105 protein-coding genes, 4 pseudogenes and 1 riboswitch (2 of these 110 cut by a window edge) are annotated in these 115343 nt (G+C 35.2%); of the genes and pseudogenes, 19 read left to right on the plus strand and 90 right to left on the minus strand.

Annotation, left to right across the window (positions count from 1 at the left end):
• The 5 genes from CWS01_RS05035 to CWS01_RS05055 form a co-directional block, all read right to left on the minus strand.
• Positions 1-119: the beginning of a transketolase family protein gene (locus CWS01_RS05035; protein ID WP_101175985.1), read on the minus strand. Its footprint begins 838 nt before the window's first position; 119 of the gene's 957 nt are visible here — the first part of the coding sequence; its start codon is at positions 117-119; its stop codon lies off the left edge, out of view.
• Positions 116-967: a transketolase gene (locus tag CWS01_RS05040; RefSeq protein WP_101175987.1), complete on the minus strand. Its 852-nt coding sequence runs from the start codon at positions 965-967 to the stop codon at positions 116-118. Before CWS01_RS05040 ends, CWS01_RS05035 begins: the two co-directional genes overlap by 4 nt.
• Positions 968-1049: 82 nt before the next feature.
• Complete coding sequence (locus tag CWS01_RS05045; protein ID WP_101175989.1) at positions 1050-2408, minus strand: PTS ascorbate transporter subunit IIC; 1359 nt, start codon at positions 2406-2408, stop codon at positions 1050-1052.
• Between the two features lie 47 nt (positions 2409-2455).
• On the minus strand, positions 2456-2737 hold the full coding sequence (locus CWS01_RS05050) for a PTS sugar transporter subunit IIB (RefSeq protein WP_101175992.1): 282 nt from the start codon (positions 2735-2737) through the stop codon (positions 2456-2458).
• 30 nt (positions 2738-2767) lie between these two features.
• Positions 2768-4834, minus strand: a complete 2067-nt coding sequence (locus CWS01_RS05055) for a BglG family transcription antiterminator (RefSeq protein WP_101175994.1) — start codon at positions 4832-4834, stop codon at positions 2768-2770.
• 349 nt (positions 4835-5183) lie between these two features.
• On the opposite strand from CWS01_RS05055, the gene CWS01_RS05065 reads away from it, so the two are divergent.
• Positions 5184-5708, plus strand: a complete 525-nt coding sequence (locus tag CWS01_RS05065) for a type 1 glutamine amidotransferase domain-containing protein (RefSeq protein ID WP_101175998.1) — start codon at positions 5184-5186, stop codon at positions 5706-5708.
• Positions 5709-5911: 203 nt separating this feature from the next.
• Here CWS01_RS05065 and CWS01_RS05070 read toward each other — a convergent pair whose 3' ends face one another.
• Positions 5912-6769, minus strand: coding sequence for an MBL fold metallo-hydrolase (locus CWS01_RS05070; RefSeq protein WP_101175999.1), 858 nt, complete (start codon positions 6767-6769; stop codon positions 5912-5914).
• Between the two features lie 429 nt (positions 6770-7198).
• Between CWS01_RS05070 and CWS01_RS05075 the strand changes: the two genes are divergently transcribed.
• Positions 7199-7588 (plus strand): SET domain-containing protein, encoded by a 390-nt coding sequence (locus tag CWS01_RS05075; protein WP_101176001.1) that lies wholly within the window; start codon positions 7199-7201, stop codon positions 7586-7588.
• Positions 7589-7702: 114 nt separating this feature from the next.
• Here the strand turns inward: CWS01_RS05075 and CWS01_RS23395 are convergent, their stop codons facing one another.
• The 9 genes and pseudogenes from CWS01_RS23395 to CWS01_RS05120 all read right to left on the minus strand — a co-directional run bounded on the left by CWS01_RS23395 (position 7703) and on the right by CWS01_RS05120 (position 16156).
• A complete protein-coding gene (locus CWS01_RS23395; RefSeq protein WP_157827546.1) occupies positions 7703-7819 on the minus strand; it encodes a BCCT family transporter in 117 nt (38 codons plus the stop codon).
• An 85-nt stretch (positions 7820-7904) separates the two neighbouring features.
• A pseudogene (locus CWS01_RS05085) lies at positions 7905-8216 on the minus strand (BCCT family transporter); the annotation flags it as partial.
• 74 nt (positions 8217-8290) lie between these two features.
• On the minus strand, positions 8291-9028 hold the full coding sequence (truA, locus tag CWS01_RS05090; RefSeq protein ID WP_101176004.1) for a tRNA pseudouridine(38-40) synthase TruA: 738 nt from the start codon (positions 9026-9028) through the stop codon (positions 8291-8293).
• A gap of 279 nt (positions 9029-9307) precedes the next feature.
• Complete coding sequence (locus tag CWS01_RS05095; protein ID WP_101176006.1) at positions 9308-9691, minus strand: hypothetical protein; 384 nt, start codon at positions 9689-9691, stop codon at positions 9308-9310.
• Between the two features lie 366 nt (positions 9692-10057).
• Positions 10058-11047 (minus strand): carbohydrate kinase family protein, encoded by a 990-nt coding sequence (locus CWS01_RS05100; RefSeq protein ID WP_101176007.1) that lies wholly within the window; start codon positions 11045-11047, stop codon positions 10058-10060.
• A 58-nt stretch (positions 11048-11105) separates the two neighbouring features.
• On the minus strand, positions 11106-12581 hold the full coding sequence (locus tag CWS01_RS05105; RefSeq protein WP_101176009.1) for a glycoside hydrolase family 32 protein: 1476 nt from the start codon (positions 12579-12581) through the stop codon (positions 11106-11108).
• Positions 12582-12593: 12 nt separating this feature from the next.
• Positions 12594-13835: an MFS transporter gene (locus tag CWS01_RS05110; RefSeq protein ID WP_101176011.1), complete on the minus strand. Its 1242-nt coding sequence runs from the start codon at positions 13833-13835 to the stop codon at positions 12594-12596.
• Between the two features lie 183 nt (positions 13836-14018).
• Entirely contained in the window at positions 14019-15002 is a 984-nt protein-coding gene (locus CWS01_RS05115) for a LacI family DNA-binding transcriptional regulator (RefSeq protein ID WP_101176013.1), read from the minus strand.
• A 173-nt stretch (positions 15003-15175) separates the two neighbouring features.
• Complete coding sequence (locus tag CWS01_RS05120; RefSeq protein ID WP_101176015.1) at positions 15176-16156, minus strand: aldo/keto reductase; 981 nt, start codon at positions 16154-16156, stop codon at positions 15176-15178.
• Between the two features lie 219 nt (positions 16157-16375).
• Here CWS01_RS05120 and CWS01_RS05125 point away from each other — a divergent pair, with 219 nt between their 5' ends.
• Positions 16376-16801, plus strand: coding sequence for a MarR family winged helix-turn-helix transcriptional regulator (locus CWS01_RS05125; protein ID WP_101176017.1), 426 nt, complete (start codon positions 16376-16378; stop codon positions 16799-16801).
• A gap of 143 nt (positions 16802-16944) precedes the next feature.
• On the plus strand, positions 16945-17571 hold the full coding sequence (locus CWS01_RS05130) for an FMN-dependent NADH-azoreductase (protein ID WP_101176020.1): 627 nt from the start codon (positions 16945-16947) through the stop codon (positions 17569-17571).
• A gap of 216 nt (positions 17572-17787) precedes the next feature.
• Here CWS01_RS05130 and CWS01_RS05135 read toward each other — a convergent pair whose 3' ends face one another.
• Positions 17788-18408: a superoxide dismutase gene (locus CWS01_RS05135; RefSeq protein WP_101176022.1), complete on the minus strand. Its 621-nt coding sequence runs from the start codon at positions 18406-18408 to the stop codon at positions 17788-17790.
• Positions 18409-18623: 215 nt separating this feature from the next.
• On the opposite strand from CWS01_RS05135, the gene CWS01_RS05140 reads away from it, so the two are divergent.
• Positions 18624-19259, plus strand: a complete 636-nt coding sequence (locus CWS01_RS05140; protein WP_101176024.1) for a helix-turn-helix transcriptional regulator — start codon at positions 18624-18626, stop codon at positions 19257-19259.
• Between the two features lie 56 nt (positions 19260-19315).
• On the opposite strand, the gene CWS01_RS22605 is transcribed toward CWS01_RS05140, so the two are convergent.
• The 3 genes from CWS01_RS22605 to CWS01_RS05155 form a co-directional block, all read right to left on the minus strand.
• Positions 19316-19642 carry a hypothetical protein gene (locus CWS01_RS22605; protein WP_168714358.1) on the minus strand — a complete coding sequence of 109 codons (327 nt, stop codon included), beginning with the start codon at positions 19640-19642 and terminating at the stop codon, positions 19316-19318.
• 382 nt (positions 19643-20024) lie between these two features.
• Positions 20025-20243, minus strand: coding sequence for a DUF1450 domain-containing protein (locus tag CWS01_RS05150; RefSeq protein ID WP_235851986.1), 219 nt, complete (start codon positions 20241-20243; stop codon positions 20025-20027).
• An 824-nt stretch (positions 20244-21067) separates the two neighbouring features.
• A complete protein-coding gene (locus CWS01_RS05155) occupies positions 21068-21856 on the minus strand; it encodes a hypothetical protein (RefSeq protein ID WP_101176029.1) in 789 nt (262 codons plus the stop codon).
• A 449-nt stretch (positions 21857-22305) separates the two neighbouring features.
• On the opposite strand from CWS01_RS05155, the gene CWS01_RS22245 reads away from it, so the two are divergent.
• The 4 genes from CWS01_RS22245 (at position 22306) to CWS01_RS05170 (ending at position 25800) form a co-directional block, all read left to right on the plus strand.
• Positions 22306-22464, plus strand: a complete 159-nt coding sequence (locus tag CWS01_RS22245; protein WP_157827547.1) for a hypothetical protein — start codon at positions 22306-22308, stop codon at positions 22462-22464.
• A gap of 450 nt (positions 22465-22914) precedes the next feature.
• A complete protein-coding gene (locus tag CWS01_RS05160; protein WP_101176031.1) occupies positions 22915-23430 on the plus strand; it encodes a hypothetical protein in 516 nt (171 codons plus the stop codon).
• Positions 23431-23487: 57 nt separating this feature from the next.
• Complete coding sequence (locus tag CWS01_RS05165; protein WP_101176033.1) at positions 23488-24927, plus strand: DUF2642 domain-containing protein; 1440 nt, start codon at positions 23488-23490, stop codon at positions 24925-24927.
• Positions 24928-25122: 195 nt separating this feature from the next.
• Positions 25123-25800 (plus strand): DUF2642 domain-containing protein, encoded by a 678-nt coding sequence (locus CWS01_RS05170; protein ID WP_101176035.1) that lies wholly within the window; start codon positions 25123-25125, stop codon positions 25798-25800.
• A gap of 199 nt (positions 25801-25999) precedes the next feature.
• On the opposite strand, the gene CWS01_RS05175 is transcribed toward CWS01_RS05170, so the two are convergent.
• The 3 genes from CWS01_RS05175 to CWS01_RS05190 form a co-directional block, all read right to left on the minus strand.
• Positions 26000-27355 (minus strand): arsenic transporter, encoded by a 1356-nt coding sequence (locus CWS01_RS05175; RefSeq protein ID WP_407938536.1) that lies wholly within the window; start codon positions 27353-27355, stop codon positions 26000-26002.
• Positions 27356-28192: 837 nt separating this feature from the next.
• Complete coding sequence (locus CWS01_RS05185) at positions 28193-29458, minus strand: GGDEF domain-containing protein (RefSeq protein WP_157827556.1); 1266 nt, start codon at positions 29456-29458, stop codon at positions 28193-28195.
• A gap of 188 nt (positions 29459-29646) precedes the next feature.
• Positions 29647-30099 (minus strand): DinB family protein, encoded by a 453-nt coding sequence (locus CWS01_RS05190; RefSeq protein ID WP_101176041.1) that lies wholly within the window; start codon positions 30097-30099, stop codon positions 29647-29649.
• Between the two features lie 158 nt (positions 30100-30257).
• Here CWS01_RS05190 and CWS01_RS05195 point away from each other — a divergent pair, with 158 nt between their 5' ends.
• The gene (locus tag CWS01_RS05195; RefSeq protein ID WP_101176043.1) at positions 30258-30839 is read left to right on the plus strand and encodes a YjgB family protein; all 582 of its coding nucleotides are present in this window, start codon (positions 30258-30260) and stop codon (positions 30837-30839) included.
• Positions 30840-30903: 64 nt separating this feature from the next.
• Here the strand turns inward: CWS01_RS05195 and CWS01_RS05200 are convergent, their stop codons facing one another.
• The 6 genes from CWS01_RS05200 to CWS01_RS05225 are packed head-to-tail and all read right to left on the minus strand — an operon-like array spanning position 30904 to position 36288.
• Complete coding sequence (locus CWS01_RS05200; RefSeq protein WP_101176045.1) at positions 30904-31227, minus strand: hypothetical protein; 324 nt, start codon at positions 31225-31227, stop codon at positions 30904-30906.
• A complete protein-coding gene (locus CWS01_RS05205; RefSeq protein WP_101176047.1) occupies positions 31224-32054 on the minus strand; it encodes a carbohydrate ABC transporter permease in 831 nt (276 codons plus the stop codon). Before CWS01_RS05205 ends, CWS01_RS05200 begins: the two co-directional genes overlap by 4 nt.
• Positions 32051-32953, minus strand: a complete 903-nt coding sequence (locus CWS01_RS05210) for a carbohydrate ABC transporter permease (protein ID WP_101176049.1) — start codon at positions 32951-32953, stop codon at positions 32051-32053. The genes CWS01_RS05205 and CWS01_RS05210 overlap by 4 nt, the downstream gene beginning before the upstream one ends.
• Before the next feature lie 54 nt (positions 32954-33007).
• On the minus strand, positions 33008-34315 hold the full coding sequence (locus CWS01_RS05215; protein ID WP_101176051.1) for an ABC transporter substrate-binding protein: 1308 nt from the start codon (positions 34313-34315) through the stop codon (positions 33008-33010).
• A gap of 15 nt (positions 34316-34330) precedes the next feature.
• The gene (locus CWS01_RS05220) at positions 34331-35491 is read right to left on the minus strand and encodes a diphosphate--fructose-6-phosphate 1-phosphotransferase (protein ID WP_101176052.1); all 1161 of its coding nucleotides are present in this window, start codon (positions 35489-35491) and stop codon (positions 34331-34333) included.
• Positions 35491-36288, minus strand: a complete 798-nt coding sequence (locus CWS01_RS05225; protein ID WP_101176054.1) for a DeoR/GlpR family DNA-binding transcription regulator — start codon at positions 36286-36288, stop codon at positions 35491-35493. The genes CWS01_RS05220 and CWS01_RS05225 overlap by 1 nt, the downstream gene beginning before the upstream one ends.
• 372 nt (positions 36289-36660) lie before the next feature.
• On the opposite strand from CWS01_RS05225, the gene CWS01_RS05230 reads away from it, so the two are divergent.
• The gene (locus CWS01_RS05230) at positions 36661-37512 is read left to right on the plus strand and encodes a class II fructose-bisphosphate aldolase (RefSeq protein WP_101176056.1); all 852 of its coding nucleotides are present in this window, start codon (positions 36661-36663) and stop codon (positions 37510-37512) included.
• A 158-nt stretch (positions 37513-37670) separates the two neighbouring features.
• Here the strand turns inward: CWS01_RS05230 and CWS01_RS05235 are convergent, their stop codons facing one another.
• Positions 37671-38921, minus strand: coding sequence for an erythromycin esterase family protein (locus tag CWS01_RS05235; RefSeq protein WP_407938538.1), 1251 nt, complete (start codon positions 38919-38921; stop codon positions 37671-37673).
• A 259-nt stretch (positions 38922-39180) separates the two neighbouring features.
• Positions 39181-39741, minus strand: coding sequence for a cell wall hydrolase (locus CWS01_RS05240; RefSeq protein ID WP_101176059.1), 561 nt, complete (start codon positions 39739-39741; stop codon positions 39181-39183).
• A gap of 238 nt (positions 39742-39979) precedes the next feature.
• Here CWS01_RS05240 and CWS01_RS05245 point away from each other — a divergent pair, with 238 nt between their 5' ends.
• Genes CWS01_RS05245 through CWS01_RS05255 form a run of 3 tightly spaced genes read left to right on the plus strand, consistent with a single transcriptional unit; the run spans position 39980 to position 43457 of the window.
• Positions 39980-41725 (plus strand): ABC transporter ATP-binding protein, encoded by a 1746-nt coding sequence (locus CWS01_RS05245; RefSeq protein WP_101176060.1) that lies wholly within the window; start codon positions 39980-39982, stop codon positions 41723-41725.
• Positions 41726-41748: 23 nt separating this feature from the next.
• Positions 41749-42426 (plus strand): response regulator transcription factor, encoded by a 678-nt coding sequence (locus tag CWS01_RS05250; RefSeq protein WP_101176062.1) that lies wholly within the window; start codon positions 41749-41751, stop codon positions 42424-42426.
• Positions 42423-43457 (plus strand): sensor histidine kinase, encoded by a 1035-nt coding sequence (locus tag CWS01_RS05255; RefSeq protein WP_235851978.1) that lies wholly within the window; start codon positions 42423-42425, stop codon positions 43455-43457. The genes CWS01_RS05250 and CWS01_RS05255 overlap by 4 nt, the downstream gene beginning before the upstream one ends.
• Before the next feature lie 67 nt (positions 43458-43524).
• Here the strand turns inward: CWS01_RS05255 and CWS01_RS05260 are convergent, their stop codons facing one another.
• Positions 43525-44775, minus strand: a complete 1251-nt coding sequence (locus CWS01_RS05260; RefSeq protein ID WP_157827558.1) for an APC family permease — start codon at positions 44773-44775, stop codon at positions 43525-43527.
• Between the two features lie 149 nt (positions 44776-44924).
• Between CWS01_RS05260 and CWS01_RS05265 the strand changes: the two genes are divergently transcribed.
• Positions 44925-45806, plus strand: coding sequence for a LysR family transcriptional regulator (locus CWS01_RS05265; protein ID WP_101176066.1), 882 nt, complete (start codon positions 44925-44927; stop codon positions 45804-45806).
• A gap of 330 nt (positions 45807-46136) precedes the next feature.
• Here CWS01_RS05265 and CWS01_RS05270 read toward each other — a convergent pair whose 3' ends face one another.
• From CWS01_RS05270 to CWS01_RS05295, 6 genes are all read right to left on the minus strand, one after another.
• Positions 46137-46874, minus strand: a complete 738-nt coding sequence (locus CWS01_RS05270; RefSeq protein WP_101176068.1) for a glycerophosphodiester phosphodiesterase — start codon at positions 46872-46874, stop codon at positions 46137-46139.
• Between the two features lie 42 nt (positions 46875-46916).
• Positions 46917-48257 (minus strand): ABC transporter substrate-binding protein, encoded by a 1341-nt coding sequence (locus tag CWS01_RS05275; protein ID WP_101176070.1) that lies wholly within the window; start codon positions 48255-48257, stop codon positions 46917-46919.
• An 88-nt stretch (positions 48258-48345) separates the two neighbouring features.
• Positions 48346-49158: a carbohydrate ABC transporter permease gene (locus tag CWS01_RS05280; protein WP_101176072.1), complete on the minus strand. Its 813-nt coding sequence runs from the start codon at positions 49156-49158 to the stop codon at positions 48346-48348.
• Positions 49155-50090, minus strand: a complete 936-nt coding sequence (locus CWS01_RS05285) for a carbohydrate ABC transporter permease (RefSeq protein ID WP_101176074.1) — start codon at positions 50088-50090, stop codon at positions 49155-49157. The genes CWS01_RS05280 and CWS01_RS05285 overlap by 4 nt, the downstream gene beginning before the upstream one ends.
• Positions 50087-51202 (minus strand): ABC transporter ATP-binding protein, encoded by a 1116-nt coding sequence (locus CWS01_RS05290; protein ID WP_101176076.1) that lies wholly within the window; start codon positions 51200-51202, stop codon positions 50087-50089. The genes CWS01_RS05285 and CWS01_RS05290 overlap by 4 nt, the downstream gene beginning before the upstream one ends.
• 18 nt (positions 51203-51220) lie before the next feature.
• Positions 51221-51811, minus strand: coding sequence for a glycerol-3-phosphate responsive antiterminator (locus tag CWS01_RS05295; protein ID WP_328588892.1), 591 nt, complete (start codon positions 51809-51811; stop codon positions 51221-51223).
• Between the two features lie 441 nt (positions 51812-52252).
• Between CWS01_RS05295 and rpiA the strand changes: the two genes are divergently transcribed.
• Both rpiA and CWS01_RS05305 read left to right on the plus strand, forming a co-directional pair.
• Positions 52253-52939 (plus strand): ribose 5-phosphate isomerase A, encoded by a 687-nt coding sequence (gene rpiA / locus CWS01_RS05300; RefSeq protein ID WP_101176077.1) that lies wholly within the window; start codon positions 52253-52255, stop codon positions 52937-52939.
• A gap of 237 nt (positions 52940-53176) precedes the next feature.
• Entirely contained in the window at positions 53177-54193 is a 1017-nt protein-coding gene (locus tag CWS01_RS05305) for an oxidoreductase (protein WP_101176079.1), read from the plus strand.
• Positions 54194-54322: 129 nt separating this feature from the next.
• Here CWS01_RS05305 and CWS01_RS05310 read toward each other — a convergent pair whose 3' ends face one another.
• From CWS01_RS05310 to CWS01_RS05410, 21 genes and pseudogenes are all read right to left on the minus strand, one after another.
• Positions 54323-56374, minus strand: coding sequence for a methyl-accepting chemotaxis protein (locus CWS01_RS05310; protein ID WP_101176081.1), 2052 nt, complete (start codon positions 56372-56374; stop codon positions 54323-54325).
• A 66-nt stretch (positions 56375-56440) separates the two neighbouring features.
• Entirely contained in the window at positions 56441-58291 is a 1851-nt protein-coding gene (locus tag CWS01_RS05315; RefSeq protein WP_235851979.1) for a nitrilase-related carbon-nitrogen hydrolase, read from the minus strand.
• Positions 58292-58477: 186 nt separating this feature from the next.
• A riboswitch (cyclic di-GMP riboswitch) is annotated at positions 58478-58566 on the minus strand.
• Positions 58567-58985: 419 nt separating this feature from the next.
• Positions 58986-61415 (minus strand): bifunctional diguanylate cyclase/phosphodiesterase, encoded by a 2430-nt coding sequence (locus CWS01_RS05320; RefSeq protein WP_235851980.1) that lies wholly within the window; start codon positions 61413-61415, stop codon positions 58986-58988.
• 204 nt (positions 61416-61619) lie between these two features.
• The gene (locus tag CWS01_RS05325) at positions 61620-62090 is read right to left on the minus strand and encodes a hypothetical protein (RefSeq protein WP_157827560.1); all 471 of its coding nucleotides are present in this window, start codon (positions 62088-62090) and stop codon (positions 61620-61622) included.
• A gap of 448 nt (positions 62091-62538) precedes the next feature.
• Entirely contained in the window at positions 62539-63498 is a 960-nt protein-coding gene (locus tag CWS01_RS05330; RefSeq protein ID WP_101176086.1) for an NAD(P)H-dependent flavin oxidoreductase, read from the minus strand.
• A 496-nt stretch (positions 63499-63994) separates the two neighbouring features.
• Entirely contained in the window at positions 63995-64324 is a 330-nt protein-coding gene (locus CWS01_RS05335) for an aldo/keto reductase (RefSeq protein WP_101176089.1), read from the minus strand.
• An 86-nt stretch (positions 64325-64410) separates the two neighbouring features.
• A complete protein-coding gene (gene nrdF, locus CWS01_RS05340) occupies positions 64411-65397 on the minus strand; it encodes a class 1b ribonucleoside-diphosphate reductase subunit beta (protein WP_101176091.1) in 987 nt (328 codons plus the stop codon).
• A 64-nt stretch (positions 65398-65461) separates the two neighbouring features.
• A pseudogene (locus CWS01_RS05345) lies at positions 65462-66421 on the minus strand (ribonucleotide-diphosphate reductase subunit alpha); the annotation flags it as partial.
• A 193-nt stretch (positions 66422-66614) separates the two neighbouring features.
• Positions 66615-67358: a hypothetical protein gene (locus CWS01_RS05350; protein WP_101176093.1), complete on the minus strand. Its 744-nt coding sequence runs from the start codon at positions 67356-67358 to the stop codon at positions 66615-66617.
• Between the two features lie 187 nt (positions 67359-67545).
• Positions 67546-67905: pseudogene (locus CWS01_RS05355) on the minus strand (ribonucleotide-diphosphate reductase subunit alpha); the annotation flags it as partial.
• A gap of 107 nt (positions 67906-68012) precedes the next feature.
• Positions 68013-68762: an NUMOD3 domain-containing DNA-binding protein gene (locus CWS01_RS05360; protein ID WP_101176095.1), complete on the minus strand. Its 750-nt coding sequence runs from the start codon at positions 68760-68762 to the stop codon at positions 68013-68015.
• 268 nt (positions 68763-69030) lie between these two features.
• A pseudogene (locus tag CWS01_RS05365) lies at positions 69031-69804 on the minus strand (ribonucleotide reductase N-terminal alpha domain-containing protein); the annotation flags it as partial.
• Positions 69764-70156: a class Ib ribonucleoside-diphosphate reductase assembly flavoprotein NrdI gene (nrdI, locus tag CWS01_RS05370; protein WP_328588896.1), complete on the minus strand. Its 393-nt coding sequence runs from the start codon at positions 70154-70156 to the stop codon at positions 69764-69766. The pseudogene CWS01_RS05365 and the gene nrdI, both read right to left, overlap by 41 nt.
• 504 nt (positions 70157-70660) lie before the next feature.
• Positions 70661-71494: an SPL family radical SAM protein gene (locus tag CWS01_RS05375; protein ID WP_101176100.1), complete on the minus strand. Its 834-nt coding sequence runs from the start codon at positions 71492-71494 to the stop codon at positions 70661-70663.
• Positions 71495-71578: 84 nt separating this feature from the next.
• The gene (locus tag CWS01_RS05380) at positions 71579-72187 is read right to left on the minus strand and encodes an ABC transporter permease (RefSeq protein ID WP_101176102.1); all 609 of its coding nucleotides are present in this window, start codon (positions 72185-72187) and stop codon (positions 71579-71581) included.
• Positions 72181-72954 (minus strand): ABC transporter ATP-binding protein, encoded by a 774-nt coding sequence (locus CWS01_RS05385; RefSeq protein ID WP_101176105.1) that lies wholly within the window; start codon positions 72952-72954, stop codon positions 72181-72183. Before CWS01_RS05385 ends, CWS01_RS05380 begins: the two co-directional genes overlap by 7 nt.
• Positions 72955-72974: 20 nt before the next feature.
• On the minus strand, positions 72975-73865 hold the full coding sequence (locus CWS01_RS05390) for a glycine betaine ABC transporter substrate-binding protein (protein WP_101176107.1): 891 nt from the start codon (positions 73863-73865) through the stop codon (positions 72975-72977).
• 11 nt (positions 73866-73876) lie between these two features.
• Entirely contained in the window at positions 73877-74533 is a 657-nt protein-coding gene (locus CWS01_RS05395) for an ABC transporter permease (protein ID WP_101176109.1), read from the minus strand.
• 124 nt (positions 74534-74657) lie between these two features.
• Positions 74658-75626, minus strand: coding sequence for a zinc-binding alcohol dehydrogenase family protein (locus CWS01_RS05400; protein ID WP_101176111.1), 969 nt, complete (start codon positions 75624-75626; stop codon positions 74658-74660).
• A 178-nt stretch (positions 75627-75804) separates the two neighbouring features.
• Positions 75805-76704, minus strand: a complete 900-nt coding sequence (locus tag CWS01_RS05405; protein WP_101176113.1) for a protein-ADP-ribose hydrolase — start codon at positions 76702-76704, stop codon at positions 75805-75807.
• A gap of 12 nt (positions 76705-76716) precedes the next feature.
• A complete protein-coding gene (locus CWS01_RS05410) occupies positions 76717-77562 on the minus strand; it encodes a Sir2 family NAD-dependent protein deacetylase (protein WP_101176115.1) in 846 nt (281 codons plus the stop codon).
• A gap of 173 nt (positions 77563-77735) precedes the next feature.
• Between CWS01_RS05410 and CWS01_RS05415 the strand changes: the two genes are divergently transcribed.
• Complete coding sequence (locus CWS01_RS05415) at positions 77736-78095, plus strand: winged helix-turn-helix transcriptional regulator (RefSeq protein ID WP_101176118.1); 360 nt, start codon at positions 77736-77738, stop codon at positions 78093-78095.
• A gap of 392 nt (positions 78096-78487) precedes the next feature.
• On the opposite strand, the gene CWS01_RS05420 is transcribed toward CWS01_RS05415, so the two are convergent.
• From CWS01_RS05420 to CWS01_RS05520, 21 genes are all read right to left on the minus strand, one after another.
• Positions 78488-79930, minus strand: coding sequence for a glycoside hydrolase family 1 protein (locus CWS01_RS05420; RefSeq protein WP_101176120.1), 1443 nt, complete (start codon positions 79928-79930; stop codon positions 78488-78490).
• A 101-nt stretch (positions 79931-80031) separates the two neighbouring features.
• Positions 80032-81882 (minus strand): beta-glucoside-specific PTS transporter subunit IIABC, encoded by a 1851-nt coding sequence (locus CWS01_RS05425; protein WP_101176122.1) that lies wholly within the window; start codon positions 81880-81882, stop codon positions 80032-80034.
• 150 nt (positions 81883-82032) lie between these two features.
• Entirely contained in the window at positions 82033-82875 is an 843-nt protein-coding gene (gene licT / locus CWS01_RS05430; protein WP_101176124.1) for a BglG family transcription antiterminator LicT, read from the minus strand.
• Positions 82876-83234: 359 nt separating this feature from the next.
• Entirely contained in the window at positions 83235-85607 is a 2373-nt protein-coding gene (locus tag CWS01_RS05435) for a polyprenyl synthetase family protein (protein ID WP_101176125.1), read from the minus strand.
• Positions 85608-85715: 108 nt separating this feature from the next.
• Positions 85716-85868 (minus strand): hypothetical protein, encoded by a 153-nt coding sequence (locus tag CWS01_RS05440; protein ID WP_328588893.1) that lies wholly within the window; start codon positions 85866-85868, stop codon positions 85716-85718.
• A gap of 255 nt (positions 85869-86123) precedes the next feature.
• Positions 86124-87725, minus strand: a complete 1602-nt coding sequence (locus tag CWS01_RS05445; protein ID WP_101176128.1) for a PTS sugar transporter — start codon at positions 87723-87725, stop codon at positions 86124-86126.
• A gap of 307 nt (positions 87726-88032) precedes the next feature.
• Positions 88033-88428 (minus strand): DUF2500 domain-containing protein, encoded by a 396-nt coding sequence (locus tag CWS01_RS05450; RefSeq protein WP_101176131.1) that lies wholly within the window; start codon positions 88426-88428, stop codon positions 88033-88035.
• A 212-nt stretch (positions 88429-88640) separates the two neighbouring features.
• On the minus strand, positions 88641-89189 hold the full coding sequence (locus CWS01_RS05455) for a DUF3231 family protein (RefSeq protein ID WP_101176133.1): 549 nt from the start codon (positions 89187-89189) through the stop codon (positions 88641-88643).
• 171 nt (positions 89190-89360) lie between these two features.
• The gene (locus tag CWS01_RS05460) at positions 89361-90302 is read right to left on the minus strand and encodes an ABC transporter permease (RefSeq protein ID WP_407938539.1); all 942 of its coding nucleotides are present in this window, start codon (positions 90300-90302) and stop codon (positions 89361-89363) included.
• Positions 90303-90369: 67 nt separating this feature from the next.
• Positions 90370-91878: a sugar ABC transporter ATP-binding protein gene (locus tag CWS01_RS05465; RefSeq protein WP_101176272.1), complete on the minus strand. Its 1509-nt coding sequence runs from the start codon at positions 91876-91878 to the stop codon at positions 90370-90372.
• A gap of 268 nt (positions 91879-92146) precedes the next feature.
• Positions 92147-93109, minus strand: coding sequence for a sugar ABC transporter substrate-binding protein (locus tag CWS01_RS05470; protein WP_235851981.1), 963 nt, complete (start codon positions 93107-93109; stop codon positions 92147-92149).
• Positions 93110-93179: 70 nt separating this feature from the next.
• Complete coding sequence (locus tag CWS01_RS05475; protein ID WP_101176137.1) at positions 93180-94214, minus strand: Gfo/Idh/MocA family oxidoreductase; 1035 nt, start codon at positions 94212-94214, stop codon at positions 93180-93182.
• 329 nt (positions 94215-94543) lie between these two features.
• Positions 94544-95551, minus strand: coding sequence for a LacI family DNA-binding transcriptional regulator (locus CWS01_RS05480; protein WP_101176140.1), 1008 nt, complete (start codon positions 95549-95551; stop codon positions 94544-94546).
• A 329-nt stretch (positions 95552-95880) separates the two neighbouring features.
• Positions 95881-96660, minus strand: a complete 780-nt coding sequence (locus CWS01_RS05485) for an alpha/beta hydrolase (RefSeq protein WP_101176142.1) — start codon at positions 96658-96660, stop codon at positions 95881-95883.
• Positions 96661-96804: 144 nt separating this feature from the next.
• On the minus strand, positions 96805-97491 hold the full coding sequence (locus CWS01_RS05490; RefSeq protein ID WP_328588897.1) for a CPBP family intramembrane glutamic endopeptidase: 687 nt from the start codon (positions 97489-97491) through the stop codon (positions 96805-96807).
• Positions 97492-97786: 295 nt separating this feature from the next.
• Positions 97787-98686: a ketose-bisphosphate aldolase gene (locus tag CWS01_RS05495; protein ID WP_101176146.1), complete on the minus strand. Its 900-nt coding sequence runs from the start codon at positions 98684-98686 to the stop codon at positions 97787-97789.
• 19 nt (positions 98687-98705) lie between these two features.
• Positions 98706-99560: a class II fructose-bisphosphate aldolase gene (locus tag CWS01_RS05500; RefSeq protein ID WP_101176274.1), complete on the minus strand. Its 855-nt coding sequence runs from the start codon at positions 99558-99560 to the stop codon at positions 98706-98708.
• A gap of 21 nt (positions 99561-99581) precedes the next feature.
• Entirely contained in the window at positions 99582-100667 is a 1086-nt protein-coding gene (locus CWS01_RS05505; RefSeq protein WP_101176149.1) for a PTS fructose transporter subunit IIC, read from the minus strand.
• Between the two features lie 19 nt (positions 100668-100686).
• The gene (locus tag CWS01_RS05510; RefSeq protein WP_101176151.1) at positions 100687-100998 is read right to left on the minus strand and encodes a PTS fructose transporter subunit IIB; all 312 of its coding nucleotides are present in this window, start codon (positions 100996-100998) and stop codon (positions 100687-100689) included.
• Positions 100999-101013: 15 nt separating this feature from the next.
• Positions 101014-101490: a PTS sugar transporter subunit IIA gene (locus tag CWS01_RS05515; RefSeq protein ID WP_168714359.1), complete on the minus strand. Its 477-nt coding sequence runs from the start codon at positions 101488-101490 to the stop codon at positions 101014-101016.
• Between the two features lie 25 nt (positions 101491-101515).
• A complete protein-coding gene (locus CWS01_RS05520) occupies positions 101516-103018 on the minus strand; it encodes a BglG family transcription antiterminator (protein ID WP_101176153.1) in 1503 nt (500 codons plus the stop codon).
• Between the two features lie 430 nt (positions 103019-103448).
• On the opposite strand from CWS01_RS05520, the gene CWS01_RS05525 reads away from it, so the two are divergent.
• On the plus strand, positions 103449-103769 hold the full coding sequence (locus CWS01_RS05525; protein ID WP_328588894.1) for a hypothetical protein: 321 nt from the start codon (positions 103449-103451) through the stop codon (positions 103767-103769).
• A gap of 312 nt (positions 103770-104081) precedes the next feature.
• Here CWS01_RS05525 and CWS01_RS05530 read toward each other — a convergent pair whose 3' ends face one another.
• The 11 genes from CWS01_RS05530 to CWS01_RS05580 form a co-directional block, all read right to left on the minus strand.
• The gene (locus tag CWS01_RS05530) at positions 104082-104699 is read right to left on the minus strand and encodes an AmiS/UreI family transporter (RefSeq protein ID WP_101176155.1); all 618 of its coding nucleotides are present in this window, start codon (positions 104697-104699) and stop codon (positions 104082-104084) included.
• A gap of 176 nt (positions 104700-104875) precedes the next feature.
• Positions 104876-106054 (minus strand): NupC/NupG family nucleoside CNT transporter, encoded by a 1179-nt coding sequence (locus tag CWS01_RS05535; protein WP_101176157.1) that lies wholly within the window; start codon positions 106052-106054, stop codon positions 104876-104878.
• Positions 106055-106073: 19 nt separating this feature from the next.
• Positions 106074-106472, minus strand: coding sequence for a cytidine deaminase (locus CWS01_RS05540; RefSeq protein WP_101176159.1), 399 nt, complete (start codon positions 106470-106472; stop codon positions 106074-106076).
• A gap of 266 nt (positions 106473-106738) precedes the next feature.
• Positions 106739-107413, minus strand: coding sequence for a deoxyribose-phosphate aldolase (gene deoC / locus CWS01_RS05545; protein ID WP_101176160.1), 675 nt, complete (start codon positions 107411-107413; stop codon positions 106739-106741).
• 21 nt (positions 107414-107434) lie between these two features.
• Positions 107435-108736: a pyrimidine-nucleoside phosphorylase gene (locus CWS01_RS05550; RefSeq protein WP_101176162.1), complete on the minus strand. Its 1302-nt coding sequence runs from the start codon at positions 108734-108736 to the stop codon at positions 107435-107437.
• Positions 108737-108953: 217 nt separating this feature from the next.
• The gene (locus tag CWS01_RS05555; protein ID WP_193603756.1) at positions 108954-109898 is read right to left on the minus strand and encodes a sugar-binding transcriptional regulator; all 945 of its coding nucleotides are present in this window, start codon (positions 109896-109898) and stop codon (positions 108954-108956) included.
• A 722-nt stretch (positions 109899-110620) separates the two neighbouring features.
• Entirely contained in the window at positions 110621-111703 is a 1083-nt protein-coding gene (locus CWS01_RS05560) for a Gfo/Idh/MocA family protein (RefSeq protein ID WP_101176166.1), read from the minus strand.
• Positions 111704-111736: 33 nt separating this feature from the next.
• Complete coding sequence (locus CWS01_RS05565; RefSeq protein WP_101176168.1) at positions 111737-112366, minus strand: YesL family protein; 630 nt, start codon at positions 112364-112366, stop codon at positions 111737-111739.
• Between the two features lie 246 nt (positions 112367-112612).
• Positions 112613-114151: a type 2 periplasmic-binding domain-containing protein gene (locus CWS01_RS05570; RefSeq protein WP_101176170.1), complete on the minus strand. Its 1539-nt coding sequence runs from the start codon at positions 114149-114151 to the stop codon at positions 112613-112615.
• Positions 114152-114169: 18 nt separating this feature from the next.
• On the minus strand, positions 114170-115090 hold the full coding sequence (locus CWS01_RS05575; RefSeq protein WP_101176172.1) for a carbohydrate ABC transporter permease: 921 nt from the start codon (positions 115088-115090) through the stop codon (positions 114170-114172).
• A 15-nt stretch (positions 115091-115105) separates the two neighbouring features.
• Positions 115106-115343 carry the final stretch of an ABC transporter permease gene (locus CWS01_RS05580; RefSeq protein ID WP_101176276.1) on the minus strand. The gene runs 683 nt beyond the window's last position, so the window shows 238 of its 921 coding nt (coding positions 684-921); its start codon lies off the right edge, out of view; its stop codon occupies positions 115106-115108.

Genomic DNA, 115343 nt, shown 5'->3' on the forward strand with positions numbered 1-115343 from the left:
TCTGCTTCTAAACAGATAATGTCCTTATTTTGTTGGGCTAGCTCTAGAATTGTATTTGCATACATTTGCCGCATTTCTATCTTGTCTAATTCATACGCTGGAGAAATAATGGGATTCATTCAATCACAGCCTTTCCACATGTTTTCTCCAATTCATAAATCGCTTCTAAAATAGCTTCTTCATCCTCTTTCGTCGGGCGAATATGGTGATTGTCTGCTTTTTTTTCCAAATACGTTACTCCCTGTCCTTTAACGGTATCCAAAATTATCGCAACAGGTTTTTCCCCTTGCGCTTTCCCCTTTTCTATTGCCTCATAGATTTCAGAAATAGAACTTCCATCCACGCTTAACGTATAAAAGCCAAACGCCGTAAATTTCGCTATAAAATCTAGTGGATCAATAATTTCTTTTGTTGGACCATCCAGCTGTTTTTTATTATCATCAACCAGCACAAACAGATGGTGGAGGCGGTGATGTGCAGCAAATTGAAAAGCTTCCCAAGCCTGGCCCTCATTTAATTCTCCATCTCCAACTATACAATACGTATTATTTTGCCTATCAGACAGTTTATGGGACAACGCCACCCCAACTGCTGCTGAAATTCCTTGCCCTAAGGAACCGGTTGTCATATCGACACCTGGTGTTAAGTTGCGATCAGGATGGGAAGGCAGTTTTGTCCCATTTTGATTTAATGTATATAAGACTGCTTCAGGAAAAAACCCTTTTAATGCAAGTGTTGCATAAAGACTAGGTCCCCCATGCCCTTTTGATAAAATAAAATAATCACGCTCTTCCCATTTTGGATTCTTTGAGTCTATTTTCATTACCCCTCCATATAAAACAGCTAAAGCTTCAACAATCGACAAACTCCCCCCATAATGACCGAACCCAAGATGGTGGAGTTCCTTTAAAGTCAATAAACGAATTTGATCTCGCAACGTTTCCATTTTCTTCAAAATATTCCTCATAACTCCCTCCTTATTAAAAAAAGCACCAAGTATGCTTACTCGATTACTTGGCGCCTATCTAACAATCTAATAAAAATCGATCTTATGCTTTCACAGATTTATTTTTTTTGAAAATATTATAAAGAATAGCAAGGAGCACCAAACCAATGACCGTGATAGTAACACCACTCGCTCCAAATGATTTTGCCAAATTTCCAAGAATAATGCCTGATGCAGCAAAATCTGTATCAGAGAAGGTCGTGCTTGCAAAGCCTAAATCTCCGAGAACTGGTAGTAAAAACACTGGAAGGAATGTAATAAACAGACCATTTACAAATGCGCCAATCGTTGCACCGCGAATGCCGCCAGTTGCATTGCCGAATACTCCTGCTGTTGCACCTGTAAAGAAATGTGGAACAACGCCAGGCAGGATAATAATAGACCCTGCAAAGCCTAAAAAAATCATGCCAACAATTCCGCCAAGGAAACTGCAGAAGAATCCTATTAATACAGCATTTGGTGCATATGGAAAAACAATTGGACAATCAAGAGCCGGTTTAGAGTTTGGAACAAGTTTTGTAGAGATTCCTTTAAATGCAGGCACAATTTCTGCCAATACAAGACGTACACCAGATAAAATTACAAATACACCTGCTGCAAAAGTAATGGCTTGAATAAGGGAGAATACTAAATAATGAGTGCCTCCACTTAAGTTCTTTTCAATATAAGAAGGTCCAGCAAATAGTGCGATAATAACATATAAAATCGTCATCGTTAAAGCAATCGTAATAGAGCTGTCCCGCAAAAATCCTAAACCTTTCGGAAAATTGATTTTTTCTGTAGAACGTGATCCTTTCCCTACGGCTTTACCTACAAGACCGCTAAGAACGTAACCAAGAGAAGAGAAATGGCCAAATCCAACATGATCTGTACCGGTGATTTTCCTCATAAATGGCTGACAAATTGCTGGGAAAAAGGCCATGATTAAGCCTAAAGCAAGAGATCCCACCACTACTAATGGCACACCTTTTAATCCTGAAACCACTAATATAACAGCAAGCATACATGCCATATAAAGAGTATGGTGTCCTGTTAAAAAAATATATTTTAAGCGAGTAAACCGAGCAATCAAGATATTGGCAAGCATTCCAAAAAACATAATAAATGCAGTAATCGATCCATACTTCGTTAATGCCATCGCAACAATTGCTTCATTGTTCGGAACTACTCCTGTTACATGAAACGCTTCTTGAAACATTTTTCCAAATGGATCCAACGAGCCGACAATCACATTAGCGCCTGCAGCGATAACAATAAAACCTAAAAATGTTTTGGTTGTGCCTTTAATAATATCGCTCGCAGATTTTTTTTGAATCAATAAGCCGATCAGTGCAATAATGGAAATTAATACTGCTGGCTGACTTAAAATATCCATGATTAATTTAAGCAATCTCTCTCCCATTGTCAGTACCTCCCTATTTGTATCAAACAGTTAGCTTAAAGATTGCATTACAATAGCCCCTTTTGCTCTAGCACTTCTTTTAATTTCGTGCGAATTCCATTCATATCAATAATGCTGTCAATTACAATTACTTCTCCTAAATGTCCCATTCCCTCTGCAATATCAATGGCTGCGATAAAAAGATCTGCAGCATCTGGTGTGGCTGAACTAAGATCTGAATGCTCCACTTCTATGCCTGTTACTCCTAGCTCTTTTAAGACTTCTTGCACGTTTAATTCCAACATAAAGCTCGATCCCAATCCTGATCCACATACCGCTAGAATTTTCATACTTATCTCCTTCCAACCTTCTTTCAGGCACTAGTTCTCCTTAGTAGAATATGTTTGAAACAGTTCCTCAATTTCTTCTTTTGATTGTGCTTTTTTTAAAAACTCGATATTGTCTTTTTTACTAAGAAGCTTTGTCAATTGGGATAATGCTTTCAGATGTGTCTTGTTATCAATTGCCGCTAAAAAGAAAAGCAATTGGACTGGATAGTTTTTATCATTTAAAAAATGGACAGGCCTTTCTAGCTTAAGAAAACTCATGCCAATTTTCCTTACTCCCATTTCCGGACGTGCATGAGGAATCGCAACACCTGGACCTATTACCATATATGGGCCTAATGTTTTTACATTTTCAATAATTGCATGAACATAGCTTTTTTCAATCACCCCCTTATTCAGCAAGGGATTTGCAGCCATATTTATCGCCTCTTCCCAACTTGTTAGCTCTTCCATTAATTGAATGGTCTCTTCCTTTAATAAATCTTGGAGCACTGGCTGTTCCTCCCTGTACATTTTTTCTTTTTTATAAATAGTAAATGGACTTAACGCTTGTGCTAATCCTTTTTCATCATAAATATTGGCAAACTTCTTAATGATGGAAATAAGTTCCACGTTTGGTACACTTTCATAGTTCATGCCAAATAAATGATGATATACTTCACTTGCTATTTGATTTTTTTCAGCAGGTGTCATCATTGGTCTAACATAAAAACATGGAAGCTTTGTATTTAAAGAAACCGTCGAAAAAACAAGGTCAAACTCCCATCCTTTTTCTTCATAAAACTCCTCAAGTGATACTGTTTTTTCTATTGTTATTTCAGAAAAAACAGACTCTAGCTGATGTTTGACCATTAACGAAGAACTTATCCCACTTGGGCAGACAACAACAGCTCTTTTTTTCTTCGTGCTTGTGTGGTGTGTTGGTTTCTCTAAAAGGGCACCAAAAAGAATGGTGATAAAAGCAATCTCCTCATCAGGAATAGGAACCTGTAATAATGAGGAAATTGGCAAAATCATTTCCTTTACTAGCGTAAACAGTTCTTTATGTTCTTTTTTAATTTCTTTTAGCAAAGGATTATGGATAGGAATTCGATATTTCATGCGAAAATACGCTGGCTTCATATGCTGATACAATAATTTAATGACTTCATTTTTTCGCTCAAAGACCATGCATGCTTTTGTTTCAAAATCAGCTACGAGTTGTTCACATATTGTTATCAGAAGATCTCGGTCTTCTATTTGCATAGAAGTGTTGCCTAGCGACAATCCAAGTAGCTGTAAAGTAAAATAGCAGATTTCGCTCTCATCTTCGTCAACGGACAGCTCCTGGATCACTTCCTTTCCCGCTTCCCACAAAGAATCTTGTTTTAATGCATTTATTTCCTCTCCATGAAAAAGCACTAATTTTTTTTGCTTTTGACGACAATAATAAAATGGAAGAAAATAAGCAAACTGGTTAAAACGTTCTTCTACAAATTGAAGCTTATGCCGTTTAGATAAGCTTTTAAGTATTTCATAAAAGTAATCAAATCGATAGGCCTCACCTCTCTTATTCCATAAATAACGAATCAACTTTTCATAATAAGGCAATTGCAAAAGCTTATTTAGCTGTTTCATCACAAGTGCTCTTTTATCAAACTCCGTCCCCTTTAGATGATAGCCCTGTTGTCTTGTGTAGCGAATTTCTACAAGGAACGGGCTGTTTTTCTGATTTGCTTTTTTTACATCTGTAATCACTGTATTTTTGCTAACTTGTAAAAATTGTGTGAGATGGGCAGAAGAAATTAATTCTTCCCGAATAAATAAATACAAATAAATCATCATAAAACGTTCTTCTTCTGTTAAATTCATCATCCTCTCTGGCTGTACATGTTGACTTTCTTTAAAAAAAGCCAAAACAGCATCTGGAACTAGAATGACATTCCCTTTGCAAACGATTGGAGGAAGTTCTTTTTCTTTTAACCAGTAATTCACTTTTTCTAAATCATAAACAATTTGCCGCCTCGTTAACTGCATATACTCCCTAATCTGATTCAGTGAAGCACATTGGGACTTCAGCAAATAACTCATCAAAAAAGCAGGTCGTTTTTCCATTATCATTGCTTATTTCCTCCTGTGTTTAGAATAATATAAAACGCTTACATTTTGTTGGTTTATTGAATCCAATTCTTGTAACAAATGCTTTTACAATTTTGTGCTCAAAAATCAATAAAGATTTTACATTATATGATGAGGGAGAAAATAAAATAGATAAATGCGCTAATTTGTCCATTCCATTTATATGTTTTTGCTGCACTCAATACCTTTTTCCACCTGTTTATTTGCCCTTGCCCCTTTTTTTTCCGCTGTCACTTTCTTTTTTTCACTCTCTCCTTCTATATCCCTATAAAATGCTGTCATAGCCCTATTTTTATTTGAACATGCTATACTAGCTATGGAGGTGTTTTTTATGCGTTTACAAAACAAAAAAGTTATTGCACTTATTAGTCCTGATTTTGAAGACTTGGAACTTTGGTATCCTGTTTTGCGTCTACAAGAAGAAGGAGCAACCGTCCATTTAGTTGGCGAGAAAGCGAATGAAACATATATTGGAAAATACGGGGTACCAGCCATTTCCGATTATGCTTTTTCCGACATACAAGCATCTGAATATGATGCTATTCTAGTTCCTGGGGGATGGGCACCGGATAAATTGCGCCGCTACCCTGAAGTTTTAGATATAGTGCGTTATATGCATGAACAGAAAAAGCCAATTGGACAAATTTGTCATGCTGGCTGGGTACTAATTTCAGCAAAAATCTTAAATGGTGTCAATGTAACAAGTACACCTGGCATTAGAGACGACATGGAAAATGCTGGGGCTATTTGGCATGATGAACCGGTGGTGGTTGATGGACATATTGTTTCAAGCCGCCGTCCGCCTGACCTTCCACCATATGCCAAAGCCTTTGCCGATGCTTTAGCCGAACAGTAAAATATGCAGGGAACTAAATATCTTTCTTATATTTAATTCTACAATGTATAAAAATAGCATTAATAAGAGATTTCATTCTTATTAATGCTACTAACTAATGAACCGCATAGATAAAGTCACTATGCGGTTCATTTCCATCCATATAGATTTTATTCAATAAAGACGCTGAAGGTCTTTTCTCTTAAAATTCAAGCTTATCTACTTTAACAATCATGATAACCATTGATAAAATATTCTATCACCTCTAACTCATCTTCCACTAATTCTCTTTTCACTTGTTTTTTATAGGCATTTCTTATTTTTATCCCGTCTCCAAAAAAAGACTCTGTATAATTAGCGATTGAGCGAAGAAGAGTAGCTTCCGCTTGAAACTCTTCCTTCGAAATAGGACGCCAATGTGAAAGAATATATGTATTTGCTTCAAATGTTTCTAGCAAATCTAACAATCGCAGGACTTCCTTGCTTGTATGGCTTCTTTTAGCAGAATATATATCTGCATAAATACTATCTCCTAGAAATAAGATTTTTTCTTCTTTTATAAATATCACGACAGAGTCAAAAGCATGATCTCCACCTACATGCTGTAAAACACAGATTTCTCCACCAAGATCTATCTCTATTTTATTTTCAAAAGTTAATTGAGGTAAGACAATTTTAATATTACGGTGTAAATGGTACTCCTTTTTTATGGCGTTAGCACAAAAATCTATTTCTGTACCCTCCTTCACTCTTTTATCTAATTCCTCATCAGACCATTTAAGCGGAAGTAACTTTTGCATTTCTTCTTTCGTTTGTTTAGAAGAAATAGAAACTAATTCCTTTAGCGCAGAAAGACCAAAGATATGATCCCAATGCCAATGGGTTACAACGACTATATCTGGTTTTGCCACATGTCTTGTTGAAAGTTCTTCTAAAAAAGAATGTGCATGTTCTTCTGAATTGCCTGCATCAATCATTAATGTCTTATGTTCTCCTACAACCATTCCTAAAATAGGTCGGTCTGTTTCTGATTCTGGAGTCATATACCAGAATCTCTCCCCAATTTTTTCTATTGTTTGCATTTTCCATCCCCTTTTCCTATGTAAAAAATATGATTTCCTATTAGATGAAGTACTTCTTTTTGAAATAAAAGGATAACGTTTATGAATTTGAATTAATTATTACTTTAACATCTTTGAAACATTTCGTATAAACAAAATGCAATATAGGATTAAATAATCCCGCCCTCCCTTATAGCATCCAAAATGAAAATCTTTGTTTTTTTCTGTTTACTATAGGGGATACTATCATATAGAACATTCTTCTGTAGTTTATATAACAAGGAATCAATATATTCTTATGATTTATTACTATTTTTGCTAGTAAACTCCTTTGAAAATATTTCCTATAAGAAATCACTAATAAAATTTTATCACAACAAATATTTCCTAAATTCCCTTAAGCATGTTAAAGTTAGTTAGTAAAACTTTAAAAAATAAGTAGGTGACAAAATGATTGAGGTAAGAAACTCTTCCATTAGTGATGGAGAATTTAATAGAGGAGTATTTGCTACACAAGATATTAAAAAAGGTACACTTTTTCATGAAGCACCTGTTGTTCCGTATCCAAACGAACAGCATCAATATATTGAAAAAACGGTACTTGATGACTACGTTTATGAGTATGGAATTAATCATTCGGCCATTGTTCTAGGATATGGCATGCTTTTTAACCATTCTTATGAACCGAATGCCACATATGATATTAGTTTTGAAAAGCACACCTTTGATTATTATGCTTATAAAGATATAAAGGCAGGGGAAGAAATTTTTATCAACTATAACGGCGATGTAGAGGATACAGATCCATTATGGTTTCAAAAAGATTACAAAGAAACATAAAAAGATAGGTGCATTCCAACCAGGAGTGTGCCTATTCCTCTTATACATTTTATAGCTTTTTCTTCTTCAACTTACCAATCCCTAATTCTTTCGCTTCTTTACTCAACGCTTTCATCAAAATATCTTCAGCTTGTTGCTAGAATTTTGTGAGCCGTTTGTCGTCATCATTCCAACCACAAAAGTTCCTGAATCTGCTGATGTGACAAAAAATATGCCAATCAAAATAAGCACTAAAATAGATAATAGTTGACTTAACGGATAATTTTCTAAAGGTAAAATAAGCTAAACATAATGCGACAACTCCATAAATGGCCTATGCATGAATACCCAATGAAAGAAAGTAAATCTCATCGCATCTTTCATTCCTTGATCAGTTAGTTCCCTCCATGCCGGTTGGCGAACTGATCATATAATGGCTAATCGGTTCCTCTGTTCCGTAAAAGACAAGACCAATCCCCATTCCTGCACTAAAAAACATAGCAAGCCATGTTAATCGCGAAAACTCTGGTTTATCTTCTGGCTTTCCTAATTTAATTTGTCCAAGTGGGCTGAATAATAAAAATAAACAGACAAGCACAAAAAAAGTGACAATGATTAAATAATACCAGCCAAACACATCGGTTATATACCTCTTCCCCTTCATTTATTATGAATAGGCATAAAAAAGCTGCATTGTTTTGAAAACAACACAGCTTCTCTCTATTAGAATTTCACTTTTTCCAAATACAGTCCACCCGCTTCTGCCATTGGACCTGTTTGATCTCGTTTTTTGGATTCAATAATTCCTGAAATATGGTCTGGTTTTATTCTGCCTGAACCAACTTCTATTAATGTCCCAACTATTTTTCTTACCATATTATAAAGGAACCCGTCGCCAATTACTCTTATTTGCAGAAAACCAGCTTCTTCTTCCAAATGAATAGCATAAATTTCACGCACCATGGATTTCTTTTTTGATTTCGCATTAGAATAAGCAGTAAAATCATGTTTGCCGATAAAGTGGCTGCTTGCTTGTTTCATGGCAGCAACGTTTAGCTTTTGCTCTACATGCATGCTATACTTGCGCATAAATGGATGTGTATACTCTTTATTCCAGATTTTATACAAATAGGTTTTATCCTTTGCATTGTATCTCGCATGAAAGCGATCCACTTCAATGGAACAAGCAATCACACTGATATCATGTGGAAGATATTTATTTAAATAATTTTTCACTTCTTTCGCGGAATATTGCTCGCTTATTCGGAAGTTTGCAATTTGACTCATCGCATGAACTCCTGCATCTGTTCTGCTGCAGCCAATGATTTCTACTGTACTTCCTGTCATTTCAGAAAGTACATTTTCTATTTTCCCTTGTATGGAGCTGTCGCCATTTCCTTGACGCTGCCAGCCTTTATAGCGGCCACCATCATACTGTATAACAATTTTGTAATTATTCATTTTTTCTCCTTTATGTGAAACTTTCACTTTTTGTTCTACTATATAAAAAAATGTTCCAAGTGATTATAAAACTTGGAACAATTCATTATACCATTTTTATTGCAAAAAGGATAAGAATACAAAAATTACTTCTTCCTGTTAGAAATTCCTCTAAAGACTGCAGAGCAACTTTAATCAGAGATTTTTATACCCCTTTAAGAAAACAACCAATTTATACCATTTGATGTTTCCGATTCTACGTTTCATTCACACTATAATAGAACGCTTACAAATCTATTATTAACTTTTCTCTGGCTGAATTTCTGTATGCAATGCAGAAAAAAACTTCATAATATTTTTATAGCTTAAACCAAAATCACCCAAACTTCCTTCTTTTGAGCAATAGACATCAATAGCGGACTTTATAGCATTTATTTTATAAACAGTCACAATCATAACACTCGATGCAACACCTTGCTTTTCTAAAACTATTTCCCCACGTTCCGCGTCTACTTTTTTAATCTTCCAGTTTGGCAGCTTTTGATTCACCGCTTGTTTTATATATTCAATCATTTTTTCACGGTTTTTTCGATAGTAGCGTGTTTTTAGTTCAGGATACTTCGCTTCCTCACTCGTTTCTTCATAACTTCTCCACAGCCCCACCAATATTCGAGTAACGGACATTCTTTTTCCCCCTTAATGCTAACCCTTCCCACTTTTTCTATACAGCTAAAAATGTAAGGGCTTTACTAAAATAGATACATTCATTATACCCTATAATTTGCTGTGCTGGAAACATGGATAGGGAAGAAATTAATCCTTTTCCTTGTGCTTATTTTAATAAAAATAGCTATTATAACCGAATGGTTTATTGAATAACTCCTGATATTCTGAATTAATAGCATCCACTTCTGCTGTATAAATTAATTATTAGAATATTGTTCTGTTGTATATTTTCAATAAATTTATCTTTCTATTAAAAAGACTCCATAAGCTAATATTTCCAGCTATTGGAGTCTTTTTAAGTTGTTCTTATTCCAAAACTAGCTTTTACAATAGTATGCCTCTTTGCACCGCAATAAAATTCAACACATGCCTTTTGGCAGGCGCTGCATGAATCGCTCCTTTTACAGATGCAGTAAGTGCTCCGCTTGCATTGGCAAAAGTTAAAATTCGTTCATGGTTTTTTCTGATCTTTTCACATAAATCATCCACAGATGGCTCAAACGCAATCAATTCAGACAAAAAGCCCCCGATAAATGCATCTCCTGCACCTGTTGTATCAGCAACAGTTACTTTAAAGCCGTTATTTCGGTAAGTATCCCCGCTCTTCAAATAGAGTTCCGCACCCTCGCTACCCTTTGTATAGACAACCACTTGAACATTTCCAACAAATAATGCCTCAATTGCTTCTTTTTCATTGTCTATTCCTGTAATAAATGCTAGTTCTTCATCAGAAATTTTCACAATATCAGCACTTGGCAAAAATTCATTAATCGTTGAACGGCAACTTTTCTCGTCTTTCCATAAAGGCAGGCGCACATTCGGGTCAAAACTTACAATGCCTCCGATATTCCGAAAATCTTTAATCGCTTTTTGATGGGCACGCTTCATTGGACTTTCAATCAAATCAACAGAGCAAAAGTGGAGAATATCCCCCCCATCAAACCACTCTACTTCTATCTCATCTGGTGAAAGCAATAAATCAGCTGCATTTTTTCGATAGAAATTAAAGCTTCGTTCTCCATTTGCATCATTCGATACAAATGCAAGCCCAGTTTCCCCTTCATCGCTTCTTAAACAATAAGAAGTATCTACCCCATTTTCTTGCAATACTTCAAAAATATGATCACCAAAATGATCGTTTGCAATCTTGGTGATCATCGCAGAGTCTCCTCCATATTTTGCTACAGCAATAGCAACATTCATCGGAGCTCCACCTGCTACACGCTCAAAATTAGTCACTTCTTTTAATGATAAATTCTTTTCAGCGGGGATAAAGTCAATAAGTGTTTCTCCAATACAGAATACTTTTTTCATCAGCAATCACCTCTAAAACAAAGAACAAGCAATATCAACTTGTTCTTTGCTGTCATTTTTATTTCCAAATATCTTTTAAATTCCAATACGTGCAATCAGCAACTAATGCTTCTCCACCTTCAGCAAAAATTTCAATCCCTGCTCTTTCTTCTGTTGGATAGATGCGGCTAGTCATCGTTTTTTGGCCTTCGTTTGCAAATACTTCAATAGAAGAGCGGTCAATAAATACTTGTAAAGAAAGTTTGCTATCAGATTGCAGAGATACTCGTCTCACACTATCTTCTTTTTTACCAGACTTCGAACAATCTAGTATTAGTTTTTGCTCTTTTATATCATAAGTTAATATAGTTTCTTCCTCCTTTGCCCCTCTTAGTTTCACTCCTACAGACGATGCAGAGGTTAGATTCAAATCAAATTCTACGTTTATTTCAAGCAGATCTCCTTTTTCTTCTACTAAATGAGTACCTGAAATAGATTTATCTGCACATACATCATGCTCTAATTCTCGTAATAATGTTAATTCTTCAACCGGATTCATTAATACTTTATTATCGCTAGTAAGCTTTAATTCTCGCGGAAGTGTCAACGCGCCGCACCATCCATCTTTTTTCGTCGGCATATCTGCTTCCCACATATCCATCCAGCCAATTGCAATTCGGCGACCTTTATCATCTAAAAATGTTTGCACCGCATAAAAATCGTGGCCATGATCTAGTTCGATAAAAGAACCATGCTGGAATAGATTTGTTTCATACTGATAGTCCCCTACAAAATAACCTGTTTGGAATAAATTATTATAATTATCTCCATCTGCTTCCATTCCTTGAGGAGACAGCATCAATACATATTTTCCATCCATTTCAAAGAAATCGGGGCATTCCCACATAAATCCATGTGAGCCGTCACTTTGGGCAAGAACTCCAATATATTCCCATTTGCGAAGATCGCTAGACTTATAAAGTATGACTCTTCCACTCTGTTCCTCTATTGATTGATTTCCTAGAATCATATACCAAGTATCTTCATGTTTCCAAACTTTGGGATCGCGGAAATGATGGGTGCTGTCCTCTGGAGGTGCAACAATAACTGGGTTTTCTCCAACTTTTTCAAACGTTACACCATCTGTACTAACTGCAATATTTTGATTTTGATAAAACACATCATTTTTTTTATCTGTGTAATGATGTCCTGTATAAATCAACGTCAATTCTCCATCATTATCTACCGCACTTCCAGAAAAACACCCATCAGAATCACACACATCTCCAGGAGCTAAGGCAATCGGCAAATGCTCCCAATGCACAAGATCTTTACTTTTCACATGACCCCAATGCATCGGCCCCCAGTTTTCATCATACGGATGATGTTGATAAAACACATGATACTCACCCTTATACTGCACTAAACCATTTGGATCATTTATCCAGTTTGCAGGCGCCATAATATGATAGCCTAGTCGAAAACGTTCATTCATTGACTCCTTTGTTTGCTGCAATGCTTCTTCTGCCTGTTGAATTCTATTTTTTGTGATCATATATATTTCCTCCTAAACAATTTTTGCTATATTTTTTATTTTTGGTTTACCTTGTTTATTTTTTTTAGGACTTAATAAAGTAAAGATAGAAAGAATAGTAAAGCAAAGAACTGTTATTCCCAAAATAATATATGTTTGTCTAAACCCAATACTATCATATAAATTTCCTGCAATTGGCGATAGAATGGATGCCCCAACTTGTGATGCGAATTGAAAACCAACTAAATATAATACAGATGATAAACGTGTATCAAAATTAGCTGCCAAATATTTAAAAATCGCAATAAGCATAATCGGCAATTCTAATGCATGGATTAATTTCATTGTCGAGATTCCAATTGGGCCCACAACAAGACCGGAACCAATAATACGGAACGCCATTAAAAATCCTGCCAAAATCAAACTATTTTTTGCTCCGACTTTATTTACAACAAATGGAGCCAAAAACATCATACCTGCCTCTAAAAATACTTGAAAAGAATTTAAGTATCCAAACACTTGATTCCCTGTTGCTTCTGTTGGGAATAAAGAAGAGTAGTAAACAGGAAACTGCTGATCATACACACTATAAATGCAAGTTACCCCAATAACATACACCATTAAGAACCAAAAATCCTTTAGTAAAAATAACTGGCCAACATCTTTTAATGTAACGGAATCCGCCTTCTCCATTTCCTGATTGGTCATTTCAATTTTTATAGAAAGAATAATTGCAACCAATATAACAGCTGATACAGATGCTACCCAAAAGTTAATATTTGGATTGATATTAAATAATTGACCTGCAAAAAAAGTTGCTGCAGCCCAACCTAATGAACCCCACATTCTGGATTTACCATATTCAAAATCATATTTGCGGCTAATTTTTTCAATATAGGATTCTATCGCACCAATCCCTGCTAAAAAAGCCACTCCTAAATATAATCCACCAACAATAGCTCCTAATAGCACATTGTATTGCAATAGTGGACCATATACATAAATATAAAACGGTCCTACAAATACAAGCAAAATACTGATAAAAAATAAGATGTTTTTCTTTAAGCCAATTTTATCCGATATATATCCATATAATGGCTGCATACATAAAGCAAAGATAGCGTTTACAGAAAAGATTATGCCAGTTTCTCCTCCACTTAAATTAATCTCTTGCCCCAACCAAATTGAAAATAAAGAATAACTAGCAGACCAAGTAAAAAAGAAAAAGAAAAAATAAGCACTAAGTTTCCAATACAGACTTTTTGATTTTGTCATATAAACCGCTCCTCTAAATAAGGTTACTAAATAATTGACATGAATAAATCTGAAAGCACTTTCAAGTTTTATTTTATGTCAACCGGTTTCATATGTCAACCGCTTTCATACAAAAAGTAAAAAAACATTGCAACTTGGCAATGCTTTCATTTTAACTCATACCGATTAAAGTTTTAGTATCTCTTAGGCCGTTGTTCCTTTTAATAACTTTACAGGCAATCTTGTTTCAAGTGGGATATCTTGGAATTCTCCTTCTATTTCTTTTAATAGAAGTTCAATGGCTATTTCCGCAATTGTGCTAATAGGCTGCTGAATCGTCGTTAATTCAGGCAAAAATGATTGTACGGACTCTGTCCCATCATACCCAATTACTTTTATTTGCCCTGGCACATCCCTCCCCATCTTTTTAGCCATCGTTATAAAAGAAGCGGCAAAAATATCATTTGTAGCGAATACTCCGTCCACATCAGGATATTCTTTAAATAATTTTGCAATTACTTTTGCCTGACTTTCCCTGTCAAATACTTCTGGTATTTCATATACGATTGGTCTTAGCCCAAGTTCTTCCATTATTTCTTCATATGCTTTTCTTCTTAATCTTGCCGGTGTTTCTAAATCACCAATCCCATCAATAAGAACAATATTTTTGCATCCTTGTGAAACTAGTAAATCTGTTGCTATTTTTCCCCCTTCATAATTATCAGAACTGACAACAGGAATCGTCTCAGAAAGATATCTGTCTATCGCCACAACCGCTAAATTTTGTTTATGGTAATCTAAAATTCCGCGATTATGTGTTCCAACAATGATTCCATCTACCTGATTGCGTAATAGCATCTCCAAATATTTTTCTTCTTTATCGATTCGATTTAAACTATTGCATACTAGCATCTTATATCCCTTTGCGGCACTTATATTTTCCAAATGAAAAGTAAGCTCACCAAAAAATGGATTGGCTGTAGTTGGCAATATAACACCAAGCAAATTCGAACGTTTGTTAAATAAAGAACGAGCCACATCATTAGGAAAATAATTAAGTTCACTCATCGCTTTTTGTACTTTTTCTTTTGTGCGATCACTTATGTATCCACGGTTATTCAACACACGAGAAACCGTTGTTGGAGATACTCCTGCAAGTTTTGCTACATCATCAATTTTTGGCTTCATAGTAGATCCTCCTGCCATTCTCTACGCTGTTTCTTCCTTCTATTATAGCAGAAAAAATTATTAGTCCTTTCATCTAAGTGTTTATTTCAGCAGAATTATAATTAGGTAGAAGAGTTGAATACAAAAAACAAGCATCCTCCTAATCATTAAAAGAATGCTTGTTCTACTATTATTTACCGAAACCCTAATACAGGATGAGGTACATACGCTTCTTCGAGTAATTGAATTTCTTCTGATGTTAATCTAATAAATAATGAAGCAACTGCATCTTCTAAATGAGACATTTTTGTTGATCCGATAATGGGGGCTGTTACTGGCTCTTTTTGCAGCACCCAGCTAAGCGCAATTTGCGCACGGGGTACTCCTCTTTTTTCTGCAATTTCAGCCACTCTTCTCACAATGATTTTATCTGCTGTCTTTGTATCAGCATATAATGTTTTCCCAAATTCATCTGTTTCAGAACGATTAGTAGACTCTTCCCAATCACGTGTCAGCCTTCCTCTTGCCAATGGACTCCATGGAATAACACCAATTCCCTCTTCTTTGCAAAGAGGCATCATCTCCCGCTCTTCTTCCCGATACAAAAGGTTTAAATGATTTTGCATAGAGATGAATCTTGTCCATCCATTTCTTTCCGTCACATGCAGTGCTTTTAGAAACTGCCAAGCATACATGGAAGATGCTCCAATATATCTCGCTTTTCCAGCTTTTACAACATCATGAAGAGCTTCCATCGTTTCTTCTATCGGTGTCTCATAATCCCAGCGATGAATTTGATAAAGGTCAACATAATCTGTTCCAAGCCTTTTTAGACTATTGTCAATCTCACTCATAATCGCCTTGCGAGAAAGTCCTCCTCCATTAGGCCCTTTATGCATTCGGCCATGGACTTTTGTTGCAAGAACAATTTCATCCCTGTTTGCATAATCCTTTAAAGCACGGCCAACAATCTCCTCGCTAGTTCCATCTGAATACACATTTGCTGTATCAAAAAAGTTAATCCCACATTCCAATGCTTTTTTAATAATTGGACGGCTTTTTTCTTCATTCAACACCCATTGATGACTTCCACGTTCTGGCACACCAAAGCTCATGCAGCCAAGACATAGTCTAGAAACATCTAAACCTGTATTGCCTAGTTTTATATAGTCCACCTAATATAACACCTCGTTTTTTGGGGAATCTTATATGTAAGTATATATAAATTGTCTGAAGTTTTCAAAAAATAAGTTTTGATTATAACAGTTATTCCTTCTTTTATTTTTCACATACACCAAGATGCCTTTCAAAGCTTTAAAATGATCAGATAAAGAGCGATTGACAAACTTTATTAATTTACATATAATGCGAACAATAATAGGATGGGGGTTTACATGAAGCTATCTTTAAATGATTATATTAGCATTTTTATTCATCAAACAGACTTATCCCTTACAAGTTATGTAAAAAGTCAATTAGCTCCTTTTAATCTTGCGCCTGAGCAAAACCTTATTATGATGCTTCTTTGGGAAAAAGATGGAAGAAATCAAAATGAAATTTCGGAAATCCTCCTTAAAGATAAAACGAATATTGCACGTATGGTTGTTAATCTTGAAAAAAAAGGATTCATCAAAAGAGTAAGCAGTGAAAAAGACCGCCGTTCCTTGCAATTATTTCTAACACCTAAAGGGAAAGAGCTTGGCAGCAGTATCATTCCTATTACGAATGACTTTAATAAACTGGTATGTAAGGGCCTTACTGAAAAGGAATTAAATGAAGTTCGAAGAATTCTTTCTAAAATGTGTGAAAATGTACAGTAGTGATCTTACTGTACATTCTTCAAAAAAATAGTTGCTATAACAACTTTAATTATGCTATTATTAGCTTATGTTTCATTTATTAGAGCATAAAAGTTGCTATAACAACTTTTTTTATAACATAAATAAAGCGAGGGTATATTATCATGACAAATGTATTATTCATTAAAGCTAATTCACGACCAATTGAACAAGCTGTAAGTGTTCAGCTATATCAAGCTTTTCTTGACAGCTATAAGAAATCTCATCCAACCGATCAAATAACAGAACTAGACTTATATAATGAAAACTTGCCATATCTTAATAATGATATGATGAACGGCATGTTTAAATTGGGAAGAGATCTAGAGTTGACAGAAAATGAGAAGAAAGCAACAGATTTAGTAAATAAATATCTAAATCAATTCCTTGCTGCAGATAAAGTTGTGCTTGCATTCCCACTTTGGAATTTTACAGTCCCTGCTGTATTGCACACATACTTAGATTATCTAAGCCAAGCTGGCAAAACATTTCGTTATACAGCTGAAGGCCCTGTTGGATTACTGCCAGATAAAAAAGTTGCTCTATTAAATGCAAGAGGCGGAGTTTATTCCGAAGGACCTGCACAAGGTGCAGAAATGTCTGTCAATTATGTAAAAGCAATTTTAAATTTCTGGGGAATAATGAATCCAACAGCTATTATCATTGAAGGCCATAATCAATCCCCTGATAAAGCTGCTCAAATTATTGAAGAAGGCATCAAACAAGCGGTGACAGCAGCAAATGAGTTTTAATACTTTTATAGTCTAGTACTTTAAGAGAGAGCTTACATACAGCTCTCTTTTAATTTGTAGAAACATAAAATTATTTTTGCAGATTTCCTTGCTCTTATTTCATCTATCTGCAAATTGTCGACAAACATACGTTTTCAATCAGCCCAAAATAAACTATAGCTATACAAATAAGATACCTCGCAAAAGGTGCCTTATTTGTATAGAGAAAAAACTCTATTATTTTGCCAGATTTGCAAACTTTTCTGCAACAACATCCCAATTAATAATATTAAAGAAGCTTGCAATATAATCTGGTCTTCTATTTTGATAATTTAAATAATAAGCGTGCTCCCAAACGTCTAAGCCAAGAATTGCTTGACTGCCTTCCATAATTGGATTGTCTTGGTTTGCTGTGCTAGTTACTTGCAGTTTACCTGTTCCATCAACAATCAGCCATGCCCAACCTGAACCAAAACGTGTTGTTGCAGCCGCCGCAAATGCTTGCTTAAAGTCATCAAAGCTTCCAAATGCTTCATTAATTGCCTCTGCTAATTTTCCAGATGGTGCTTTATCGCTAGCCCCTGGTGCAATTACTTCCCAAAACAAGGAATGATTTAAATGTCCGCCGCCATTATTTCTTACTGCATTTCTAATTGAACCTGGCACTTCATCCAAATTGTTTAATAATTCTTCCAATGATTTTTCCTGTAAGACAGTTTGACCTTCAAGTGCTGCATTTAGGTTATTTACATATGTTTGATGATGTTTACCATAGTGAATTTCCATTGTACGTTCGTCAATATAAGGCTCTAGTGCATTAAATTTATAATTTAAAGTTGGCAATACATAATTTGTCATGTGAAAAATCCCCCTGTTACAAATGTTTTTATACTTATTTATATAAAAAGTATATTTAAATATTACAGTAAAAATATTCAGAAATCAATGCATTTTTTCCAATCTCTGCATTTTTTTGTATCTTTAAAACCCATTTTCCCTAATCTTTTAACATTTTATACTTCATGGTATAATTAATCATGATGTTTACTCCAGCTATAAGAATGGAGGATATAATGGACACAAAACAAAAGAATACAAAGGATAAACTACTTCATCTGCTGAAAAAAGAAGCATTCTTAACGGTGAATGATTTAACAGACCGATTAAAAATTACTCATATGGCTATACGAAAACACCTTGCCAGCTTAGAAAAAGATGGATTGATTCTATCAAAAGAAGAAAAACAAGCAATGGGCAGACCTATTCAAGTTTACTTTTTATCCAATAAAGCAGAACACTTTTTCCCGAAAAATTATGAAGGCTTAAGCATCGAATTTCTGCATGATATAAAAGAGTTATATGGAGAAGAGTCAATCACGCAGTTATTTAATAAACGAGAAAAACGATTAATAGAACAATACAGTATGAGAATGCAAGGCAAAAAATCGTCAGAAAAAGTAAATGAAATGGTCATCATTCAAAATGAAAAAGGCTATATGGCAGACCTTTCTCAAATAGATGAAACTACTTATGAATTAATGGAATATAACTGCCCTTTATTAGAAATAGCAAAAGAATTTAAAATTGCCTGCAGATGTGAAACGGATATGCTAAAAAAAGTGCTTGAAACAAATGATATCCAACGAACTCTCTGCCGGACAGACGGAGATAATCTTTGTAAATTCACAGTAGAATTCAAATCCACATAAATCAAATGCAATGAAAAGAGTAGCATAAAAACCCATTTTTTTGCTACTCTTTATCTTTAATCACTTTTCTTATTTGACTGGCGGGCCACACATTCTCCATGATGAAAATCTCTAAATGCTTGTTTTATTTTCTCCAAATTCCATATCTCCAGATAAAACATATACAAAAACATTATGTATTTCAGGAAGATGATGAACATATATTGCCCCTTCTGCCAAAGAAATTTCTGATAAAGTAATGAATTCATAGGACCTTGCAGGCCTGCTATATTCCCTAAAAACACCTTTACAGAACCTCCCTCAAAATTTACTATCGATGCATCTTCACTATACATATTTTGATAAGTTGTAGTGCTATGCTTTAAATATTTTGGAAAATCCACCCACAGCTGCAAGGTATGAGCAATATTAGCCTCTATTCTCTATGTGAATGATCTGAAAAAGTTCCCCTTTTAAACCAATCTTCGGCCATTAGAATAAATGGATCAAAATCTTTCCATTGCTCTACGGGCAGAACCCCTCCCTTGTATAGAAGGAAAAACAGCCTCATCCTATTTAACATACCAATGGTCTTTAATATTTCTTTGTAAAATCCCTGCAGATTTTATTATATTATTTTTAGTCATTTCTAAATCCTATTTTCCTTTTTGTAAAAGTGAATGTTTATGCTTCATTTATCATGTTCTATGGAAGTCATATTCTTTTAAAAGTAAGCTCCCATCGCAGGAACTTCTCTCATTTCCTGAATGCAATTAGAGTTATACATCATGCATAAACAGCTAATTCCACTTCAATTTGATGTCTTATTAACGAAAGACACTCTTTAGTTGTTTTAGCAAAAATTCGTTTACCCTTCATAGTTGCATAAGGTCTTCTTGCCCATATTTCACAAAAGCAGCTATTTTCAATAACAACAACTTCAGGATAATATGATTCCAAAATCTTTACTACTTCGATTTCAGTAATTAAACTTCCATCACAAATTTAGACCCCAACAATTCTCATCCATGTTTCTCCTCCCTGTTTCAGGCTATTTATTATTCATTCCAATCACTCTTTTTCCTTTCAATTTATGTAGTTTCATCTGCTCGTTTAAAGGGCCCATTCTGGTAAATTTAATTACTTTGCACAAATTGCCAGATTCGCCTCCCCCTTCTTATTCCGTTATTTCACAACTTATTATCAATTAGTTGATACAGCAACTATATATTCTGAAACTTCTATATGAGAGAATAAAAGATATACTGCATTAATAGTTTTTATACCAGAGGATATAAAGTGCAACAATTAAATTTGAACATATTAAAAAGGGAAAGACAATCCTTTCGACTTCAGTGAAATTGGTGTGCAAAACTGCTATACAATCAATTGATTTAACAGCTGCCTTTTTATTTTAAATCTGAATACTTCTAGTTATTATTTTTAAACCCAGCACTATAAAAAGAACCAAAATAGAAAAAATAATATAAAAACAGAAATAAATCTGCACTCCTATAGGAAAAGCCTGAGACTTGCATTAATATTTATTCGCCTTAGAAGTTTAAAAGTAATCTCACAATAGAACTAGTGTCGATAATATTCTAATAGTAAGTTCCAGCGTTTGCAGGTTTGAACTGCGAAGTACCATAAAATCAGAATTTTACGCCATAAAAATTTAAAAAACAGGAAGAATTACGTCCTGTTTCCCCTTTATCTAACATTAAAACACTCTTATGCCATTTATCGATTCACTTGTGTATAAGTTTTATTTTTGAAGAATGTCAATTTAACTTCTCTTATTTAAGTGGTTTTTCCTTTCTTTTAACCGGTTACTTAGGTCCCTTTTTGCCATGTGGTCCTGGTCCTTTTTTTCCGCCTGGCCCCTTCTTTAATCCTGGTCCTTTTTTATCGCCGGATTTTTCTTTTCCTTCAGATTTTTCTTTTCCTTCTGGCTTGTCTTTTTCTCCAGATTTTTCTTTTCCTTCTGACTTGCCTTTTCCGTCAGATTTTTCTTTTCCTTCTGACTTGCCTTTTCCTTCAGATTTTTCTTTTCCTTCTGGCTTGTCTTTTTCTCCAGATTTTTCTTTTCCTTCTGACTTGCCTTTTCTGTCAGATTTTTCTTTTCCTTCTGGCTTGCTTTTTTCGTCGGATTTTTCTTTTCCTTCTGACTTACCTTTTCCGTCGGATTTTTCTTTTCCTTCTGGCTTGCCTTTTTCGCCAGATTTTTCTTTTCCTTCTGACTTGCCTTTTCTGTCAGATTTTTCTTTTCCTTCTGACTTACCTTTTCCGTCAGATTTTTCTTTTCCTTCTGACTTGCCTTTTCCTTCAGATTTTTCTTTTCCTTCTGGCTTGTCTTTTTCTCCAGATTTTTCTTTTCCTTCTGACTTGCCTTTTTCGCTAGATTTTTCTTTTCCTTTTGGCTTGCCTTTTTCGTCAGATTTTTCTTTTCCTTTTGGCTTGCCTTTTTCGCTAGATTTTTCTTTTCCTTTTGACTTGCCTTTTTCATCTACTTCCTTTTTTCCTACCAGTTTGCTTGAGCTTTCTTCAACTGAATTATCAGCCACTTCATCATTACTTTCCGATACAACTGCACTTTCAATATTCTGATTTTCCTCCAAGTGCGCTCACCACTTTCTATAGATATTAGATTATTTCATTATAGATTATGTGAAATAATCTTGTGCCGATTAGGCTCTTATAAGTTCTTTACGAAAATATACTCTTGCCCTACCTGTAACAGCATGAAATGCAAACACCTATTGTCAAAAAATTAATTAGAGAGATATATAATTATGATATCTTATAAAATTTTTATTCAATCGAACGTATACACAAATTAAATTAAAATACTTGAAATGATGGATGTACATGAAGATATTTGAAGATCAAATTCATTTAAATGTGGAACCTAAAGATCCCCTCTCTTATTTGCAGTAAGATTTCATTAAATTGGCTTAATAGCATTGACATTGTATCTTCTAAGTCATAAACGGGTCATTCGAAGGGATATATCTTCAAACCAAATCTTTTAATCAATCCTTATGTGGAAAAGAAGTTTACAGAACGGATGTATAATGATGAAGCCAATTTTTCGTTATTAACAATAGATGAAGCAGCTAAAGCCGATACTCTTCAAAGTTATACTATTAAATATAAAATGGGGGAAGGAAAATTAGATTTGACTAATTTATTTGAGATATTAACATGGGATTGTGATGGAACATGAGAGAAAAACAAGCATGGAAATCTACTCTATTATAACCGGAACCCTATTAAAGGCTACGATATCTTATATGCTAGACTTCTTAATACTTCCGTGTTTCAAAGATTCTATAAGGACAGATTGGAAGAAGTGATTTTTCTGAAGAAAAACAAGCTCTAAGCATTGAATGATTTATTATTTAATCAGTTAAAATCTTGGATTGAGAAAGTCTCTGTATAAAAAGTAAAGCAAACTTTTCAAATTACAAAGAAAATTCATTTGAACATTTATATAAAACTGAAGAAATTAATTGCTAAAAAAATTAACTAGTTCAGCATAACATCGTCCCTAGTTTAGAAGTACACTCAAAAGGCTTATTAAATAATAAACCTAAAATAGGCAATTCCCATAGTACTTTATCTTGCCATGGCACATATAAATACAGGGAAAAACATAATAGGAGGTTATTGTAATATGAATAAAGAAGTGCTTCAATCTTTTGTTGGTAAAGTAGTAAAAGTCAATAGAGGTGGGCCGGAATCTCGTGTCGGCAAATTGCTGGGTGTAGGAGAAGACCATTTTACTATTCTTACAGAACAAGATGGGGTTGTTTATTATCAAACTCATCATATTAAAAGTTTAACAGAAAATGCAAAAAAAGGGATAGAATTTAACGTAGAAATACTAGAAGAACTTGAGTACATGTCAGCACCGACTTTATCAGCAGTTCTTGAAAGTATAAAATACAGTTGGGTAAAAATTAACCGTGGCGGTAAAGATTCCATTGAAGGTGTTTTAGAATCTAGTAATGATGATTTTATTACTGTTGTTTTTAATGAAGAAGTTATTAGACTGTCAATGTTCCATATCCAAAGTATTAGTTATGGCAAGAAGATTGAAAAAGCCAAACAAGAAAACGAAGAAGCAAACAAAGAAAAATCAAAAAACAAAAATAAAAACGAAAAAGAAGATAAATCTAAAGAAGGATAAGCTAACTTATTGTCGCTTCTCTTTTAGAAGCGACAATAAGTTTGAGGAGGTCTTAAGGTGAAAGGGCTTAATTTACCGCGAGCTTTAGATAAACTAAAAGGGTTTAAAATTGGAATTTTCCTTAATACTGATCGTTTTGTTGAGGGTCTCTTATTAGATGTTAAAGATGATCATATTATTCTTGAAATGGACAATAAAATATTTTATTTTCCATTAAATCAAATTCATGCGATTACAAAAAAATCAAAAGATAATAATCGACAGGCTTTAGATACTCCTTACCCAAACAAAAATCATTTAATAGAAGTTTTAAATGATTTTAGGTATAACTGGGTAACCATCAACGGCTTAGGTAACCCAACTTTTACTGGTTTACTAAGCAAAATAACAGAAGAATATATTATGCTATTAAATAATGATGAACAAATCTATATTCAAAAATCATTTATTTCTAATATTTTGAATGGTGTTTATGAAGTAAAGGAGGAGAAAAATACAGTTGAAGAGAATCCCTCTGAAAACAATACTTTAAGGGATAATTCAAAAGAAACGAATGCGGAAAATAAATTAGCTGATCCTCAGGATGAAATAAAAATAACGGACATCAACAATGACGAAGAAATTGCAGATAAAAACACTATTGGTGAGAAAACTTTACAAGCAGCAGAAAACGATCATTTATCTAACGAACATTCAATCCCTTTAGATAATACAAAACTCGCTGAAACATCACATGATTTAGCAGCAGAAATGCTACAAAATCCTAACATTAACAACTTGCTAAACGAGGAAGATTCTATCTTTTCTCAAGATATAAGCAGCACTGATGCGCCCAAAAATGCCATAAAAATAACGGATATCAACAATGATGAAGAAATTGCAAATGAAAAAACTATTGGTGAGAAAAGTTTACAAGCAGCAGAAAACGATCATTTATCTAATGAACATTCAATTGCTTTAAATAATATAGATGAAAATCAAAAATCAGATGAAACATCCAGTGGTTTAGCAGAAGAAATGCCACAAGATAAAAATTCTCAAAATCCAGATCGTAGCATTAACAACTTGCTAAATGAAGAGGAGCCTATTCTTTCTCAAGATCTGAGTAGTTCTTTACCAAATAAATCTTTTATTGATCCTAGTCCTCTTGTTCAATCCTTCATGCCAAAAAACCACAAAAAAAAGAAAGAAGTCGCAGCACACAACTCCCATCCACCAAATATAGCTTTATTCGAAAAGGATTATATTAAGCATCCCCTTAACCCACTAGGCGAATTATGCAGTCGCAGCATGAAAAAGATCAACAAATCATGTAAAAAAGAACCTATGGAATATAAAGCCATTTCTATTAACAAAAAGAAAGATTCTCAACCAATAATCGAAAATAAAATAGATTCAAAAGAACAAAAATACTTGTTGGAGAAACAATATTATTCCCTTATGAAACATGCAGAACAAATGTATTTAAAATTAAGAAAAGAACGTTTAAAAGACTAAATATTAAATGCCACTGGATTGAAAATAAAAGTTATATCATACATTAAAGAAAGTCATCTTTTTCATCATCTAATGCTGAAAAGCTGAATATGTATAGTTGTTCCTTAGAAGCACTGGCAGCTTAAATATTCATCTAAACTTCTAGGATGAAAAATGACTTACCATGCACCACTATTACTAAAGGAGGGAATTTGAATGGATAACTTTAAGAGTTTAATTGGAGAAGAAGTGAATATTGAAATATCTGGAAGAATATTTTTTTCTGGTATACTAATAGACAATGGATTAGATATTTTAGTGCTTTTTAAGGATAAAAAATATCTATATATCCCTCTTATCCATGTCCATAATATTAAAAAAAGAATAAAAAACTATGCAGAACAATCCTTAGAAGCCCCAAAGGATACTATGCTGCCTTTTCAAAATGAAGCGGAGTCTATCTCTTATAGAAAAATTTTAAACAATGCCAAAGGACAATTTGTAGAAATATTTGTAACAGGAAACAAGTCAATACATGGCTACATTACAAGTGTATTAAATGATTATATCGTTTTTTATTCCCCTGTTTTCAAAACAATTTTCATTTCTATGCAACATTTAAAGTGGTTAGTCCCTTATACCACAAATTCCACTCCTTATACTCTAAACAATACAAACTTACCTGTTGTTCCTGCAAGCATCCCTCTAGCTCGGACCTTTGAAGAACAATTGAAGAAATCTATAGGACAATTATTGGTTTTTGATTTAGGCGACAATCCGGATAAAGTAGGGTTAGTAAAAAACATCTCGAATAACATTATAGAAATTGCCAATGCAGAAGGTCTTCCGATTTTTTGGAAGTTATCACATTTAAAATCTGTTCATTTACCATAATTTTCGGAATTATGTTTTTTTATATATAATATTTTCATTAAATAAAATATAACTATAGGTTCCTCTAAGATGGGAATTAATCCTCAGATTTTAAAGAGAAATACTCACATCCAGAGGAAAGAATTACTCAGTAATTTAATGGCTAGAATATTCCGAGGATTATTATTGATACAACTAATTATTGATGACATCAGATTGATTAATAAAAAAATAATTCTATCCATAAATACAAAATTGTTAGTGTGAATAATACAGTTGCAGGAATGGCTATAATAGTAACTTTAAGGTATTTTCCCCAAGTAATTTTAATTTTATTTTGCTGCAGAATATGGAACCAAATTAATGTGGCTAACGTTCCGGTAGGAAATAATAATGATCCAATATCGCTCCCTACAATATTGGCCAAATAAATCGTTTTTAACGTGATTGGATCTAGTCCCATTTCTGTCAATGTTAAAGTCCCAATCATTAAAGCAGGATGATTATTAAATATATTTGATATTATTGATAGAATGGTACCCATAATTATACTTGCATTAAATAAACTATCTTTAACTACCGGTTCCACCACTGTTACTAATAAGTTTGTTAAGCCTATATTGTGTAAACCATACACAATAATATACATATTAAAAGCGAAAATAAAAATGTACCACGGTGTCTTTTTTAACATGTCAATCGGATTTAATTTCAAATAAAGCCAACGCCATATCAACAAAACAATCGAACTTGTAACGGCAACTAAAGATACTGAGATGCCAAGATATGAAGCTAAAAAAAGGAGGATTCTTACGAGTAAAACAAACATCAATACAGAAACCATTAACCTTGTTTGTCGTTTGTATACCTCTTTATTGGGCTCAGACTTTAAGGGGTGTAAAGTGGAAAATTGCGTAAAGTCAATATCTCTTGGAAAATGATAAACTTTTTTAGGCAGTTGTTTGTAGAAAATTAAAAATAATAATGTTGCGAGGAATAATAACCCTAAGGTTCCTGGAATAAACATCATAATGGTGTGCATATAAAGGTCCATCCCAATAATTTTCAACGCGATTAAATTTACAATATTGCTTACTCCTATTGGTGTACTAGAAGCTGTAGCAATGAGTGCACCACTAATTAAATAAGGGAATTTTTGTCTATTACTCATTCCCAAATGCTTTAATATCAGCAATAATACTGGTGTAGTTATTAATATGCTCCCATCATTATTTAAGAAAAGAGTCATTAAAAAACATAACAGATTGCAAAACCAAAAAAGTCTGATTCCAGAACCCTTGGCAGCCTTTAATAACTTGGCAGCTGCCCAGTGGAAAAATCCAATACTCTCCATCGTTAATGCCATTACCATTGTTGCTATTATTGTTAAAGCTGCTCCAGTGACTTTCATGCTTATATCCCCAAGATCTGCTAAAGATACGCTCCCGCTAAATAATATAAGTATTGCTCCTATAGTTGCACTTGTTGCCTCGTTTATACCTTTTGGTCTCCAAAAAATAAGAATCATAGTTATTATGAAAGAGATGACTGTAAGAAGCGGTGTTATGCTTGCCAACTAATACACCCCCTTTTTAGATTACGATTCACAGCTATCACGCTCCTTTAACTGTCTCTAGTAAGTACTTGTACTATATGTATACGCTAATAAAGTAATTGTGATATAAACTATTAACCTAAAATGTTAAAATCAACTATTATCTTTACCTGATACTTGTCATATTAAGTTAGATGCATCATTTAAATTATAAAAAGTCGTTTAAAATGCATGGCAGCATCAATTGTAGATGATTAGAGAAATCAATTGATGAACGTACTTCTTTCCCATTACGTGTGATGTTTGGTGAATATCGTCACCATTCATTAGAAATATGCAATAAAATAGTTTATCTTTCATACAACAAAAAAAGTGCCAAGCAGCCCTACAAAACAGGATGATGTCTGACACAAATTTAAAGATTGTCCTTCTTGCTTTACTACTAAATCTTGAGGTTTATTTATCAAAAGTTCATAGCCATTTATTGTTACTCTAATTGATTCACTAACAATACTTCCTGAAAAAGGGCTGGAAATATTGGTACAAATCAATATATCTATTCCTTTTTGCTACATCACTGATTTTGTTTTTGGCAGCCTTTGCAGGAATTCTTCTCTTTCGAATATCGTGATAGACCATCTCTACAATAATTTGCTGCCTAATCAGCTTGCTATTCTATCAATTAGAATTTTATCCACTATAATACCCTACAATATCCGCCGTTCCTTAATAATTTCCACAAAAAAGATGGTTGAAATACTTTTCAACCATCCCTTTTTGCCATGTAATTTCATTTTAATACTAGCCTCATTTTCTCCATTTAAACGAGTATTGTTTTACGATAGCAGGCTTCACTAATCAGTCTACTTTTGATTTTACGCCAACAGAAGTAGTTCCGCTAAAATACTCTACACGATTCCGGCCCTTGGACTTGGATTCATAAAGAGCACTATCTGCATCTTTCATCAGCTTCTCCATATTTTCAGCCTTGCTAACATTTCCTGTTGTAATGCCGATGCTAATTGTCACCCGATCGGAAAAAGGAGAATACTCATGAGGTATTTCCATTTTAAATACTGCTTTGCGAATAGATTCCGCTAGTTGCTCTACCGCTTTTACATCCAAATCAAATACAGCTGCAACAAATTCCTCCCCACCAAATCGTGCAGAGATACCATCGAAAAAATGAATAGAAGCTTGTATCTTTTGCGCAACAGACTTAAGTATTTTATCACCTTCAAGATGTCCATAATGATCATTAAATAACTTAAAAGCATCAATATCAATCATCATCAAGGTAAGTTTACGCTTTTTATTCGCTCCGATTAAAGTATCTCGGATATATTTCTGAAATCCTCTGCGGTTTGGAATTTGAGTTAACTCATCAATAATCGTCATTTTCTTCAACTGCTTATTAGCCTTAGCTAATTCCTTATTAATCTTTTCATTCTCTTCCATTTTCAAGGCAAGTCTTTCATTGGACTCCGTTAAAAGCAGTTTATTAAAAAAATTAGAAGCATAACTTGTATATAACATTCGCGAAGCCAACCAGCAAAAGAATAAGAATACTGTTAGATTAATATAATGTCCCATTAATATAGCTGAAGAAGGCTGAAAAATTGGCAAACCAAAAAGAAGCACAGTAATTGGCGCTATATACAACAACAAAATCGTCCGGTTGGAAGCATGAAAAAGGACCGATACGCACATAAAATTAACTGCAAAAGCCATAACGTGGCCATATTCTTTTTGGTCCACAAGAGTAACAGCCGCTCCCCATACTAAAAAAAAGCACACAAAAGATAATAAACCTAGTTGAATTCTGTTATAAAATCTTTCGGTATAAGTTTCCTTCTTTTCCATTCTATTAATATATACAAGCATAAAGAAACTCATTAACATCAGAATAAAATATAATACAAAATAAATAGTAATTACAAAATGACCATGATTTTCTTCATAGGATGAAGATATATTCATACATATTAGAATCGCTTCAAATAAAATAACAATCTGTGCAAAAAGCTTGCAGCGCTGCATGTTTTCTTTTAATAAATGCATTTTCAACAATTGTTGTTTTTCACGAGAAACTTGTGGCACGACAAATACATTTTTAAATTTCATAATTAGCCTCATCATAGTAAGATAGTTTCTTTCTTATTATATAAAAAACAAGAACAAGGACATATAATTTTTTTCTAAAATATAGGATAGTATGCTGATTTTTAGATCTAAGTACTTGCTTCATAGCAAAACCCACTAATTTCAAGTAAAATAAACACAAATAATAAAAAAATGCAGACCATTATTTCTTAGCCTCTTCTAAAAGTAATATAGTCTATATTCACCGGTTCCAATCCGTTCTCTCTTAGTCGTTGATTAATCTGCCCTCGATGATACTGACCGTGCAAGGCAATATGTGTCAGTATATCTCCTATAGTATTTTGAAATTCCTTGCCCATGCTGTTTTTATAGAACACCAGAGTATTAGGATCATTATCTGATATACAAGAAAACAACACATAAAAATTTTGATGATTTTGCTTAACCATTTCAGCGCATATCTCTAAACTAGCCTTATCCCAAATAGCTAATGAGGAACTATCTAACCCCTTTAATCTAGTAAACCAGATATGTTCAGATAATAGAATATGTGAAAATAGATGGATCGTTTTTTGACTCTCCCCCTCTATATTTTGCAAAGTTTTAAGTATATTTTGATTTGCCCAATTTAGATGATCAAACATGTTTTGAATTGTTTGCATGCCAGTTGCCCCCTTTTTCTTAAATTATATGTATTCTAATGGAAATATTAAAATAAATTGCCGTGGATCGCCAAATCACCCAAGAAAAACATTCCAACTCTCCTCTTCCTGTTTACGATTCTTTTAAAAGGGAACATCATAATTAGGAGGGATAAAAAATGTTAAACAAAAAACCAACAATCACCACAGTTGCAGTGCTGACAGGTGCGATTCTGGGATTAGGTGCGACATCTTCTTCTCCTATTCAGCCTGCACAAGCAGAAGAAAAGCCTTCGATGGAATCTGCTATCACAAATGAAAAAGCAGCTGAAAAATTAAATCAGCTTTATAATCGAGCATTTATCGGAAAATCGATTTCTTACGCCAGTGATTTTCAAATCAACAAAACAACACAAAAAGAAGTTCACAAAGCGTTAGGCCAACCAATGCCAGCCAATGAAAATAGTGAATTTGACATCTATACCGCTACAATGGGCAGTCCAGGGTTCGGGTTCTCCTACAATGAAAATGGAACGATTCAACAAATCAGATACTTTGGCAGAAATGTGGAAAGACAGCAAGATATCGGCGGTGTAACACCAGCTGTTTTAAGCTCCAAATTAGGCAGTGCAGATAATATTCGCTTTATCAGCAGCACTGGTGAAATGAATTATATTTATAAAACTGGAAAGTATGAGATTCAGTTTGTTATCGGGAGAGACAATACAGTTAGCCATGTGAATTTAATGGTAAAAGAATAGATATAGCATAAAAAGGGTCGCAGTTTTTGCGAGACCCTTTTTTACTTATAAGAACAAAAGCAGATCATTTATCCTCTTCACCCATCCATTGCTTCTTTTTCAAGTCAAAAGATTTCATGCTATCATGCAAAAGAAAATACGAAGGCAACTTCCATTCTTGCCCACCTGCTTTAACCCGACATTGATAAAACCATTCCCCAACTACTTTTTCTTCTGCAGGCATTATGTCCTCTTCTTTTTGTTCATAACAATCATTAAAATCCAACTGATTATCTGGCAGATGAGAGCACTCGAGGTCAGGAAGAATTTCTTCACTCCCTGCAAAAACCATTTTATCTGTCCACTCATAAAAAACTTCATTTGCATCATTTAAAAGATGTCCATTCATTTCACACTTCCTGCTGTTAACCCTTGTAAAAAGTATTTTTGAACAAATAAAAATACTATAATTAAAGGAGCACTAGCCATAAAGGATAAAGCCATTAGTGCATTCCACTCTGTTGTAAATTCTCCAATAAGCATTCCAATCCCAATTGTCAACGGTCTTACTTCTATTGAATTTGTCAAAACAACCGCGAATAAAAATTCATTCCAAGCTAGAATAAAAGTATAGACACCTGTTGCAATTAAACCAGGTAAACTTGGCGGCAAAATGATGTAAAAAAAGGTTTTATACGGTCCACATCCATCCATTTTTGCTGCTTCATCCAATTCAGTGGGGATCGTATTAATAAAATCCCTCATCATCATAATTGAAAAAGGCAAGGCAAAAGATGTATACGCCAGAATTAAGGCAAGATAACTATTATATAAGCCCATTCTTGTTATAAATAAAAAATAGGGAATAACTAAAAGTACCATTGGAAACATTTGTGTAATTAATATATATGCAATTGCGGCTCTTTTTGCTTTAAATTGAAAACGAGAAAAACCGTATCCTGCTAAAGCTGCAAAAAGGACACAAATAAAGGTGACAGAAAGTGCAATAATATAACTATTAATAAATAGTTTTAACAAGTCTTTATTTTCGAAAACAGTTTTAAAGGCATCCAGTGTCCAAGTTTTTGGCAGCAAAGATAAGGGAGCAGCGAAGACCTCTGGATTAGATCGAAAGGAGACGCTAAGCATCCAAAAGATCGGTAAAAGAGCCATGCTTCCTAATACGATAAGAGATATATACGTGGTCATTTTATATCTATTCTTTTTGCCTATCATTCATTTGTCTCCTTTCTAATAGATGCTTTAATATAAAACGATGCAAATAGAATCATAATCAAAAGCATAAATATCGCTGCTGAAGAAGCATATCCAAAATCTAATGTGCGGAAAGCATAATGATATACATATGTTGACAGTATTTCAGTAGCATTCATTGGACCTCCACCTGTCATTAAAAAGACAAGATCAAAAGAACGGAAGTTCCAAATAAATTCAAGAACAATAAGTGTAAAGAGGATTTTTTTTATTTGCGGAATTGTAATAAAAAAGAACTTTTTAAAGAAGCCCGCTCCATCTATTTCTGCTGCCTCATACATATCTTTAGAAACAGTTTGTAGACTTGCCAAAATCATCAGCATCATAAATGGAAAGCCTCTCCATACATTCGTCAGTATAACAGCCAACAGTGCAGTATGCTCATTGCTTAGCCAGGCAATTTGCGACAGTTCGTTGAGCCCTATGCTTTTTAATATAAAATTAAATAATCCAAATGGACTAAACATAAGGATAAATATTGCTGCTACTACAGTTGACGATGTTAGCCATGGAAACATGAGCAATGCTCTAAATACTCCCCGAAACTTTGTATTAATTTGTTGATTTAACAATAATGCAAAAGTCATTCCTGCTATTAGTCCAGGCGCTACACTGCTAAACGTAAAAATGACTGTATTTTTTAATGCATTCCAAAATGCTGGATCGGCCAAAAAAGCTTGGTAGTTCGAAAATCCAGTAAATATAGGATTCGCCTTGTCTGAATAGTCAAAGAAACTCATTTGAATAACTTGAAATAATGGATATCCTGTTAATAGAATAAGCAAAATCATGGCAGGCAATATAAAAGATACTTTTGTAAAAAAAACTATTAGTTTATTATTTTTTGTTGCTTGATTCATAATTTAGCACCTCCTAAAAAGGAAAGGCTCATTTAAGAGCCCATCCTTCTCTCCTTAATTTTCAGCCTTTTCAAAGGCAGCATTCCAATATGATGCTGCATCATTTAATGCTTCCTCCGCAGTCTTTTTATCGTTTAAAAAGTTTTGTACTTCAATAGTAAATTCTTTGCGAAGATCGTTTGCATTAGGCAAGAAGTTGTCAATAACTTCAATGCGATCAACATTATCCGCCTGCTCAATAAACACTTTCAAATAAGGATCTTTTTGGAAGTAGTCATCTTTCATTGTATCTTTATTATATGGAAAGAAATTGGTTGCCTTATCCCATAATAATTGTCCTTCTGCGCTGCCCATAAATTCAATAAACTTCCAAGCAGCTTCTTTATTTTTGCCTTTAGATGCTAAAGTAAGAACAGAACCTTGTGCAATTGTTCCGCTTTGCTCATCCTTTGGCAATGGAACTACTCCAAAATCTAAATCAGGATTTAATCCTTTTTGGATAGCCACTCCCCACGGCCCCTCAAACATGAAAGCTACGTTTCCAGCTGAGAAGTTTGCCCTTTTTTCCTTTTCTCCTGCACTCAATTCTCCAGGAGTGGTTACTTTATGTTCTTTAATCAACGATTTATAAAAGTTTAATGCTTTTATTCCTTCTGGTGTATTAAATGCAGCTCGGTTATTGTCAATAATTTTCCCGCCGGCTTGAAGAATAAAAGGGAATACTTCGTAAGAAATAACTGTTGCTGGTTCTGCCACGATATTACCTGTAAATGCATAGCGATTTTTACTTTTGTCCGTTAATTTAAGAGATGCTTCTACCAGTTCATCCCAGGTTGTAGGAGGTTCTACCCCAGCTTCTTTTAATAGTTTTTTATTATAAAACAGGGCAATGTTTCCATTGGTAATTGGGACTCCATATCTTTTCCCTTTCCACGGCAATGTCATTGGTCCTTCAATTGCTTTTTGATAATCTTCTGAAAGATTATCCATATAGCTATCTATTGGGTCAATAATGCCCGCATCTGCAAATTCAGTGACCCATGCACCTGAGGCTGTAATAATATCCGGTGGCATTCCAGCTAAATCTAGAGATAATAGTTTGTCATGCTCTTGTGCAAACGGTATATCATCTATAATTAATTCAATATCAGGATGTTTTTTTTCAAAGGCAGCCTTCACTTCATTAATTTTATCTGGACCTTGCTCATTGACCCAGTGCTGCAGCCAGTGAATTTGCGTTTTTCCTTCTTTATTCAATTCATTGTCTGTACTTGAATTTGTATTGTTTGATGTAGAAGGTGGAGAACAGGCAGATAATATTAACATTAGGATAATAGGCAAAAATATTTTTTTTATTTTCATATATACATCCCCTTTTTATTTTTCTAACAGAGTAAGCGGTTTCAAAAAAGAATATTCTAAAAGTGGCAATAAATAAGTTTTATATTTATTAGTTGGCATATGTTTTTCTTTATCCCAAAATTCCTTTGGAAATGCTTTCTCTTTTCCTGCAATATTCTCTAAATCTTTTGTAATAATTTCAACATCATATGGTTTATTACTTAATCTTTTTATGCACATCATAACACCAGAAATCCCCTTCATTGCCTGTTCAACTGCTGTTTCACCAAGTATTCTAGCTTCTTTCAAATCCTGCTTGGAGGTAAAAGAATAGGCACTTCTATAAAGAGTCCCAGGTATGGTGATTTTTGTTTTATATCCAAGATTATTGATGATCTGTGCTGCCAGCTGATAGGCAACTCCACCATTATAGCCTGCTCTAGTCGTATTAGCTGAAGCTTCTGATAGGATTCCTTGAATAAAAAAGTGGTCTGGGATAATCATCATTAATTTCCCATATTTTTGATAACTACTTTCTACTTCCTTTAAAATTTGACTTAAAGATTTTTTTTCTTCTGGCAAATAAACGAGCTGGGGATATTGTTCTTCTGAAGATTTTGCTATGGCACTTGCTGAAGCCAGCCAGCCAGTATTTCCTCCCATTGCTTCTATAATTTCAATTTGACCATATGTTTTCATGGATTCCATATCTGTGCCGATCCATTGAACGGCATGGCTTAGGAAATTGGCTGCACTTGGATATCCTGGTGTATGGTCTGTTCCATATAGATCATTATCAATCGTTTTAGGAATATGAATAAACCGCAGTTCTTTTCCCTGATGCTTAGCACAATGATGAAGAGCCTTTACTGTTCTAGCAGAACCATTTCCACCGATATAATAAAACACCTTTATATTAAACGTTTCCATTTTATTGATGATCTTTTCAAGATCTCCCTCTTGTAAAGAGTATCTTGATCCGCCAAGAATTGAACCAGGCTGATTCGAGGCTTTCTCTATTTCCACCAATTTTTTCTCTAACAAAATAAGACGATCATTTAATACTCCTTCTATTCCATTCACGGACCCATAAATATGCTTTATTTGCTTTTCTGCAAATGCTTTTCTCACTGCCCCATATAATGACATGTTGATTACAGAAGTAGGACCACCAGATTGAGCTATTAAAATGTTCATTACATAGATTCATCCTTCCCAACAATAATAAGTTTTGCCTTTTTGCCAAATTCTTTTATTAATTTAGGATCTAATCCATCATCTGTAATGATTGTATGATTTGCCTGAATTTCAGATATTTGAAATGAAGCAATATTATCGAACTTTGCAGAATCTACTAGCCAAAAGATTTCATTCGCTGATTTAAGCAAAATTTTCTTCACATCTGCCTCTAATATGTCATTGCAAGAAAATCCATGCTGTATTGATAACGCTGATGCACCAACAAATACTTTGTCTGCGTAAATATTGCTCAAACTTTGCTCAATCATGGAGCTTATCATTGTGGTTGTACGGGAACGAAATACTCCTCCCATTAATATTTTCGTTACTAAACTCTTATGTTCCAATTCTTCTGCAATATTTACAGCCGTTAAAAAAGCAGTGATTTTTTTGGAGTTATCAATAAATCTAGCCAGATGCAGCATAGTCGAACCTGCATCAATAATAATATTATCTTTCTCTTGTATGAATACTGCTGCCTTTTGTGCTATTCTCTCTTTTTTATCTTTGTTTTTTTCATATTGTTCGTAAAAGCGTGTGTTCAAATAATCAGTTGAACTTGTTGAACTAGTTTCCTTCCATTCTGCTCCCCCTCTTATTTTAGCAATTTTATTCGTGTTTTTTTCCAAATGTTCGATGTCGCGTCTAGCAGTTACCTGTGAAATGCCTAATTCATTTGCCAAATCCATTATACTTACGGTTTTTGATTTTTTAATCATCTCTAACATTAAATCGTGTCTTTTTTTGGTAATCATAAGTAACTCCTACTCTTCATTTTCTACTGACCAATGATGTATTTTCACAATCAATTTTTTCTAGATGATAATTTTATTTGCTCTCTATAAAAAATGATGCATTTGTTAAAAATATGATTAATTTTCGAAAATAAATGATCAGAAAATTCCCCCAAAAGAAATTTACAAATCAAAAATTATCATTTATGCTAAAAAAGCAATCAGAAATAACTGCTCCTATCAAATTTTTCTATTCTGCTTTTCTCTTTTCCACTAAAAATGTATTCGTTTTCATTGTTAAAAATTTCCAATAATCCACGTATACCCTTGCCTTATGATTACCTTAATAGACAAATAAAATATGATTAATAATCAAATATTGGAGGATTCTATATGAGATTAGTTAAAATGACACATATGCTAAATGAAGCAAAAAGGAATAAATGGGCAGTAGGCCACTTTAATATGATCAATATGGAATTTGCCCAAGCAATTAGTGAAGCTGCAAATGAAGCAAATACTCCTGTAATTCTTGGTGTCGGAGAAGCTACCATTCAATATATGGGCATGGACTATGTAGTGGCTATTGCAAATAGTGCTGCAAAAAATAGCCATGTTCCTATTGCACTGCATTTAGATCATGGAAGCAGCTTTGCGATTATTATGAAATGTATTCGTGCAGGATTTTCTTCCGTTATGTTTGATGGCTCCCGCTATTCCATGGAGGAAAATATTCGTTTGACACAAAAAGTTGTAGAAGCAGCACATGCAGCAGGTGTATCGGTAGAGGGAGAATTAGGAAGCATTGGAGGCACAGAAGACGATATTACAATAGATGAAAAAAATATACAATTGCCCACTGCCAAAGAAGCTATTGACTTTTGGCGGCAAACTAGGGTGGATGCTCTTGCAGTAGCAGTGGGAACGGCACATGGCATGTATAAATCGGAACCAAACATAAGATGTGATATCATAGCTGAAATCTCAGCAAATATTGATGCTCCTCTTGTACTTCATGGTGGATCAGGAGTGAAAGATTCTGTAATTGAAGACGCCATTTATTCAGGTATTGCCAAGATAAACGTGAATACTGAAAATCAAGTTGCTTTTACAGAGAACATTCGCAGAACCTTGTTAAACAAATCTGAAATATATGATAGTAGAGATTTTCTGCGAGAAGGACGTGATGCAGTGAAAGAAATGGTTAAGTCAAAGATTAAACTTTTTACTATGTGCAAGAAATAAAATCAGATGCTAAAAAACATTAAAGTGAATATAATTTCTCTTAAAATAATTTGTAGTGATGGTATAGAGAAAACAAATTAAAAAATATCAGGAAAGTATCTGGAGTTCCACATACTTCCCTGTTTAGATTATTTCATTTAGCTTTATCTATTTTTCTACTATAATATAGGCGTTACTCCATGTGTCTCATCAACATGAATAAACGCATCGTAACGCTCTGAAACTTTAGAGGGAACATAATTTCCATAATGTTCGACTTCAGGATCATAAACTACTCCAATTGCTCGATGGCCAATGGTTTTATTAAAAAAATGACGATTCTCCTCAGTAAATTGAATATATTGATTAAATGCTCCGGCGCGGTGCAGCTTTTCTTCCCAAGTATTTCTTTGGGCATTTGGAACCGCCATTTTTTTATGGGGAGCTCCCCAACGATCTGCGGCAATAACGGTTCCGCTATACGTTCCAAATCCGATTGCATAGATATTTTCTTTTCCGTATTTCTCCCTCGTTATCTGTCCTACATTTTCTAATCCTTCCTTTTCCATGCTTGTGGCACGGGCATCGCCAATATGAGTGTTATGTTCCCATATAATTCCTTTCGCATCCTTATTATAAAAGTTTCCAATCAAATCTAATGTCTCCACCATATGGCGATCTCTTATATTCCATGAATGAACATCATCTGTAATCATCGCTTTATAATAAGCTTCCGCATTTTTTGAAACTAATCCGTTTATTTGCAGATTCAAAAAGTTCTCCGCATCATCTTGTTTATAGCGATTGCTGTTGGAAATAATGGCTTGCAGCAAATGAAGTACTTCTTCCCGGCAACTTTCTCCTAAAAATGCAGCAGACATTCCATATTGCTCTGCCCTTTTATTATAAGGTTCAAAACACTCGATCGCCTTTAATGCTTTTTCTAAATCAGGAGAATCAGTTTCTTTCAGGTAGGATACAATAGCTTCAATCGATTCCCATAAACTATAGACATCTAGCCCATAAAATCCTGCTTTATTTGAAGACTTGTTTTGATTATATTCTGTTAGCCACTCAAGAAGAGGAATCATTTCTTCATTTGCCCACATCCATGTTGGCCATCTGTGAAAGTCCTTAAGCACCTCACGTACGGTAGAGTATTCAGATCCACCTTTAATATATTTATTTACTTCATAACAAGAAGGCCAGTCTCCCTCCACTGCAACAAAAGAAAACCCATAATCCTCTATTAATTTTTTGGTGATTTCCGCACGGATGCTATAAAATTCAGACGTTCCATGTGTGGCTTCACCAAGCAATACATATTTCGCTTTACCTGCATCTCTAATAAGATTATCTAAATCACCGGCATTCTCAAAAGTTTTACTGTATTTTTGTATATTTTTTATTTCATCACTAGCCTTAATCAGCATTATATTCCTCCAGAATTTATATTGTTGTATGAATAATTGAATTAAAATTTTTAGGTAAGTCTCTTCTAAAATTAGCTTGTTCTTAAAGAAAGATTGTATACAATATTTGAGTTTGCTTAAGAAGCAATTCAATAAAGTTCTATTCATTTGGGAAAGATGTATAACCATAAATAAATATGATTTTTAAACATTTTATGCAAACTTATGAATATTCCGGGCACAAAAAAAAGCCCACAGCTTCATGCTGTACGCTTTGTTAAATAGCAAATGCGTGATTTCCAATCGTTTTGATTACTTCTCGTGTTTCAATCCAATCACTTGTTGCCGTTTCAGGATTGTAAAAGTATAGCAGTTCATCATCCTTTTGTTGATTAGCCAAAGCTACTTGAACTGCTTTATATGCTTCCTTATCATAAGCTTCATTGATAGATCCATTTTGAACAGGAGAAAATGCATTCTTTTCGTAAATAACTCCCTTTACAGTATCAGGAAATTCTTCGTGTTCTACACGATTTAATACAACTTTGGCAACTGCTACTTTTCCGGCAAATGGTTCACCCTTTGCCTCTGCATGAACAAGATGGGCAAGCAATTTTTTATCATTATGGGAAATCTTTAAAGAATTATCTTTCTTTTCATCAGCAGCCTTTGCCGATTTTACTTTTTTATCTGCTGCCTTCTTTTTGCTATGCTCTTTTTTCTTCAATAGATGTAATTTTTTATCTTCAGCTTTAGCAGTCTTTTGCGATTTAGAATAACTAGTATATGAACTAATGGCTAGTATAATTAACATAGCAATAATAAATAATTTTTTCATTATAAAACCTCCTGTTTGTTTTTTAGTATCATAACAGGCGCGTTTTATAAGACTAACATGCTTAACAAAGAAACACATTAGTAGATTATTGGCAGTTTTTCCAGCAGGCAAAGTTCTTTATTCTCTACTCCTAAAAAAACACTTAAAAATTAATATCTAAAATCCCATTAGTTCATATTCAATTCATAACTTCTTTATATACTCCTTTTGTAAAAGAATTTTGAGAGGAAGTATTATAATGAAAAAAATAAAAAAACAAACTGGCTGGCGCCCATTTTTCCAACTAGTAAAGCAAACAAATCCTTCTAAAGTCATGATTGGAATTGCTTTATTATTAAGTTTAGCAACTACTGGTGTGGGTTTATTAGTCCCTTTATTCACCAAAAATCTTATTAATGATTTTTCCCTTAGTTCCCTTAGTCCTAGCCGTATTGCCATGCTTGTGCTGGCAATAATTGTTCAAGCATTAGCTAGCGGATTTTCCATTTATTTATTAAATCGTATTGGCCAATCGGTAGTTGCAGGCATTCGTGATCAGCTTTGGAAGAAATTGCTTGTCCTTCCTGTCAGCTATTTTGATGAGCATCCATCTGGAGAGACAGTAAGCCGCATGACAAATGATACATCTGTTGTAAAAGGCTTGATTTCGGAACATCTTGCTAATTTTATTACTGGAATTATTTCCATTATCGGCTCTATTATTGTGTTAATTGTATTGGATTGGAAAATGACATTGCTAATATTTATTGCCATTCCTCTTTCAGCATTAATCCTAGTTCCTCTAGGCAAAAAAATGCATCAGATCTCAAAAGACATGCAGGATGAAACAGCATCCTTCACCTCTATTCTGCAGCAGGTTTTGTCAGAAATTCGTCTTGTGAAAGCTTCTAATGCAGAAAAATTAGAATATGAAAATGGAAAAAAAGGCATTATGAACCTTTTTGCATTTGGTTTAAAAGAAGCAAAAATTCAAGCTTTGATTGGGCCATTAATGAGCCTTGTTATGATGGCATTGCTGGTGCTGATTTTAGGCTATGGAGGAATGCGCGTTTCTACTGGTGCAATAACAGCTGGAGCACTAGTTGCATTTATCATGTATCTTTTCCAAATCATTATGCCAATGGCTCAATTAGCGCAATTTTTCACACAATTTCAAAAAGCAACAGGTGCAACAGAACGCATTCGTACTATTTTAGATGCAGAGGTGGAAAAAGACGGAAATCAGCTTGCGGAAAATATGAATGAAACCATCTCCATTAACAGTATCCATTATCATTATCATAATGGCGAAGAAGTGCTAAAAGATATCCATTTTAATATAGAAGCAGGTAAAACCACGGCAATTGTCGGACCTAGCGGCAGCGGAAAAACAACCCTTTTCTCCTTATTTGAACGTTTTTATTCACCGCAGCAAGGTACTATTTCTATAGGAGGAAAATCAATTCATGACTTCTCCTTGTTTTCTTGGCGAAGTCAAATTGGCTATGTTTCCCAAGAAAGCCCTATTGTAGCAGGGACAATTCGTGATAATATTTGCTATGGGCTAGATCGCGTAGTTCCAGAGGAAGAATTGCAGGAAGTAGCTAAAATGGCTTATGCTGACCAATTTATTTCTGAACTGCCAAATGGATTTGATACAGAAGTTGGGGAAAGAGGCATGAAATTATCAGGGGGACAAAGACAAAGAATCGCGATTGCACGGGCGTTTTTAAGAAATCCAAAAATATTAATGCTCGATGAAGCCACATCAAGCCTTGACAGCAAATCAGAAAAAGTCGTACAGCTTGCATTAAGCAATCTCATGAAAGGCAGAACGACCATTGTTATTGCCCATCGCTTATCAACTATTATTGACTCTGATCAAATCATTTTCCTCGAAAAAGGAAAAATCACTGGTAAAGGCACACATGAAGAGCTCTTTAATACACACTCCTTATATCGCGAATTTGCCCAGCAGCAATTACACATGCTTAAATTAGCTTAACTTTCGGAAAGGAAAGAGCCTATATGACCAAAATTTTAATAGTGGATGATGATTCCCATATCCGGGAACTCATCCAGCTTTTTTTGAAAAAAGAGGGATTTGACCTATATGAAGCAGATGATGGGATTCAAGCTTTAACACTTACAGAAAAGGTGAAAGTCGATTTAGCCATTATTGATATTATGATGCCAAATATGGATGGGTGGGAACTATGTCAAAATTTAAGAAGTTTCAGCGATATTCCTATTTTAATGCTGACGGCAAAAAGTGAAACATCACAAAAAGTAAAAGGTTTCGGTTTAGGTGCAGATGACTATCTTGTGAAACCATTTGAACCAATCGAATTGGTTATGCGTGTCAAAGCATTATTAAAACGCTATAATATTACCATTTCACAAACATTAACAATTGGAGACCTAAAAATGAATCGGAGCACATATGAAATTTCTTACAAAGACCAGGAATATACCCTCCCTTTAAAAGAATTTGAACTGCTGTTTAAACTAGGCAGCTATCCGGGAAAAACTTTCTCCCGGGAAGAACTGATTGAAAACATTTGGGGTTATGACTATGAAGGCGATGAACGGACTGTTGATGTTCATATTAAACGAGTAAGAGAGAGATTTCCAGAGACATCCTCCCCTTTTCGAATTAAAACGATTTGGGGACTTGGGTACCGTTTAGAGCTGAAATCGATATGAATATGAAAAAACGTTTTAAACATATAGTTGGCATACTGTTTTTTTTATCCTTTACAACATTTAGCTTTTCGGCAGGATACTATCTTATTCAACTCCTGCCTATAAATTTGCCAAACTATATACACTATCTGGCAACGATTTTATTAAGCCTTCTCATCATGTTTCTTCTTGGCTATTTGATTCATTTTTTCCATCATTCTAAACGCCAGCATTTTGTTCAAGAAATTATTGCCGCTTTAAGAAAAATCGCAAATGGCGACTTTAATGTGCAGCTAGACTTTGAACTAGATGAACAAAATGAAATAAGTGAACTTATTGGCCATTTTAATCATATGACAAAACAATTAAAACAAATGGAAGAAATGCGGCAAGAGTTTATCTCCAATGTATCACATGAAATACAGTCGCCCCTTACATCGATTGTTGGCTTTGCTCAAGCAATTCAATATAATGAACTAACATTAGAAGAAAGAAATCATTATCTCACTATAATAGAAACAGAAAGCAGGAGATTATCCAAACTAAGTGATAATCTCCTCAAACTAACGTCTCTTGAATCAGAACAACATCCATTTGAGAAAAACAGTTACCGGCTGGATCAGCAAATTCGGCATATTATTTTAGCATGTGAACCAAATTGGACAGAAAAAGAATTAGAAATGGATGTATCATTAGACAAACTATTCATCACTGCAGATGAAGAATTAATGAGCCAAGTATGGACAAATCTCATCCATAACAGCATTAAATTTACTCCAAGCGGCGGGCAACTTTCCATTCGTTTACAACTAATAGAACATCAGGCAGTCATCTCGATAACAGATACAGGAATCGGCATTTCAGAACAAGACCAGCTTCATGTATTCGAGCGATTTTTTAAAGCAGACTTGGCAAGAGACCGAACCAAAAGCGGCAGTGGTTTAGGGTTATCCATTGTGAAAAAAATTGTAGAAATGCACGAAGGACAAATATCGGTTGAAAGCAAGTTGGGGGTAGGGACAACGTTTAAGGTTGTACTTCCTATTCTGTAAATCTAAATAAGCAAAAAAGCAGATTTTGTCGTCTGCTTTTTTATTTCCTTATGAATTTTCCCAATACCTATCCTGCTTTTCGAAATCTTGCCCATCTGTAACCCTGTTTATAACAGGTAAATAAGAGCGTAAGAAACATAATAATAATTAAAGCTACACTAGAAGATCGAAGCAGCAAAAGTCCAAATAAAATGCTTAAAAAAATAGCTATTCCTTTCATGAGTCGATTTGTGAATAGTTTAACTGCTGAAAGTATGCCAATCAAAGCGTTGGAGATGAAAAATGCATTCGCAAGAGCAACAAGATTTTCCACTGTAATAATCTGAAGCATGACAAATGATGCAACAATTAAATGAATCGCCATAAGTAATAGAATGGATGCAATCGGTGCGCCATTTTTCAATTTTTTTGTTAGAAAATAAAGTGCCGGCACTGATTGCGACAACGATGCCATTAATCGTGATACTCCCCCCGCCACCATCAAATATGTTGTTAAGCAAAGACCTGCCGCTACAATCGTCAATAACCCAATTGATAGTCCCCCGAATAGAGGATATAAAATGCCTGTCAATTGAATAGACAATTGGCCACTTGAGAAGTCCGTCCATTGCACAGCCGCAGCAATAAGCAGATTAACTGATGTAATGACAAAAGCACTTAAAAAAACAGCTTTGCGAATCGTTCTTTTTGGATTTTCTACTTCTTCAGAATAGTTTCCAATGATTTCCCACCCAACAATAATCCAAAACAGCAACAACAAACTGTGTCCAAATGAAGGAACATGAAATTCTTGAAGCATAAATTCATTTCGATGGTGAAACAGCAGAGAAAACACACTCCCACTTGTTAAAATCAAAACAGCAATCGATGAAATGACAAGGGATAGATTTCCAAGAAAAGTCAATCGAAATAGTAAAATTAGTCCACTTAAGACTAAAAGGATAATAGCAATCCACTCTACTTTAATGGATGATGTAAATAGCCAGGCATGCAAATATTCTGCTGCTGTCATCATGACAGCAATTGGTCCCATAAATGCGGCAAACATTAAAAAAATCGAAGAAAGGTTTTTCATTCGTAGACCAAAGGCTTTTTCAATCGCGTTTCCAATACCCCCTTCCCCTGGAAACATGAGCGTCAACTCTCCACAAAGCAAAGCAAAAAATATTCCAATAATAGACATCAACAGCCATGCAAAAATCGCATAATTTCCTGAAATATCATATATAATAGGCGGCAATAATATGATTCCTGACCCTAAAAGAGGTCCAATAATTAAACCGCTTAACGTAATTGAGCCAATCTTTTTTTGTTTCATTTGCTTTCCTCTTTTCAAAATAATGTTCATATCAAAAACAAATACGCATATTCATTTCTTACTCCCTATTGTATTCACTATTTACAATTCAGTAAAATAGATATATACGATAGATAATATCGGTTTTTCCGATAATAGGAGGGTTTAGATTGGAAATTCGTCATTTACAAACATTCAAATCAATCGTGGAGGCTGGAGGTTTTGCCAAGGCGGCTCATTATCTTGGATATGCTCAATCCACAATTACTGCCCATATACAAGCATTAGAAAATGAGTTGGAAGGGCCATTATTTGATCGGCTCGGAAAAAGTATTTCCTTAACAGAGCTGGGTAAGTCTTTTCTTCCGTATGCTAATGAGATGCTGCGTTTGCACAAAGCAGCGAAGGAGCTTCATCAGTCCTCTATTACAAAAAAAGGAAAAATAACAATTGGGGCATCGGAGTCTTTAACGGTTTATCGCCTGCCTTCTATCATTCAAGCATATAAAGAAAAATTTCCGGATGTACATTTATCTGTGAGAGTAGGAACATGTGAGGAAATTCAACATTTAGTAGAAATTGGTGATTTAGATATTGCATTGCTGCTTAATTTAGATTTGAAAAGCCAGCCAGCATTGGAAATGGAAAAAATGACAGATGAGCATATGAGCATTATTTTTTCTCCTCATCAACTTCAGCCTAACTCTATCCTTTATTCAGAAAGCAATTGTCCCTATCGTTCCTTAATGGATAAATTTATTGCAGAGGAAAAAATGTCTCCAACATCCTTTCATGAATTTTGGAGCATTGAAGCTATTAAAAAGTGTGTCCAATGTGGATTAGGCATGGCTCTTGTTCCTGAGATCACCATTCAAAATGAACTAAAAGAAGGAAAGTTAATAGCTAAACGTCTAGATGAAAAACATGGAAAGGTTGCAACATTTCTTTTTTACCATAAAAGCAGATGGGTCTCTCCAATCGTTCATTATTTTATCGAGGAAGCGAGGCAGTACTTTGAAGTGGAGAAACAGAAAAAACGCACAAAAAAATAATTTATCATGCATTAACGGGCTTTTCCGCCACCTAAGGGATGATGAAAGAAAACCAGAAATCTAGGTGGGGAGAAAATTGCCCGTAAAAGCCTGATGGGTTCCACTAATAATCAGTGAAGAACGTGGACCCCCCCACTGATTGAAGTTCCACTTTATCCAAATATCCTCACTTTTTTATATGCATTCTATCCATAAATTCAAACAGAAGACGCAAAAATAATGAGGCAAGCCAGATAACTGTTATTATAAAAAAAGATAGCATTTGCTCCTCTTCCAATAATTTTGCTAGCGGCAGAGTAAACAATGCTATCTTTCCTAGAATAAGCGTAATTATATGGACTGTTTGAATGTAAACCTTTCTGGAAAATCTGTCATGATACAATCAACTTCAACAGGCAATGACTGAATGTCTCTTCCATCATTAATAGTATAAATTCTTAATAACAGCCCTTCCTCACAGGCTATCTTTCCATATTCACTTCTTGCAAAACTAATCTCTGTATGAAGAGCTTTTGCATATAATGCCTTTGCCTCTGCTATTGCCTCTTCATTTATCCCTTTCACTAAAAGGGCAATTTCAATTACAGGTTTTAAATCTCTTACCTTTCTTAAGCTTTCCCAATTAAAAGAAGATAAGATGATTCGGTCTTCTAAATCATATTGCTCTATTAACGCAATTACTTTTTCCTCCAATCCCTTATAATTAACCACATCATTTTTTAATTCAATATTGATTATAAGTTGATTATTTTCTTGTACTGCCCATGAGAAGAACTCTTCTAATGTTGGGATTTTTGCTCCTGAAAAATTCAAATGAAACCAGCTTCCTGCATCCAATTTAAAAATCTCTTGGTCGGTAAGGTCTTTGACATATCCATGTCCATTTGTCGTGCAATTAACCGTTTCATCATGGATAATGACTACTGTCCCATCTTTTGTCAGTTGGACATCTAGTTCAATTCCACTTACCCCAGCCCTTCTAGAAGCCTCAAAAGCTTCCATAGTATTTTCAGGAAAACGACCGCTAACGCCTCGATGTGCAAATAAAGGTATCCTCACTTTTCCCATCATTTCCTCCTTTGTTTTCCTATTATTCATTTTTATCTTGCTTCATTTTCCGCTCTTTTTATTGGCAATTTCTATTGCACGAGTTGTTTCCTCTACAGCACGATCCAACGCTTCTTTTGGATTAGCCCCTTGATATAGACTTTCCATTGCATTAACAACTTTTTGTCTTGCTTCTGGAAACACTGATATTAAAGCCCCTTGTGTAGCTGAAGATGGAATTGTCTCACTAAGCTGGTCAACCGTCACTTTTAATTGAGGATATTTTTTCCATTCTTCTTTTACAATTTCCTCCTCATATGCTTTAGGATTGGTCGCAAAATATCCTGTTTCTACATGCCATTTTGCTTGTATTTTCGGCGTTGATAAATATTTCATAAAGTCCCATGCAGCTTCTTGTTTTTTCTCATCAATTCCAGAAGACATCCATAATGATGCACCACCGATAATTACACCTTGACGTTTTGCTTCATCTGGAACTGGAAGATAGGATACTCCCACTTCGAAAGGAGAGTTGTCTACCATTGCTTTCACACCAGCAGAAGAATCTAAAATCATCGCAATTTTTCCAGATTGGAACGCTGCACGCATATCATCCCAATTTTGTCCTACATTAGAGAAGGATCCTTCTTTATACATCTCATTTATTAAATTAAATACATTTAGCCCTTCTTTACTATTAAACACCGCTTTTGTTACATCACCGCTTCTGCCATTTTCTCCATCAACAAACAATCCGCCTTGCGCTGCTAAAAGCTCTTCAAAAAACCAGCCATAATTTAAAATAGAAAATCCTGTTTGATCTTCTTTTGTTAATTGTTTTGCTTGTTTTTGTAATTCATCAAATGTACGAGGCGCTTTTTCTGGATCTAGATCAGCTTTGCCAAATGCATCTTTATTGTAAATAAGCACAGGCGTAGATGAGTTAAATGGCATAGAATACTGTTTTCCATCTACTGAATAGTAATTAGAAATATTTTTTTCCCATTGGGTTGTATCATAGCCCTCTTTATCAATAAACTTCTGGATTGGCTGAATTTTACCTGAATCAATCATATACTTTGTGCCAACTTCAAATGTTTGCATGATTGCAGGAGCATCCGCTGTACCTGCAACTGTATTAAACTTTGTTAATGCTTCTTCATATGTACCTTGAAATATTGGCTTAATCTCAATATTTTCCTGTGATTGATTATACTCCGCTGCTATTTCCTTTAAAACCGTCTCTAGTTCTCCACTCATCGAATGCCAAAATACTACTTCTGTCTTTCCATTTCCATCTTCACTTGCTTTACTTGAATCCTTTGTGTTCGAATTGGTGTTTTGGGAACAAGCTGATACTAGCAATAGCAATAAAATCATTAGAAATAAACCTACTTTTTTCATAAGACTGACACTCCTTTAATGATAAAATTGGGATAAAACGATTAATAGCAGCAAAACGAGTGCTCCTGCCTTAAGATACAGGAAAGATTTACTTTAAGGCACCTTGTGTTAACCCTTCTTGCAGATTTTTTTGTCCAACTATTAAGAGAAGAAGCGTTGGAAGAATAACAACTATTACTCCAGCCATTACAACACCCCATTCTGTCGCAATTTCTTGAGATTGCAGTTGTTTAAGGCCAATTTGCACGGTTCTAACAGACTCATTATTCGTTACAAGCAATGGCCATAAATACATATTCCATGTTGTTAAAAAGCTATAAATTCCTAGAGTAGTTAAACTTGTTCGCGAATAAGGCAAAACGATTTTCCAAAAGAAACGAAAATTGCCGATTCCTGCAACTTGAGAAGCCTCATGTATCTCCTTAGGAATGGTTTTAAATTGTTGCCTAAGAAGAAATGTTCCAAAAGCAACCGCAAAAAAAGGAATGGATAAGCCTAAATAATGATTCAACCAACCTAATGCCTGCACTGTTTGAAAATTTGGAACCATTGTTGCTTCCCAAGGAATCATCATTGTTGATAAAAATACGAAGAAAATAAAATTTCTTCCTTTAAAAGTAATAAAAACAAATGCATATGCAGCTAAGCTAGACACAATTAGTTGACCAAACATAACGACAGTAGAGACTAGCAAGCTATTCCATATGTAATGTAATAAAGGGACCTTTCCAAATACTTTTTCATAGTTTTCTAGATGAATGCTTTTTGGCAATACGTTTCCTTGCAGCACCTCTCCTCCTTGCATAAAACTAATAGACAAAGCGTATAGAATAGGAAAGAACATAACGATTGCAAGTAGGCTCAGCAGTATATAGAGCAGTATTTTTTTAACAAGACTCATTGATAATGAACCTTCCTTTCCCCAAACTTAAATTGAATAAATGTCATCATAATCATGGAAAAAAATAGAATAACAGCTTGGGCGCTGGCAGATCCTATGTCATAGTTGATGAAAGCATCTTTATAGATGCTGTAAACAATGACATTGGTAGATTCTATTGGACCGCCTTTTGTTAAAATATCAATTTGTCCAAATGTTTGAAACGCGTTTATAAACGAGATAGTAATAACAAAAAATAAAGTTGGCGATAACATAGGAATAGTTATTTTTCTTAATTGATAAAAAGTGCTTACTCCAGCGATATTCGCACTTTCGTACAAGTTTTTATCAATATTTTGCAACCCTCCAAGCAAAATCAAAAAAGAAAAACCTGTATTCATCCAAATTGTAGCAATAGATACTGCAACCAGCGCTGTAGACGGATCCAATAGCCACGGTACTTCTTCTAATCCTATAAGGGATAAAAACTGATTGATAATACCTACTGTTGGATTATACATAAACATCCAAATAACAGATGAAGCAGCGACACTCATGCCCATCGTGGATGAAAAGATGGTTCTAAAAAAATGGATGCCTCTCAGTTTTGCATTAGCAAGCAGCGCTAATATCAATGCCAATGCTACGCCAACTGGGACAGTATATATGACAAAAAGCAATGTTGATTTGACGCTATTTAAGAAACTAGGCGATGAGAGAAGATAAGTAAAGTTTTCTAAACCAACGTATTCAATGGTCTTACCTTGAACATCTGTTAAGAACAGGCTTAGATAGATGGTTCTTATCATTGGATAAAAAAGAAAAATAGTAAATAATAGAATAGATGGCGACAAGTATCCTATTCCAGAAAGAGTGGCCATGACATTATTTTTATTAACCTTCCATTTACTCTTCTTCTTGACTGTGGACCTGCCTAATTCAAGTGTGCTCATTTTACAGCCTCCAAGGAAGCAATTGGGACACTTACTTTTTTTCTAGAAAGAATTTCTTCACTTTTTTTATCAAAAAGAAAAACATCCTCGCTCTTTATGTAAATATAGATAGTATCACCTATTGATAGTGGAAGCTGACCTGCACACCTTGCAATCCACTGAATGCCTTCTGCAATGACAAAGTTAATTAGTGTTTCCGTCCCTAATATTTCGACATTTGCTACCTCTACAGGATATCCTTCTTCTTTTTTCGTTACATGAATATGTTCTGGGCGGACCCCAAAAATGACATCTGTTCTGTCACCAATCCTATCCATCATTTCGTGGCTAATTGGAAAAAACCAGTTTCCATTACGAAAGGTGGAATGAAGAATATCCACTGTCATTAAGTTCATGGCGGGAGAGCCAATAAAAGAAGCCACAAACACATTGGCAGGATTATTATATAGATCCAGCGGTTTACCGAGCTGCTGTACTTCCCCCTCATTTAAAATCATCATTCGATCTGCCATCGTCATGGCTTCTGTTTGGTCATGGGTAACATAAATCATCGTAATGCCAAGCTTTTTTTGCAGCTGTCTTATTTCTGACCTCATTTTTGTACGCAATTTTGCGTCTAAATTTGATAATGGCTCGTCCATTAAACAAATAGGTGCATGTGTCACAATTGCTCTTGCTAAAGCAACCCTTTGACGCTGGCCCCCTGACAGCTCTTTTGGTTTTCTTTTTAAATAATGGACAATTCCCAACATTTCAGCTACTTGATAACATCTTTCCTTTTGTTCTTCCTTGGATATTTTTTTCACATGTAATCCAAACATAATATTCTCTTCTACACTTAAATGTGGGTATAATGCATAATTTTGGAATACCATTGAAAGATTTCTTTTGCTTGGCTCCAAGTCATTTCCATACTGTTCTCCTATTAATAAATCTCCGCTTGTAATTTTTTCAAGCCCAGCTATTAAGCGTAATAAGGTGCTTTTTCCACAACCAGACGGACCAACTAATACAAAAAATTCCCCTGGTTCAATCTTTACATCAATCCCTTTAATAACTTCTGTTTTCTGATTATAGGATTTTTTAATTTGTTTCAATTCTACTTGCATCAAGCACAACTCCCTTCTCCACTATTGAATGGCAACCAACGATTTCCACAATTTAGGATTACCTGCAGATACAGCAAAAGCCCCTGCTTCCAACGCGTCCCTCATCTGACTCCTTCTGTCGAATAAACCTCCCGTAATAATAGGGATATTGCTATGACTGTTTATTTTTTTAATCATGTCTGGCATTAATCCTGGCATCACTTCCAAAGCATCTGGCTGGATTTCCTGCGCTCCTTCTAGTCCATGATTCACTGCATCACTATCAACTAAAAAAAGACGTTGAATGGTCAGCAAGTTTTCCTGCTTGGCCATTTTAACAACCGAACTTTTTGTGGTAATAATGCCAGTAGGATTTAAATAATGAGAAATGAATCGAACTCCCTCTTTGTCATTGCTAATTCCAGAGATTTTTTCAATATGTATAAAAACAAATCTTCCTTCCTGCTTTAACAAATCCACATACTTTTTAATCACAGTAATATTCCCAAACATCAAAAAGGCCGATTGAATATTAGTATGCAAAAACTGATCAAATGTTTTTGGGCTTTTAATTGCTGCAATTACCCGATCTTCCTCTAACCTTCTAAAAAAAAACTCCTGTTCACTTATCAACTCTTCTTCCCTCCTAAAAACAAAGACCCCAAATTAGAAAAGAACGGAAGATGCTTTTCTATTTTGTGGTCTCTCATGTCGTAACCGCTTTTAATATTCACTTGTAACTACAATTTTACTTTACGAGATAAATGTAAAGCAGATATTAAGGGGAGGTATAGAATTGTAAAAAACTGCTAGGAATATATATGACAGAAAAAATTAAAAGTGGTCTATCCATCCGTTTATAAAACGGTCTTTTTGCTACAGCGGCATCTAGACAAATCTTATTTACGTTCGTATAATTACAAATAAAACGCTATCATTTTTTCGAAAATTCTTGATAATATTTATACATATACAAGGTAGGTGAGATTGGAATTTTAAAATCATTAATAAAATTATTATCATGAACGTAAGAGTTTATTATTAAAACATACTGACTATAGGAAGGTAAATAATATGCAAGCTAATGAATTAAGAAAGCTATGTGCAAAGGAAGCAATGAATTATATTCAAAATAATTATATTATAGGATTAGGTGCAGGAAGAAATATTGAGTGCTTAATAGAATATGTAAGTGAAGAAATAAAAAATGGATTAAAGCTGAAAGTTGTAACTCCTTCTTATAACACAAAAAGGCTGTGTGTTGAGAAGGAGATTGAAGTGCTTGAAACATATTTTGTAGATGAGATTGATGTTGCATTTGATGGATGCGGAGAGGTAGACCAAAACTTTTATGCTTCAAAAAGTGGGGGTGGAGTCCATACAAAGGAAAAATTAATTGCTGCAATGGCTAAAGATTATATTTTGCTCATTGATGAAGAGAAGTTTACAGATACTTTAAGCTGCAAATATCCGGTTTCACTGGAAGTTATAAAAGATTCCTTAAGTTATGTAATCAAGAGTGTAGAAAAAATCGGAGGAGTGCCAACTGTTAGAAGAAGCAATATAAAGGATGGCTATACCATAACTGATGACGGTAATTTTTTGATAGATGTCCAATTTCATTCAGTAAAAGATTTTAAAGCGCTTAATGATTATTTAAATAGTATTGATGGTGTTATCGGAACAGGTTTATTTACAAAAGAGGTTACCAAAATAATTATTGCCACTGAAAATGGAGTCAGAATAGTTTCAAAAGTATAGTTATCTATTAAAATGATGGAACTATTCCTTAATTAATGAAAATAAGAATAATCACCATATAGTTAATGAATTTATTGAATTTGAAGATAGGATTAAAAATAATAAACTTGAAGAAAGATGCCACATCTTGAAGTATAGCCTGCTAGTTTGCGAAGTCCAGTGAATTGTAAGAAATAAAGGTGGAATAATATTTCCAGCAGATATTGAAATGATATAAATATATTTTAGGAGAATACTATGCTTACTATTGGTTATATTGGAAATGGGAAAAGCACTAACAGATACCACCTGCCATTCGTACTGCAAAGAGAAAATATAAAGGTCAAAACCATTTATCAAAGAAATCCTGAGCATGAAAGCTGGGATAGAATTGCAGGAGTAAATTATACTTCTGATTTAGATGAATTATTAAATGATAAGGACATTCAACTCATTGTAGTTTGCACAAGACATGACAGTCATTATGAATATGCAAAATTAGTATTGGAACATAATAAACACTGTTTGGTTGAAAAGCCTTTTATGGAGACCTCAGAACAGGCAAAAGAAATATTCGCATTGGCAAAAGAGAAAGAATTAATTGTTCAGGCCTATCAAAACAGACGTTTTGATAGTGACTTTTTAACGGTTCAAAAAATCATTGAAGAAGGCAAAATAGGGGACTTGCTGGAAGTGGAAATGCATTATGACTATTATCGTCCCGAAGTACCAGAGTCTGTTCATTCTTTTAATCCTCTATTGTCCTATTTGTATGGCCATGGCTGTCATACACTGGATCAGGTCATCAGCTATTTCGGCAAACCCGATCATATACATTATGATGTAAGACAATTATTGGGACAAGGAAGAATGAATGATTATTTTGATTTGGATCTATATTATGGTAAGTTAAAAGTATCTGTAAAATCCAGTTATTTTAGACTGAAAGAAAGACCAAGCTTCGTCGTCTATGGAAAAAAGGGATGTTTTGTGAAAGAAACCAAGGATCGTCAGGAAGAACATTTAAAGTTATTTTACATGCCTGATAACAAAGATTTTGGTATAGATAAAATAGAACATTATGGTGTGTTTACATATATTGATGAAGAAGGTACCATCCATGAAGAGAAGGTAAAATCCGTAAATGGTGATTATGGAAGAGTATATGATGATTTATATGAAGCCATCACAAATGGTAAAGATAAAACCATTACGGATGAACAGACATTGCTGCAAATGGAAATATTAGAAACTGGAGTTAAAAACCTAAAATAAAACTATAATCGTTCATTATCAGAATGCCTACAATAACGTAACGGCAAGGGAGTGTCTCCCCTGCCGTTACGTTATTGTATATACAATTTTTATCCCCCTCCCCCTTTCATATTAGTGTTTAATGGCAGATTACATTTTAAATTGTGCTATTGCCTCTTCAAGCTCAATAGCCATTTTTGCAAGTTCTTGCGCAGCATAAGAAACATCCTCCATGGAAGCAGTCAATTCTTCAGAAGAAGCGGCAACAATTTGGGAATGATCATTTACTTTAACGGTTGTTTTCGAAACACTTTCAATATGCTGAACTACTTCCTCAATTCTCCGTTTCACCTTGTTCATGGCAATTCCAACCTCGGAAACATTGATGGATACAGTGTTCACAGAATCTGTTATCTGATCAAATGCCAAGCCGCTTTTATTAACAAGGATAAGCCCTTCTTTTGCAGAACTTGAACCTTTATCAACTAAATTCATAGATTCATGAATGCCTTCTTTAATATCATTAACAATATGATTAATTTGTAGGGCAGATTGGCTCGATTGCTCCGCAAGCTTACGGACTTCATCCGCTACAACGGCAAATCCTTTCCCATGTTCACCAGCTCTTGCAGCTTCAATCGCCGCATTTAAAGCTAAGAGATTCGTTTGTTCAGATATGGATTGAATGATCATGCTAATCTGGCTAATTTCATTTGATTTCTCATTCAGCTCGCTAATTTTTTCAGCAGATGATGTCACATGCTCATCTATTTCAGTCATTTGCTGTACTGTCATGTTTACTACATCGCTGCCTTGGTAAGCTGTTTCAGAAGAAAGTTGAATGGAGTTACTAACATTATTCATACTGGTAGCTACATTGGCAACATGTTGAGAAACTTCGTTAATCAATTCAACCGTATCTTCCATTGCATTTGTTTGTTCATCACTTCCTGCAGCAACCCCTTGAATAGATTCAGCAATTTGATTAGATGCTTTTTGATTATCTATTGAACTAGCTGCAAGTTCCTCTGATGTGGCAGATAGTTGTTGTGAGCCATCTGAAATTTTCATAATCATTCCTTTTAGGTTACTTGCCATAACATTATAATTGTGACCCATTTCTCCAATTTCATCATTTGCCTTGATTTCCACTCGCTGAGTTAAATCTCCATTGGACATTGCCAGTGATAAGTCGCTTATCTTCTTTATATTGTTAGTAATCCTTAAACTCATAAAAATGGATATGAGAATAGAAATGACTGCAACTATTACTCCCAATATAATGATTACATTGCGAATTTGATCTGCAGTTGCTGATAGCTCCTTTTTTTCAATTACAGAAACATAATGCCAACCAGCATTTTTAGAACTAACAACGTTTAGCACGTATTCTTTTCCATCAAGTTTTGTTTCAAACGATCCATCCTTATTCGTTTTTGTTAATCCTGGAATGTTAAGCTTTGAAATAGGCTGAAAATTCATTTTAGCATTTTTAGGATGCGCTAATATTGTGCCATCACTTTGAGTTAGAATAACATACCCATTTTTCCCGATGCTGATTTCTTTAATTAAAGCCGTTAATCCTTCCAGACTAACATCCAGACCTAGTACTCCTTTTTGATTGCCATTTTGCTCAATAGTCACAACATTGCTAACAATAATCGAATCAGAACCAGTTGCTGCATACGCACTGGTCATTTTCACGTTTCCTGGATTTTCTAAGGCTGCAGTGTACCAAGGTCTTTTTGTAGGATCAAAGCCTGGTGTAGTAGGGCCTTCTGGATATTGAATATATCCTCCATCTGAAGTTCCCATATAAACATAAGCTGCATTGGAATGGGATTTGCCAAACTGTGAAAATAAATTAAATATCTCCTTCTCTTTATCCCCGTTTTTAGAAGGGGTCATTTCAATAGAGTCTCCCTCTGTTTCCTCTTTATAGGAGGTGATACTTTTATCAACGGATTGAACTGCTGGATTCGTAGATAAAAGCATGGCATTTTCTTTAATAGACTCAAAATAAATGGAAATAGCATTGTCTACTTGTTTAATTTCTCTTTCACTAAACTTGATATAGTCCTGTTCAGTCTTCTCAGAAACCTTACTATTAATAAAAAAGCCAATTAAAATAATGGGCAGCAGGGATAAGGCGAGAGAAAAAAACAAGAGCTTTACCTTAAAAGTAACTTTCATATTCTTCATATACTTCTACCTCTCACTAAAAGAAGAAAAAGACAAAGAAATTGTCTTTTTCTCTCATTTTATTGTTTAATTCTCTTGTATTAGTGGCTTAAAATAAGCTGGTTGTCTTGAAAGAATTAATAATTCTTGATTAAACCAAGCATCCGGTTGAATGGTCTTAAACTTTACGATTAAAGCTTCTTCTTTATTAGCAGACGCTACGACTGGTTGATCAAGTGCATACAACGGATCAAGTGTATAAAGGCTGCTTCTTCCTGCATATTCCTCTTTTGTACCCACATAATTAGCTACAACTGTATAGGCTTGTGCACCAATTGCAACTGCATCCCAAGTAACCATAGACCCTTCTGGATATGTATTCGCTGAGACGGTTTTATTTATCTGCATTTCTCCGCCATATTGACCATTCCAAGCAGAAGGGATTGCAATGATGTCAGCTCGTTTTACCGCTAACACACTTGATGCTTCTGGGTATTGAGCATCTTCCCCTAGTAAAACCCCTATTTTCCCTAAGCTTTTTGTTTCAAATACCGATAGTGTTGAACCTTCTTTTGCCCACTTTTTATCACTTTTGTTAAGATGTGTTTTTTGATATTTCCCTACTGTTTGACCATCTTCAGAAATAAGGATTGCTGTATTAAATAAATGATTATTTTCTTGTTCAACCATACCAAAAACAATAGATACTTGATATTCTTTCGCGAGTTTAGCTATGAATTGAGTAGTCTCACCATTTGCTTCTTCAGCAAGTTTTTTAATTTCATTTTTATGTAAGTTATTAACTGGACCTGTTGATGATAGTTCTGGCAAAACAACTAAATTCAACTTAGAGTCTTTTAATTTTGCTTCCTTAATTAAACGTTCTATTTTTTCTTTATTTTTTTCTTTGTTGCCAATCACTGGCTCATACTGAAGTGCCGCTGCTACCACATCATGAGGGGTTGTATTTTTTGTATAATCCCATGGTGCCACTGTAAGCATTAAATCCTTATATAGTTCTGGTCTTCTACCTTCCAAATATTCCTTATTTTTGTTATCAAAATTTTTCGGATCGATAGTTGCATAAGTGATGGTTGGCTCGTCAATATCTTCGCTTTCCGTCATAACTACCTTTGCTTCAGCTAATTTATCGCCTTCTGGTGACCAGATAGCACTTCCACCAATCATATGGAAACCAACTTCGGTGTTAGAACGGTTTGCACTAACAACGTACATTCCATTTTGCTGGGCTCTAGCCGGTAATGCTGATATAGCTTGAGCAGATGAATTGGTTGGAAATGCAAGGATATCAGCTCCCTGTATTCCAGCAAGTCTAGCAGTTTCTGAATAAGCTGAATCCATACAGATATTGATTGCTATTTTTCCAATCTTAGTATCAAACACTGGTACACCTAAATCTCCCCAGGCTCCCCAATGCATTTCCGTTTCCCACATTTGTGTTTTTCGGTATTTTCCAACATAGCCTTCTGGACCTACTAATGCTGCAGAATTATAATATAAATCCGTTTTTCCATCTACTTCAGGCATTCCGAAAACAACATAAGAATTATACTTTTTCGCTAATTTGGCAAAAGCAGCAGTCGTCTTACCAGGAATCGTATCAACGAATGGCTTGATTGCTTCACGATTAGCATAATAATAGCCAGTAGTAGCCATTTCCGGTGCTACAACAAGTCTAGCTCCCTCTTTAAATGCTTGTTCCGTTACTTTTAATAACTCTTCAATATTTTTATCTCTTTCATTTAAAATCGGATTGAATTGAACGGAAGCGACTTTAAATGGGCTAGAAACCATATCTTTTTGAGTGATTTTCCCCTTTGCTTCAGCAGTTGAATATGGTTTGCTCCATTGATACCCTACGAGACCTACTACTAATACTAGCAGTGTAAGTATACTAACTAATTTTTTTGATTGCATAGTTTCCCCTCATCTTTAACTTTTTTTAAACTAAATAGCAGCTTGGTCTCCCAAACTATATGGAATAGGATTATGTAGAATAATTTTTATCTCCCCATTCTAGAAATGTCTCTTTCACTCCTTAAAAGCAAACAAAAAGATGGCTACATCCAATGTAATGGAACAGCCATCTTTATAATTGGGCTATTCGGCAACCTGGCAATCGTATTCCCCTACGGAACTTTAGACCCACGGCTTTGCGTCCTTACCTTTCAATAAGTTTGCCTTTTCGTATTTTTCTAGTAAATTCATCATAGATAATTTTACTCACTTTTAATTTATCGGCTATATAATGATTATTTTTAATAATAATTATTATATTTTTTAAAAATATTATTATAGAATTTTTTATCATTATGATGATTTATACATTGTTTATTATTAAAACTGAATAACTGACTATATATAATGGACTTTTTTGTATTCGATCTTACGTTTTTCATATTCCTGAATATATTATTGATTATAAATTTACAAGCTACTCTATCAATACCTTTATAATTCCTAAAAATCATTTACATTTAGAATGATAGTAAATAGCAATCCATTAGAGAAAGGCATAAGTATCATCTAAAAAAGGGGACTAACCAAATTGGTTAATCCCCTTCTAATGTTTGATTTGCTCTATCAAGTTTAAAGATTTCCTTCGTATTAACTATTTCTTATTAGCAAACTGTTGTTGAAATATATAATTCATTTCTTGAGCTGGAATTGGCCGGCTAAAGAAGTACCCTTGCGCTTCATTACATCTTTCTTGTTGGAGAAATTGTAATTGTTCCGCAGTCTCCACACCTTCTGCAATTACTTTTAAATCTAGATTCTGAGCCATATTGATAATGGTGCTAACGAGTGAAGCATCTTTCTGATCAATATAAATATTCCTTGTAAAAGTCTGATCAATCTTTAATGTATCAATAGGAAAGGTTTTCAAATAGCTTAAGGAAGAATAGCCAGTTCCAAAGTCATCAATAGATAAATAAATCCCCATGTTCTTTAAATTATGCATAGTCGAGACTGCATGCTTTGAATCTTGAATGATACTTTCAGTAAGCTCCAGTTCAAGGTATATGGGGTCAAGTTCCGTCTCCTTTAATATCTTTCTTACCGTTTCAACAAAGTTAGATTGTTGAAATTGAAGCGAAGAAATATTAACAGCCATTCTTATAGGCGAATAACCTTCGTTCTGCCATTCCTTATTCTGCATACAAGCTTTGTAAAGGACCCATTCCCCTATTGGCACAATCAATCCGGTTTCTTCAGCCAAAGGAATAAATTCCGCAGGTGAGATGGTTCCCCACTCGGGATGATGCCAACGAAGAAGCGCTTCAACACCAAGTAATTTTCCTGTTCCTATATCAATCTGCGGCTGATAAACTAATTTAAATTCATTGTTAACTAAAGCTTTACGCAAGCCTAATTCCAGTTTCATTTTCTTAGAAATGGTCTCGTTCATCTCAGGCGTATAAAACTCAAAGTTATTTTTTCCTTGTTCTTTTACTCGATACATAGCTGTATCAGCATTTTTTATTAATGTTTCCGTGTCTCTCCCATCTTCTGGATAGACAGAAATTCCAATGGATGGGGTAACAAATAGTTCTTGTTCTTTTATCACTATAGATCTACTAAATAAATCTAATATCTTTTGAGCAATTTTTGTTACCTTATCTGAATTTGACTGTGGTATGAATACAATAAACTCATCTCCACCCTGACGAGATACAGTATCTGCCTTTCCCAAACAAGCTTGAATTCGATTAGCTACCTCAATTAAAAGCAAATCACCCATTGCGTGACCTAGTGTATCATTTATATACTTAAAACGATCTAAGTCTATAAACATAACACCTAGGGATTGTTTATTATCTTTTGCTTGTTCTAACGCTTGGTTAAGACGGTCATTTAATAAGAGACGGTTGGGCAAACCAGTTAAAGAGTCACGATAAACCATTTGGTTGATTTTTTTCTCCGATTGTTTTCTTTCTGTGATATCCCTAATGATACTGCTAAAATACATATTCTCCTCTTCGTTCCAAGTGGCAATCGAAAGTTCAATGGGAAAGACGTCCCCTCCCTTTTTTAAACCTTGTAATTCTACTGTTTTTCCAATTACGTGAGGTTCTTGAGTAGAAATATATCGTTTCATCCCTTTTTGATGAGCCTCCCTATACTTTTCAGGAATGATTATCTGTAAGTTTCTTCCTAAAACTTCTTTATCTTTATATCCAAAAATAAGTTCCGCACCCTTATTCCATGAAATAATGTTTCCCAAGCTATCGGCTAAAACAATGGCATCCGTGGCCGACTCTATAACAGACTGGAACTTGCTCTCAAACTTAATAGATTGAGATTGAAATCTCTTCTCTACAAAAATACTGATAAAAACTAACCCGAAGATAATCAGCATAGCAATTCCAATTGAATACGCTAGAATCGTGCTGTTAAATAACGACACAGTCGGTTCAGCATGATGATGAGCCTTAAACTTTGCTGCCGCCATCCCGGTATAATGCATCCCTGATATTGCTATCCCCATAATAAGAGCGCTACCCGCTTTTCTCCACCACATATCTGGTGTGCTGTAATTCTGGCTTATAAAAAATAAGAGATACAAACCTACTAAAGAAGATATAAACGCAATAATAGCTGAAAGAATCCACAATAAAAGGCTATATTCTATAATGGCACCCATCTCCATAGCTTCCATACCCGTATAATGCATGGAAACAATTCCTATAGCCATAAAAATGGCTCCTAGAATAACTTGTGTTTTTCCCATCGTAGTTCTGCTGATAATAAAAAATGCTATTACAGAAGATATAATGGCTGGAAAAATAGAAAAAATCACACCTGTTATACTATAAGAGACAGGTATACTTAAATGAAACGCAAGCATCGCAATAAAATGCATAGCCCATATCCCCAAGCCCATAGCAAACGCTCCTGTCCATAGCCAAATATGCCGCACAAACCCCTTTGCTTTATTCATTTGAATACTTAAAGATAAGGCAGCGTAGGAGGCAACTATTGCAATAATAATAGAAAGTACAACTAGAGAGATCTGATATGTACCGTAATATGCGTGCATTATATTTACCACCCCCTTAATATCAACTTTTATATCGGAAAAATTTATAATTTCTGAATCCCTATCTATAAAGAAATATTTCAAAATCTTTTTCCTAAAAAAAGAACAGCTACTATCTATGGTTATATTTTAATGCAATTATAACTGGTTTAACCAATTATCAATCGTATAGTAATAGAGCAACAAAAGCGCTCGTGCTAGGTATTAATTAGAACTAGACTTCACCAGTTCCATCAATTTTTCGGTTGTCTTTTCGGAAACAGTATAAATAGTGTTGGTATCCTCTGCTTTCATCAAGGTGCTCTTTTGCTCTTTTTCCCCAATCCATAAATACAAATTCTCCTTACTTTCCTTATCATAAAATATATCCAAATGAAATTCAGGGGGAGCCATATCGACTATGCCCTCTTCTTTTTTTGCACTTAAAAAGATTGTTTGAAAGGATTTTAAGGATTCTTCATCATCATAACTAATAATATTACTACTATCTGTAGATTTTGATACATTAACCTTTATAAAATTCCTCTCTATGGAAAGTTCTTTAGAATTTTGTGATTCAGCAGATCTATCTTCTTTAGATTGACAACCCCAAAGAATCATAGCCATTAAAATGACTGATAGTATTTTAAACAGTACTGTTCTCAATAGATCAACTCCCAAAGTTTTATTCTCCAATTAGACGATCCAAATCCATTGAATGTTTCTACAACATAGGGATATTGTGGAAAATAACGAATTTTACAGAATATAAAAATTTCTAGCTCCTTTAAAAAGAAATTAGAGCTTCTGTTTTATACTTTATTGTTATTTTTTTATATTAAATTAGTCTCCTACTTGATTAATATGAATGGCAAGCTCATCGTGTTCCTTCCCCTCTAAGACATAGGAGAAAAAGTTATGTAGTTTATCCCATGCTTCATGTACCTGCGCCGCCAAAGCAACTCCCTCATCTGTAAGATAAGTCAAGTGTTTCTATCAGATTGTTTATTATTTAAATAAGAAAAAAGCCGACTACAAAAAGTCGTTTTAGCGACCTTTTGAGTTAGCTTTCATTTAATTACATTTAACTATTATTAAAAAGATTATGCTTTTATCATTCTGTAACGAAATAAATAGTTTTCATTTAAAGAAGCTTATTAAGACGTGTAATCCCCTTCATTGCATCTTTCATAATATTATCAATTAGCGCTTCCACCTTTGGAACATCATTTATCAAACCGATAACTTGTCCAGCCCAAGCAAATCCATTTATTTGATCTCCATCATAAATATATTTAAGATTAGATGTACCACTTACCATATCTTTTAATTCTTCGTAAGTGTCTCCTTGCTTTTCTCTTTTGATAATATTCATGGAATAATCAGATTTCAACACTCTACCTGGAGTGCCAAATGTACGTTTAATAACAACAGTGTCCATTTCTGTTCCTTCTACAAGTGCATTTTTATAAGACTGAATAGCATCTACACATTCTACTGTCGCTATAAAACGAGTTCCCATTTCAATCCCTTCTGCACCAAGTGCTAACGCTGCAAGAAAGCCTCTGCCATCTCCAACCCCACCGCTAGCAATAACAGGAATAGAAATTGATTCAACAACACGAGGGATCAGAACCATAGTGCCGATATCGTCCTTCCCAATATGCCCTCCACCTTCTTGTCCAACAGCTATTACAGCAGATGCACCTAGCTTTTCTGCTTTTTTTGCTTGTCGAACAGTGGATACAAGAACTAGGGATACAATGTTTTCACCCTTAATGCGTTCTAGAATGGGCTCAGGATTGCCTCCTGTAATAGAAATTACCTTCACTCTTTCTTTTATCGCAGTTTCTAAAAGTTCCATATAGGCACCATTATAGGAACCAATAGCAAAATTCACTCCAAAAGGTTTGTCAGTTAAAGCTCTGACTTTTTGAATTTCTTCCCTCAATCTCTGAGGTGTAAATAATGTCATAGCTGTAATTTGGCCAAGTCCCCCAGAATTAGAAACAGCTGCAGCAAGCTCAGCATTACCTAAGTAAGCTAATCCTCCTTGAATAATTGGGTACTTTATATTTAATAAGCTGGTAATACTAGTCTTCATTATAAAACCTTCCTATCATATTATAATTAAGTAAAAAATATAAATTAAAGTTTTATTGAAATCATAACATGTGACTTACCCTTCTTCCAATAAACTGTCACCTTCTCAAAAATCAAGTTTACTAAACTATTATCATGAAACATGGCTATTACTCTATTCAAATCTTACAAAACTATCCTTTAACACCAAATCCACGTAATGCTTGCTGCTACATTCTAAATATTTCTATTAAGAATAAATCCATTCCGAGAAGAACAACACTTTTAGCAACCTCAGGCCTTACTCCCCTTACGATAAAGCGAACGCCAAGCAAACCAAGTACGGCACTAGTTTTAAATAGACAGTCGATTACGGTTTCGTCAAGTTGATTGATGCCTAAAAAATCGCTAATTAAAACACGGCTGTACTTTTTGTTTTATTTTCCTCAAGGACTGATTGTATGTGCCGTACTATCCATGCTCTATACTCCTCAGGTATTCTGCTCCACCTAAGTTTCTTATAATCTGTCTAATTTGGTTGTTTCTGGTATTGGAATAATAAATGATTTTTGAGCTGGTTTCCATGCTAATACAGCTTGTGCAGATATTGCATTCTTACTTTCAGCAACGTTAGCCATTAATTCTAATAACACTTGGTTATGACCAATCACTTCAGGTTTAAATCTCCCCATAAAACTTCTAAAGTCACCTTCTTCATATGTTGAATCTTTTGTATATTTTCCGCTTAAGAAGCCATTTTCTAATGGACTGTAAGCAACAAAAGAAATTGACAAATTGGACATGGCGAGGGCCATGTCCAATTTGATAATCCCAAGCTTCTTCAGCATATAAATGACAAACCCCACTTTAACCAGAGAGTTAACGTGGGGTTTGTTTACAACCTAAAAATATCAAAAGGCAGCTGGTTTACTGTCTATATATTAGACTTCCAATCAAAGATAAAATCATCATCAGTCAATGGCTCTACTTTTGTAGCTTTTACGTAACCATTTCCTTTTACAGAGAAGAAGTCGTGATTCTTGGTGTCTGTTTTCATGCCATTTTCAACAATCGGGTTGATTGGCTCTGACGGATATACAGCCTCATATCCAAGATTCATGCATGCTTTGTTTGCATTGTAGCGGATAAATTTATTCACTTCGTCCACCAGACCAATTTGCTGGTATAAATCCTGTGTATATTCCAGCTCATTTTCATAAAGAGTGTTTAATAAGTCCAGTCTTTCGCGAGCAGCTTTTTCTTGCTCCTCTGTTGTTAGCTTTGCATATAGCTCCTGAGAGATAAGGCCTATATACACGCCATGAATGCTTTCGTCGCGGATGATTAAGTTAATGATCTCTCCTGAAGCGGTTAACTTGCCTTGACCTGCTAAAAACAGCGGATAGAAAAAGCCAGAATAAAATAAGAATGACTCAAGATACACTGAAGCAACTGTTGCCATATAAAGATCATATTTACTTACTTCAGGCTTAAACAGCTTTTGATAGTATTCGGAGATTAGTTTTCCCTTTGATTGCAATTGAGGATGATTGTGCACCCAATCAAATACTTCGTCAATTTCTTCTTCTGTAGCTAATGTCGTAAAAATCGTAGAATATGATTTAGCATGGATTTGCTCCATCATTCCCATAAAGGATAGGACGCCCTTGCGCTGCAGTCCCTCTACATGCATACCGATCAAAGGCATTCCTTCTCCACCTTGCTCTGTATCCAACAACGTCAGGCCGCCCAACACTTTTTTGTAAGTATCTTGCTCTTCCTGTGACAGCTCTCCCCATGTATTTTTATCAGCAGAAAGACTGATCTCTTCTGGCAGCCAGAACTGTCTAGTATTCTGCGTATAAAACATCTGTGTGAAATCATCTTCATGCTGATTCCAGTTAACAGCATACTTTGTCATTTCATTTCCCCCAGTAATTCAAAAAAATAAGGGGGAGTCATTGCTCCCCATGTTCCTTCTCTCATTAAACGGCACATGCAATACATTCGTCAATCGCTAAATTGCGGGTCCGTGTATAGTAAAGTGATTTTAATCCTATTTCATTCGCATAAATATAATAGCGAGCCAATTCTTTTGTGGAAACATCAGAGTTTACATAAAGAATAGTAGATATGCCTTGGTCCACATGCTCTTGTGCGGCTGCAATTAAGTCCATCACCTTAAATTGGTTCATATCAAACGCGGATTTATAGAACCAGAAGTTCGTTTCATCCATATAAGGCATTGGATAATACGTAGTAGAGTTCGCATATGTACGAGACTCAATTTGGTTAACGACTGGCATTACAGATGCTGTCGCATTTTGGATATAGCCAATCGATTGTGTCGGAGCTACAGCCAATCGATACGCATTATACATTCCATATTCTTGCACTAATTCAGCTAATTCTGCCCAGTCCTCGCAATTCGGAATATAAATGCCTTCAAACAATTGCTTTACCTTGTCTGTTTTAGGAGCAAAGCTTACTTGCTTGTATTTCTCAAAGTATGTCCCTTTCGCATACTCCGATTTTTTGAACTCTTTGAACGTTTCTTTTTTTTCTTTTGCGATCATCATGCTCTTTTCAATAGAATAGAAATTCATCATCATGAAGAAAGTCGCCGCAAAGTCTTTTGCTTCATCCGATTCGTAGCTGATTCTATTTTTCGATAAGTATCCATGAAGGTTCATTGCCCCTAGTCCTACTGCATGAAGCTCTTCATTGGCTTTTTTGACAGATGGAGCATTTTGTATGTCCGATATATCAGAAACAGTCGTTAATGCCTCAATACCAACATGTACAGAATCTCTGAATACATCGCCAGGCTGCATGACATTCGGGATGTTCAGTGAGCCTAAGTTGCAGTTAATGTCACGGCGTATAATATCCTCTTGTCCGTAATCCGCAATTTCAGATGTTTCCTGAAGCTGAAAGATTTCTGTCCTAATCTTTAGCTAAGCTCGCTAGGCTTAACCCATGGGGCTGCATCTCTACAATGCAGAGGAGACTATATCACAACCCTCAGCTCAACCTGGTGGGGTTCTCCGCTTTTCGGATACACTGTATCCTACTCTACTCGCTTCTTCACTGAAGTTTTTCATCCAGCTATGCTTTCGATAGTCGTTAGGCTTTTAGTTATCGTATTCGTTCAGAAAGTCTCTTATAGGTAGGAAATTTGTCGTTATCGAGACGGCGGATAGTGGTTGCCGTGGAAGTTCCAATCGCCTTAGCTGCTTCCTTGATGCTAGCATACACCACACCATCTATCTCAACCTTGCATGTTGGATTATTCATTTTCTTCACTATCTGATTTTTGGGAACGGCTCGTTTCCAATCAGGGAAGTTATCTGAATCCAACCGATACGACATTTTGGTGACGCTCATTCCGAGTGCTTTAGCTGCCTCTGTCTGGCTTTTGTACTCTATCCCTTCTATTAGGACAGCGCGATTGTTCGCGGCCTTCACCGAATTAATCATACGTTCTGTTTTGGGCTTTCCGTATTGATGATTCGATGTTCCTGACATTTGACTCTTCCTCATTAAGCGAATCTCTTCTTTTCGAGGATTTGTAGTAAAGATATCTCCACCGATAGAAGTCATCTTAATGTTGTAGTAGTCAGGAGACAGAACGGCGTTTCGCTCGAGAATGTAACGCTCTTCCATCGCATTCAGCTCTTCGTCCGTGTAGGCTTCTTCTAAAATGACTTTTTCGAAATTCTCCTTGCCATATTTTTTCATGGCTCGTGTCAGGTATAATCCTGAACCCAAGTATTTCTTCCAGTCATTCTGGCGAGCGTAAATGCATTTTCCTATATATTTCTTTCCATTCACCTTGTTTATGGTTTCGTAGATGAACCCATAAGGCACTTTCTCTGCCATTTGCACGACCTCCGATCATCCAATATAAGGTAATATAACCATTAAGATGTAGGATTCGCAACTGGAATATTTCGATACGATAACATTTAGCACGGTGATGACCGCTACCCTTTTCTAAGTCGGTAGGGCTTCTCCCGTTTAACGGAGTTATTCGACTGCCATTACTGACAGAAGGTGCTAGTAGTTAACACAGATTCGACATTTTGATTTGTCCAATATCCTTAAGAGCATGTCCTCTGTTTGCATTAGATTTGTTCATGAAGTATGGATAGCCTGATTCCAGCTGGATTTGGGCAATTTTTGTGATCATTTCACGTGCTGACATGGCGACACGCTTTTTCACATTTGGGTTAGCCACAAGCTCTTCATACATGTCATCCATTCTCATGTCATCCAAATGAACACCATATTCCTTAAAGACGCTGAAAGGAGCGAATACATATAGCTCTCTATTTTCTTTCGCCAATTGAAAAAATTTATTTTCCACAATTAATCCAATAGAAAGTGTTTGGATGCGTGACTTCTCGTCCGCATTTATTTTTTTTGTCACTTTACCCAAGGCTTTCGCCAAGGAGTGGACTATATCATCTACTATAATAGTAGCCTTGCACTTGGACGGGCGCTAATCTCCCGCCTACTCTACTTGCTTCCGTCTTATGACGTGCGTTCGATAGTCTCTACACCTTCTTGCCAGAATTGATAATTTGGAAATCTGTCGGATAATACTCGATACTTTATTGTATTACCTGGTACACCGAATGCTTTACCAGCAGCTGCAAAAGAATCATACTGAATGCCCTCAACAACAATCGGTTTCTTTTGCTTTTCTCTGCCTTGATTGACTTGACCCTTTTGAGCTTCACTAATCTTCTTCTTAGTTTCTTCTTTGTGGGTCTTTCCCTTACGAGCTTTAGACATCTTCTCTTTCGTTTCTTCACTGTGCTTTCTACCATCGAATCTCTTAGTAATTGTCGCCCTCATCTTTTCCATATGTTCTGGATTATCATACCAAGGGTTATTCTCTCCCTTGTTTATTTGCGATAAGAACTGTTTTACTTCATCCGTATGGGTTTTACCATACATGTGATTTAGTTCGCCTGGTAGGGCACCTCCACGGGCAACAGGATGACCATTGTAGCAATACTGTTTTCCGTAGTGTTGGTCAAGAAACGTTTGCTCCTTCTCGTGAAGGATGTCTTTATCATTAGGTAATTCGATAATACCCGCAAACTCAAATGATTCTTCCCCATATTTGTTCCACGCTCGTTGTAAGTGAATACTATGGTGTGTACCAGCATTCAATTTATTTCGATGCGTTTTCCATCTCACCTTAAAATCATTTGAACTTCCGACATAAAAATTTCCATTTATTTTATTGGTTATCATATAGATTCCGCAATTCATAATCTTCACCTCTGAGACTAACATAACCATTAGTTTCATCTGCGTCAATTATTTTTCGTCTGCAATAATCTATTCTGACAAGCTTGGCACGGTATTGCCTGCTATCCATTTCTGGACCGTAGGTTCTCTTACGAAGCGTATTCGTGAACTCGTCTGGGATTCCATCTCCAGAGTCATCATTCCTTAGTTAACTTCTACCGTTAGCCGCTTATTAAGCGACACCACTTTTGCATGTGTTCACAAGGTTAGTAACTGGACGCAAAAATTCATCCAAGAATTCTACAACATCCCAATGGAAGATGTTCAAATAAGCAGCTCCTGCGCCTTTTCGCTGGCCCAGTTGGTTTGCATAGGAGAATGTATCCTCCAAAAGCTTCATGACTGGCACAACACCTGATGCGGCGTTATCAATCCCTTTAATCTGCTCATTGCGGGAACGAAGCTTCGAAAGGTTCAGAGCCACACCGCCTCCTATTTTCGATAGCTGGCCAGATGTATTGATATTGTGGAAAATCGAATTCAAGGAATCGTCCATTTCCAATAAGAAACAAGAGACCATCTCACCGCGTCGGCTTCTGCCGGCATTCAAGAAAGTAGGCGTTGCAGGCTGGTAGCGCTGCTCTATCATAGCGATTGCTGTTTTCTTCGCCTTGTTGAAATCTCCTTGTCCCAAGAATAAAGCAACGATGATAATGCGGTCCTCATATGTTTCGAGGTAGTTTTTCTTATCATTCGTTTTTAATGCATAATCCTTATAGAATTTTGAAATGGCCATATAAGATTGGAATTCAAAATGGTAGTCATACACTAGCTTTGTGATTTCCTCTATCTCGGAAATCTTGTATTGGTCCAAAACCTGTGGGTAATAGAAATCTTCTTCTACCATATAAGTAAATTTTTGTGCCACAGAGTCAAAACGAATCAATTTTGGCTTAATTTCCGATTCTAGGAAGTCAGCCACCGCTTCTTTGTCTTTTTCAAGGCGAAAGAAGCCTTTTTCGTTAAGCTGTGTCACTTCGTTGTTTAATTCTATGTGTCTCATAGCTAATATTTCGCACCCTTTCTCTAACTATTTCCACATCTTCGGGCATACCGCTCATCTCAAACTTATGTAAAATCGGTACCCCGTACATATTTGATATTTTATTAGCGCTTAAAGCAAAATTTTGTCCCCAATTTTTATTTCCACTAGCAACTACAGCATAAAGATTGATGTGGTTTGACTTAAGGAAGTCTAAAGTTGTTTGAGGAACTTGTCCCATGCCAGTTGTGTAAGTTAATAATATATAAGGTTCATAGACTTTTAGTCCAGTCTTTAATTCTATCCCTTTATTTTCTGTCAATCCTAATTTATGAAAAAATCGGCGCACATTGCCCGTCTTACTGTCAAACACGATAAGCAAAATTATTCCCTCCTTGAGGATTTAAATGAAAAAAAGGGAGCAAGCAATATTTTATCCTATATCCCCTGTTTTTCACAAGGGCTACTAAATACAGATGTTTTTAGAAAATATATCTCAATATATTGTGTCTAAGAACTATCTAATCGTTTTTTGGCACTAGAGTCAATAGAGTCTCTTTGAATTTTTTTGTCAACAATTATAGCTTAAAAATAATAGATACTTAACAAAGTTTTCTATATATATTTGCCGATGTAAACAAGAAAAGTCTGATGAGGACTGCCCTCATTAGACTTTTCTTTGAGAAAATTTATTCTATTATTTTTATAAAAATAGTTGTTTTGGTTCATATTAGCGTTATAAGTTGTAATATTCTCTTTATTCAATAAACTTGTTAGATAAGTTAAAAATATTAAAACAGAAGCTCAACTGATGGATAAGAAATAAAAAGGCATTTAACAAAATTCCCAAGATAAAAAGCTTGAAAAATCCAGCTTTTTATCTTGGGAAGGCTTCTTTTTTAGACACTCTTATCCTTTCACTAGGAAAATATTTAGTAAAATATTTTTCCACCCTTACATGTATATCTTTGCTGTACCACTTTAATAATTCATGCTCTTGAAATAAATTTGGCATGCCTAATCTTTCTGATCGTTTCCCCATAGAACCATCTCCAATACTTAATGTATCAATCCAAATATGGTCCACGATTCCAGCCAATACTTTTGGAAAATCAGGGGTAAATGGCAACACAGGAGAAATCGAAGCTTGGGTCGATATTCCTGCATCATAAACTTCTTTTAAGGCTTTTAAACGCAATTTAATTCCAGGAGCAAATGGAGAAAACAGTTGTTTTATATCTTCTCTATCTGTTTCAATTGTCATGGATACAAGGACATCACATTTTTCTTTTAATTTTACTAACAAATCAATATCCCTTGTAATAAGTGGACCTCTTGTTTGAATTTGAAGAAAATCAGGGGGATATTCGATCATTTCTTCTAAAATTCCTCGTGTAATGTTGGTTTTACGTTCAATGGGTTGATAGGGGTCTGTTGCGGAGGACATAAAAATATTCACAGGTTTGTTTTTTTTACGAAGCCTCATCATTTCATTTCGGTAATTTTCTGCTGCGTTTGTTTTGATATCCAACCATTCTCCCCATGGAATTTCTTTGAATCGTTGAATCGGCATTTCTCTTACATAACAATACTTGCAAGAAAATGCACAACCGCTATATGGATTCAATGAATGGGTAAATCCGACATCCAAGTACCCTTTTGCTTCCGTAAGAATCTTCTTTGCAAGAATTTCTTTTATCTCAATCCCCATATATGCCTTTCCTTCCTTTAAAGTGAATAGAACGAATTTAAAACCTTCCTTTTCTATTTTTCGAAAAGAATGGTCTCATGCACCTTACATTTTTGTTTCTAGCTTACTTAATAAGGCATTGGTGCCTACTGCTAACCCTGCTGCTAACAAACTTCCCCATAAAATCTTATAAACATTCATTGTTCTAAGTCCATCAAATAAAAGACTACCTAGCCCACCTGCATTAATGGAAGCAGCAATCGTTGCAATTCCTATAGTAGAAACCAAGGAAAGTCGAATGCCTGTAAATATTGATTTCTTAGATAAAGGAAGTTTAATCTTAAAAAGCAATTGCATGCTGCTCATCCCCATTCCCTTTGCCGCTTCCATAATGGCTGGATCGACTTCATTTAGACCAGCCATAAAATTGCGCAACAATAAATATTGATTATAAATGACCAATACAATAATTGCAGTCGATTGACCCAATCCTGTTACTGGAATCAACAAAGCAAAAAGAGCTAAACTCGGTATTGAATAGATAACAGAAAAGATATAAATGAGAGCTTTCGAGACTATTCTTGAATACACAGAAAGTATGGTTAAAATAGAAGCAAGCAGAAGGGAGCTTGCTAGAGTAATCACTACCATTTCAATATGTTCTAATAAGGCATTACCCAATTTATCAGGATAATTCATAGCATAATCTAGCAACCTAATCCCTCCCAAAACCTCTCTTGCTGCCTTGACGATACAATTAATGAAGACACAAATTCATCTGCAGGCTGATTTACAATATTTGCTAGAGTGTCAAATTGACGTACTTTCCCCTCATTCATGATAATTACCTTCGTTCCAAGTTTAAACGCTTCGTTAATATCATGAGTAACAAGCAAAAATGTCTTTTTTAACCCTCCATGAATGCGCAAAAGTTCATTCTGAAGGTTCATTCGATTAATTGCATCAATAGCCCCAAAAGGTTCATCCAATAACATAATCTTTGGATTAATTGCCAATGCTCTTGCAAGTCCGATTCTTTGTTGCTGGCCACCAGATAATTGTGATGGATAACGATTCTTAAAATCATTAGGTTCCAGCCCTACAAGGTGCAGCAATTCTGTTACTCTTTCATCTATTTCCTTTTTACTCCATCTTAGTAATTTTGGTACTGTCGCAATATTCTCTGCAATTGTCATATGGGGAAATAAACCGACTTGTTGAATAACATAACCTATGCGTCTTCTTACCGTAACTGGATCGACCGTGGAAATGTCTTCATCAAATAGCTTAATGGCTCCTTCGTCCGGCTCATATAAACGATTAATCATTTTTAACAAAGTTGTTTTTCCAGAACCTGATGAACCTAAAATGGTAATAAATTCCCCTTCTTTTATGGTAAGGTTAACATCATCCACTACATTAGATTTTCCATTTTTAAATTTTTTGCTTACATGACTAATTTCTATTGCTATTTGAGACATACGCCCTCCTTGCTAATCAACTATTTAATTGATTTATAATACTCTTTTGCTACCTCTTCATATTCTTCTTTATCTACATCTACTTTTGCATTTAGTGCCGTAATCGTTTTAGTATCAAGTGTTGCACTAACCTTATTAATAGCTTCAGCTATCTCTGGATTTTCTTCCAAAACCTCATTGCGGATTACTGGTGCTAAATTATAAGGGGGCCATACTTGCTTATCATCTTCTAATAATGTAAATTCATCTGTATTTACTAATTGTCCTTCTGTTGTATACGCTGGCGCTACATCCGCTTCATTGTTTTTTAAGATTTCGTACTTCAAGCCATTATCATAAACCTTCGAGGATTTCCAATCTAATTTTCCATATACTTTTTCTAATACTGGAATTCCATCTTCCCTTTGATCCACTTCACCTTGTGATGCAAATCTTAGTTCACTAGCATGTTTTTGCAAGTCTGTAATGGTAGTAATCCCCAACTCTTTTGATACATCTGTTCGAATAACCAAACCTGCACCATCATTTGCTTGAGAATAATCAAGCCAAGTCACATTAAACTGCTTATCATATTCTTCTTTGACCGTATCATACACTTTTTGAGGATCAGTAATTAAATCCATTTTTAGAATCGTCAATAGTCCCGTTCCTGTATATTCTGGATATAAATCAATTTCATCGTTAATAAGAGAGGTATGAATGACAGATCCTGCAATATTAGGAACCCTTTCCACCTTATACCCTGCATCTTCAAGAGCCAATGAATATAATTCTCCTACAATCAAATTTTCCGTAAAATCTTTTGTTCCTACACGAATGTTTTTCCCACTACTATTTTCATCCTTATTTCCACAGGCAGCTAAACTTAGTGTCAATGCTAATCCTATAACTCCGACTAAAAATTTTTTCATCCTTATTCCTCCTATGCCCTAACGTATTTATGCTTCAATAGGAATCTATCCATTAAATCAAGACATAATCCAGCTAAAATGGATAAGATGCCAACTGAAATGCCACCGATCAATAGTAAATCCATTCTATTCAAACCTAATCCTGTAAAAATGATGCTTCCTAAACCACCTGCACCTATTTTGGCTGCAAGTGTTGCACTTGCAATAATCTCAATCATTGCTGTCTTAATTCCTGTTAAAATGAGAGGCATAGCCAAAGGCAATTTAACCTTCCAGAACACTTGTTTTTCGGTCATGCCGACTGCATATGCTGTTTCTAGCATAAAATCTGGCACTTCTATTAAACCTGCCATTGTATTCATAAGAATAGACGGAATGGCAAGCAATACAAGGGCAACGATGGCCGAGTTAGCTCCTGCTCCCATGATGGGAATTAATAAAATCAATATAGCTAAACTTGGAATGATCCTTAATACATTAAAAACAGCCATGATTTTCCTGTCGATTTTTTTATACTTTACACAGATATATCCAAATGGAATTCCTATAACAATAGCAATTATCAAAGCAATGAAACTAATCTCTATATGCTCTTTTACAGCAATAAAAAAAGTATCCAGATTGTTCGTAAAGTAATCTGCAATCTGAAGCCAAATATTGTTATTCAAACTAATCTCCTTCCACCTCATTATCTACTAATTGATATAATTTACTGAAAAACATACAAGTAAAAAATATGGACTTTCTATCAGATTGCTAGCCTGCCGCTTTGTTTATAATGTGTTTCGTGAATTATCGATTCACTACAACAATTTTACCGTTCGCACTGTTGCTTTCCATGAAAATGTGCGCCTGACTAATTTCCTCTAAAGGAAACACCTTTGCAATAGGTACTTCCATTTGATAATGGCTGATATGATGAAATAAATCGCTCAGCAATTTTTCTTTAAAATTTTCTCCGCTGTCAAACTGGGTAAAATACGCACCAGAAGGAATATCTCTCATCGGCTCAAAATTGTCCAACACCCATTCTCCCCCTAAAATTCCTGTCATGCACAAAATTCCTTTTTCTGCGAGCATGCTTAGGGAATCTTTTAACGTGACTGTTCCTACCAGTTCCAATATTTTATTGACTCCTTTTGGAAAAATGGTTGGAAGCTGTGCTTTCATATCTCCATCATCCAATAACACAAAATCAGCACCATGTTGTTTTAAAAGTTCCACCTTGTTTTTATTCCGAGTGGTTGAAACAACCGTTGCTCCAACACTTTTAGCAAGCTGCAATGCTGCCAATCCTACAGAACTGGTTCCCCCGCGTATAAGAAGAATATCCTCTTTTTTCAGCATCAGTGTATCAAAAAGTGAACCATAAGCGGTATAATACATCTCCGGAATGGCCGCTAATTCCACCCAATCCATCTCCTGGTTAATCGGATAAACTTGAGTGGAAGGAATAAGAGCATATTCCGCATAGCTGCCATCAAATTCGCGGCCAAGCCCTCCCATCAAAGACACCACTCTTTGTCCTTTTTGAAAAGAACTATCAGAAGGATCGGCAATTTCTCCGACGCATTCTATGCCAATAATTCGGGGGAGCTTCACAGATGGAGAATCACCTTGTCTAGTAAATATCTCCGACCGATTGATGCCAAATGCCTTAATTTTGACTAATACCCAGCCTGGTTTGACTTTAGGGATTGGCACATCCTGTACGATTAATTCCTGTGCCTTACAGGCTTTTTCCAGCACAACTGCCTTCATTTATATTCACTCCTTTTAAAAAATAGTCCTTATTTACTTTTTCTGATTAAGAGAATGATTCTTTTGATGAGCCTGTCTCTTTACCATTTCTCCCTGCTAAACCAATATAAGCTGGATGTAAGTTTCCTATTCAGTTATTTACGGCTCCTATTTAAAAGTTATAGATATTACTAGTCTTCTAGATTTGAAAGACTTTGAAATACTCCTTATAGTCTTCATCACTAAATACATTAAAAATAATTTTTTCAAAATGATGGGAATGGGTATTTAACCAGTCATTCACTGTCCGGACTGCAATATTGGCTGCCTCTGGTTTTGGAAATCCAAACACACCTGTGGAAATGGCACAAAAAGCGATTGTTTTTATTTCAGCTATTTCATTTGCAAGCTCTAAGCAAGAAACATAACAGGAAGCTAATTCCTCCCTTTGTTTTTCCGTTAGTTCCGTTCCTTTTGGAACAATGGGCCCAACTGTATGGAGAACAAATTTTGCTGGCAGATTATAGCCTCTTGTTATTTTTGCTCCACCCGTTTTCTCTAACTCTTCTTGGGTGGACATAATGGTGTTACAGTCTTCCCTTAGCTGTGGACCAGCAGCAGAATGGATAACATTATCAATACAAGCATGTAATGGCTGAAAACACCCAAGCATATATTTATTTGCGGCATTTACAATGGCATCTGCATGCAATTGAGTAATGTCTCCTTGCCACAATATAAATTTATCTGATTGGTTAAAAGGGTTTTCGAGAACTAAATCTGAAACCATTTCAAGTTCTTCCACTTCTACCACACTTTTTTCTTTTAACTCCGTCTGCAAAAGAGAATCTAATTTTTGAAGAAATGTAGAATCAAACGGATTTGGTTCTCTAGTATTTAGAATTGCTTTTAATAGACTTCGTTTGCCCTTATACTCTTGAGGAATTTCCACATCTTTTAGATCTTCATTTTCTTTCAAAAGGCTCTCTATTAATTCTTTTAAATTTTTCTCACTTTGGTTTACATAAAAAAATGATGGCTGGTATGGGTTATTTAAATCAATGAGCGAAGCATATTCCTTTAATGATAATTGCGGCATTTCAACTCTCCTTTACCTCATTAATGCTGTTATAACTCCTTGTATGTCTTCGGTGAATGCAATCGTTTTATCTTGCGTTTCCTTAAATCCTTCTGGATGATCTTTATTGAATCGGATTAAGGTTGCCCTCTCATTGTGGTAAGTCATTCGTTCAAATGGATAACGAATAATGCCAGGTGTATTAAATCCAACGCCTAACTCCATATATACAACCTGCTTTCCTTCTGAATCCTGAAGAAAATTTTTGTATAACTCATCCGATTCATACCACTTTTCATCCTGCACAAAGTATTGGTTTTTTCTAAGGTTAACGTCCATCTCGCCACCACAAATAGGGCATTTTGGAACAAGATTTGAGGGGATTTTGCATTCAACCGTCTTATCGATCATTTCTTTCACAAGGGATTCGTTATAATACAGCTTGTTATGGCAGCCTTTTTCACATTGTAGATAACTGTAATTACCTTGGATTTCAAATACTTTATCTGACGGGAATCCCCCTTTTTCAAACTGACTTTCCACATTTGTTGAGATGACGAAATAATTTTTCTCCTTTACCAGTTGAAATAAATCCATGTAAAGCTTTGTGGCATCTATTTCATATCGATTCAAACTAATGTGTTTGGCCCAATATGCCCATTTTTCCTCTTCTGTTTCAAAGGGATAAAAACTCGATGTATAAAGATCTTTAAACCGATACTTAGCAATAAATTCGCTGAAATGATCGGTAAATCTTTTCCCGCTATACGTTATACCTGCAGCAGCCGATAATCCTGCTCCACCGCCTAATAAAATATATTCAGCTTCTTCCATTGCCTTTTTTGACTTTTCTAAACGTGTTTGATAACTGTCCTTCATACCTGCTCCTCCTTAATTGAACTGGTTTTAACTTGGATGATGCTATTTCCCTGTTGAAAATTGACATTATATAATTGAAATCATAAAATCATGATAAATGCCTTAGTAACTTTTAGGAAGTAGGCACCTTAATGTTGTATAGAAACCTTTTAGTAACTATTGGAGGTCGTTTTATGGATAATAAAAAAGAGTTGCCCCTTTGCCCTGTAGCAACTACCTTAGGATTAATAGGTAATAAGTGGAAAATTTTAATTCTTCGTGAATTATTGAGTGGAACAAAAAGATTTGGTGAATTAAGAAGTGGAATACCAGGCATCAGCCAGAAGGTATTGACACAGAATTTACGGTCAATGGAGGAAGATGGAATCATACAGCGCCTAGTTTACGCCGAGGTTCCACCAAGAGTAGAATATTTTCTTAGCGATTTGGGTAATACACTTAGACCGATTATAGATGTAATGGCAGAATGGGGACTAGGTTATCAAGCAATGGTCAAAAAAAATTTATATGAAACAGAAAAAATGGATGTATAAAAATCAATGTCATGCAGGCAGTAAGTACTTTAAATAGCCTTAGCCCTTTATTCTAAAGGGCTAAGGCTATTTAATTTCTTTTGGAATCGCTTATTATTACACTATCAAATAGAGCGTTTCACTCCTCTCCAAAGTCTGAAACGCTCTATTTTGATAATATTGATTACATGAACTATTTATAAAAATATTCACATACAAACGAAATTAAACAGCCAATCGCCGGCGCAATCCCGACAATCAGCTGTTTAATACAGTGTTTTTCTACTACATCAATAAGAACCGCCACTACCTAATGAAAAGAGTTTTTCTGTACTAGTCCTTTAAACCAAGTTTGGTCGTTGCTAAAGCAATAGCTGATATAGTTTAACAAAAATGTGAACAACAAAAGAATTTTATAAATTTTCTCCATTTGTTGCGATTACGTCTTTAAACCAGAAGAAAGATTTTTTCTTTTTACGTTCTAATGTTCCACTGCCATCATCCTGTTTATCAACATAAATGAAACCATAACGTTTGGACATTTCTCCTGTTGAAGCACTTACTAAATCAATACATCCCCAAGGAGTATAACCCATTAATTCTACTCCATCTTCAATCGCTTCGCCCATTGCTTTAATATGTTCGCGAAGATAATCAATGCGGTAATCGTCGTTAATCGAACCGTCTTCTTCTACTTTATCATAAGCTCCAAGACCGTTTTCCACCACGAATAAAGGTTTTTGGTAGCGATCATATAATTGATTTAAAGAGATTTGAAGACCAGTCGGATCAATTTCCCAGCCCCAATCACTTGCATTTAAAAATACATTTTTAATTCCGCCTAAGATATTTCCTTGACCTACTTCTTCAGGTGTTTTATCCTTCTTCTCTGTACGGGACATATAGTAACTAAAGGCGATATAATCCACTGTATTTTCTTTCAGTAGTTCAAGGTCTCCTTCTTCGATTTCAAGCTTTATTCCATGCTCTCTAAAATATCGATTAATGAAAGCTGGGTACTCGCCGCGTACTTGTACATCACCGCAGAAATAGTTAAATAACTGTTCTTCCTTTAACGCATAAAGAACGTTTTCAGGATTAGAGTCAACAGAATAAGTTGGAAGATAAACAATCATACATCCGATTTGAGCTCCAGGAATAATTTCATGGCAAAGCTGAACCGCTCTTGCACTTGCTACGAATTGATGATGATACGCTTGGAAAGTTGGCTGATACTGATCTTCCTCTTTCTGAATCGCAAACCCAAGTCCTAAAATCGGCATGTGGAGACTGCTGTTGATTTCATTGAATGTCATCCAGTATTTTACTTTATTTTTATACCGATTGAAGAGTGCTGTTGCATATCTTTCAAAGAATGTAACCAATTCACGACTTCTCCAGCCCCCATATTCTTTTGCAAGATGAACCGGCAATTCATAGTGAGAAATGGTGACAACCGGTTCAATTTTGTACTTAAGCAGTTCATCAAATACACGGTCATAGAACGCTAATCCTTCTTCATTTGGAACGAGCTCATCGCCTTTAGGGAAAATTCGTGACCATGAAATTGACATACGAAACGTTTTGAAGCCCATTTCAGCAAAAAGAGCAATATCTTCCTTATAACGGTGATAAAAATCGATTGCTTCATGATTCGGATACGTATATTTTTCTGGATCTAATTCAAAATCAAAACCAGGATCTTTTAATACTTGTAGTCTTACTTTTCCACCTGGTAGAACATCAGGTGTATTTAATCCTTTTCCACCTTCTTGGTATGCACCTTCCAATTGATTAGCTGCAGTAGCTCCGCCCCATAAAAAGCCTTCTGGAAATTTCTTTTCTTCATGTTTCATTATTTTAATCCTCCTCGATGATCTTCTTTTATACTAATTAAAATAACTGATATAGGAGGGAAGAGCACTCAAATCTCTTCCCCGTCTATCTAAAAATATAATTAAATGACTAATGTTAATAAATTTTCTTTCTCATGAACCGTTTCTTTATTAGTTTCAATAATGTCCACATAACGATTTGTATTGGTAATAATAACAGGTGTAGTAACCAGATAACCAGCTTCTTTAATTTTTTCAATATCAAAATTAACTAATAAATCCCCTTGCTTTACTTGATCCCCTTGTTTAACCACTGGTGAATAGTATTTTCCATCTAATTGGACAGTATTAATTCCGATATGGATTAATACTTCTGCACCTTCGTCTGATGTGATACCAATTGCATGTCCTGTAGGAAAAACGGTTGAAACAATACCGTTAACTGGTGATATAGCCTTACCAACAGTTGGCTCAATCGCAATTCCTTTCCCCATGGCTTCTGATGCAAAAACTGGATCATCCACTTTCGATAACGGCTTAATTACTCCTGTTAATGGACTGACAATTGCTTCTTGTTTTACAAGAGGCTGACCTGCTTCTACCTTTTTTTCTTCTACTTCTTTGTTTTCTTTTACTTCACCTTTCTTTTTATCTTCATATCCAAATAATAATGTCATTAATGCCGCACCAGCAAAAGCAATTCCAATCGCGATGATGTGAATTCCCATTGGTGCGAAGGCAGGGATTGACAATAAACTTGGAAATGCATACACCATTGCTTTTGTTCCAAGCATACCGTTAATTGCACCACCAACAGCAGCAGCAATAACAACATACGCAATAGTTTTTTTATAGCGCAGCATTAAACCGTAAAGAATTGGTTCTGTTACACCAGATAGTAAACCTGGTACTAATGTGGAACCGCTAAGTGTTTTTAAGGATTTGTCCTTTGTACGTAAAAATACACCCAATGCTAAACCCGCTTGTGCGAGTGGAGCAGCTGCAAGCATTGCAAATAGTGGGCTGCCTCCATGAGCAAGTTGCTCTAAAAGAATAGGTACGAGTCCCCAATGAATACCAAAAAGTGTTAAGAATGTCCATCCTGCACCTACAATAGCACCTGTCAAAATACCGCTCTTTGTGCTCAAGAAATCAATCCCTGCACCGATAGCATTTCCGACATTCACTCCAAATGGTCCAAAAGCTATAACAGTAAGTGGTACGATTATCGCTAATGATAACATCGGAACTAAAAACATTTGTAAATCTTTATGAATAATTTTCTTTAAGAATTTGTCTAAAAGAGCATAGATACTTACAGCTATAAAGACTGGAAACACAGAAGATGAATAATCCATCAATATAACAGGAATGCCGATAAAATCAGTACTTTTACCTGCGGCTAGTAAACCTGTGAAATTCGGTTCTAAGAGTGCTGCCCCAATTGTACCGCCAACATAAGGGTTTGCACCAAGTTTTGTTGCAAGTGTTATACCTAAAAAGATTGGGAGGAAGAAAAAGACAGCGTTCCCAGCCGCAGATAAAATAAAGTAAGTTCCGCTTTCTGCTGATAATAGTCCAGTCATTGTTAAAATAGTTAACAACGCCTTTAACATACCTGCCCCAGCCATTGCTCCCAATAGCGGAGCAAAACTCCGTGAAATCACTTCAAAAATCTGTGCTCCAATGCTTCCCTTTGGTTCATCGGATGAATTGGCTGCGGCACCCACATTCGCAATCTTTGTAATTTCTTTATAAACTTCGGGAACATGGCTTCCTACCACAACCTGAAATTGTCCACCACTCTCCACAACACTTATAACTCCATTTAAGTTTTGAAGGGCTTGTTTATTTGCTTTTTTACTATCTTTTAACTTAAAACGCAAACGAGTTGCACAATGTACAAGGCTAGATATATTTTGTTCTCCGCCGACTAATTCGACTATTTCTTTTGCAAGGCTATTGTAGCTCATGTCTTCCGCTCCTTTTTATCGTAAAACTTATGATCATTTCTTAACTTCAATAATAGTTTGTCCATTTAAAAATTTTAATAAAAAAAACCTAAATCAAATCATTCATTTCGAATGTTTGATTTAGGTTTTGCCCGTTAGGTTACAACCCTATTATCGTCCGTTATTATTTTTTACCACTCTTTCAATATGAATAGTCAAATAAATCATTTCTTCATCTGTTAATTCATAGGTATAACTGCTCTCAATAAATTTCTTTATTTTTTGTGAACACTTATGTGCCTCTGGATATTTTAGCTTGATGACATGATATAAGTCATCATCAGATGTACTATTGTAATGATTTCCTCTGACTAAACGTTGTGCAAAAAACTTTAGATGGGTAATAAAGCGATAGAATGTTAAAGAGTTTTCATTAAACTCCATTTTAAAATGATATCTAACTACTGTTAAGATTTCTTGCATGATTTTAGTCATACTTTGTACAACTGGCATCTCTTCATTCAATTCAGCATTCACAATATGAAGGGCTAAAAATCCTGCTTCATCCTCTGGCAAAATGACTCCAAATTGTTCACAAATCATATTCAATGCTTCTAATCCAACCTCATATTCATCTTTGTATAATTGTCTCGTTTCCCAAAGCAATCCGTTTTTTATAGGCAGATTCTTTTTATAACGTTCAATGGCAAAGTGAATATGATCCGTTAAATGAATATAAATACTATCGCTTAACTTCTTACCCAATTTCATTTTTGCATAGGCGATGATTTTTTCAGATAACTCCATATACTCAATTGGCATATCAGAAATTAAGGTCTTGAATTTTTTCATTATATCTTCATCTTCTAAAGTGAAAATTTTATCTATTTGTTGTTCGTTAATCTCATCACCAATCCGTTTATTAAAAGCTACTCCACGTCCAATGACGATAATCTCTTGTTTATCTTTTATTGAAATAACAGCATTATTGTTTAATATCTTCTCGATTTTCACTTTGTCACCTCTGATATATAGAAAAAGGCAAAACCCCACCTTCTTTCTAAGGTAATCGGTTTTGCCTGATTTAACAGTTACAATCCGTTCTGTATACGCTTACCTTATATTATCATAAGACTTTTGGATTAGCAATATATTTTTTCTTATAATTAAAGTATTTCTTTTTCTTAAATTTTTACTCCATATCCTATCACCTTTTTATTTTCAATAGTCTATTTTTTCATAAAAAGCTGATACTTTCCTTCCTAAACTGTTAGAGAAGGTAAGTTCAAAGAAGTATGTTAAAATTCCGACTTTTTTCAGTTTAAGTGTAATTCTACCTATCAAAACTGCTAAAAAGCAAAGAAAACAATCTCTCATTTCTTTCGATGCACCAGATAATCCAGCAAATGCTTTAAAAACTTTGTTTTCCAGGACATTTCCTGCAGCGCTTCTAATGCTAGGCAGTAATGTTCCCACATTTCTATCCTTGCCCCTTCCATTCCTAGTATAGAAGCAAAAGTGGAATGATTGTTTTCAACATCTTTGCCAGTGGCTTTTCCAAGCAACCCCTTATCCCCTTCCACATCAAGCAAGTCATCCTTAATCTGGAATGCAATTCCTGCGTGATAGGCAAACTTTTTTAATGCGGCGATTTCTGTTTCCTTGGCATCTGCGAGAATAGCGGGCATAATAAGAGAAGCTTCAAAACCTATTCCTGTTTTATAAAAGCAAATGGTGTTCAATTGATTAAGAGTCAACTGTTTCCCTTTTGATTCTAAATCCATCGCCTGTCCTTTGCACATATCTCCTGTCACTTTCGCTGTATAGCGTATCAACGAAAGCACCGTTTGGGGATCAAAGTGACTGAGGTTTGTTTGTTCTTCAATGGCCTTTTGTGTAAGAAAAAGCCCCGTTAATTCAGCGATGGCAGTATTATATACTTCATGCAAAGTTAAACGCCCTCGCCTTATAGATGCATTATCCTGTGAGGGCAAATCATCAAAGATTAAGGATGCTGTATGCATATATTCTAATGAGCGCACAAGAGGCAAGATTTCTGTCTCATCCAAACCATATTCGTTCACTCCCATACACCAGGCAATAATTGGCCGAATTCTCTTTCCATTTCCATTTAAACTATAATTGGCTCCATCAACGATTGCATCATCTGAAGAAAAAGCTCGTTCACTTTTTGCAATCAATAGACTGATGTTGATTTGAGATTGTACAGACTTAATCGTATGAAAAAATTCTTTTTGATCCTTCTGTTCATTTTTTAAGGTGACTACCATCTGGTCACGAAGCAATTTATCAAAAAAATCCACATTATCTGCTTTCTGGACCATTGTTTGAATAAGGCGATTAAATGCAGGAATCTCAGATGCAAATAAATCCATCACTTCTTTGTATCTTTTATTCCCCTTTTTTTCTTTAAATCGTTTTAGACCATTGATTGCACGATCCAAAATTACATTACATGTCTTTTTGTCAGATTGATAGACATGATGAATTAAATAGAAGATGACTGTCCAATATAATTCAAATGGATTAATAAGATCATTTCTTCGATGATGGTGCTTCATATAATATGTATAAGGAGTTACTGCTCCTTCCTCCCAATCATCAAACAGATCCGCAAAATCATCTGCCAGCTGATTATATATCCCATAACAAAAAGTTTGCTTGTCAAAGTCGCCATCTTTTGGCGCACTAATCAAGGATCGGACAATCTGCCTTGATGCAGAGGATTTCAAAATAACTGGGATGTACAGCTCTTCATTTGTATAATGTTCATAAGATAAATGCTTCAGGCGATCGATTTCCTGTGCGCAAAAAAATACATAGGATTGCTGTAAAAAAGCCTCCAGGGACTCCTCTTTTTGATTTGCCTTAATATAAAGAAAAGCCTCCTTCAATTCTGAATGAATAGATTGAATAAGCTGTTTATTTTTTCCTTTCCATTCACTAAACTCCGGCACATTCCCTTCTTTAAGCGTTGTACGTATTAAATTAGAATAATCTTTTGCCTCATGATCTGATAAAATATTGGCATCCAAAAGGTCATCAATAAAAGGATATGTCAGCCCATAATAGTATCCTATCTTTATTGCCTTCGTTAATTTGTTTGTGCGTTCTTCTAACGAGATGCCCGCTTCCATTTCTTCTATTGCATTCATCACGACTCCAGCTATAATTTTAAGAATCTTTCGCTGCGCATGCACTACATCCATCCCCTTTGGAATAATGGCAGATACATTTTTTAGTTTTTCTATTGCCCAAATCATGGTAGATTCTACACCGTTCTTTTTTGCCATTTTATACAAGCTAGCCATGCTGAACGGTTCTATTTTATCCCCGTTGTCTAATAGAAGATTCTTTTTTAACTGCTCCACAACATTTCGAACCCTGCTTTCGGTATTGGGTGAAGTCAGAGCTTTTCCTAAATCGCGCATATAAATATAAGAAATGCTGCGCTCTAGATAATCATCCAATTTGCTCGTATAATTCAAATATTGAATATAAGAACGATACTCTTTCGATACTGGCTTTTTTTTTCTTCGAGGAAAAAAGGATAAAAGGGAAGGATAATGAATATGATTGAGTTTCCAAGATTGAATGTCTTTTGTTAAAGCAGGGACATAGTGTTTTTCTATCAATTGTTTATGGAGTACTTTAAAATAATGGCCAGCTTTCTCTTCAGCCAAGTAATAACAATAATCTGTATTACTTGCTAATTCTTCATTCATAATGCATCACCTCTGTTTCGTAGTGGTTTATTTTATCTAAGCGGAAATGCTTGAGCGCCTGACTGTCTATACATTAGCATATTAGCAGTCTGGCACTCTATTTAACGATTAATTCTTTTTTATTTTAAAGTTGTACTTCTTATTAATACGTTCTGCAATTTCAATTAAAAAGCTTTGCACTGTCATTTTTTCCACTTCATTTGTATACCGGGCAAGTTTGGCACCTTTATCTACTTCATTATATTCCATATTTAATGGCATATAACCTTTGGCTGCATATGTATAATCAAACTTTACATCAAGTTGATTCCCTTGTGGACATTCAAGGATTATCTTATAATTTGATTTTTTATATTCTGATTTAAATTACACTTTTTTCTTTTAGCTAGCATTTGGCTTCTCCTTTAAACACTATTATTTTAAAACAATAATAGTGCTAATTGATTCCCCTGTACTCTCCATAATCCTTTCTCACCATACAAAAAGCCAGAAACCAAACGGCTCCTGACTTCTTTTTTATTCAGCTTTCCCTGCCGCAACCTCTCTCTTACTCTCGATAGCTTGCTTACTATTTTTCACAGATACTTTATTCGCAATAAGTGTTATAAGAAACGCACAAATTAACGGCACAACCATAGCAATAATAAATCCGCTGATATTATTAGATAGAAATGGCGCTGTAAATGACGGTACATAAGCTGTACCTCTGACGTTAAATAGACCGACTAGCGCTCCCCCAATGCCTGCAGATAACAGCGCGCCTCCGAAAACAATTTTATTAGAAAACATAAATGGATAAGCTGATTCTACAAATGTGCCAAATCCCATGTTTATTAAAAATCCTGGTGTAGCAACTGCACTTTCGCCTCGATCACGGGGTGAAAGTATATTGGCTAAATTGATGCCTGCAGCAACCATTACCAACCCAACCATATCAACAGCTCCTAAGAAACTGTTTCCTGTTTTCTCCATTTCCAATAAAACAATTGGCAAAATAGCTGCATGATAGACTCCACCTAAAATGGCTGGCCAAATAAGCAAACCTGCAATAATTCCCGCAAGTATTGGGCTAAATGCAACAGTTTGCTCAATTACCTCTTTAATTAAGTTGCCTGCCTGCAATGCAATAGGCCCAATTAAATAGTAGACAATTAAACCTGCAATCAATCCTGCCAACCCGCCGCTTACTATATTTACAGTAGTAATAGGAAAACGCCATTCAATGCATTTCTTGAAAAAGAAATGCACAAGAACCCCTGCCATAATTCCTGCTATAATTCCACCAATAATTCCTCCTGAAGTAGATAAAATTCCGGCGATCACTCCAGCAATTATCGATACTTCATCTAAATCTGATACTTGCTTGGCCGCAATGACTGCCAACATGACAGGAAGAGCATTAATCATTAAATCAAAAACAGCACTTAATCCTTTTAATGCAGGTATTTGACTAATGGCAAGAATCAATGCCATTGCAATAAAGCCTGGGAGTGAAGAAACCATTATTCCTCTAATATTAATATTTTTCCAGATAGATCCTTGGGCTGTACTCTCTTTTTTATTCGGAGAACCAATAACTGGATTAAATTTAATATGCCAATATTTGCAGAGTGAAGACACAAAAGAAATGGCCCTTGTTCTATTAGTGGAACCTGTCGTGCCAGATGATGAAATAACATTTGCACCCATCGACGTAATAGTTGCCATAGAAGTGCCGCCAGTTCCTACTACCGGTATCTTTTTCTCAATGGCTGCTGCAATCGTTTGTTTATTTGCCCCTAATGCATCTACACTCATCGCAATAATGCCATCAATTGCATCATTTCTAATAGCTTCTGCCAATTGTTGGTCCAATAAAGTGGCTTGCTGATTGGCTTCCTTTAAATTTCCTTGAAAATAATTTACAATACTATCCTCTTTATAACTATAAATATTCGTATTTGTACTAGCTTTTGCTGTATCCATTGATTCATCTGCAGCGATAAATTGAATATTTTTCAAACACAGACCTGCTGCCTCACTTTGCAGCAAAATTTCATCAAGAAGCTTCTTAGGATTTGCCCCTCCTAAGTTAAATAGGTTGCCCCCACTGCTTCCGATAATGATAATATTTTTCACTTTCAAAAGTCCCCCTTACTAAAACGGCAAAAATAGTTGCAATCTGCCATCTATTCACTTGCAGCGATTTGATTTTATGTTGTACACTCCTATTTCTACTATAACTTTAGTATATTAAAGTAGTATCATACTAAATTATCATACAATTTAATATACTTTGAATCAAGTCACTTTTCTAAAATTATAAAAAAAGAAGCCATACCGCTAAAAATGGTACAACTTCTTCTCGTTAATCTCTTTTAATGAATCTTAGATACTTATATTTAATTCAATTAAACTAAAAAACCCTTCCATTCTAGATTCATTATCAAGACTGATTAGAAACAATCTCTCTATTTCTTGTAAACCCTTGATATCTTGTTCCCTGAAAATGCAATTCTCCAGCATCTCCTTCAACTAATAGACCAAATTCATTGCCTGCTACTTCAAATTCGCTTCGGTCTCCACTTGAATATTCAAACGTTACATAATAATCCGTTGACGCAGTTGTTTCTCCCCCTCCTCTTACAGCTGTCCTTTTTGTGACCACTTTTGCTTGAACAGAAAGTTTAGGCTGGCCATTATTATGATTCCACTGTTTAACTCCCTTAAATATGGCATAAATGAATCCCCCGATTACAAGTGCAAAAATAATAACCATAAAAATAGGACCAAAGTTAAATAATAAATTATCAAAAATGCTAAACCCATCATCAAATCCCATAACTGTCTCCTCCATCCTATCTTCCTACTTTACACGATAAATCTTATCCTTGTAGGCTAATTTAGCATACTTGCGATTGATTATTAAAAAAAGTTTCACTATTTTCGCTGCCATATTTTTATAATGCAGTCTTTGTTCCCTTCCATAAAAAAATCTAGTGCACTAGGCACTAGATTAATGTAACATACATATTTTCCAACGATCCTTCCACTTTATTCATTAGGTGCTCCTGGAGGATTATAGTAAGGAGGCATTTTTATCCATCCATGTTCTCTCATTTTTGTTTTTAACTCCATTCCATATATACATTTTTCCGTATGAAATCTTATCCACATTAAGCCGACATCACTGCGAACACTTTGCGTAATATTAGTGGAGCACATCACAATATTGGATGCTACTTTTGCTACAAGTAGATTTGCAATTTCTAAATCTGTTGACTTTGCTCCAAGTGGTATGGCATTTGGATCTGACTTGGGTTTCGACTCTGATGAAATAGAAAGAGAAACCCCCTCATTCAGCATAAATTTTTCCAATATATTGCGCTGTTCCACCGCAATTTCTTTCGCCTCGTTTATTAATTTAACTAGTACATTATCAGTTGTTGTATTAAGAGCCATTTCGAGTACGGGTATTTCTTCCGCAATAGCAGTATGATATGTCCAGCACCCCATCACTTCTCCAACATGCAATCTCGGTTTAGGTTCTGAATGAAACTTTGTCTTAAAATAATCCAGAATCGCTTCCATCTTATGTGCCAATTTTTCACACCTCATTATGCTTTTTACTATTAAGATGTTCCAAAAATTGGATTTTACGCAACTTAAATATATCTGTCATATCTATTAGCATTTAATGAAGAAAGCTCCTTTCCTCTTTAAAGAAAAAACCTCCATTCTTTGAAAATCTTCATAAAATGGAGGGAAAAATTATTAATCTTTTTTGGATCTTCTTTGACGAAGTACATCTACATATACTGCAGCAATAATAACAAAGCCTATTACCGTCATTTGGAAGTCTGCAGATACATTCAATAAGTTTAATCCATTTCGAAGAACCGCAATAATCATCGCACCAATCAGCGTTCCCCAAACCGTTCCAACGCCGCCGAAGAAGCTTGCTCCCCCAATGATTACTGCTGCAATCGCATCTAACTCATAGGACAGGCCTGCTAGTGGGAATGCAGAGTTTACTCTTCCTACCATCACCAAACCTGCAAGCGCTGCCATAAATCCGCTAATAGAATAAACAATAATTAATACTCTATTTACATTAATTCCTGATAAATGAGCTGCTTCTTTGTTTCCGCCAATTGCATAAATATAGCGTCCTGTTTGTGTACGTGTTAAGAAAATATGGAAGATAACATACATAACAATTACTAATACAAAACTAACAGGAATTGGTCCAACAAACTCGCGTCCCAAGTATTGAATCAAGTATGGAAATCCTGCAATCGGTGCTGCCGCTGTAATAATAAGCGCTAATCCCCTTGCGATATTCATTGTTCCTAATGTTGAAATAAATGGATGGGGCAAACGAAGTTTTGTCAACATAATGCCATTCAGCCAGCCAAAAAAAGCACCTACAGCTAAACAAATTAATATGCCAAGTAAAGGCGGCACTCCCATATTAACAACCACAACGCCCATTACCATAATGGAAATAGCTAAAATAGATCCAACTGATAAATCAATGCCCGCTGTTAAAATCGGCAGCAGCATCCCAAGCCCCAGTAACGCATTAATAGAAGACTGGCGGGCAATATTCATTACATTATTTAATGTTAAAAAGCGATCTGATAAAAATGTTAAAATAGCACTTAAAACAACTAGGCCTATGACTGCACCAAATTTATCCAGATAATAGCGCATATTTTTTTTCTTTTCTACTATTTCCGTTTTTGTTTGTGTTTCATTTACCATTGCCTTTGACATTTTCTCACCCTCCAGTAGCTGCTTTCATAATATTTTCTTGCGTTGCTTCTGTTCGACCTAAATTAGCAGTAATTTCCCCTTCGCTCATCACAATAATTCGATCGCACATTCCTAAAATTTCCGGCAAATCAGAAGATATCATCAAAACAGTTGCACCTTGCTCTACCAGCTGATTCATTAAACGATATACTTCTACTTTTGCCCCTACATCAATTCCCCTTGTCGGTTCATCAAAAATAAATACTTTTGCTTTAGTTTCCAGCCATTTTGCAATCACAACTTTTTGCTGATTTCCGCCGCTTAATTTCCGAGCGTTTAATTCAATATCGCTTGGTCTAACCTGCAATTCTCGAATATACGATTTCGCCACTTCCTTAATTCGCTGCAAATTAATAAGCTTGGAAGTTTTTGATTGAAATCCTTTCATATTTGCCAGCGCCATATTAAAATCAAGAGGCTGATCTAATAAAAGCCCCTCACTTTTGCGGTCTTCTGTAATAAAGGCAATACCCGCATTTATGGCATCTCTTGGTGAACGAATCTTCACTTCTTTCCCTTCCACAAAAATCTTCCCGCCATCATTTGGATCAGCAGCAAAAATTGCTCTGGCCAATTCTGTTCTTCCTGCGCCAACTAATCCGGAAAAACCAACAATTTCTCCATGATTAACTTGAAAACTAAGTGCATGGGGGGACCCTTTTACCTTTAAACCATCCACACGAAACCCTTCTTTTCCTAGCTGGAAGTTTTGTTTCGGATACTTTTCATCTAAAGATCGTCCTACCATCAACTCAATCCAGTGATCGGTGCTTGTTGTTTTTACAGGCAATGTTTCAATTTTAAATCCATCCCGCAAAATGGTTATCCTATCGCCTATTCTTTTAATTTCTTCTAAACGGTGAGAAATAAAAACAATTGCCATTCCTTTTTGTGTTAAATTTTCTACTGTACTATATAACTGTTCCACTTCTGATCCACTTAAGCTGGAAGTCGGCTCATCCATGATCAACAATTTTGCATCTAATGTCAGTGCTTTCGCAATCTCTACCAATTGCTGCTGCCCCATCCCCAGCTCACTTAATTCCGCATCAGCCAAACTAGGATCTTGCCCTAGCATAATCAAATACTCTTTCGCTTTTTCGCGCATGCTTTTATGATCAAGAAGAGAATTTTTCCCTCCAGTTTTTAATTCTCTGCCAAGAAAAATATTCTCATATACTTTTAGTTGCGGAATTACATTTAATTCTTGATAAATAGTAGCAATGCCGAGTTTCATAGAATCTACTGGATTATTAATGGAAACAAGCTGATTTTCCCAATAAACTTCTCCTGCATCCTTTTCATACGCACCAGTCAAAATTTTAATTAACGTTGATTTGCCTGCCCCATTTTCCCCAAGCAAAACATGAACTTCCCCTGCATTTACTTCTAAATCGATGCCTTTTAGGACATGGTTATTAGAAAAGCTTTTTTTAATTCCCTTTATCGCAAGTAATTGTCGATTATCCGCCATACTTTTTCTCCTTTCTCTAGCTTCTTTTATTGGCTCTGTCATGAAATATTCCTTTATAAAGTGAAACTTCAATCAGTGGGGGTTTTCTTCCTCCCCCACTGATTGTTAGTTGAACCAATCAGGCTTTTATGGGCAGTTATTCCCCACCTAGATTTCTCGTTTTCTCTTACAATCCCTTAGGTGGGGATTTTACTGCCCGTTAATGCGTGATAAAGGAGAAATATACGAACCCTGCTCTTGTATGATAGAATTCGTATATTCAAGCTATTTATTTTGTAATGCCTTCCAAGAACTCTAGTTTTTCTTGTGCGTTTTCTTTTGTAATAACATCAATACCGCTGTCGATGCGAGCATCAATTTTTTCTCCTTTAATCGTTTTTACTGCATTTTCTACTCCTTGATAGCCCATTTCATATGGATTTTGTGCAATTGTTCCTGCTAATTTCCCATCAATAACAGACTGGATTGCTTCCACTGTTCCGTCTGTTCCTATAATAGGGATGCTAAGTCCTTTTGATTCTGCTGCACGCAAAGCCCCAATTGCCATATCATCATTTGCGGAAAATACCCCTTTAATATCAGCATTTTTTTGAAGAATATTTTCCATTACTGTATTCGCTTTTGTTTTATCACTGTCTGCCGGCTGTTCTGCTACAATTGCCATTCCAGCTTCCTCAAGAGCTTCTTTTGCCCCTTTAACCCGCTGGTCCATTGCACTATTTCCTAAAGCGCCAGCTATTAATGCGACTTTATCCCCTTTTTTCAACATAGAAGCAAGCAGCTTGCCTCCTTCTTTCCCTGCTGTCAAATTGTCTGTTCCAATAAAAGATTCTTTATCAGAAAAATCCGCATCTGTATCAATTAAAAGAACAGGTACATCACTTTGTTTTGCTTGCTCCAAAACAGGAACCACTGTATCTGGCTGGGAAGGAGAAACAACTAAAGCTCCAATTCCTTGATTTAATGAATCTTCAATCATATTAACCTGCTCCATAATCTGCGACTCAGAAGCAGGACCTACTATTGTTACATCCGTCCCTAAATCCTTCCCTGCTGCTTTTGCACCTGCTTCAACATATTTCCAATATGGGCTGCTTAATGTTTTTAGCACCACTGCCACGCTTTCATTGTCATTGCCACCGCTACTGCTAGAAGTGTCCTTGCTGCATCCTGCCATTGCCGCTGCTAATCCTATACTCGCTAAAATCAAACCAAATTTTTTCATCTTCATTACCCATTTCCCCCTATTATCTATTATTTAAAGAATGGAAATACTGAAATAAATTATGATCTTTGTACAATTAATTGCGAGTTGATGCAGTCGTTTCTTCGACTAGTGATACTGGTTTTTGCGTTAAATAAGATGTTCTTGCAGCACAAGCCACCTTAAGCGCTTTCAATCCATCGTAAGCAGTAACTGGAGCTGGTCTCCCCTCTCTTAATCTTGCAAAAAAATCTACTAACTCCAAGTTGTAAGCATCTACAAATCGTTCCGGAAAATGTGGTAGAATATCATGCGTCTTTCCTGCTTTTGTGTAAATATGCAGATTATGCATCTGCAAGTTATCCCCGACTACAATCGTTCCCTCTGATCCGATAATTTCCGCTCTAATATCATAACCATAATAAGCATTTCTGCTTGCTTCCACATCCCCTGCTGCACCTGATTCAAATTCAATGTAGGAAAGCGCTTGATCAACATCTTGATACTTCTCAACAAAAGGATGCTTCAGCACTTTTCCATTCGCTGAAACCTTTGTTATTTCTGAATCAAACAGATATCTTGCAATGTCAAAATCATGAATGGAAACATCTACAAAAATGCCGCCGCTGTTTTTTATAAATGCTTCATGTGGACAATCCGGATCTCTTGAAATGCCTTTGAAGTAAAGCGGTTTCCCAATATCCCCAGCAAGAATTCTTCTTTTTGCTTCTGCATAGGCAGGATCATATCTTCGCATAAATCCTAATTGACAGTATGTATTATTTTTATCTAGTAAACTTGTAATCTCTTCTGCTTCTTGCAAATCAATCGTTAATGGCTTTTCCACAAAAATCTTTTTGTTAGCCAAAGATGCTTTTTTTAATAATTCATAATGAGTGCTTGTTGGTGTAGCAATAATAACTGCCTCAATGCTGTCATCTTGAAAAATATCTTCTTCATTTGATGTGAATTTAGGTATTTCTAATTCTCTTGCGACTTGCTCGGCTCTAGTTAAATCAATATCAAATATTGCAGCAACTTCTACATTCTGAATTCTCGTAGCCGCATTAATTGCATGCCAGTACCCTAATCTTCCAATACCTAAAATGGCACATTTCGTTTTATTCTTCATCTAACCACTCCTAATATGTTGTTTAATCTTCTGAATCATGTTTTTATGCTATTAATCCAACGGATAAAACAAAAAAATATAGTTAAATCATTAGAATAAAATAAATTCCTCCTTTTACATCAAATAAAAAAGAGTTTTCCCCAAAAAATAATCATTATCTAACCAACACTTTTAGAAAACTTTTAGTAAAGCGCTTTCTTTTGTTGATAAATTTATTCTATCTCATAAATTCATTTGTTGCAATACGAAATAAGTTAAATTTTTCATAATAATTGGTTTTTTTCTCTTTTTTTTGATAAACTCTTGAATATATATTGGAATCCCCTGTCTTATTTCCTATCCCATGATGCTGTTGATTCACGAACTATTAATTCTGGAGTAAACAATAATCGCTGTTTATATTTGCTCGGCTGCTCCATTTCTTCAATCAGCAAATCAACCACTTTAGAGCCCATTTCTCGGATCGGTTGTGCAACCGTAGTTAACGCAGGGGTTAGCACCGTGGATAAAATGGTATTGTCAAACCCAACTACAGAAAGCTGTTTTGGAACGTCTAAATTCAAACCTTTTGCCGCTTTAATGATACCTGTAGCAAGTAAATCATTTCCTGCAAAAATAGCAGTTGGCCGATTCTCTAAAGAAAGTAGCTGTTTGGCTGCTTCGTATCCCTTTTCATTAGTAGCTTCTGTCTGCACCATGTATTCTTCTAGCAAAGGCAAATCATATTCTCCCAATACATCTTTATATCCAGTAACCCGTTGATGATTGCTTCTAATGTTCTCTGCTATTATTGCAATTCTCTTATGCCCTAGTTGCACCAAATGGGAAGCTGCCAAATAGCTTCCTTGATAATCATCTACTCTAACAGAATGAATGGGAAGCTTCGGAATATCAGAAGCAATCATGACTACTGGATACTTTTGATTTTGGATGACTTTAGCTAATACATCCGTATTATGAAATGCTGAAGCCACAATAAGCCCATCGATACGCTGCCTTGTCAGCAAGGACAAATAATTTTTTTCCTTTTCTTCTTCATTATCCGTACTGCACATCATCACATGAAATCCACGCTCCCGACTTCTGTTTTCAATTTGACGAGCCACCTCTGCATAAAACGGATTGGAAATATCTGCAATCAGCAACCCAATCACTTTCGTCTGTTTTCCCGTTAAAGCAGATGCCACAACACTCGGCTGATAATTAAGCTCCTTCATGACTTTTTTTACCTTTTTCCTTGTCTCCTCACTAATACGTCCAGTATCATTTATCACTTTAGAAACGGTCGAAATGGACACCCCCGCTTCCTGTGCCACTTGATAGATTGTTGTTTTCATGTATTTAGCCTACTTTCGTTCTCTCTTCTTAGAAAATAATTCAAGTTGTTAGTCTATTCATTTCGTTATTCTAAATATAGTATAAGATACAGTGGTTTGCCAGTTTTATAATATTACATTAGCAACATGCTTATTTTTTTGTTATTTCACTTAAAGATTGTTTATGTTTGATAATAAATAAATGGTTCTACTTTATATCTGCCTGCATGTTTTTAGTTCCATTCATAACATCTAATCTAATAATTAACAGCATTTAAAAACGGTAATGTACCATTTTTTAAAAAAATCCCCTCTGCACCATAAAGTTAATAGTACAAAGGAGATTTTAGTCAGACCTGCTTATTTTTCAAAGGCAGCCAAGCTAGAACATCTTTTATCTTTTCATCCCAATAACCCCATTCATGAGAGCCAGGACCTTGCTCAAACGTAAAATCAAACGCAGTTGCTTCACATGCTTCTTTAAATCGCAAATTATCCTCATATAAAAAGTCCTCTGTGCCGCAGCATTGATAAAGTTTTGGCAATACATCAACGTTCTTCATTTTTTCGATTAAATAGATTAAATCATTGTATGTACCTGCAATCTTTTCCTCTCCAAAGATTGGTTCAAAAAAACGATCTTCTTTTCTTAATTCTTGAAGGTTTACAATATCCAATGCTCCTGATAAACTTGCAGCTGCACTGATTTGCCCTGGTTTATTCAACGCCCACTTAAAAGCTCCATACCCTCCCATAGAAAGTCCAGCAACAAAATTATCTTCTCTTTTTTCTGATAACGGAAAAAAGGAACGAGCAACAAAAGGCAGCTCTTCTGTTAAAAATGTCCAATACTTGTTTCCATATCTCATATCTGCATAAAAACTACGATGAACATTCGGCATAACAACTGCTAACCCGAGTGGTGCAACATATCTTTCAATAGAAGTTCTTCTTGTCCAAATAGTTTGATCATCACTTAGACCGTGCAGAAGATATAATGTTTGATGTTTTCCTTCTGCTTTATTATTTTCTAAACCAATTTGTGTTTTTGTTTGCTCTGGAAGAATAACAGTCATAGCAGTACTCAATTGCAGTACATCGGAAAAAAACTGACATTGAATAAACGCCATATACAATCACATTCCTTTCATTTCATCTATGTATTCATTCTACTATCTTTTAACAACGCTTACACAAATAAACTCTTTTAAGATAAAAAAAGACCTAAAGCTTCACGCTTTAAAGTCCGTTTATTTATTGAACAGTACACTATCTTATCCTGTAAAATGAATATCTTTTCTTATGTATTCCCCTCTATTCATGCTTTTCCATAAGAATATAGCATGAAAAAGAAGAATGGCAATAATGATATAATCATATATAATATGATTTTCGACATTGCCCATAAAATTGAAAAAGTTATTGCATCCATGGAATGCAATTGTAAGAATGATGGATTGTTTATTTATAATAAGCAAGGATAGAACGAGACCAACTATGAAAGCATAAATAATTTGCAGAACAGTTTCCTCAACAGATTGCCCGCCAATAAGCTGCAAAGAGTGGGTAATCCCAAAAAGAAAACTTGAAATTAGCACTGCGTTTTTAACCCCTTTTGAAAGCAACATTTTCAACATAAAACCACGATAAAAAGTTTCTTCAATAAATGCAACGAAGAAAAACTGCATGATGAACATAAAGAACAAGTCAGCAATTGATGCAGCATTTAATCCCTTACTGCCAATCAGTATAATTAGCAAAACAACTAATAGGGGTAAAGATAATTGAATGTCGCTTTTGGTTATTTTAGGCTTATTAAAGAAATAATAATTCCACTTCTTTTTTATTAAAAGATACACAAAAATCCCCGCAGCTAAAGGAACCAGACCGATAAACTGAAGCACCGGACTAGACGGCTCAGCAATAGTAACATATGCACCATTAACCGTATAGAAAAACATTAATAGTAATTCCAGACCGATAATCTTTAGTAAAAGCTTTAAATTGTTTGACAATTCAATCATCCCTCTTCCCTTATTTAACAACTATTACCAATTATAACCTGCTTCGCATTGTATCACAATATTCTGATTTTCCTTTTTCCCTTAATAAAAGATCCCCCAAAAAATCATTAGTCTCAGGAAATAATACCTTCGTTAACCTGCCAGTCGAGAATAACCTTATTACTAAAAAAATCCCTATTGTGATATCATTCACAATAGGGATCCTTTAGTAATAAGGTTATAGTCAATAATTTTATAGAAATTCACTTCTCCATGCTGTAATTTGCTTTTCTCTATAGATATCTGCTTTTTCAATAGAGTTAAATAAATTCATTTTGTATCTTACTACTTCTTTTGCTGCGTCTATACATTCAGGATATATCGCATTGGGGTCCCATAGCTCGGTTGCAGCTAAGATTTCCCTGCATTTCTTATAAAAGGCGAATTTATAGTCAGACGAGATATTTACCTTTTGAATTCCAATTTGCACTGCTTCAGCAATTTCTTCATCTGGATTAGCTGAGCCGCCGTGCAAGACAAGTGGAATGTCTACATTTTGTTTAATGGCTTTCAAGATATCCATTCGCAATTCAGGCTTCATATCTTTTGGATAGATGCCATGACATGTGCCGATAGCAACTGCTAATGTATCAACGCCTGTCTTTTCCACGAATTCCTGAGCATCTTCCGGTCTTGTATAGATAACCTCTGATACTCCTCCTTCTACTGACGTTCCTGTGTTTCCGATCGTTCCTAATTCCCCTTCAACTGATACTCCTAATGGATGGCTAATTTCTACTATTTGCTTCGTTAGTTTAATATTTTCTTCAAGAGAAAGCAACGATCCGTCAATCATGACAGAGCTAAAGCCTACATGTATTGCCCGCATAATATCCGCTATATTGCCACCGTGATCCAAATGCAGTACAAAGGGAACATGGCTATTTTTAATTCTAGTTAACACATATGAGAAGAAATCATCTTTTGTAAAATCTAATTCTGTTGGATGGACGGCTATAATAGCTGGCGAGTTATTTTTCTCTGCCTCTTCTACTACTACTCTAAGAAAATTGCTGTCTGCTACATTAAATGCTCCTACTGCAAATTTATACTCTTGTGCAACCGTTAATAATTGTTTCATATTTAATAACATACTATTAATCTCCTTTTTTTTACAGCGATTTTCCTTCTGATTGGGAAAGCTGAATATAATATTTGACTAATTCACTTCCTGCCGCCATTGTTTCATGTATTAATTGAGGATAACTGATTGTTGGCTGGCGGCTTAAGTTGTGTTTTATGCTTTGAATTTGAGCATTCATAAAATCAGAACCCACATTAATTTTATTGATTCCAAGTTCGATAGACTTTCTGATATTCTCTTCCCCGCATCCTGATCCCCCATGGAGAACAAGTGGAATGTTGGTTGCTTCTTTTATTTTTTCAATAATATCAAAGCGAAATTCAGGAACATAACCATCAGGATAATCTCCATGACTGGAACCGTAAGAGATGGCAAGTGCATCTACTCCTGTTTGTCTCGCAAACTCAATCGCTAAATCTGGATTTGTATACATATCATCTCCCGTCATGTGATTTCTGGCTACTGATCCAATATTTCCAACTTCTCCTTCTACACTTGCATCATAGGTTTGGGCAAACTCGACCATATTGCGCGTAATTTCTATGTTTTTCTCAATCGGATAAGAAGAAGCATCCATCATGACACTGGAAAATCCATCTCGTAAACATCTTTTGACAAAACCTATATCCTGGCCATGATCCAAATTGATTGCAATCTCGACACTTGCAGCATTGGCCATTTCTATAATCGGCTGAGTGAGAAGCTTACTGCCTAAGTGATCCATCAAATGGTCTTGTAGCAAATCAATAATGATGGGAGCTCTTAAGCCTTGAGCCCCATCAATCACTGCTTTAGCAGTCTCCAAGTTAAAACAGTTAATTGCCATTACTGCATATTTGCCTTTATTTGCACGTTCTAGCATACCCTTCATCGAAACATACATCATTAATCGCTTCCAATCTTGTTAAAATGAGATTTTTATATCCGATAAATCCATTTTTTCCTCTGGAGTATCCTCTATGATTTTTTCCATAGGCTCTTTTTTCCATAAAAACAGCATAGCTCCTGTAATCAATGATCCAATAAATAATGCCAAACAGAAAAGTAATGGATGATTCATTGCTGGTACGATAAACATTCCTCCAGAAGGAACAGGTGAGCCTACTCCCCACATCATCGAGAAACCTCCACCAATTGCTGCACCAATTGTACATGATGCTACTACTCTTACAATATCGACAGCAGCTATAGGAATAACTCCTTCTGTGATCATACAGATTCCCATCGGAAAGGCAATTTTAATATTATCTTCTTCCGATTTTGTATATCGTTTTTTGCGGAACATTTTAGCCAAAAGCCAAGAGAGTGCTACACCAAAAGGAGGAACCATGGATGCCAAAATCTTTACTGCTTCAGGCTCATAAATGCCCTCTAGCAAAAGTCCATCTGCAAACAGAGAAGCTACCTTATTTACCGGTCCGCCAAAATCAAATGCTGCCATTCCTCCCAATATTGCCCCAAAGACAAATCGCATCGAACCTTGCATACTTGTTAAAAAAGAAGTCAATCCATCTGTTGCCCATACAATTGGCACTCCCAGCACGAAGAACATCAATAATCCAATAACTACACTTGATATTAACGGAATAATCATCATTGGCATTAAGCCTTCTGCCCATCTTGGCACTTTTAGACGGTTCTTAAGGAATAAAACAAAATAACCAACAATAAATCCACCCAACATACCGCCTAAAAATCCAGCTCCAATGGCATTAGCAATAAGCCCCATCAATAAACCTGGTGCGATCCCCGGTCGATCAGCAATGGAATAGGCAATGGCGCCTGCAATAACAGGAGCTAATAAGCCCATTCCCAACACACCTAAAGAAACAAGTGCGGATGGAATCGAATAGGCTTCTTTATAATTTTCTATTACCGTTCCACCAGTTAAATTTCCAATCGCAATTAAAAGTCCTGAGGCAACAACAAGCGGCAGCATAAAGGATATAGCAGTTAAAGCATGCTTCTTAATTTGAAGTTTTTTTAACATATCATAACCCTCCTTATTGTTATTTGTTTAATTCCTCTTCAATCTTTTTATATAATTGTTTCGGTGCCTTTATAGCAATATTTGTTGGTATCTCCACTATTTTTTTGCCTTTAAAACGTTCTTTTCCGCTAATTTTTATATCCGCAGCAATAATGACTAAATCTGCTTCCATAATTTCTTCTTTTGTTAATTCATCCTCTGTGCCAATGGTTCCTTGTGTTTCAATGCGGACTTTATGTCCAAACTCTTGCCCTGCTTTAATTAGTTTTTCCTTCGCAATATACGTATGAGCGATGCCAGAAGTACAAGCAGAAATTCCTACAATATTCATTCTTCATTCCCCCTACTAATTATTTTTGGATAGAAGCTTCAAAAAATCTTTTTTTGTTTGAAGTGTTTGGAACTGTTCAATGGTTTCTTCATCTGCGAGTAAAACTGCAACTTTCTGAAGCAGTTTAATATGCGTGGTCGTTTTATCAGCATTTTTCACAGCAAACAATATGATAATATTAATCGGATTGCCATCCATTGATTCCCATTCCACCGGATTTTTTGTTCTGCCAATCGCGATAGATGTTTTAAGTACTGCATCTGATTTTCCATGAGGAATAGCGATTCCTTTCTCTAAACCGGTAACTCCCTCATTTTCTCGATACATCACATCCTTAATAAAGGCCTCTTCATCCAGGATGCAACCGTTTACAAATAATAGATTGGTTAATTCCTCAATTACTTCTATTTTTGTTGCAGCTTGCAGATCCAATTGAATAAGTTCCTCTGTTACTACTTTACTAAAATCTAATTCTTCCATTTTAGCCTCCATCTAAAGAACCTCCTATCTCCCATGGTTAATATTCTGATAAAATCACTTGTTGTTGATAGTAATTTTTTATAAATTGATTAATTTTATACTTATCTTCTTCATTTAAAATAGGACTGACAAGAATCGTCGGTTTATCAATAATGCTGTGCGTTTTGACTGTCGATATAACAAGTTCAACATCATCATAGTCACTTTTTTTGATTCGCTGTTGTGCAATAATTTTTTTTATAAGAATATTCGGGAAGTTCTTTTTGATTTTTTCGCTTAATAAGTGAGATGTCCCTATTCCACTTGTACACTCAATTAATATGGGGATTTTATTCGCAAATCTTTCATCATAAGAAATTTGAAAATACAGCGTAATATAGCCAATTTCTTCCTCTGTTACAAACTTATCGTAAATTCCTTCTTTATTTAATTCATTGGTGCAGTATTTCACTAGATTAAATATATTGGCAAAATTAGATTTGATTGATTTTATGATAGGATTAATAATATAGATTTGATGGTTTAATCGATAAACCATGGAGTGAAGGTGCAGCGTCAATTGCTCTGTTAATTCTTTATCTTCTATAAACTGGTAGCCGCTTTTTTCTGCGACTTTTTGAATTAACTGCTCTGCCAGCATCTCGACTTGCTCATTCATGATTTTTTCCGTATCTTGATTAAGCAAAAAGCGAGAATTAAGCTTATAGGCTTTTAAAATAGAATAAAGATAATAACTTTCAGATGGTTTTAATTGAATAAAATATAAAGCTTCTAGCTTATCTACCAAGTTTTTCGTCATTTTGTAAATAGCGGAACCCTTATCTATCTCTTCATACATATTTTCATCATTTACTACAAGCTGCAGATTATTCGTATGCTTTTCAATAATAGAAAGGAGTGAACAAAATAGCGTTAAGTAGTATGGCTGATCTAAAAGTAAATCATGTTTCTCTTGAAAATCATGAAGAAGTTCCTTTATTTCCATCAATCTTGCATTTATCACCTTTATATCCTTAATGGAATCAGGGATATCATATTGACTAAACAGATCTCCTGTTTGCGTTAAGTAACTTTCAATAATAACAGACATTATTCGATAAATGGAAAGCTGATCCCCTTCAATAAACGTACCATCATTTTTCCTCGACAAATGCAAATTGAACGGGCTGATTTTTTTTTCTATATGCTTAAAATCATTCATAATGGAGCTTTGGCTAACAAAGTATCTGTCTGCTATTTTCTGGATGGATGTTTTATTTGGTGCAATGGAAAGAAGAAATAATAGTAGGTTTAAGCGCCGTTCTTCTGGATGATCAAATTGGTCTTCATTCCACCTACTTTTCTCATAAAATTCGAGAAAGTATCCAAAATTTTCTTTCTTTCTGATTTTATACTCGGTAGGATCGGTTTCTACTATCTCTTGAATGTCTCGGTAAATTGTTTTTTTAGAAACAGACAGCTTTTCAGCCAATTCAGAAGCAGTTACATACCGCCTCTCCTTTTGCAAAATTTCAATAATTTTATATTGGCGCTCATTCAAAAACTGTATTCACCTCATTTCTACCCTTTCTATGACCTTATCTTATCAATTTGAAAGCGGATACACAATTACAATTTTAAGTTAAATTTTATGTCCCTATTAATGTAGGCAGATTATGAACTTCCTTATTAGAGTGATAGATAAAGTCAAAAACGAACACTCTCAGGCTGATTGAAAACGTCTGCCTTTTGAGGAGCGGAGTTACCAGGGTAGGTAATGAGCATCCGAACAAGGAGAGCAACAAAAAAAGCGTACATTTGAAAGGCAGCCTGGGGTAAATATTGTAAACAAATATTTATCTTTTATTGTCATAAAATCATTTTCTATGGAAAATATCTATGAAATACTAGGTATATATCATTCTAATTAATTGTATCTAGATTAAATATTAGTTTCTAGATACCACTTTAAAAGTGGAGAAATAGTAATTATGTTAAAAATAAGAACCGCAACAATAAAGGATTTATCTGATGTTGTAAAAATTGAACATCTTTGTTTTTCAAAAGAAGAAGCCTCAACAAAAGAATCTACTGAAAAGCGCATTTACTTGATTCCAGATAGGTATTTTGCAGTCGAGGAAAATAGTGCAATAGTGGGGCTGATTAATGGTCCCGTTATTCAAACAAGATTTATTACAGATGATTTATTTAGCGATATCAAAAAAAATCCAGCAACTGGGGGACATCAAAGCATTTTAGGATTAGCAGTAGACCCCCATTATCAAAAGAGGCATTGCAGCAAAATTGCTTAACTGCTTTGAAAAGGAAGCACCGTGAAACAATCACACTAACATGCACGGATAACTTAATTTCCTTCTATGAAAGTCACGGATACTTTAACGAGTGAATTTCAAACTCTCAACACGGAGGGATCACTTGGTATAACATGAGCAAAAAGCTATAATGCAGTCTTGATAAAAATTAATAGAACTTTTTGTTTATGCAGCTTCCAATTCAAAAAAATACTAAGATTAGCAACTGCTAACCTTAGTATTTTCACTTTGACGGCAATGGGGGCAATTCCTAAAATCCCCCTCTATTTTGTCCTTATTAGGAGACTAAACCTAAATTTGCTTTACATTAAATTGTTTTCTCCTATCAAGCAAAAAATTGCTAAACGTTGTACAGACAAAATATAAAATAGTCAAAATAAGTACAACACTCCATATATTGTATATACTTCGCCACACTCCTGTTAAAGAAAATAGCGCAGGCAGCGTCAAAGTTACCCAAGATTGTACAATAGCCACTTTTCCAACAAATTTTGAAACGTCTTTTTTGCTTGTGTTAAGTACAAAAAATAAAAACCATAAAAAGGACCAAAGAATCCATGTAATAGCATTGTTTATATCCTGATAACGGACAAAAGAAACCGTTACATATACAAGGCCGATAATGGAAACCCACAAGGAATAATATCCCAGTCCTGTTCCCTTCATGCCTTTTAACACTGTCACGCCTACATATAAATACGTAAATCCAAATAAGAATATAGCTGACTTTTCATATAAGACCCAATTGTTCTGATCAGAAGTAATAATTAAATAAAACGGGGCGATAACTTGAAATGCACCAACAAATAAATTATAGATGCCGACATTTTTTTCATCGGCTTTTCCAAGCAGCATCAGCCCATTTAAAAATAGTGCTGCTCCAGACAGCAATAGTCCAATTTGATCCATCGTTTTCCCCCTATTTATATTTTAAAAAGAAAAAGCAATTGCTATTGGCTGAAGGCAACTGCTTTTAAGTGATAGGCTTTTTTCGTACATGTTGCTATGAAAAAAGAGGCCTGCTTGGCAATTGCATGTCGCCATTGTGGCCTCATTCATACTAAAAAATAACAAGCAAACTTAGATTATAAGATAAAGCTGACAATAATTGCTGATAATACACTTACAAGCGTTGCCCCATACAACAATCGAAGTCCAAATCGTGCAACCGTGTTTCCTTGTTTTTCATGTAAACTTTTCACTGCACCTGCAATAATTCCAATCGAGGAGAAGTTTGCAAATGACACTAAAAACACAGATACAATTCCAACTGTTTTTGGGCTTAGCGTTGAAGCAATATCTGATAAACTCATCATTGCTACAAATTCATTTGTAACAAGTTTTGTTGCCATAATTCCACCTGCTGTTATAACTTCTGAAGCAGGAATTCCCATAATAAAAGCAATTGGAGAGAATACATAGCCAAGAATATGCTGGAAGGAAAGGCCGAATATCATTTCAAATAAGCCATCAATAGCTGCCATAAGAGCAACAAAACCAATCAGCATCGCCCCAACGATAACGGCAACTTTAAATCCGTCCATAATATATTCGCCCAACATTTCAAAAAAGGTTTGCTTTTCTTCTTGTACTACTAAAATATCCTCATCATCAGGCACTGTGTATGGATTAATGATAGAAGCAATAATAAATCCACCAAATAAGTTGATAACAATGGCTGTTACAACATATTTTGGATCAATCATTGTCATATATGCTCCAACAATGGACATGGATATAGTAGACATTGCCGATGCACAGAGCGTGTACAAACGATTAGGAGGCAATTTGCCCAATTGCTTTTTAACCGTAATAAACACTTCTGATTGACCTACAATAGCAGAAGCTACTGCATTGTATGATTCGAGTTTTCCCATTCCATTGATTTTGCTGAGAACAAGCCCAATCCACTTCATAATAAATGGAAGTATCTTAAAATGCTGCAAGATCCCGATTAGCACGGAAATAAATACAATTGGCAGCAAAACATTTAAGAAAAACGGCGCCTCTCCTTTATTCGCCATTCCGCCGAATACAAAACCGACTCCTTCATTCGCAAATTCCAGCAGTTTTCCAAAAACACTCGCAATTCCATTAATAATGACAAAACCAAATTTAGTATTGAGTAATAGTGCTGATAATACAAGCTGAATAACAACCATTATCGCAATCGGTTTGTATTTGATTCTTTTACGATTATTACTTGCAAGATACGCAAGCCCAAAGACAACAAGCAACCCTAAGATGCCGATTAAATATGTCATAGTCTCCTCCGCCGCTTCCTTATTTTTGTAAGTCTTTTGATGAAAAAGAGCCTGGCAACAGCTCAGAGATAGTGGTAATCACAAAATCACCTTTTATATTTGCTAAAATAATTTGCGTGTCTTTCCCGCAAAACTCTGACAATACTTGCCTGCACGCACCGCATGGAGAGATTGGACCATCTGTATCGCCAACCACAGCAATAGCCAAAAAGTGCTTGTCCCCTTCTGAAACCGCTTTAAAAATTGCTGTTCTTTCTGCACAGTTTGTTAACCCATAGGAAGCATTTTCGATATTGCATCCATGATATATTTTATGATCAGCTGTTAAAAGTGCCGCTCCGACAGTAAATTTGGAATAGGGAACATAGGCTTGTTTGCTTGCTAAAATAGCTTCCTCTATTAATTGTTTTGGATCCACTATTAATCATCCCTTTTTAACACAGGCAAGCCAGAAGGCTCACCTGCTTTTTTATTTATGGCTTTTTTCTAAAAGATGGTTGTTTTTCGGATAGTTCCCATGAGTAAATCCATGGTTAAAACAGGTGGATTGGAGGGACATGTGAGACCCCGCAAGGCACAGCCCTGAGGAGGCTCACCGCCCGCCCCACGGAAAGCGAGCATCCCTTCACTGCAATCACCCTACTCCTTTAAAAGCAACAAAGTTTACGAAAACAGCCTTATTTATTAATAATCCGAATCGCTTTTTTCGCCCTTGGCAATCGATACGCCAGAGCTTGCGCCGATACGAGTTGCACCAGCTTCTACCATTGCTTTTGCGTCTTCTAAACCTCTTACTCCTCCAGAAGCTTTCACCCCAATTTCAGGTCCAACGGTTTTTCTCATAAGCGCTATATCTTCTGCCGTTGCTCCACCTGTGGAAAAACCAGTTGATGTTTTGACAAAGTCAGCTCCTGCCTCTACTGCAAGCTCTGAAACTTTCACTTTTTCTTCTTCTGTTAATAGTGCTGTTTCAATAATCACTTTTACTAATGCTTTATCTTTTGCAGCATTCACAACTGCTTTAATGTCATTTAATACCAAATTATAATTTTTATCTTTTAAAGCTCCTATATTGATAACCATATCTACTTCATCCGCGCCGTTATTTATAGCGTTTGTTGTCTCAAATGCTTTCACCTCAGAAGTTGTCGCCCCAAGAGGAAAACCGATGACTGTACAAACTTTTACTTCAGGAGCATCTTTTAACAGCTCTGCTGCTTTTTTTACCCAAGTCGGATTGACACAGACTGAAGCAAATGAATATTGAATTGCTTCCTGTGCCAACACAGTAATCTGCTCTAGTGTTGCGTCTGCTTTTAATAATGTATGATCAATAATATTTGTAATGTTTTTGCTCATTTTATCCACCCTAACTATTTTCTAATGAATTTCTTTATAAACTAATGTCGGAGCTTTTACTTTTTCGGCCACTGTTTTATAAGAATCGTATACCATATCTATTACTTCCTGCACATCTTCTCTATTGCTGTGAATCGTTGCAAGAGCGTCGCCTTTTTTCACTTCGTCTCCCACTTTTTTATTCAGCATAATGCCAACAGCCAAGTCAATGACAGAATCTTTCGTTTCGCGACCTGCTCCTAGCTTCATTGCAGCTACTCCTATATTTTCCGCAATTATCTCGGAAATATAGCCGTTTTCTTTTGCAGGAACTTGAATTTTATGCACAGCATCTGGCAATTTAGAAGGATCATCAACAACAGACGCATCTCCTCCTTGCGCTGCTAGGAATGTTTTAAATGTTTCAAGAGCTTTGCCATTTTCAATCACTTCTTCCAGCATGGTGCGTGCCGCTTCTAAATTTTCCGCTTTTTCAGCAAGAACAACCATATGGCTTCCAAGAGTTAAGCAAAGTTCTGTTAAATCTTTAGGACCTTTACCTTTTAATGTATCGATTGCTTCTTTTATTTCAAGGGCATTTCCTACCGCAAAACCTAAGGGCTGGCTCATATCTGAAATGATCGCTTTTGTATTTCGTCCTACCCCTTTGCCGATTTCCACCATTGCCTTTGCCAGTTCTTCCGCGTCTTCTAGCTTTTTCATAAAGGCGCCATTGCCTGTTTTGACATCTAAACAAATGGCATCAGCACCAGCTGCAATTTTTTTGCTCATAATAGAACTTGCAATAAGAGGAATAGAATCTACTGTTGCTGTTACATCACGAAGAGCATACAGCTTTTTGTCTGCCGGCGTTAAATCTCCGCTTTGGCCTATTACTGCAATTTTATTTGTGTTCACAAGACGAATGAATTCTTCGTTTGTTATTTCAACATGGAAACCAGGAACAGCTTCAAGCTTATCAATTGTCCCGCCAGTATGACCTAAACCGCGACCAGACATTTTTGCAACTGCAACTCCTAACGCTGCTACTAATGGTCCTAACACTAGCGTCGTTGTATCGCCTACACCGCCTGTACTGTGCTTATCCACCTTGATTCCTTCAATTTTTGATAAATCAATTTGATCTCCAGAATTCACCATAGCTTCCGTTAAATGAACACGTTCTTTTTGCGTCATTCCTTGAAAATAGATGGCCATCGCAAATGCTGACATTTGATAATCAGGCAAATCTCCATTTGTATAAGCAGTAATAATAAAATCAATTTCTTCTTTATTTAACGTTTGTCCATTGCGCTTTTTTTCAATTAAGTCAACCATTCTCATAATGTTTTCCTCCTAAAATATATGGATACCAACATTCAATTAAACGCTTTCATATCTACATCTTTACTATATATTATTTTTGAACAAATGTAAATAACGATTTTTACATTTGTTCATTTTTGTTCAAAAAACAAAAAAGACTTCCGCTTCTGCGTAGTCTCTCACTTTTTGTCTATTTTATTTATTTTCTCTCGTTTAGATGAAAAACTTTTTGTAGCTACTCCTGTTTATCTAATAAAAACCTTGCTGTATACTGATCCGTCACTAGTACATTCGCTATTTTTCCTTTTAATGCACCATAAATGCTGTCAATTTTCTGATTTCCACCTGCAACTAACACGGAGTATTCTTTCTTTTTCAGTTCTGCTAAATCCAATCCTAATGTTCGATCATCCAAGCTTTCATTGCAAATTTGTCCATCCTTGTCAAAAAATCTTGAACAAATGTCACCAACCGCATTTGCTGAAATCATGTTCATATCTTCATCTGAAAAATAGCCTAGCTGAAACAGCAGAGAATCTTGTTTAATGGGACCTGTTGTAAATACAGCAATATTCGCTTTTTTCCCTAAATCTAAAATATGTTTAATATGGCGATCTGTTTCCATCGCTTTTTTCACGACAATATGGTCAACAATCACTGGAAGAGGCAGATGCATTGGCGGTGTATTGTACGCTTTCCCAAATAAATACATAATTTCTGACGCATAGGTGCTCTTTTCCGAATGGCTTACCCCACCTTTAAGCTGAACTACTTGTACATCATTCACATATTTTTGCTTTAGATCAATCGCCACTTGGTATAAAGTTGTCCCCCATGTAACACCAATAATATCTCCATCCTTTACAATCTCATGAAGATATTCCGCTGCCGCAACACCTAAATGACTTTTAATAATATGACTTTCATATTGAGGCACTGATGCAACAATGGCTTTTTTTAGATTGAATTTTTGTTCAAGCTCATGCGACAGCTCCTCTCTATTAATGGATGAATCCACAATATTAATTTGCACAATGCCTTCTTCTTTTGCCCTCTGCAGCAGCCTAGAAACTGTAGGCCTTGATATGCCAAGCTTTTTTGCAATTTCACTTTGATTATAATCAAGGATATAATACATTTTAGCCGCTTCCACTATCTGGTTGAATTTCTCTTTATCCATCTCCACACAAAGTTCTCCCTTCCCCTTTGAATCCTTTCTTTTTCATACCGCATACACTTCTGCTTATATTTTACCCTTTATGTGAACAAAATTTCAATAAGATGTCAAAATAATAAAAAAAATACTATTTATTCAAAATTAGGAACTGATTAAAATGACATTCAATTTAATCCTACTTAATAATGAATGGAACTGCTAAGGAAGCAATTCCATTTTACAAAAAAGTATTATATGCAGAAGTTCTTTTTCTCAATTCTTTGGCGGAATGCCGGTGAACTCAGAATTCCCCTTGCCAGAAGACGAAAAAAAATCTTGTCTCACATGCAGTCAGCGAAACAAAACTTATGCTTTTCGATATATTCCCCAGTCAGCCTCATCAGAGTAGAAGTCAAGTGACAATTTGTATTATAATAGACAAAGCAAAACAAATTTTAATAATAGAGTCTGACTCCCAGTCTATTCCAGTATTGCGGCACTCGGAGATAGACTCCCTTATTCCTATCTTAGTTCTATAACATACGAGAGAATATGCAAATAAATTTTCGGTCATCTAAGATGCATAAATTATTTATGTTGTTATTTTATAAAAAAGAGAGTGTTACAAAGAAGACTGACTATTGCACACTATAAATCGTTTAATTATTTGCATTTTTACAGAAAGATGCTTTTTAATCGAGGCCCTGCTACTACAAATCCAATATTAACTTCAGGCGGACTTTATACTATCCCTCTAAAATCAATGAATTAACTTTCACCATATGACCCTTTTGGGCAGAATATATAATACAGTCAATTATTTTTTGATTTTTATATCCATCATAAAAAGTTGGCATATCATGTCCTTCCTTATTTAATATTAGTTCAGCAAAGTCACTTAAAAGTGTCTTATTATATATATCTGGCACTCTTTCTGTTTTCAAAACTGGCATCGTTTCCAATTCATTTTTAACAATAATATCAATTTCATTAGGGCGCTCAATATCTACATGCAAAGTGCCGCAATCTCCATATAATGTTACTGCATGCTGATTCGATGATCCAATTGCATTTCTTGTAGTAACAAAATTCCCAGCAACATCATTTTCAAGAATAGCCTGAAAGCTTGTAAAATCATCAACGTCAACCTGTTTCTCTTCTCCAGTTATAAGGTCTATCCTTTTATCCACAAAGGTTTTCATCAATGCCGAAACTGAATGGAATTCTCCTACAAAAAATCGTGCACTATCGATCATATGGGCTCCTAAATCACCTAATGCACCTGTACCAGCAACCGCTTTATTAAAACGCCACAAATAAGGAACTTTAAATATAGGAGCTCCGAATGATTGTTGGTATCTTACATCAATATGACGTATTTGACCAATGGCATTTTTTTCTATCAATTTTTTTGCATATTGAAAAGATGGTGTATAACGATGAATAAATCCTATCATACAGGGAATTGGATTTTGCTTGTATAATTGATTCAAATTCTCCGCTTCTTCAACATTCAGTGTAAATGGTTTTTCAGCCATAATAGGTTTTCGATGTAAAATGCATAGCTCTATAACCTTAGCATGCAAGTTATTTGGAACAACTGAAATAATAGCATTAACATCAGGTGAAGTAATTATATCTTCTATATTATTGAAACGTTTATTCTGACTAATGCCTTCTTGATCACCAATTTTATTTAGAAGTTCTTGATTAACATCACAAATCGCCCCAACTTGAATGGAATTTATTCTAGAAATGTTTCGAAGATGTTCATTTGCCATCCCACCAAGACCAATTACTCCAGCAGTTACTACATTATTGCTAATCATGTATTCACTCCTCGTTTCAGCATATTTTCTTTCCTACGCTCTAATCTCATATTTTGAAAAAGCCTTTCTTAAAACAAATGAATTTATAAGAGCAAGTAATGCAAATCCCCCGAATGTTCCAAAATATAAAACGGAAAGGAATCCAACAGAGGAAAATAACACAAAAATAACTGGAATTAAGTTAACAAGCACCAATAATAAAAGATATGGAAAATTAAATAATCCTATTAATAAGGAATTTAAAAATGATTTCTTAATAGTGTCCTCATATCTAGCCATATAAGGAAAAATAAAAAGGAAACTGCAAAGATAAACAAATCCAAAAATTATTAGTGTGCTTACAAAAAATACCTTAGGAACTCCACTAAGACTTCCGGAAAGAAATAAGTTTGCAAAAAGTAAAAATCCGGCGGCAAGTATTATGATCCATACAATAGTACTTTGAGCAAAATTCTTTTTAAAAGATACTAGGAAACTCTTAACGATATGCTTATCTTCATCTCTTACCATTTTGATCAGAACAGAGTACAAAGCAGTCATGGAAGCACCAATAGTTATAATCGGAATACAAAAGAGCAAAAATAAAAAGTTTAAGATGACTAAATCCACAGCCCTTGTTAGAGTTTTATAAAGAGGGCTATCCAAACTAAATAGTTGACTCATTTTATACCACCTCTTTCATTTAGAATAAAGATAACGGTCGGATACATACATAGATAGAAGTAAACCGACCGCTATTTGTTCTTTATCAAGAATTTAAAATAAAGCAAAGTGGGGGTTTTCCATGTCCCCCACTGATTGTTAGTTGAACCAATCGGGTCTTTACGGTCTAGTTTCTCCTCACCTAGATTTCTCGTTTCTTCTCACCATCTTGAGATGGGGATCAAAAGCCCGTTAATGCCGGATAAATTATTTAAGGGTCTTTTGATATCTATCAAATGCTTTATTCTGAATTTCCATATATTCGTCATACCCCATTTTCTTTAATTGAGAAATATATGAATCCCACTCTTTTGTAGCTCCCCCCTCAACAACCCATTTAGATTGTGTAGATTGCACATAGGAAGTAAGATCCACACTTAATGTATTTAAACGATTCATCTCTTCTGCTGTATAAACAACATTTGGAAATTGTTCCTTTACATACTTATTAATTTGTTTGTCTAATTCAAGCTTCAATCCATCTCCACCATTAGTTGGAAGTGTTACTTTTTCGTTAAATCCTTCCCCGATATATTTAGGACCAAAATCACGGAATGAGTTAGTCCATGCAAATATATCGGCTGATTCCCCTTTAGGAGCATCCAAGACTTTGTATTTTCCGTCTTCTCCTTTTTCAACTCCAACACCGTAGGAACCGTAGAAAGTTTGAATACTAGCATCTTCTGTGTAGAATTTATCTGCCCATTTCAACAATTTAGCAGGATCCTTAGCTTTTGTTGTAATCATAAACTCGTTTCTAGCATAAACTGGTGCATCAGTCATTACATATCTTTGTCCATCTGGACCTTCAAGTGCAGGTAGTTGGGTATACTCCACTGAATTTGGTCCAAATACCGCATCTGGCGTCCAGCCACTAGATACTCCTACCAATGAGCCTTCTGCATTTTTCCGTTTTGCTTCAGCCATAGCTTCATCTTGTGTAAATACCTCTTGATCAATCAGCCCTTCTTCATACGCTTTATGCATCCATTCAATTCCTTCTCTATAAGCATCTTCTGTTGCCATAAAGCTCGGCTTTCCATCTTTTACAGTCATAGAAGTTGAATAAGCTCCTTTAGGTAAACCAAATGGTAAGATATAACTCAAAACATCGCCTTGGTAAGGAATCTCATCATTAGGATCACCGTTTCCATTTGCGTCTTTCTCTTTAAATGCTTTTAAAACACTATAAAATTCTTCATACGTATCTGGTACAGAGAGCCCTAAATTATCCAGCCATTCTTTATTAATGTACAATGAATTCCCTGCAACTGGTCTTAATGGCAGTTTTTTTGGCAAACTATAAATATGTCCATCCGGAGATGTAACCATAGCACGTAAAGCAGGATCTGCATCAAAAGCAGCCTTCAAATTAGGCATATTTTTTTCAATTAAATCTTCTAGCGGAATAAACAATCCTGAATTCTTAGCTATATCAGCATCCCCTAGAGCCAAAGAGCCCCAAAATGCATCAGGTAAATCTCCTCCAGCCATTAATAACGATTTTTTATCTCCCCATTCACTATTTAGATACGTATCCCAATCAACTGAAATTCCTGCTTCTTTTTCAGTCTTTTCCACAAATCCTTTTAAAAAGTCATCTCCCCAATCAGACCAACGAACTGTTGCAATTTTATAAGTGCCATCTTCTTTCGATGTTGAAGTAGCTGAATCCTTGCTGCAGCCAACCAGTAAACTAGCTGCTAATGCACAACTCAATAATATATTAGCCTTTTTCTTCATCATCCTGTTTTCCCCCTGTCATTATTCTTTAATTGAGCCAACCATAACACCTTGATTGAAATACTTTTGCAAAAATGGATATAAACACATTATTGGCAGAGTAGAGATGACTATGGCTGCATATTTCATCATCTCTGATAATCTTCTTAATTCTGATGCCAGTTCTCCTGATGCTGTTCCAAGAAGCGACTCATTAGAGATTAAAATTCTTCGCAGCACTAGTTGAAGCGGTTGCAAATTTTCGTTTGATATATAAATCATTGCATCAAACCAAGAATTCCATATCCCTACTGCAGTCCAAAGGCCAATAACAGCAAGAATAGCTTTTGACAATGGCAATACCATCGTTAGAAAATATCTGAATGTGCCACATCCATCAATTTGAGCTGCTTCCCACAAAGTCTCAGGAATACTCGATTTAAAGAAAGTTCTTGCGATAATAATGTTGAAAGCAGAAACAGCAAACGGTAATACCAATACCCAAAATGTATCTAATAGGCCAAAATTCTTTATTACTAAATATGTTGGCATTAATCCACCACTTACGAACATTGGAATAATGTAAAAGGTAGAAATCCACTTTCTCCCAAATAATTCTTTCCTTGATAACGCATAACCTGCTGGTATATTTACAAATAATGCAATAATAGTTCCAACAATCGTATAGATTATTGTATTTAAATAGCCTCGCCAGATAATATCTTGTTTTATTAATTCCATATACCCATCTAACTTCCACTCTTTTGGCCAAAACCACACTTTTCCGTTTGAAACATCAGCTGGATTACTAAACGAAGCGATTATGATAAACCATAATGGGTAGATAATCATCAATATCATTACAATTGCTATACCATAGATGGTGATATCAAAAATTCGGTCTTTCCAACTTTTTTTCATCTTAGATTTTTTTATGAACTTATTTTTTATGGAAAATTCCATATCCCTCACTCCCTGCTATAACAAGCTTGTTTTCGTAAGTTTCTTAGATATCCAATTCACTAGAAGCAAGATAACTATATTGACAACTGTATTGAATAAGCCAATTGCTGTTGATAAGCTGTATTGAAAATTTTGCATCCCTATTTTATAAACATATGTTGAAATAACTTCACTTCCAGCTAAGTTTAAGGGGTTTTGAAGTAAAAGAACTTTCTCAAATCCTACACTTAACATACTGCCTGCTCGTAATATC

It is taken from the genome of Niallia nealsonii (assembly GCF_002835805.1).
GTDB lineage: Bacteria > Bacillota > Bacilli > Bacillales > Cytobacillaceae > Niallia > Niallia nealsonii.

What these genes read in the sequence shown, in the direction of transcription:
- CWS01_RS05040 (WP_101175987.1), bottom strand. Translation starts at nt 967, where the DNA reads ATGAGGAATATTTTGAAGAAAATGGAAACGTTGCGAGATCAAATTCGT.
- CWS01_RS05045 (WP_101175989.1), bottom strand. Translation starts at nt 2,408, where the DNA reads ATGGGAGAGAGATTGCTTAAATTAATCATGGATATTTTAAGTCAGCCA.
- CWS01_RS05050 (WP_101175992.1), bottom strand. Translation starts at nt 2,737, where the DNA reads ATGAAAATTCTAGCGGTATGTGGATCAGGATTGGGATCGAGCTTTATG.
- CWS01_RS05055 (WP_101175994.1), bottom strand. Translation starts at nt 4,834, where the DNA reads ATGATAATGGAAAAACGACCTGCTTTTTTGATGAGTTATTTGCTGAAG.
- CWS01_RS05065 (WP_101175998.1), top strand. Translation starts at nt 5,184, where the DNA reads ATGCGTTTACAAAACAAAAAAGTTATTGCACTTATTAGTCCTGATTTT.
- CWS01_RS05070 (WP_101175999.1), bottom strand. Translation starts at nt 6,769, where the DNA reads ATGCAAACAATAGAAAAAATTGGGGAGAGATTCTGGTATATGACTCCA.
- CWS01_RS05075 (WP_101176001.1), top strand. Translation starts at nt 7,199, where the DNA reads ATGATTGAGGTAAGAAACTCTTCCATTAGTGATGGAGAATTTAATAGA.
- truA (WP_101176004.1), bottom strand. Translation starts at nt 9,028, where the DNA reads ATGAATAATTACAAAATTGTTATACAGTATGATGGTGGCCGCTATAAA.
- CWS01_RS05095 (WP_101176006.1), bottom strand. Translation starts at nt 9,691, where the DNA reads ATGTCCGTTACTCGAATATTGGTGGGGCTGTGGAGAAGTTATGAAGAA.
- CWS01_RS05100 (WP_101176007.1), bottom strand. Translation starts at nt 11,047, where the DNA reads ATGAAAAAAGTATTCTGTATTGGAGAAACACTTATTGACTTTATCCCC.
- CWS01_RS05105 (WP_101176009.1), bottom strand. Translation starts at nt 12,581, where the DNA reads ATGATCACAAAAAATAGAATTCAACAGGCAGAAGAAGCATTGCAGCAA.
- CWS01_RS05110 (WP_101176011.1), bottom strand. Translation starts at nt 13,835, where the DNA reads ATGACAAAATCAAAAAGTCTGTATTGGAAACTTAGTGCTTATTTTTTC.
- CWS01_RS05115 (WP_101176013.1), bottom strand. Translation starts at nt 15,002, where the DNA reads ATGAAGCCAAAAATTGATGATGTAGCAAAACTTGCAGGAGTATCTCCA.
- CWS01_RS05125 (WP_101176017.1), top strand. Translation starts at nt 16,376, where the DNA reads ATGAAGCTATCTTTAAATGATTATATTAGCATTTTTATTCATCAAACA.
- CWS01_RS05130 (WP_101176020.1), top strand. Translation starts at nt 16,945, where the DNA reads ATGACAAATGTATTATTCATTAAAGCTAATTCACGACCAATTGAACAA.
- CWS01_RS05135 (WP_101176022.1), bottom strand. Translation starts at nt 18,408, where the DNA reads ATGACAAATTATGTATTGCCAACTTTAAATTATAAATTTAATGCACTA.
- CWS01_RS05140 (WP_101176024.1), top strand. Translation starts at nt 18,624, where the DNA reads ATGGACACAAAACAAAAGAATACAAAGGATAAACTACTTCATCTGCTG.
- CWS01_RS22245 (WP_157827547.1), top strand. Translation starts at nt 22,306, where the DNA reads ATGTATAATGATGAAGCCAATTTTTCGTTATTAACAATAGATGAAGCA.
- CWS01_RS05160 (WP_101176031.1), top strand. Translation starts at nt 22,915, where the DNA reads ATGAATAAAGAAGTGCTTCAATCTTTTGTTGGTAAAGTAGTAAAAGTC.
- CWS01_RS05170 (WP_101176035.1), top strand. Translation starts at nt 25,123, where the DNA reads ATGGATAACTTTAAGAGTTTAATTGGAGAAGAAGTGAATATTGAAATA.
- CWS01_RS05185 (WP_157827556.1), bottom strand. Translation starts at nt 29,458, where the DNA reads ATGAAATTTAAAAATGTATTTGTCGTGCCACAAGTTTCTCGTGAAAAA.
- CWS01_RS05190 (WP_101176041.1), bottom strand. Translation starts at nt 30,099, where the DNA reads ATGCAAACAATTCAAAACATGTTTGATCATCTAAATTGGGCAAATCAA.
- CWS01_RS05195 (WP_101176043.1), top strand. Translation starts at nt 30,258, where the DNA reads ATGTTAAACAAAAAACCAACAATCACCACAGTTGCAGTGCTGACAGGT.
- CWS01_RS05200 (WP_101176045.1), bottom strand. Translation starts at nt 31,227, where the DNA reads ATGAATGGACATCTTTTAAATGATGCAAATGAAGTTTTTTATGAGTGG.
- CWS01_RS05205 (WP_101176047.1), bottom strand. Translation starts at nt 32,054, where the DNA reads ATGATAGGCAAAAAGAATAGATATAAAATGACCACGTATATATCTCTT.
- CWS01_RS05210 (WP_101176049.1), bottom strand. Translation starts at nt 32,953, where the DNA reads ATGAATCAAGCAACAAAAAATAATAAACTAATAGTTTTTTTTACAAAA.
- CWS01_RS05215 (WP_101176051.1), bottom strand. Translation starts at nt 34,315, where the DNA reads ATGAAAATAAAAAAAATATTTTTGCCTATTATCCTAATGTTAATATTA.
- CWS01_RS05220 (WP_101176052.1), bottom strand. Translation starts at nt 35,491, where the DNA reads ATGAACATTTTAATAGCTCAATCTGGTGGTCCTACTTCTGTAATCAAC.
- CWS01_RS05225 (WP_101176054.1), bottom strand. Translation starts at nt 36,288, where the DNA reads ATGATTACCAAAAAAAGACACGATTTAATGTTAGAGATGATTAAAAAA.
- CWS01_RS05230 (WP_101176056.1), top strand. Translation starts at nt 36,661, where the DNA reads ATGAGATTAGTTAAAATGACACATATGCTAAATGAAGCAAAAAGGAAT.
- CWS01_RS05240 (WP_101176059.1), bottom strand. Translation starts at nt 39,741, where the DNA reads ATGAAAAAATTATTTATTATTGCTATGTTAATTATACTAGCCATTAGT.
- CWS01_RS05245 (WP_101176060.1), top strand. Translation starts at nt 39,980, where the DNA reads ATGAAAAAAATAAAAAAACAAACTGGCTGGCGCCCATTTTTCCAACTA.
- CWS01_RS05250 (WP_101176062.1), top strand. Translation starts at nt 41,749, where the DNA reads ATGACCAAAATTTTAATAGTGGATGATGATTCCCATATCCGGGAACTC.
- CWS01_RS05255 (WP_235851978.1), top strand. Translation starts at nt 42,423, where the DNA reads ATGAATATGAAAAAACGTTTTAAACATATAGTTGGCATACTGTTTTTT.
- CWS01_RS05260 (WP_157827558.1), bottom strand. Translation starts at nt 44,775, where the DNA reads ATGAAACAAAAAAAGATTGGCTCAATTACGTTAAGCGGTTTAATTATT.
- CWS01_RS05270 (WP_101176068.1), bottom strand. Translation starts at nt 46,874, where the DNA reads ATGGGAAAAGTGAGGATACCTTTATTTGCACATCGAGGCGTTAGCGGT.
- CWS01_RS05275 (WP_101176070.1), bottom strand. Translation starts at nt 48,257, where the DNA reads ATGAAAAAAGTAGGTTTATTTCTAATGATTTTATTGCTATTGCTAGTA.
- CWS01_RS05280 (WP_101176072.1), bottom strand. Translation starts at nt 49,158, where the DNA reads ATGAGTCTTGTTAAAAAAATACTGCTCTATATACTGCTGAGCCTACTT.
- CWS01_RS05285 (WP_101176074.1), bottom strand. Translation starts at nt 50,090, where the DNA reads ATGAGCACACTTGAATTAGGCAGGTCCACAGTCAAGAAGAAGAGTAAA.
- rpiA (WP_101176077.1), top strand. Translation starts at nt 52,253, where the DNA reads ATGCAAGCTAATGAATTAAGAAAGCTATGTGCAAAGGAAGCAATGAAT.
- CWS01_RS05305 (WP_101176079.1), top strand. Translation starts at nt 53,177, where the DNA reads ATGCTTACTATTGGTTATATTGGAAATGGGAAAAGCACTAACAGATAC.
- CWS01_RS05310 (WP_101176081.1), bottom strand. Translation starts at nt 56,374, where the DNA reads ATGAAGAATATGAAAGTTACTTTTAAGGTAAAGCTCTTGTTTTTTTCT.
- CWS01_RS05315 (WP_235851979.1), bottom strand. Translation starts at nt 58,291, where the DNA reads ATGCAATCAAAAAAATTAGTTAGTATACTTACACTGCTAGTATTAGTA.
- CWS01_RS05320 (WP_235851980.1), bottom strand. Translation starts at nt 61,415, where the DNA reads ATGCACGCATATTACGGTACATATCAGATCTCTCTAGTTGTACTTTCT.
- CWS01_RS05330 (WP_101176086.1), bottom strand. Translation starts at nt 63,498, where the DNA reads ATGAAGACTAGTATTACCAGCTTATTAAATATAAAGTACCCAATTATT.
- CWS01_RS05335 (WP_101176089.1), bottom strand. Translation starts at nt 64,324, where the DNA reads ATGCTGAAGAAGCTTGGGATTATCAAATTGGACATGGCCCTCGCCATG.
- nrdF (WP_101176091.1), bottom strand. Translation starts at nt 65,397, where the DNA reads ATGACAAAGTATGCTGTTAACTGGAATCAGCATGAAGATGATTTCACA.
- CWS01_RS05350 (WP_101176093.1), bottom strand. Translation starts at nt 67,358, where the DNA reads ATGGCAGAGAAAGTGCCTTATGGGTTCATCTACGAAACCATAAACAAG.
- CWS01_RS05360 (WP_101176095.1), bottom strand. Translation starts at nt 68,762, where the DNA reads ATGAATTGCGGAATCTATATGATAACCAATAAAATAAATGGAAATTTT.
- CWS01_RS05375 (WP_101176100.1), bottom strand. Translation starts at nt 71,494, where the DNA reads ATGGGGATTGAGATAAAAGAAATTCTTGCAAAGAAGATTCTTACGGAA.
- CWS01_RS05385 (WP_101176105.1), bottom strand. Translation starts at nt 72,954, where the DNA reads ATGTCTCAAATAGCAATAGAAATTAGTCATGTAAGCAAAAAATTTAAA.
- CWS01_RS05390 (WP_101176107.1), bottom strand. Translation starts at nt 73,865, where the DNA reads ATGAAAAAATTTTTAGTCGGAGTTATAGGATTAGCATTGACACTAAGT.
- CWS01_RS05400 (WP_101176111.1), bottom strand. Translation starts at nt 75,626, where the DNA reads ATGAAGGCAGTTGTGCTGGAAAAAGCCTGTAAGGCACAGGAATTAATC.
- CWS01_RS05405 (WP_101176113.1), bottom strand. Translation starts at nt 76,704, where the DNA reads ATGCCGCAATTATCATTAAAGGAATATGCTTCGCTCATTGATTTAAAT.
- CWS01_RS05410 (WP_101176115.1), bottom strand. Translation starts at nt 77,562, where the DNA reads ATGAAGGACAGTTATCAAACACGTTTAGAAAAGTCAAAAAAGGCAATG.
- CWS01_RS05415 (WP_101176118.1), top strand. Translation starts at nt 77,736, where the DNA reads ATGGATAATAAAAAAGAGTTGCCCCTTTGCCCTGTAGCAACTACCTTA.
- CWS01_RS05420 (WP_101176120.1), bottom strand. Translation starts at nt 79,930, where the DNA reads ATGAAACATGAAGAAAAGAAATTTCCAGAAGGCTTTTTATGGGGCGGA.
- CWS01_RS05425 (WP_101176122.1), bottom strand. Translation starts at nt 81,882, where the DNA reads ATGAGCTACAATAGCCTTGCAAAAGAAATAGTCGAATTAGTCGGCGGA.
- CWS01_RS05435 (WP_101176125.1), bottom strand. Translation starts at nt 85,607, where the DNA reads ATGAATGAAGAATTAGCAAGTAATACAGATTATTGTTATTACTTGGCT.
- CWS01_RS05440 (WP_328588893.1), bottom strand. Translation starts at nt 85,868, where the DNA reads ATGCCATTAAATATGGAATATAATGAAGTAGATAAAGGTGCCAAACTT.
- CWS01_RS05450 (WP_101176131.1), bottom strand. Translation starts at nt 88,428, where the DNA reads ATGGGATTTGATGATGGGTTTAGCATTTTTGATAATTTATTATTTAAC.
- CWS01_RS05460 (WP_407938539.1), bottom strand. Translation starts at nt 90,302, where the DNA reads ATGCGCTATTATCTGGATAAATTTGGTGCAGTCATAGGCCTAGTTGTT.
- CWS01_RS05465 (WP_101176272.1), bottom strand. Translation starts at nt 91,878, where the DNA reads ATGGCGGATAATCGACAATTACTTGCGATAAAGGGAATTAAAAAAAGC.
- CWS01_RS05470 (WP_235851981.1), bottom strand. Translation starts at nt 93,109, where the DNA reads ATGAAGATGAAAAAATTTGGTTTGATTTTAGCGAGTATAGGATTAGCA.
- CWS01_RS05475 (WP_101176137.1), bottom strand. Translation starts at nt 94,214, where the DNA reads ATGAAGAATAAAACGAAATGTGCCATTTTAGGTATTGGAAGATTAGGG.
- CWS01_RS05480 (WP_101176140.1), bottom strand. Translation starts at nt 95,551, where the DNA reads ATGAAAACAACAATCTATCAAGTGGCACAGGAAGCGGGGGTGTCCATT.
- CWS01_RS05485 (WP_101176142.1), bottom strand. Translation starts at nt 96,660, where the DNA reads ATGGCGTTTATTCAATGTCAGTTTTTTTCCGATGTACTGCAATTGAGT.
- CWS01_RS05490 (WP_328588897.1), bottom strand. Translation starts at nt 97,491, where the DNA reads ATGTTTTTCTATACGGTTAATGGTGCATATGTTACTATTGCTGAGCCG.
- CWS01_RS05495 (WP_101176146.1), bottom strand. Translation starts at nt 98,686, where the DNA reads ATGTTATTAAATATGAAACAATTATTAACGGTTGCACAAGAGTATAAA.
- CWS01_RS05500 (WP_101176274.1), bottom strand. Translation starts at nt 99,560, where the DNA reads ATGTATGTTTCGATGAAGGGTATGCTAGAACGTGCAAATAAAGGCAAA.
- CWS01_RS05505 (WP_101176149.1), bottom strand. Translation starts at nt 100,667, where the DNA reads ATGTTAAAAAAACTTCAAATTAAGAAGCATGCTTTAACTGCTATATCC.
- CWS01_RS05510 (WP_101176151.1), bottom strand. Translation starts at nt 100,998, where the DNA reads ATGAATATTGTAGGAATTTCTGCTTGTACTTCTGGCATCGCTCATACG.
- CWS01_RS05515 (WP_168714359.1), bottom strand. Translation starts at nt 101,490, where the DNA reads ATGGAGGCTAAAATGGAAGAATTAGATTTTAGTAAAGTAGTAACAGAG.
- CWS01_RS05525 (WP_328588894.1), top strand. Translation starts at nt 103,449, where the DNA reads ATGTTAAAAATAAGAACCGCAACAATAAAGGATTTATCTGATGTTGTA.
- CWS01_RS05530 (WP_101176155.1), bottom strand. Translation starts at nt 104,699, where the DNA reads ATGGATCAAATTGGACTATTGCTGTCTGGAGCAGCACTATTTTTAAAT.
- CWS01_RS05535 (WP_101176157.1), bottom strand. Translation starts at nt 106,054, where the DNA reads ATGACATATTTAATCGGCATCTTAGGGTTGCTTGTTGTCTTTGGGCTT.
- deoC (WP_101176160.1), bottom strand. Translation starts at nt 107,413, where the DNA reads ATGAGCAAAAACATTACAAATATTATTGATCATACATTATTAAAAGCA.
- CWS01_RS05550 (WP_101176162.1), bottom strand. Translation starts at nt 108,736, where the DNA reads ATGAGAATGGTTGACTTAATTGAAAAAAAGCGCAATGGACAAACGTTA.
- CWS01_RS05555 (WP_193603756.1), bottom strand. Translation starts at nt 109,898, where the DNA reads ATGGATAAAGAGAAATTCAACCAGATAGTGGAAGCGGCTAAAATGTAT.
- CWS01_RS05560 (WP_101176166.1), bottom strand. Translation starts at nt 111,703, where the DNA reads ATGATTAGCAATAATGTAGTAACTGCTGGAGTAATTGGTCTTGGTGGG.
- CWS01_RS05565 (WP_101176168.1), bottom strand. Translation starts at nt 112,366, where the DNA reads ATGAGTCAACTATTTAGTTTGGATAGCCCTCTTTATAAAACTCTAACA.
- CWS01_RS05570 (WP_101176170.1), bottom strand. Translation starts at nt 114,151, where the DNA reads ATGATGAAGAAAAAGGCTAATATATTATTGAGTTGTGCATTAGCAGCT.
- CWS01_RS05575 (WP_101176172.1), bottom strand. Translation starts at nt 115,090, where the DNA reads ATGGAATTTTCCATAAAAAATAAGTTCATAAAAAAATCTAAGATGAAA.